This is a genomic window from Alcanivorax quisquiliarum, assembly GCF_023051175.1.
Lineage (GTDB): Bacteria > Pseudomonadota > Gammaproteobacteria > Pseudomonadales > Alcanivoracaceae > Isoalcanivorax > Isoalcanivorax quisquiliarum.
This window is the reverse complement of record NZ_JALKII010000002.1, coordinates 173,015-288,357: the sequence shown is the minus strand read 5'-3', so window position 1 is coordinate 288,357 and position 115,343 is coordinate 173,015. Positions and strand designations below refer to the sequence as shown.

The 115,343-nt window shown below is 59.9% G+C and carries 103 protein-coding genes and 1 pseudogene (2 of these 104 running past the window's edge); 71 read left to right on the top strand and 33 right to left on the bottom strand.

The window, feature by feature from the left end; all coding sequences use genetic code 11:
- The 5 genes from glyQ to MU846_RS04280 form a co-directional block, all read left to right on the top strand.
- A protein-coding gene (glyQ, locus tag MU846_RS04300; RefSeq protein WP_246948800.1) for a glycine--tRNA ligase subunit alpha crosses the window boundary here: on the top strand, positions 1-269 show its 3' portion. 736 nt of this gene lie to the left of the window's left edge; only the last 269 of its 1,005 coding nucleotides appear in the window; the start codon falls outside the window, past its left edge; its stop codon occupies positions 267-269.
- The gene (gene glyS / locus MU846_RS04295) at positions 269-2,353 is read left to right on the top strand and encodes a glycine--tRNA ligase subunit beta (RefSeq protein WP_246948798.1); all 2,085 of its coding nucleotides are present in this window, start codon (positions 269-271) and stop codon (positions 2,351-2,353) included. Before glyQ ends, glyS begins: the two co-directional genes overlap by 1 nt.
- 5 nt (positions 2,354-2,358) lie before the next feature.
- Entirely contained in the window at positions 2,359-2,907 is a 549-nt protein-coding gene (gmhB, locus tag MU846_RS04290; RefSeq protein WP_246948797.1) for a D-glycero-beta-D-manno-heptose 1,7-bisphosphate 7-phosphatase, read from the top strand.
- Between the two features lie 55 nt (positions 2,908-2,962).
- Positions 2,963-3,700, top strand: a complete 738-nt coding sequence (locus tag MU846_RS04285) for a lysophospholipid acyltransferase family protein (RefSeq protein WP_246948796.1) — start codon at positions 2,963-2,965, stop codon at positions 3,698-3,700.
- A 124-nt stretch (positions 3,701-3,824) separates the two neighbouring features.
- On the top strand, positions 3,825-4,148 hold the full coding sequence (locus tag MU846_RS04280) for an H-NS histone family protein (RefSeq protein ID WP_246948795.1): 324 nt from the start codon (positions 3,825-3,827) through the stop codon (positions 4,146-4,148).
- Between the two features lie 457 nt (positions 4,149-4,605).
- Here the strand turns inward: MU846_RS04280 and gyrB are convergent, their stop codons facing one another.
- The 4 genes from gyrB to dnaA all read right to left on the bottom strand — a co-directional run bounded on the left by gyrB (position 4,606) and on the right by dnaA (position 10,780).
- Complete coding sequence (gene gyrB, locus MU846_RS04275; RefSeq protein ID WP_246948792.1) at positions 4,606-7,023, bottom strand: DNA topoisomerase (ATP-hydrolyzing) subunit B; 2,418 nt, start codon at positions 7,021-7,023, stop codon at positions 4,606-4,608.
- Positions 7,024-7,093: 70 nt separating this feature from the next.
- On the bottom strand, positions 7,094-8,179 hold the full coding sequence (gene recF, locus MU846_RS04270; protein WP_246948790.1) for a DNA replication/repair protein RecF: 1,086 nt from the start codon (positions 8,177-8,179) through the stop codon (positions 7,094-7,096).
- A gap of 68 nt (positions 8,180-8,247) precedes the next feature.
- The gene (gene dnaN, locus MU846_RS04265) at positions 8,248-9,348 is read right to left on the bottom strand and encodes a DNA polymerase III subunit beta (protein WP_246948784.1); all 1,101 of its coding nucleotides are present in this window, start codon (positions 9,346-9,348) and stop codon (positions 8,248-8,250) included.
- Positions 9,349-9,376: 28 nt separating this feature from the next.
- The gene (gene dnaA / locus MU846_RS04260; protein ID WP_246948783.1) at positions 9,377-10,780 is read right to left on the bottom strand and encodes a chromosomal replication initiator protein DnaA; all 1,404 of its coding nucleotides are present in this window, start codon (positions 10,778-10,780) and stop codon (positions 9,377-9,379) included.
- Between the two features lie 465 nt (positions 10,781-11,245).
- Here dnaA and rpmH point away from each other — a divergent pair, with 465 nt between their 5' ends.
- The 4 genes from rpmH to mnmE all read left to right on the top strand — a co-directional run bounded on the left by rpmH (position 11,246) and on the right by mnmE (position 15,090).
- A complete protein-coding gene (rpmH, locus tag MU846_RS04255; RefSeq protein ID WP_246948781.1) occupies positions 11,246-11,380 on the top strand; it encodes a 50S ribosomal protein L34 in 135 nt (44 codons plus the stop codon).
- Between the two features lie 42 nt (positions 11,381-11,422).
- Positions 11,423-11,815, top strand: a complete 393-nt coding sequence (rnpA, locus tag MU846_RS04250; RefSeq protein ID WP_246948778.1) for a ribonuclease P protein component — start codon at positions 11,423-11,425, stop codon at positions 11,813-11,815.
- 41 nt (positions 11,816-11,856) lie between these two features.
- Entirely contained in the window at positions 11,857-13,614 is a 1,758-nt protein-coding gene (yidC, locus tag MU846_RS04245; protein ID WP_246948774.1) for a membrane protein insertase YidC, read from the top strand.
- Between the two features lie 96 nt (positions 13,615-13,710).
- A complete protein-coding gene (gene mnmE / locus MU846_RS04240) occupies positions 13,711-15,090 on the top strand; it encodes a tRNA uridine-5-carboxymethylaminomethyl(34) synthesis GTPase MnmE (RefSeq protein WP_246948773.1) in 1,380 nt (459 codons plus the stop codon).
- 300 nt (positions 15,091-15,390) lie between these two features.
- Here the strand turns inward: mnmE and MU846_RS04235 are convergent, their stop codons facing one another.
- Positions 15,391-16,047 (bottom strand): class I SAM-dependent methyltransferase, encoded by a 657-nt coding sequence (locus MU846_RS04235; RefSeq protein ID WP_246948772.1) that lies wholly within the window; start codon positions 16,045-16,047, stop codon positions 15,391-15,393.
- Between the two features lie 342 nt (positions 16,048-16,389).
- Here MU846_RS04235 and MU846_RS04230 point away from each other — a divergent pair, with 342 nt between their 5' ends.
- Positions 16,390-17,415, top strand: coding sequence for an AAA family ATPase (locus MU846_RS04230; protein ID WP_246948770.1), 1,026 nt, complete (start codon positions 16,390-16,392; stop codon positions 17,413-17,415).
- 261 nt (positions 17,416-17,676) lie between these two features.
- The gene (locus tag MU846_RS04225; RefSeq protein WP_246948768.1) at positions 17,677-18,216 is read left to right on the top strand and encodes an acyl-CoA thioesterase; all 540 of its coding nucleotides are present in this window, start codon (positions 17,677-17,679) and stop codon (positions 18,214-18,216) included.
- A gap of 45 nt (positions 18,217-18,261) precedes the next feature.
- Here MU846_RS04225 and MU846_RS04220 read toward each other — a convergent pair whose 3' ends face one another.
- Positions 18,262-19,425, bottom strand: coding sequence for a sensor histidine kinase (locus tag MU846_RS04220; protein ID WP_246948767.1), 1,164 nt, complete (start codon positions 19,423-19,425; stop codon positions 18,262-18,264).
- Complete coding sequence (locus MU846_RS04215) at positions 19,422-21,485, bottom strand: ATP-binding protein (protein WP_246948766.1); 2,064 nt, start codon at positions 21,483-21,485, stop codon at positions 19,422-19,424. Before MU846_RS04215 ends, MU846_RS04220 begins: the two co-directional genes overlap by 4 nt.
- A gap of 489 nt (positions 21,486-21,974) precedes the next feature.
- On the opposite strand from MU846_RS04215, the gene MU846_RS04210 reads away from it, so the two are divergent.
- The 5 genes from MU846_RS04210 to MU846_RS04190 all read left to right on the top strand — a co-directional run bounded on the left by MU846_RS04210 (position 21,975) and on the right by MU846_RS04190 (position 28,558).
- Positions 21,975-23,360, top strand: coding sequence for a class II fumarate hydratase (locus MU846_RS04210; RefSeq protein WP_246948765.1), 1,386 nt, complete (start codon positions 21,975-21,977; stop codon positions 23,358-23,360).
- A gap of 105 nt (positions 23,361-23,465) precedes the next feature.
- Positions 23,466-25,106: a fatty acid--CoA ligase gene (locus MU846_RS04205; protein ID WP_246948764.1), complete on the top strand. Its 1,641-nt coding sequence runs from the start codon at positions 23,466-23,468 to the stop codon at positions 25,104-25,106.
- 408 nt (positions 25,107-25,514) lie between these two features.
- Entirely contained in the window at positions 25,515-26,840 is a 1,326-nt protein-coding gene (locus tag MU846_RS04200) for a sensor histidine kinase (protein WP_246948763.1), read from the top strand.
- Between the two features lie 10 nt (positions 26,841-26,850).
- Entirely contained in the window at positions 26,851-27,801 is a 951-nt protein-coding gene (locus tag MU846_RS04195) for a response regulator (protein ID WP_246948761.1), read from the top strand.
- 37 nt (positions 27,802-27,838) lie between these two features.
- Positions 27,839-28,558, top strand: coding sequence for a M48 family metallopeptidase (locus tag MU846_RS04190; protein WP_246948759.1), 720 nt, complete (start codon positions 27,839-27,841; stop codon positions 28,556-28,558).
- Here MU846_RS04190 and MU846_RS04185 read toward each other — a convergent pair.
- Entirely contained in the window at positions 28,527-29,198 is a 672-nt protein-coding gene (locus MU846_RS04185; protein ID WP_246948755.1) for an alpha/beta hydrolase, read from the bottom strand. The genes MU846_RS04190 and MU846_RS04185 overlap by 32 nt on opposite strands.
- Positions 29,199-29,411: 213 nt before the next feature.
- Between MU846_RS04185 and MU846_RS04180 the strand changes: the two genes are divergently transcribed.
- Positions 29,412-29,948 (top strand): YbaY family lipoprotein, encoded by a 537-nt coding sequence (locus MU846_RS04180; RefSeq protein ID WP_246948753.1) that lies wholly within the window; start codon positions 29,412-29,414, stop codon positions 29,946-29,948.
- A 2-nt stretch (positions 29,949-29,950) separates the two neighbouring features.
- Here the strand turns inward: MU846_RS04180 and rapA are convergent, their stop codons facing one another.
- From rapA to MU846_RS04165, 3 genes are all read right to left on the bottom strand, one after another.
- Positions 29,951-32,812 carry an RNA polymerase-associated protein RapA gene (rapA, locus tag MU846_RS04175; protein ID WP_246948750.1) on the bottom strand — a complete coding sequence of 954 codons (2,862 nt, stop codon included), beginning with the start codon at positions 32,810-32,812 and terminating at the stop codon, positions 29,951-29,953.
- A gap of 149 nt (positions 32,813-32,961) precedes the next feature.
- Positions 32,962-33,360 (bottom strand): HopJ type III effector protein, encoded by a 399-nt coding sequence (locus MU846_RS04170; protein ID WP_246948748.1) that lies wholly within the window; start codon positions 33,358-33,360, stop codon positions 32,962-32,964.
- Complete coding sequence (locus MU846_RS04165; RefSeq protein ID WP_246948746.1) at positions 33,357-33,761, bottom strand: hypothetical protein; 405 nt, start codon at positions 33,759-33,761, stop codon at positions 33,357-33,359. The genes MU846_RS04170 and MU846_RS04165 overlap by 4 nt, the downstream gene beginning before the upstream one ends.
- Between MU846_RS04165 and MU846_RS04160 the strand changes: the two genes are divergently transcribed.
- Positions 33,760-34,179, top strand: a complete 420-nt coding sequence (locus MU846_RS04160) for a GIY-YIG nuclease family protein (RefSeq protein WP_306799240.1) — start codon at positions 33,760-33,762, stop codon at positions 34,177-34,179. The genes MU846_RS04165 and MU846_RS04160 overlap by 2 nt on opposite strands.
- 63 nt (positions 34,180-34,242) lie before the next feature.
- Here the strand turns inward: MU846_RS04160 and cspE are convergent, their stop codons facing one another.
- Positions 34,243-34,443, bottom strand: coding sequence for a transcription antiterminator/RNA stability regulator CspE (gene cspE, locus MU846_RS04155; protein WP_246948742.1), 201 nt, complete (start codon positions 34,441-34,443; stop codon positions 34,243-34,245).
- Between the two features lie 368 nt (positions 34,444-34,811).
- On the opposite strand from cspE, the gene MU846_RS04150 reads away from it, so the two are divergent.
- Positions 34,812-36,215 (top strand): NfeD family protein, encoded by a 1,404-nt coding sequence (locus MU846_RS04150; RefSeq protein WP_306799261.1) that lies wholly within the window; start codon positions 34,812-34,814, stop codon positions 36,213-36,215.
- 2 nt (positions 36,216-36,217) lie between these two features.
- A complete protein-coding gene (locus MU846_RS04145) occupies positions 36,218-36,958 on the top strand; it encodes a slipin family protein (protein WP_306799239.1) in 741 nt (246 codons plus the stop codon).
- Between the two features lie 204 nt (positions 36,959-37,162).
- On the opposite strand, the gene MU846_RS04140 is transcribed toward MU846_RS04145, so the two are convergent.
- The 4 genes from MU846_RS04140 to MU846_RS04125 form a co-directional block, all read right to left on the bottom strand.
- Positions 37,163-38,539, bottom strand: coding sequence for a WS/DGAT/MGAT family O-acyltransferase (locus MU846_RS04140; RefSeq protein WP_246948736.1), 1,377 nt, complete (start codon positions 38,537-38,539; stop codon positions 37,163-37,165).
- A gap of 52 nt (positions 38,540-38,591) precedes the next feature.
- Positions 38,592-39,401, bottom strand: coding sequence for an SDR family NAD(P)-dependent oxidoreductase (locus MU846_RS04135; RefSeq protein ID WP_246948735.1), 810 nt, complete (start codon positions 39,399-39,401; stop codon positions 38,592-38,594).
- 352 nt (positions 39,402-39,753) lie between these two features.
- Positions 39,754-41,568, bottom strand: coding sequence for an acyl-CoA dehydrogenase C-terminal domain-containing protein (locus MU846_RS04130; RefSeq protein ID WP_246948733.1), 1,815 nt, complete (start codon positions 41,566-41,568; stop codon positions 39,754-39,756).
- A gap of 174 nt (positions 41,569-41,742) precedes the next feature.
- The gene (locus MU846_RS04125) at positions 41,743-43,446 is read right to left on the bottom strand and encodes a potassium/proton antiporter (RefSeq protein ID WP_246948731.1); all 1,704 of its coding nucleotides are present in this window, start codon (positions 43,444-43,446) and stop codon (positions 41,743-41,745) included.
- Between the two features lie 267 nt (positions 43,447-43,713).
- Between MU846_RS04125 and mnmG the strand changes: the two genes are divergently transcribed.
- The 20 genes from mnmG (at position 43,714) to glmS (ending at position 63,214) form a co-directional block, all read left to right on the top strand.
- On the top strand, positions 43,714-45,612 hold the full coding sequence (gene mnmG / locus MU846_RS04120; RefSeq protein WP_246948728.1) for a tRNA uridine-5-carboxymethylaminomethyl(34) synthesis enzyme MnmG: 1,899 nt from the start codon (positions 43,714-43,716) through the stop codon (positions 45,610-45,612).
- Positions 45,609-46,247: a 16S rRNA (guanine(527)-N(7))-methyltransferase RsmG gene (rsmG, locus tag MU846_RS04115; RefSeq protein WP_246948725.1), complete on the top strand. Its 639-nt coding sequence runs from the start codon at positions 45,609-45,611 to the stop codon at positions 46,245-46,247. Before mnmG ends, rsmG begins: the two co-directional genes overlap by 4 nt.
- A gap of 83 nt (positions 46,248-46,330) precedes the next feature.
- Positions 46,331-47,140: a ParA family protein gene (locus tag MU846_RS04110; RefSeq protein ID WP_246948720.1), complete on the top strand. Its 810-nt coding sequence runs from the start codon at positions 46,331-46,333 to the stop codon at positions 47,138-47,140.
- Between the two features lie 3 nt (positions 47,141-47,143).
- On the top strand, positions 47,144-48,055 hold the full coding sequence (locus MU846_RS04105; RefSeq protein WP_246948718.1) for a ParB/RepB/Spo0J family partition protein: 912 nt from the start codon (positions 47,144-47,146) through the stop codon (positions 48,053-48,055).
- A gap of 387 nt (positions 48,056-48,442) precedes the next feature.
- The gene (locus tag MU846_RS04100; RefSeq protein ID WP_246948716.1) at positions 48,443-49,336 is read left to right on the top strand and encodes a LysR family transcriptional regulator; all 894 of its coding nucleotides are present in this window, start codon (positions 48,443-48,445) and stop codon (positions 49,334-49,336) included.
- Between the two features lie 298 nt (positions 49,337-49,634).
- A complete protein-coding gene (locus tag MU846_RS04095; RefSeq protein WP_246948715.1) occupies positions 49,635-50,144 on the top strand; it encodes a DUF2589 domain-containing protein in 510 nt (169 codons plus the stop codon).
- Positions 50,145-50,218: 74 nt separating this feature from the next.
- Complete coding sequence (locus MU846_RS04090; protein WP_246948712.1) at positions 50,219-50,899, top strand: DUF2589 domain-containing protein; 681 nt, start codon at positions 50,219-50,221, stop codon at positions 50,897-50,899.
- Between the two features lie 77 nt (positions 50,900-50,976).
- Positions 50,977-51,207, top strand: a complete 231-nt coding sequence (locus MU846_RS04085; protein WP_246948710.1) for a hypothetical protein — start codon at positions 50,977-50,979, stop codon at positions 51,205-51,207.
- A gap of 27 nt (positions 51,208-51,234) precedes the next feature.
- Positions 51,235-51,753, top strand: a complete 519-nt coding sequence (locus MU846_RS04080) for a hypothetical protein (protein ID WP_246948700.1) — start codon at positions 51,235-51,237, stop codon at positions 51,751-51,753.
- 896 nt (positions 51,754-52,649) lie between these two features.
- Positions 52,650-53,078, top strand: coding sequence for an ATP synthase subunit I (locus MU846_RS04075; RefSeq protein ID WP_246948698.1), 429 nt, complete (start codon positions 52,650-52,652; stop codon positions 53,076-53,078).
- Positions 53,079-53,192: 114 nt separating this feature from the next.
- Positions 53,193-54,062 carry a F0F1 ATP synthase subunit A gene (gene atpB, locus MU846_RS04070; RefSeq protein WP_246948695.1) on the top strand — a complete coding sequence of 290 codons (870 nt, stop codon included), beginning with the start codon at positions 53,193-53,195 and terminating at the stop codon, positions 54,060-54,062.
- A gap of 59 nt (positions 54,063-54,121) precedes the next feature.
- On the top strand, positions 54,122-54,340 hold the full coding sequence (gene atpE / locus MU846_RS04065) for a F0F1 ATP synthase subunit C (protein WP_008734510.1): 219 nt from the start codon (positions 54,122-54,124) through the stop codon (positions 54,338-54,340).
- 44 nt (positions 54,341-54,384) lie between these two features.
- Entirely contained in the window at positions 54,385-54,855 is a 471-nt protein-coding gene (locus MU846_RS04060; RefSeq protein ID WP_246948694.1) for a F0F1 ATP synthase subunit B, read from the top strand.
- A 15-nt stretch (positions 54,856-54,870) separates the two neighbouring features.
- Positions 54,871-55,407 carry a F0F1 ATP synthase subunit delta gene (locus MU846_RS04055; RefSeq protein ID WP_246948693.1) on the top strand — a complete coding sequence of 179 codons (537 nt, stop codon included), beginning with the start codon at positions 54,871-54,873 and terminating at the stop codon, positions 55,405-55,407.
- A gap of 17 nt (positions 55,408-55,424) precedes the next feature.
- Positions 55,425-56,969, top strand: a complete 1,545-nt coding sequence (gene atpA, locus MU846_RS04050) for a F0F1 ATP synthase subunit alpha (protein WP_246948692.1) — start codon at positions 55,425-55,427, stop codon at positions 56,967-56,969.
- A 20-nt stretch (positions 56,970-56,989) separates the two neighbouring features.
- A complete protein-coding gene (gene atpG, locus MU846_RS04045; protein WP_246948686.1) occupies positions 56,990-57,862 on the top strand; it encodes a F0F1 ATP synthase subunit gamma in 873 nt (290 codons plus the stop codon).
- A gap of 33 nt (positions 57,863-57,895) precedes the next feature.
- Positions 57,896-59,281, top strand: coding sequence for a F0F1 ATP synthase subunit beta (atpD, locus tag MU846_RS04040; RefSeq protein WP_246948684.1), 1,386 nt, complete (start codon positions 57,896-57,898; stop codon positions 59,279-59,281).
- Positions 59,282-59,342: 61 nt separating this feature from the next.
- Positions 59,343-59,777 (top strand): F0F1 ATP synthase subunit epsilon, encoded by a 435-nt coding sequence (locus MU846_RS04035; RefSeq protein ID WP_246948682.1) that lies wholly within the window; start codon positions 59,343-59,345, stop codon positions 59,775-59,777.
- 242 nt (positions 59,778-60,019) lie between these two features.
- On the top strand, positions 60,020-61,381 hold the full coding sequence (gene glmU / locus MU846_RS04030) for a bifunctional UDP-N-acetylglucosamine diphosphorylase/glucosamine-1-phosphate N-acetyltransferase GlmU (RefSeq protein WP_246948681.1): 1,362 nt from the start codon (positions 60,020-60,022) through the stop codon (positions 61,379-61,381).
- 6 nt (positions 61,382-61,387) lie between these two features.
- Positions 61,388-63,214, top strand: a complete 1,827-nt coding sequence (glmS, locus tag MU846_RS04025) for a glutamine--fructose-6-phosphate transaminase (isomerizing) (RefSeq protein WP_246948680.1) — start codon at positions 61,388-61,390, stop codon at positions 63,212-63,214.
- Here glmS and MU846_RS04020 read toward each other — a convergent pair.
- The gene (locus MU846_RS04020; protein WP_246948679.1) at positions 63,175-63,426 is read right to left on the bottom strand and encodes a hypothetical protein; all 252 of its coding nucleotides are present in this window, start codon (positions 63,424-63,426) and stop codon (positions 63,175-63,177) included. The two genes, glmS and MU846_RS04020, sit on opposite strands and share 40 nt — an antisense overlap.
- A 167-nt stretch (positions 63,427-63,593) precedes the next feature.
- On the opposite strand from MU846_RS04020, the gene MU846_RS04015 reads away from it, so the two are divergent.
- The 8 genes and pseudogenes from MU846_RS04015 (at position 63,594) to MU846_RS03980 (ending at position 75,805) form a co-directional block, all read left to right on the top strand.
- Positions 63,594-64,448, top strand: coding sequence for a DNA ligase (locus tag MU846_RS04015; RefSeq protein ID WP_246948678.1), 855 nt, complete (start codon positions 63,594-63,596; stop codon positions 64,446-64,448).
- Between the two features lie 353 nt (positions 64,449-64,801).
- Positions 64,802-66,004, top strand: a complete 1,203-nt coding sequence (locus MU846_RS04010; protein WP_246948677.1) for an efflux RND transporter periplasmic adaptor subunit — start codon at positions 64,802-64,804, stop codon at positions 66,002-66,004.
- Entirely contained in the window at positions 66,001-69,084 is a 3,084-nt protein-coding gene (locus MU846_RS04005; protein WP_246948675.1) for a multidrug efflux RND transporter permease subunit, read from the top strand. The genes MU846_RS04010 and MU846_RS04005 overlap by 4 nt, the downstream gene beginning before the upstream one ends.
- On the top strand, positions 69,081-72,164 hold the full coding sequence (locus tag MU846_RS04000) for an efflux RND transporter permease subunit (RefSeq protein ID WP_246948673.1): 3,084 nt from the start codon (positions 69,081-69,083) through the stop codon (positions 72,162-72,164). Before MU846_RS04005 ends, MU846_RS04000 begins: the two co-directional genes overlap by 4 nt.
- Positions 72,161-73,603 (top strand): efflux transporter outer membrane subunit, encoded by a 1,443-nt coding sequence (locus MU846_RS03995; RefSeq protein ID WP_246948671.1) that lies wholly within the window; start codon positions 72,161-72,163, stop codon positions 73,601-73,603. The genes MU846_RS04000 and MU846_RS03995 overlap by 4 nt, the downstream gene beginning before the upstream one ends.
- Before the next feature lie 377 nt (positions 73,604-73,980).
- Positions 73,981-75,324, top strand: a complete 1,344-nt coding sequence (gene mgtE, locus MU846_RS03990; protein ID WP_246948669.1) for a magnesium transporter — start codon at positions 73,981-73,983, stop codon at positions 75,322-75,324.
- 50 nt (positions 75,325-75,374) lie between these two features.
- Positions 75,375-75,554: pseudogene (locus tag MU846_RS03985) on the top strand (type II toxin-antitoxin system RelE/ParE family toxin); the annotation flags it as partial.
- A gap of 14 nt (positions 75,555-75,568) precedes the next feature.
- Positions 75,569-75,805 (top strand): HigA family addiction module antitoxin, encoded by a 237-nt coding sequence (locus tag MU846_RS03980; protein WP_246948663.1) that lies wholly within the window; start codon positions 75,569-75,571, stop codon positions 75,803-75,805.
- A 6-nt stretch (positions 75,806-75,811) separates the two neighbouring features.
- Here the strand turns inward: MU846_RS03980 and MU846_RS03975 are convergent, their stop codons facing one another.
- A complete protein-coding gene (locus tag MU846_RS03975) occupies positions 75,812-78,670 on the bottom strand; it encodes an EAL domain-containing protein (RefSeq protein WP_246948660.1) in 2,859 nt (952 codons plus the stop codon).
- 241 nt (positions 78,671-78,911) lie between these two features.
- On the opposite strand from MU846_RS03975, the gene uvrD reads away from it, so the two are divergent.
- The gene (gene uvrD / locus MU846_RS03970; RefSeq protein WP_246948658.1) at positions 78,912-81,089 is read left to right on the top strand and encodes a DNA helicase II; all 2,178 of its coding nucleotides are present in this window, start codon (positions 78,912-78,914) and stop codon (positions 81,087-81,089) included.
- A 21-nt stretch (positions 81,090-81,110) separates the two neighbouring features.
- Here uvrD and MU846_RS03965 read toward each other — a convergent pair whose 3' ends face one another.
- The 4 genes from MU846_RS03965 to MU846_RS03950 form a co-directional block, all read right to left on the bottom strand.
- Positions 81,111-81,398: a DUF167 family protein gene (locus MU846_RS03965; protein WP_246948656.1), complete on the bottom strand. Its 288-nt coding sequence runs from the start codon at positions 81,396-81,398 to the stop codon at positions 81,111-81,113.
- A 4-nt stretch (positions 81,399-81,402) separates the two neighbouring features.
- On the bottom strand, positions 81,403-81,945 hold the full coding sequence (locus MU846_RS03960) for a YggT family protein (protein ID WP_246948654.1): 543 nt from the start codon (positions 81,943-81,945) through the stop codon (positions 81,403-81,405).
- 118 nt (positions 81,946-82,063) lie between these two features.
- Positions 82,064-82,873: a pyrroline-5-carboxylate reductase gene (gene proC, locus MU846_RS03955; RefSeq protein ID WP_246948652.1), complete on the bottom strand. Its 810-nt coding sequence runs from the start codon at positions 82,871-82,873 to the stop codon at positions 82,064-82,066.
- 66 nt (positions 82,874-82,939) lie between these two features.
- The gene (locus MU846_RS03950) at positions 82,940-83,629 is read right to left on the bottom strand and encodes a YggS family pyridoxal phosphate-dependent enzyme (protein WP_371738558.1); all 690 of its coding nucleotides are present in this window, start codon (positions 83,627-83,629) and stop codon (positions 82,940-82,942) included.
- A 192-nt stretch (positions 83,630-83,821) separates the two neighbouring features.
- Here MU846_RS03950 and MU846_RS03945 point away from each other — a divergent pair, with 192 nt between their 5' ends.
- The 4 genes from MU846_RS03945 to MU846_RS03930 all read left to right on the top strand — a co-directional run bounded on the left by MU846_RS03945 (position 83,822) and on the right by MU846_RS03930 (position 87,825).
- Entirely contained in the window at positions 83,822-84,856 is a 1,035-nt protein-coding gene (locus MU846_RS03945; protein WP_246948648.1) for a type IV pilus twitching motility protein PilT, read from the top strand.
- A 30-nt stretch (positions 84,857-84,886) separates the two neighbouring features.
- Positions 84,887-86,008, top strand: coding sequence for a PilT/PilU family type 4a pilus ATPase (locus MU846_RS03940; protein WP_246948646.1), 1,122 nt, complete (start codon positions 84,887-84,889; stop codon positions 86,006-86,008).
- A 204-nt stretch (positions 86,009-86,212) separates the two neighbouring features.
- The gene (locus MU846_RS03935) at positions 86,213-86,434 is read left to right on the top strand and encodes a hypothetical protein (RefSeq protein WP_246948645.1); all 222 of its coding nucleotides are present in this window, start codon (positions 86,213-86,215) and stop codon (positions 86,432-86,434) included.
- 350 nt (positions 86,435-86,784) lie between these two features.
- On the top strand, positions 86,785-87,825 hold the full coding sequence (locus MU846_RS03930; protein WP_246948642.1) for an NAD(P)H-dependent flavin oxidoreductase: 1,041 nt from the start codon (positions 86,785-86,787) through the stop codon (positions 87,823-87,825).
- A gap of 373 nt (positions 87,826-88,198) precedes the next feature.
- Here the strand turns inward: MU846_RS03930 and MU846_RS03925 are convergent, their stop codons facing one another.
- Positions 88,199-89,053: a pirin family protein gene (locus tag MU846_RS03925; RefSeq protein ID WP_246948640.1), complete on the bottom strand. Its 855-nt coding sequence runs from the start codon at positions 89,051-89,053 to the stop codon at positions 88,199-88,201.
- An 11-nt stretch (positions 89,054-89,064) separates the two neighbouring features.
- Complete coding sequence (locus MU846_RS03920; protein ID WP_246948638.1) at positions 89,065-90,057, bottom strand: glutathione S-transferase family protein; 993 nt, start codon at positions 90,055-90,057, stop codon at positions 89,065-89,067.
- Between the two features lie 546 nt (positions 90,058-90,603).
- On the opposite strand from MU846_RS03920, the gene MU846_RS03915 reads away from it, so the two are divergent.
- The 4 genes from MU846_RS03915 (at position 90,604) to MU846_RS03900 (ending at position 94,544) form a co-directional block, all read left to right on the top strand.
- Positions 90,604-91,533 (top strand): LysR family transcriptional regulator, encoded by a 930-nt coding sequence (locus MU846_RS03915; RefSeq protein ID WP_246948636.1) that lies wholly within the window; start codon positions 90,604-90,606, stop codon positions 91,531-91,533.
- An 8-nt stretch (positions 91,534-91,541) separates the two neighbouring features.
- A complete protein-coding gene (locus MU846_RS03910) occupies positions 91,542-91,790 on the top strand; it encodes a DUF1653 domain-containing protein (RefSeq protein WP_246948634.1) in 249 nt (82 codons plus the stop codon).
- Positions 91,791-91,895: 105 nt separating this feature from the next.
- Positions 91,896-92,471 carry a DUF4136 domain-containing protein gene (locus tag MU846_RS03905; RefSeq protein ID WP_246948632.1) on the top strand — a complete coding sequence of 192 codons (576 nt, stop codon included), beginning with the start codon at positions 91,896-91,898 and terminating at the stop codon, positions 92,469-92,471.
- A 372-nt stretch (positions 92,472-92,843) separates the two neighbouring features.
- Positions 92,844-94,544: an FMN-binding glutamate synthase family protein gene (locus tag MU846_RS03900; RefSeq protein WP_246948630.1), complete on the top strand. Its 1,701-nt coding sequence runs from the start codon at positions 92,844-92,846 to the stop codon at positions 94,542-94,544.
- Between the two features lie 94 nt (positions 94,545-94,638).
- On the opposite strand, the gene MU846_RS03895 is transcribed toward MU846_RS03900, so the two are convergent.
- Positions 94,639-96,117, bottom strand: a complete 1,479-nt coding sequence (locus MU846_RS03895; protein WP_246948628.1) for a SulP family inorganic anion transporter — start codon at positions 96,115-96,117, stop codon at positions 94,639-94,641.
- Between the two features lie 746 nt (positions 96,118-96,863).
- On the opposite strand from MU846_RS03895, the gene MU846_RS03890 reads away from it, so the two are divergent.
- The 8 genes from MU846_RS03890 to MU846_RS03855 all read left to right on the top strand — a co-directional run bounded on the left by MU846_RS03890 (position 96,864) and on the right by MU846_RS03855 (position 103,434).
- Positions 96,864-97,286, top strand: a complete 423-nt coding sequence (locus MU846_RS03890; RefSeq protein ID WP_246948626.1) for a hypothetical protein — start codon at positions 96,864-96,866, stop codon at positions 97,284-97,286.
- 47 nt (positions 97,287-97,333) lie between these two features.
- The gene (locus MU846_RS03885) at positions 97,334-97,777 is read left to right on the top strand and encodes a hypothetical protein (RefSeq protein WP_246948624.1); all 444 of its coding nucleotides are present in this window, start codon (positions 97,334-97,336) and stop codon (positions 97,775-97,777) included.
- 574 nt (positions 97,778-98,351) lie between these two features.
- Positions 98,352-98,549: a hypothetical protein gene (locus MU846_RS03880; RefSeq protein WP_246948622.1), complete on the top strand. Its 198-nt coding sequence runs from the start codon at positions 98,352-98,354 to the stop codon at positions 98,547-98,549.
- A gap of 369 nt (positions 98,550-98,918) precedes the next feature.
- Positions 98,919-99,446 (top strand): hypothetical protein, encoded by a 528-nt coding sequence (locus MU846_RS03875; RefSeq protein WP_246948617.1) that lies wholly within the window; start codon positions 98,919-98,921, stop codon positions 99,444-99,446.
- Positions 99,447-99,721: 275 nt separating this feature from the next.
- Positions 99,722-100,198, top strand: coding sequence for a hypothetical protein (locus MU846_RS03870; protein WP_246948615.1), 477 nt, complete (start codon positions 99,722-99,724; stop codon positions 100,196-100,198).
- Positions 100,199-100,381: 183 nt separating this feature from the next.
- The gene (locus MU846_RS03865) at positions 100,382-102,313 is read left to right on the top strand and encodes an RHS repeat-associated core domain-containing protein (protein ID WP_246948613.1); all 1,932 of its coding nucleotides are present in this window, start codon (positions 100,382-100,384) and stop codon (positions 102,311-102,313) included.
- Positions 102,314-102,319: 6 nt separating this feature from the next.
- On the top strand, positions 102,320-102,835 hold the full coding sequence (locus tag MU846_RS03860) for a hypothetical protein (protein ID WP_246948611.1): 516 nt from the start codon (positions 102,320-102,322) through the stop codon (positions 102,833-102,835).
- Positions 102,836-103,044: 209 nt separating this feature from the next.
- Positions 103,045-103,434, top strand: a complete 390-nt coding sequence (locus MU846_RS03855) for a hypothetical protein (RefSeq protein ID WP_246948609.1) — start codon at positions 103,045-103,047, stop codon at positions 103,432-103,434.
- Positions 103,435-103,559: 125 nt separating this feature from the next.
- On the opposite strand, the gene MU846_RS03850 is transcribed toward MU846_RS03855, so the two are convergent.
- The 8 genes from MU846_RS03850 to gshB form a co-directional block, all read right to left on the bottom strand.
- Positions 103,560-103,922, bottom strand: coding sequence for an HVO_A0114 family putative DNA-binding protein (locus tag MU846_RS03850; RefSeq protein ID WP_246948607.1), 363 nt, complete (start codon positions 103,920-103,922; stop codon positions 103,560-103,562).
- Between the two features lie 527 nt (positions 103,923-104,449).
- On the bottom strand, positions 104,450-105,733 hold the full coding sequence (locus MU846_RS03845; protein ID WP_246948605.1) for a dihydroorotase: 1,284 nt from the start codon (positions 105,731-105,733) through the stop codon (positions 104,450-104,452).
- The gene (locus MU846_RS03840) at positions 105,717-106,736 is read right to left on the bottom strand and encodes an aspartate carbamoyltransferase catalytic subunit (RefSeq protein ID WP_246948603.1); all 1,020 of its coding nucleotides are present in this window, start codon (positions 106,734-106,736) and stop codon (positions 105,717-105,719) included. Before MU846_RS03840 ends, MU846_RS03845 begins: the two co-directional genes overlap by 17 nt.
- Position 106,737: 1 nt before the next feature.
- Positions 106,738-107,253: a bifunctional pyr operon transcriptional regulator/uracil phosphoribosyltransferase PyrR gene (gene pyrR / locus MU846_RS03835; protein ID WP_246948602.1), complete on the bottom strand. Its 516-nt coding sequence runs from the start codon at positions 107,251-107,253 to the stop codon at positions 106,738-106,740.
- A gap of 21 nt (positions 107,254-107,274) precedes the next feature.
- On the bottom strand, positions 107,275-107,694 hold the full coding sequence (gene ruvX / locus MU846_RS03830; RefSeq protein ID WP_246948600.1) for a Holliday junction resolvase RuvX: 420 nt from the start codon (positions 107,692-107,694) through the stop codon (positions 107,275-107,277).
- Between the two features lie 82 nt (positions 107,695-107,776).
- Positions 107,777-108,346 (bottom strand): YqgE/AlgH family protein, encoded by a 570-nt coding sequence (locus tag MU846_RS03825; protein WP_246948598.1) that lies wholly within the window; start codon positions 108,344-108,346, stop codon positions 107,777-107,779.
- Positions 108,347-108,387: 41 nt separating this feature from the next.
- Complete coding sequence (locus MU846_RS03820) at positions 108,388-109,269, bottom strand: energy transducer TonB (RefSeq protein WP_246948596.1); 882 nt, start codon at positions 109,267-109,269, stop codon at positions 108,388-108,390.
- Between the two features lie 154 nt (positions 109,270-109,423).
- On the bottom strand, positions 109,424-110,377 hold the full coding sequence (gene gshB, locus MU846_RS03815; protein ID WP_246948594.1) for a glutathione synthase: 954 nt from the start codon (positions 110,375-110,377) through the stop codon (positions 109,424-109,426).
- A gap of 233 nt (positions 110,378-110,610) precedes the next feature.
- Between gshB and pilG the strand changes: the two genes are divergently transcribed.
- The 6 genes from pilG to MU846_RS03785 all read left to right on the top strand — a co-directional run.
- The gene (gene pilG / locus MU846_RS03810; RefSeq protein WP_008734643.1) at positions 110,611-110,994 is read left to right on the top strand and encodes a twitching motility response regulator PilG; all 384 of its coding nucleotides are present in this window, start codon (positions 110,611-110,613) and stop codon (positions 110,992-110,994) included.
- 40 nt (positions 110,995-111,034) lie between these two features.
- Positions 111,035-111,403, top strand: coding sequence for a twitching motility response regulator PilH (pilH, locus tag MU846_RS03805; RefSeq protein ID WP_246948590.1), 369 nt, complete (start codon positions 111,035-111,037; stop codon positions 111,401-111,403).
- 23 nt (positions 111,404-111,426) lie between these two features.
- The gene (locus tag MU846_RS03800) at positions 111,427-111,972 is read left to right on the top strand and encodes a chemotaxis protein CheW (protein ID WP_246948588.1); all 546 of its coding nucleotides are present in this window, start codon (positions 111,427-111,429) and stop codon (positions 111,970-111,972) included.
- Between the two features lie 188 nt (positions 111,973-112,160).
- On the top strand, positions 112,161-114,182 hold the full coding sequence (locus MU846_RS03795; protein ID WP_246948587.1) for a methyl-accepting chemotaxis protein: 2,022 nt from the start codon (positions 112,161-112,163) through the stop codon (positions 114,180-114,182).
- 54 nt (positions 114,183-114,236) lie between these two features.
- Positions 114,237-115,118, top strand: a complete 882-nt coding sequence (locus MU846_RS03790; RefSeq protein ID WP_246948586.1) for a CheR family methyltransferase — start codon at positions 114,237-114,239, stop codon at positions 115,116-115,118.
- 71 nt (positions 115,119-115,189) lie between these two features.
- Positions 115,190-115,343, top strand: the 5' portion of a protein-coding gene (locus MU846_RS03785; RefSeq protein WP_246948584.1) for an Hpt domain-containing protein. The gene runs 6,938 nt beyond the window's last position; only the first 154 of its 7,092 coding nucleotides appear in the window; the start codon lies at positions 115,190-115,192; the stop codon falls past the right edge of the window.

Sequence of the window (115,343 nt, the reverse complement as noted above, 5' to 3'; positions counted from 1 at the left end):
ATGAATATGTGCTCAAGGCATCACACACCTTCAATCTGCTCGACGCCCGCAAGGCCATTTCCGTTACCGAGCGCCAGCGCTTTATCCTGCGCGTGAGAACGCTGGCACGCGCCGTGGCGGAGGCTTACTTCAATGCCCGCCAGGCGCTGGGTTTCCCCATGGCAGACCCCGCCCTGCGTGACGAAGTGCTGGCGCAACTGGCACGGCAGGCCGAAGCCCGCGAGAAGAAAGACAGCCAGCAGAAGCGCAGCACCAAGGGGGAGCAATAATGTCTGCCACATCCGTATCACACGCTGACCTGCTGATCGAGCTGGGCACCGAAGAGTTACCGCCAACCTCCCTGCTGCCTCTGGCCAACGCCTTTGCCGGAGAAGTGCTGCGCCAGGTGGAAGAAGCCGGGCTGTCACACCGGGCCATGCATGTTTTCGCTACCCCGCGCCGCCTGGCGTTTCGTATTGATGCGCTGCAAACCCGCCAGGCGGATCGCGAGATCGAGCGTCGCGGCCCGGCCGTTGCCGCCGCCTTTGACAAGGACGGCAACCCGACACGCGCCGCGCAGGGCTTTGCCCAGTCAGTGGGGCTGGCCGTCAGCGATCTGGAGACGCTGGAAACCGACAAAGGCGCCTGGCTGATCGCCCGCGTCACCGAGCGCGGCCGCGCCGTGGCCGAATTGCTGCCCGAGTTCCTGGCGCAGTCGGTGCAGCGCTTGCCCATTGCCAAACGCATGCGCTGGGGCGCGCACAAGGTGCAGTTTGTGCGCCCGGTGCACTGGCTTGTTGCGCTACTGGATAGCGAGGTGCTGCCGTTATCGCTGCTGGATCTTGAGGCCGGCAAGCAGAGTTACGGGCATCGCTTCCACGCCCCGGCGCCCATTGGCCTGACGCACCCGGCCGAGTACGAAAGCCGCCTTGAGCAAGACGGCCAGGTGATCGCCGATTTTGCCCGCCGCCGCGAGCTGGTGCGCGAGCAAGTGACTGCGGCAGGCAAGCAGGCCGGCGGTGTGGCGGTCATTGACGACGAGCTGCTGGATGAAGTCACGGCGCTGGTGGAGTGGCCGGTGCCGTTGCTGGGGCGCTTCGACAAGGATTTCCTGCGCGTGCCGCAGGAAGCGCTGATCACTGCCATGCAGGAGCATCAGAAGTATTTCCCGGTGGTGGATGCCGAGGGCCGGCTTACCGATGCGTTTATTACCGTCAGCAATATCGACAGCAGCGACAAGGCCCTGGTGATCCGGGGCAACGAAAAGGTGATCCGCCCGCGCCTGGCCGATGCCGCCTTTTTCTACGATAACGACTGCCGGAAAACACTGGCGCAACATGCCGAATCGCTCAAGCAAGTGGTGTTCCAGCAACAACTGGGCACGGTGGCCGACAAATGCGAGCGCATTGCCAGGCTGGCAGCCACAATTGCCGCGCAAGCCGGTGGCGATGCCGCGCTGGCCGAGCAGGCCGGCCGGCTGTGCAAGGCAGATCTCGCCTCGGAAATGGTGTACGAATTCGACACCATGCAAGGCGTGATGGGTTATTACCTGGCGCGCCACGAAGGGCTGCCGGAAGAACTGGCGCTCGCCCTGAAAGAGCAATATCAGCCGCGTTTTGCCGGCGATGCACTGCCCTCCACGCTCACCGGCCGCGCCTTGGCCATTGCCGACAAGCTCGACACGCTTGTGGGCATTTTCGGTATCGGGCAGAAACCTTCCGGCGATAAAGACCCGTACGCGCTGCGCCGGGCCACGCTGGGTATCCTGCGCATCATCATCGAAGGCCAGCTGCCGCTGGATATTCCCGCCCTGGTAGACGACGCCATCAGCCTGCTCGGCGAGCGCATCGACGCCGGCAAAGCCCGCGAAGCGGTGGCGTTCATCAATGGCCGTTACCGTGCGTACTATCAAGAGCAGGGTATTGATACACCTGTGATTCTCTCCGTGCTGGCCGTCGCCCCCGGCCGGCCGCTGGATTTCGATCGCCGGGTAAAAGCCGTTGCCGCCTTCCGGGCGCGCCCCGAAGCCGCCGCGCTGGCCGCCGCAAACAAACGGGTGGCCAATATTCTCGCCAAGCTGGACACACCGCCCGGCGATGAAATCGACGGCGCACTGCTGGTGGAAGACGCTGAAATGGAACTGGCCAACGCGGTAGTGGATGCATTCGCTGCTGCCGAACCGTTGCTGGAGCAGGGCGATTACAGTGCCCTGCTGGCGATGCTCGCCGGCTTGCGCGAGCCGGTGGATGCGTTCTTCGATCAGGTGATGGTGATGGCGGACGATGCCGCGGTGCGGGAAAACCGCCTGGCGCTGCTGTCGTTCCTGCGCGAGCTGTTCCTGAATGTTGCTGATATCTCCGAGCTGGGGAGCTGACGCCTGTGGCTACCCGCCTGGTGATTCTGGATCGTGATGGCGTCATCAACGAAGATTCCGACGCCTATATCAAATCACCTGAAGAATGGATCGCCATTCCCGGCGCTGCCGAGGCGATAGCACGCCTCAAGCGCGCCGGTTACCAGGTGGTGGTGGCCACCAACCAGTCCGGGGTGGGGCGTGGTTACTTCGATGCTGCCACGCTGGGCGCCATTCACGACCGTATGCATGAAACCCTGGCGGCCGCAGGTGCCACGCTCGACGGGGTATTTCACTGCCCCCATGCGCCAGAGGATGGCTGCGATTGCCGCAAGCCGGCAGCAGGGTTGCTGGATCAGATCGCCAACGCACTGGGTGAGCCGGTGGCGGGTGCCTGGCTGGTTGGCGACAGCCTGCGCGATCTTCAATGCGGCGCGGCGCGGGGCTGCCAGCCAGTGCTGGTGCGTACCGGCAAGGGCGAGCGAACGCTGGCAAAGGGCCTACCGCCCGAGCTGGCCGATGTACCTGTTTACGCCAGCCTGCCCGCTTTTGTCGAGCATCTGCTCGGCCGCTGACTCCCACTTTCCTTTTCCGGCGCCTCGATGGGTCTGATGCAGTAACGGAAGGCCTATGCGCAATACCAGCTTCAATATTCAGGCACGTAGCCTGCTGTTTGTCGTTCTTTACTACCTGATGGGCATCGTCCATAGCATACCCTGCGTATTGCTGGCGCCATTCCTGAACGCCGACCAGCGCTACCGCTTCGTTAATCTCTGGACACGCGGTGTAATGCTGCTGTTAAGGCATCTTAATCATGTTCGAATCGAGGTGCGCGGCCGCGAGAATATCCCGGTTGGCCAGCCATTTGTGGTAATGGCCAATCACCAGAGCCAATGGGAAACCTTCTATTTGCAGTTGCTGTTTGCGCCACAAACAACAGTGTTGAAAAAAGAACTAATGCGGGTGCCCTTTTTTGGCTGGAGCGTGGCATTGCTGCGCCCGATCGCTATTGATCGGCGTAAACCCGGCGAAGCGCTGAAAATGATTCTGCGCGAAGGCGGCCAGTGCTTGGCAGCCGGCACCAATGTGGTCATTTACCCGGAAGGCACACGGCAGGCCCCCGGCACAACGGGGCGCTTCAATGCCGGCGGCGCCCTGTTGGCGTGCCGCGCCGGCGTGCCCATATTGCCGGTGGCCCATAACGCCGGAAATTGCTGGCCTGCCCGCTCACTGCTGCGCCGGCCCGGCATCATTATCCTTGAAATCGGCCCGGCTATTTCCACCCAGGGCCGCACACCCCAGGCCGTTAATACCGACGTCGAAAGCTGGATTAAAGCCCGGGTGGATATTCTTGCGGCACAGCAATAGGCGTAATCGCAATAATCCTGCTATGGTGCTTTTTTGCCAGCATGCTAGAGTAGCAGCCCCGGTTGGTGGGCTAGTCGCTGGCACTATTAACTGACCTTTGTTTGCGCTTTTTTAAGGAAGATATATGAATATCAATCTTGCTCCACTCTCAATTGCTGAATTGGAACAGCTCATTGCAGACGCCAACACCTTGATCGAAAAGAAGAAAAATGAGTCGATCCGGAATGCAAAAGCAGAAGTCGAGCGTATTGCCAAAGAAGCTGGCGTGACCATTGAAGAGCTGATGGGTATTACCAAGCCCGGCGCCAAAGCCGTTCGCAGACCGGCTGCGATCAAGTTCCGGCACCCGGACGACGCCAGCCTGACCTGGTCTGGCCGTGGCAAGCGCCCGAACTGGCTGCAAGCAGAACTCGCCAAGGGCAAACAGATCGAAGATTTCGCGGTTTGATGGCAGGCCGGCGCGTGGGCTGACGGTTTTCCTCGGCCCCTGCGCCCGGCTGCGTCACCCGGCCTGCGCGACAAGCACACAGGTGTTTGCCGCTCGCAGGCGGCCTCCATTTCAAGGCGATTATGATCCCGACAGCGGAGTCAGGCCCGGCACAGTAACGATGGGCGAGGGCGATACGCCGTCACTCAAGCCAGCCAATTTATTGCGCAGGCGATAAATCAGCACCCTCACCGACTCGGCGCTGCTGCGATCCCTTTCACCGGCCATGGCCTCCCCAGCGTTTCATATACCACCGTGCGGCCTTGCACGTTGATCAGGGCGCTCAGGATATCGGTTTCGTCCACAGCCCGCGGGACTTCCTTTGCCGCGGATATCAGGAGGTCAGATGAAAAACCCGCCACATGCGGTAAACCATGTGGCGGGTTTTTTGTTGCTATATAGCGTCAAACGTAATGCGTCAAACGTCCAGATTGGCCACCTGCAAGGCGTTGGTTTCGATAAATGCCCGGCGAGGCTCTACATCGTCGCCCATCAGGGTGGTGAACATGTGATCGGCCGCAATTGCGTCTTCCACGGTTACCTGCAACATACGCCGTACGTCCGGGTCCATGGTGGTTTCCCACAGCTGCTCGGGGTTCATTTCGCCCAGGCCCTTGTAGCGCTGAATGCTGGTACCGCGCCGCGCCTGAACCATCAGCCAATCGAGCGCTTCGGCAAAGCTCGACACGCTCTTGCGGGTTTCTCCGCGTTCGATCAGGGCATCATCGGACAGCAGCCCTTCCAGCTTCTCGCCCAAGGCGCACATGCGCGCATAGTCCGGGGATTGCAGGAACTCCAAAGAGACAGGGTATTCGCGGCTTACGCCGTGAGCGAGCACTTGCACACTCGGGAGAAAATCACCGCGCTCCGGGTCCTTGCGAGGTTCGATGGTGTAGGTTTGTGCGCTGGTGGCGGCGGCATTGGCACGCTGGGCGAGATCATCGCACCAGCGTTGCATGAATGCCTCATCGGCCACTTTTTCCTGATCCAGCCCGGCCACATAGAGCATCTGCATCAGCACGGCTTCGGGGAAAATTCGCGACTGACGCTCGATCACGCGCATCACGGTGCGGTATTCCTGGATCAATTCTTCCAGCCGCGCCCCGGCAATAGGTGCAGAGCCCTCGCCCTCGGGCAGCAATGCAGCTTTTTCCAGTGCGATGTTGGTCAGGTATTCTTCCAGTGCGATGTCGTCTTTCAGGTAGCTTTCCTGCTTGCCCTTCTTGATCTTGTAAAGCGGTGGCTGGGCGATGTAGATATGCCCGCGCTCGACCAGCTCCGGCAACTGGCGGAAGAAGAATGTCAGCAGCAGGGTGCGGATGTGCGAACCATCAACATCGGCATCCGTCATGATGATGATGCGGTGATAGCGCAACTTGTCCGGGTTGTATTCATCACGCCCGATACCGCAGCCGAGAGCGGTAATCAGGGTCCCCACTTCCTGCGAGGAAAGCATCTTGTCGAAGCGCGCCTTCTCCACGTTCAGGATTTTGCCCTTGAGCGGCAGAATAGCCTGGGTGCGGCGATCACGGCCTTGCTTGGCCGAGCCACCCGCAGAATCGCCCTCCACCAGATACAGTTCAGAGAGCGCCGGGTCTTTCTCCTGGCAATCGGCCAGCTTGCCCGGTAACCCGGCGATATCCAGCGCGCCTTTGCGGCGTGTCATTTCACGCGCACGGCGGGCCGCATCACGAGCGCGGGCCGCATCGATTATTTTTTGTACAATCTGGCGAGCTTCTGCTGGATTTTCGATCAGATAGTCGTGAAAACGCTCCCCCATGGTCTGTTCTACCGCCGTTTTCACCTCGGAGGACACCAGCTTGTCTTTTGTCTGGCTGGAGAACTTGGGATCGGGCACTTTGACCGAGATCACCGCTGTCAGCCCTTCGCGGGCGTCATCACCGGTGGTGGAGACTTTCTCTTTCTTCAGAAACCCTTCGCTATCCATGTAGTTGTTCAGCGTGCGCGTGAGCGCAGCGCGGAAGCCGGCCAGGTGCGCGCCGCCATCCCGCTGGGGAATATTGTTGGTATAGCAGTAAATGGCTTCGTTGTAGGAGTCGTTCCACTGCAAGCCGACCTCTACGCCAATGCCATCTTCCCGATCCACCTGGAAGTGGAACACCTGGTTCAGCGGTGTCTTGACGCCATTGAGGTAGGCGACAAAAGCAGACAAGCCACCTTCGTAAGCGAAAATTTCTTCTTGCCCGGTGCGCTCGTCCTTGAGGTGGATGCTGATACCGGAGTTCAGAAAACTCAGCTCTCGCAGGCGCTTCGCCAGGATATCGTAGTGAAAGTCGATGTTGGTGAAGGTCTGGGGGCTAGGGCGGAAGCGGATCGTGGTGCCGCTGGTTTCGGTTTCACCGACCACTTTTAGTGGCTCATCCGGCACACCGTGGCGATAAACCTGCTCGTGTACCTTGCCATTTCGCCGAATGGTCAGCTTGAGCTCTTCCGAGAGAGCATTCACCACGGAGACACCTACGCCGTGAAGACCGCCAGAAACCTTGTACGAGTTGTCATCAAACTTACCCCCGGCGTGAAGCACAGTCATGATGACTTGCGCCGCTGAAACGCCTTCCTCGGGATGGATATCCACAGGTATTCCACGGCCGTCATCTGAGCAGCTGACGCTCTCATCCGGGTGGATAGTGACTTTGATGGTCTTGCAGTAGCCGGCAAGCGCTTCATCAATGGAGTTATCCACAACTTCAAACACCATGTGATGCAGGCCGGTTCCGTCATCGGTATCACCGATGTACATACCAGGGCGCTTTCGCACTGCATCCAGACCTTTCAGTACCTTGATGCTGCCGGAATCGTAGTTGTTTCCCGTCATGGGTTGTCCTTTGCGTTGATGCGCTTACCTTGAAAGAAGAATTCATCGGCCATCGGAGCAGTTGGGGCGGCTACTCCAGGCGATTCAATACACCATGTTCCACGTGGAACACTCTTGTCGCGTCATCCCGTGCAAGCGCTGGCAGGGCATCAGCAGACAGAGCAGTGATGAGCGTTTGCTGGCCGAGCTCTTGCAAGGCCCGGATCACTGCATCACTGTGTTGTTCGTCCAGCTCAGAAGCGAGATCATCCACTAGCACCAGGCAGCGGCCACCATGGCTGCGCACCAGCAGATACAACTGCGCCAGTAGCAAGGCATAACTCAGTGTCTTGGTCTGACCCCGCGAAAACACATCGCGCACCGGCCCAGCACCCGTGCTCAGGCGCAGTTCGGCTCGGTGAGCACCTTTGCCGGTGTAGCCTCTTTGCCGATCCCGCTCCAGATCCTGCGCCAGCAACGCAAGCAGATCCTCGCCTTCGGCCCAACCTGGATACAGGCTTATCCGCACCTCTGGCAGCTCCCCTATGTGTGCCAGCACGGCGTCGAAATGAGGGAGCAGGTCCGCCAGATAACGGGTGCGCAACCCGTTGATTCTATCAGATACCGAGGCAACTTGCTGATCCCATGCTGCCAACTCCCTTGCATTGAAGCCCCCAGCACGTAAAAGCTTGTTCCGTTGCTGGAGCGCTCCGCTGAGTTGGCGCCACAAGGGGAGGAAGGATTGTTCCACGTGGAACAATCCCCAATCCAGATATCTGCGCCGTGCAGAAGACGGGCCTTCCACCACATCAACAGTGCCCGGATGAAACGCCTGCACCGGCAAGAGCCTGGCAAGCTCGCTCAGCCCTCGCACATTGGCGCCATCCATTTTTAACGCCGTGAAACCCTGCCGATCACGAGACATGCCGATTTTATGAAGCACATCCTGCTGCGAAAGCACTTCCGCATATACCGCGGCCTCGCCAGCGGCCTCGTTGACCAGCCTTTGCAACCGGCTTGTTCGGAAGCTGCGGCCAGTGCCCATCAGATAGATGGCTTCCAGCAGGCTGGATTTGCCTGAGCCGTTACCACCCACAACAAGATTGACGCCAGCGCCGAGCGTCAGCTCTGCGTGGCTGTAGTTTCGAAAAGAGGAAAGAATCAGACGTTGCAGCATAGGGGCCGGCGGGGCAGGGCGGGCGGGTTCGGCCGGGCCGCTGGTGCGCTGCCCGGCCTGAGACGTCATCAGAGGCGCATCGGCATGACAACATACAAAGTGCCGGTAACGTTCGGATCAACGATTACCGCACTGCTGTTGCTGTCACCCAGCTGCAATTGCACTTCCGTGCTGTGCAGCGTATTGAGAACCTCGATCAGATAGCTGACGTTAAACCCGATCTCCAGTTCGCCACCCTGGTAATCGACGGAGATTTCTTCCTCTGCCTCTTCCTGCTCCGGGTTGTTTGCCTGTACCCGCAGGCTGGCATCCGACAGTTGCATTCTCACGCCGCGGTACTTCTCGTTGGAAAGAATCGCCACCCGGCCCAGGGTCTGGCGCAGCAGTTCGCGATCTGCCAGTACCCGGCGCTGGCTCTCTTTCGGCACCACGCGCTCGTACTCCGGGAATTTCCCGTCGACCAGCTTTGAAGTGAAAGTGACGTCACCCGCAATAACCCGCACGTGATTCTTGCCCACCGTCAATTTCACTGGCTCACTGACATCGCCCAGCAACCGCGCCAGCTCCATCACACCTTTGCGCGGCACGATGACTTCTGCGTCTTCGCTGATGCCGGATACCTCGGCATCCGCCATCGCCAGGCGGTGCCCATCTGTGGCAACCGCTCTCAGCCGCCCTTTGCGCAGCTCCAGCAACAGGCCATTCAGGTAATAGCGCACATCCTGCTGCGCCATGGAAAACGCCGTGCTGTCGATCAGCCGGCGTAGCTGATCCGGCGCCACCTCTAGCTGTGCGCCGCTTACCTGTTCTTCCAGATTGGGGAATTCGGAGGCCGGCAAGGTCGCCAGGGTGAACCGGCTGCGGCCCGAGCGCACCACCACACGTTCGCCTTCCACTTCAAGGCGCAGCTCTGCTTCGGCCGGCAAGCTCTTGCAGATATCAAGCAGCTTGCGAGCTGGCACGGTGGTTTCGCCCGGTTGTGTTTCGCTTTCCAGCGGCAAGCGCGCCACCAGCTCAAGCTCAAGGTCAGTGCCGGTGACCGACAGCTGGTTATCGGTCACCTCGATCAGCACATTGGAGAGCACCGGCAGTGTCTGGCGCCTTTCCACCACGCCCGCCACCTGTTGCAGGGGCTTTAGCAGCAGCTCGCGGTTGATAGTGAACTTCATATTGATTCCCCTACATTTGGCATGGTTATCAGGACGTCAAACTGCGCAGCAGATTCTGGTAATCTTCTTCAATCTCTGTGCTGCCTTCCCGGAGTTCCTTCACCTTCCTGCACGCGTGCAGAACTGTCGTGTGGTCGCGGCCACCGAACGCGTCACCAATTTCCGGCAAGCTGTGGCTGGTGAGCTCTTTCGATAATGCCATGGCCACCTGCCTGGGCCGTGCCACCGAACGGCTGCGCCTTGGCGAGAGCAGATCCGCGATCTTGATCTTGTAATACTCGGCAACCGTTCGCTGGATATTATCCACACTCACCTGGCGCGCTTGAATGGCCAGCAAGTCCCGCAACGCATCCTTCACCAGGCCAATATCCAACGGTGCGCCGGTGAAGCGTACGTGAGCGATCACTCTCTTTAGAGCCCCTTCCAACTCGCGCACGTTCGAGCGAATTCGTTGAGCAATAAAAAAGGCTGCGTCGTTCGGCAGCTCGATGCGCGCTTCTTCTGCCTTCTTTTTCAGGATCGCCACGCGGGTTTCAAGCTCCGGCGGTTCCATCGGCTGCGAGAGCCCCCAGCCAAAGCGGCTTTTGAGGCGCTCTTCCAGGCCATCAATCTCTTTCGGAAACTTGTCACAGGTGAGGATAATTTGCTGGCCATTCTCCAGCAACGCATTGAAAGTATGGAAGAATTCCTCTTGAGATTGCTCTTTGCCGGCAAAAAACTGGATGTCATCGATCAGCAGCGCATCCACCGAGCGATAAAACCGCTTGAATTCATTGATGGTCTTGTTGCGTAGCGCTGAAATCATATCCGCGACAAAGCGCTCACTATGCAGATAGACCACCTTCGCATTGGGGTTACGTCGCAACAGCCCGTTGCCCACAGCGTGCATCAGGTGCGTCTTGCCCAGGCCCACCCCCCCATATAGCAGCAGCGGGTTGTAGCCGTGAGTCCCGGGGTTCTCCGCCACTTGCTGCGCCGCCGCTGCGGCCATACGGTTCGATTTGCCTTCGACAAAGTTCTCGAACAGAAAAGTGCTGTTGAGATTGCTGCGGTGTTTGGCGGTGACGCCTGGTGCGCTATCTCTTGGGGCGGGCGCTGCGCCTCCGAACGATTGCGCACTGGCTGGCACCGCCGGAGCTGGGGTAGCCACCGGCGCCGGTGTGATCGCCGGCCTGGAGGGGCGCGATGCCCCTACCTTTATAGAAAGTGTAGGCAGCGGGCCGCTCTGAAGCTCGCCCAGCAGCTCTCCAATGCGTTCCAGGTACTTGTCGCGCACCCAATCCACGATAAAGCGGTTCGGGGCGAACAGGATCAGCTCGCCGCCGTCGGCGGATGCCACCACCTGTAACGGCCGCAGCCACATACTGTACTGCTGCGCTGGCAGTTCGTCTTCCAGCCGCGCGAGACAGCGGTTCCAGAGCTCTTCGGACACGTCCCTGCCTTAGGTTCATAAACAGAAGGATATAAGCGAACGGGCCATTCTAGCCCTCGGGGCTGCCGTTATCCACAGCCGTTTTCGAGAGGCCATTCTGTGGATAACCTTGGGCAGAAGGGGGCGTACAAAGGCGGTACAACCTTGGGGGCAATACTGTGCACAATATCCATCCCCACTCCCGCACCGCTTATCCCCAGCCAGCGCCCCGTTCCCGCACCGAGATACCAACGCGTTGCACACAACTTAACATATTGATAAAAAGAGCTTTTTTTAACTTATCCACAGAAATTCGTTTACCTATTACTAACACTACTACTAAAAAATCTAAATATATAAAATCTATTAAAGATAACTGACTCCCTTTTGCCCCTTGCTAGCACTCTCGCGTTTGACTCAAGAGCGCTACTGCCATAGAATCGGCGCCCTTCGATTGATCCTGTGATATCCCGTGGGGACGCACCAATGAAACGTACTTTTCAACCCAGCCAGATCAAGCGCAAGCGCAACCACGGTTTTCGTGCCCGCATGGCAACCCCGGGTGGCCGCGCTGTGCTGAACCGCCGTCGTGCCAAAGGCCGCAAGCGCCTGTCTGCCTGAGGTTGGCTATTGCCATCCTGCTACCCGCATACAGGTTCTGTGATGGATGGCGGTGATCCGAAACAAGTGTCACCCCCGGATCTCCGCTTCCGTCGCGCCAACCGCCTGCTAGACCCTGCTTCTTTCCAGCGTGTGTTCGACAAGCCTGACTATCGTGTCAGCAGCCGCCATTTTCTCTGTCTCGCCCTGAAAAACGATTTGCCTTGGCAACGCCTCGGCATGGTCATCGCTCGCAAACGTGCGCGGCGGGCAGTAGACCGGGCGCTGATCAAACGCCATCTGCGCGAAAGCGTCCGCCAACGGCCGGATTCCCTTGCTGGCCTGGACATCGTGGTGCTGCTGCGCTCAAATCTGAGCACTACCGATTCCACGGTACTTCGCAACGAGATCCTGGGCCTCTGGGACAAGCTGCTTGCCAAGCGCCAGCAGGCTTGAGACACTGCCGGCCGTTTTTCTCGCCTTAAGCAAGCCGCCCTATGGAAATCAAACGCGCTATTGTTCTGGTCGCCATCGCAGTGGTGACTTACATGATGATCCTGGCCTGGCAACGGGATTATGGCCGTGTCGTGGAGCAGGATCAGACCACCGTGACGGACAGCTCCGTGCTGGTGCCGGATGCCTCCGTGCTCTCGCCCGAAGCCAACGGGGCGGATATCCCTGCCGCGAGCGATGCGCCGCGTGCTGACGCTGGCGTGCCCGATACGAGCGCGCCGGCGCCGGCTGCTAGTGGCGAGAGTCAGGCGGCAACGCCGGAGCGCATTGTGCGCGTACGCACTGACGTGCTGGAAATGGAAATCGACCGTCTTGGCGGCGATATTGTCCGGCTTGCGCTGCTCACCTACCCGCGCCAGGTTGATACGCCCGATCAGCCCTTTATCTTGCTGGAGCGTTCCGCCGCCCGCACTTATGTGGCGCAAAGCGGCATCGTCGGCGCCAATGGCACCGACAGCGCTGAGGGCCGCCCCACCTGGGATGTGGAAAAAGCCGAATACCAGCTGCTGGACGGCGAGTTTGATCTGAATGTCGATCTCACACTGACGCAGGAAAACGGCACCGAGATCATCAAGCGCTTCACCTTCGAGCGTGGCAGCCATCTGGTACGGCAGTCGCACATCATTCGAAACAACAGCAATGTCCCCTGGCAGGGCGCGCTTTATGGCCAGATCAAGCGCGACGGCAGTGATGATCCCGGCAAGGCCACCGCTGGCTTTGCGCCGATGCCGACCTATCTTGGCGCCGCCTACTGGAGCAGCGAAAAGCCTTACAACAAGCTCACCTTGAAGGATATGCGGCAAGACAACCTGCGCATGACCGAGCAGGGTGGCTGGCTGGCGATGATCCAGCATTACTTCCTATCTGCCTGGGTGCCGGATAACAACCACCGCCACGCCTATAGCAGTGTCTACCGGCAAAACGCAGACGAATACATTCTCCGCTTCGTGTCGCCGACCACCACGGTCGCACCTGGTGAGGAAGGCGTGCTCTATGCAGAGTTCTACGCCGGGCCGAAGCAACAAGATGATCTTCGCGCCATCAGCCCCGGCCTTCACATGACGGTGGACTACGGCTGGCTGTGGTTTATTTCGCAGCCGATCTTCGCCGTGCTGGTGTTCCTGCAAAGTGGCCAGATCACCATTTTCGGCAACCAGTTCGATATCGGCTTCGGTGTCGGCAACTGGGGTGTGGCGATCATTTTGCTGACGCTCGTTATCAAGTTGCTGTTTTTCAAGCTTTCTGCGGCCAGCTATCGTTCCATGGCGCGTATGCGCAAAGTGGCGCCGGAGATGCAGCGTATTCGCGAGCAGCACAAGAGCGATCGCCAGAAGCAGTCGATGGAGCTGATGAAGCTCTATCAGAAGGAGAAGATCAATCCGCTGGGCGGTTGCCTGCCCGTGCTGGTGCAAATGCCGGTGTTCATCTCGCTCTATTATGTCTTGCTGGAATCGGTTGAGCTGCGGCAGGCGCCGTTCTTCGGCTGGATTCAGGATTTGTCGCTGATGGACCCGTGGTTCATTCTGCCGCTGCTGATGGGCGCTTCCATGTGGTTCCAGATGCGCCTGAACCCGACGCCGCCAGATCCTACTCAGGCGCAGGTGATGAAGTGGATGCCGGTGGTGTTCACCGTCTTCTTCCTGTGGTTCCCGGCTGGCCTGGTACTGTACTGGTTGACCAACAACATTCTATCGATTGCCCAGCAATGGGTGATTACACGGAAAATCGAAAACGAAGCCTGACGCACTGCTGGTGCAGCTGCTTCTTGTATCCAGCACAGAAAAGCCCGGCCGCTCCGGGCTTTTCTGTTTCTGGCTGACAGACCGTATACTCGCGCCATGACACCACCGATCGACACCATCGTTGCTATCGCCACCGCCCCAGGGCGTGGCGGCATAGGCATTGTCCGGCTTTCCGGCCCCAGGGCGAGGGAGATCGCGCTCTGCTTGTTGCCCCGGCGGCTTACACTCAAACCGCGCTACGCGCATTTCAGCACTTTTCTGAATGCGGAAGGCGAGGTGATCGACGAGGGGCTGGTGCTGAGCTTTCCCGGTCCGCATTCGTTTACCGGCGAGGATGTGGTGGAGCTGCAGGGCCATGGTGGGCCGGTGCTGCTCGATCAGCTGGTGCAGGCTTGTATTCGCTTCGGTGCCCGACAGGCTCGGCCCGGCGAATTTTCCTTGCGCGCTTTTCTTAACGACCGCATGGATCTGACCCAGGCAGAAGGCATTGCCGATCTTATCGATGCCGGCACGGTCAGCGCTGCACGCGCCGCCGTGGGCTCCTTGCGCGGCGCATTTTCCAGCGCTGTGAACGAGCTGGTCGAACAGCTGATCCAGCTGCGCATTTATGTCGAGGCCGCGATTGATTTTCCCGAAGAGGAAATCGACTTTTTATCTGACGGCAAAGTGGCGGCGGATCTTGCTGCGCTCCTTCAGGCTACCCGGGACGTACTCGCAACCGCCCGGCAAGGCAGCCTGCTGCGTGAAGGCATGACGGTGGTGATCGCGGGGCGCCCGAACGCCGGTAAATCTTCATTGCTCAATGCGCTCGCCGGCGAAGATGTGGCGATTGTGACGGATATTGCCGGCACAACGCGGGATATCCTGCGGGAAAACATTCAGCTTGATGGCATGCCGCTCACACTGATTGATACGGCCGGCCTGCGTGAATCCGAGGATATCGTCGAGCGGGAAGGAATTCGCCGCGCCTGGCAGGCCATCGAAAAAGCCGACCGGATTCTGCTAGTGGTGGATTCAAGCACTACCACCCTTGCGCAAATTACATCGCTGGACGAGCTGTTGCCGGAAGGGCAGCGCACGCTTTCCACATTGGATATTCCCGTTACGGTGCTGCTCAACAAAGCGGATCTCTCCGGCCTCACGCCCGGTCCTTTACCGGAGCGGGACGATACCTTTGCCATTTCTGTCGCGAAGGCGGAAGGCATCAGCGCGGTGCGAGAACATCTGAAACACAGCGTCGGATTTCATAGTGGCGAAGCCAGCCCCTTCTCTGCGCGCCGCCGCCATCTGACTGCACTTGAGCTTGCGCTGGGCTCACTGCAACACGGCCAGCAGCAGCTGGGCGAATTTGCTGCTGGTGAATTGCTTGCCGAAGACCTGCGCGCAGCACAAAAAGCTCTGGAAGAAATAACCGGAGCTTTTTCGGCAGATGATTTGCTGGGGCGGATATTCTCCAGTTTCTGTATCGGAAAATAGGTTAATGACATTAACCTCACTGATGTGAGTAGCCGCCTGGCTGATTATAACAATAGCCCCAGAGAAGGGGCTATTGTTATCCAACGCATGTGGGAAATTGAACCGTAGCGCAGCCCGGTAAAGCAATATCTGGCAAGTGCTTCGATAGCTCCCCGCGCTAACGAACTTCTATACAGCTATCACACCAAGAGCTCTCACGGCTCTTCTCGCCGCACTTGTTCAACCAAGTGCATCTTTCCAAGTGCTTTAACTCAGTGCTATAAAACATTACCGAGAAATCTGTCGCGAAAAATTTTCCTATCAGAACCCGCGACGATAACTCAATAGACGTCCTTTATAGGGAGGCTTGTCGCTGTCACTGAACGGCAGGCGTGTTTCCGTCAGCTCAAAGCCTTTTTCTTTCAGCAGGCGGCTGAAGCGGTTGCGGTGGCCGCGACCAGGGCAGGTAATAAGCACTTTCGCTTTCGGGCGGGCAAGGTGGCCTACCAGATCGGCGAGCATGTTGGCATGGTTTTGCTCGTAAAGAATATCGCTGCCGAGAATCAGATCGAACTGGCCAATAGTCTGATCCAGCGATGTCCAGGGCAAATCCAGATAAGGGATATCCGGCAGCCTGTTCAATGCGGCGTTATAGACCAGGAATTTCTTGCTGAGCGGGTGATGATCACTTGCTGTCACATCCGCCCCGCGAGATTGCAGCACCAGGCTAGGCAAGCCGAGCCCACAACCAAGTTCGATGATGCGGCGGTTGTCGATATCGATATGCTTGACGGCTTTTGCCAGCACTCGGCTGGCTGGCCAGAGTTGGCCAAACAGGCTCCAGCTGGCTGAACATATTCCGGCGCGTGCGGCGACGCCTTCCGGGTCAGCGTACTGGCTGATATCGCTTAGAGCGCGAATCTTCCATTGCAAGGCGCCTACATTGACGTTCAATTTCTGTGTTTCGTATCCGGGCATAACCACAACTCCTGTGCCAGAGCGGGAATCCGGTCTTTCCTGCTATGTGTTCATAGGGGCGAACTCTTTTCTGCTTCGCTGCGTTCATCATAGCCTTTAATTGAAAAATCTTCTCAAATGCCATCACGGCTGCTCAAGTGTCCTGATAATACGATTGGTGTTTGTACGTGCCTGGGTGACAGTGCTGGGACGGTCGTCTTGCCTAGGAGGGGTTTAACAACCTTTTCCAGAATCTGCTTTCTCAATCGTTGAGATATATCGCTCCTGGTTCTACTTTTCGAGGAGGCGCCAATCGCGCGGTACGGTTTTAATTTATCCGCAAATCATGAAAGGACTCTTGAGATGGTTACAGAAACTCGTTTGACGCTTCTTCCGGTGGCCTCCTGGGGCAGCATCATTGGTGGCGTGGTCACCGTATTTGCGGTGTCCATCCTGCTCTCGTTGCTGGGTTCGTCGATTGGGCTGGGAATGATCGATGCCCATGCGGAAAACCCGGTGGAAGGTGTGGGTGTCGTTTTTGGTATCTGGTCTGCCATATCGCTCGTGATCAGCCTGGCAGCAGGTGGTTTTGTGGCCGGGCGCCTGGCGGGCAACGCGGGTGCCACACATGGCTTTCTGGTATGGGCAGCTGCGCTGCTACTTGCCTCAATGCTGAGTATGGCGGCCATTGGCGGTGCCGTCAGCTTGACCGGAAAAGCGGTGGGGGGCGTTTTCTCCGCGGCGGGCAAGGCGGGCAGTGTCGCGGCACAAGGGGCCGGAGATGTCGCCAGCTGGATCAGCGAAGAGTTCGATCTGAATCTGGATATGGATATCGATGCTCAGGAGTTGCGTAGCGATGTGCGCCGGGTATTGCGTGAGAGCGATATCGAGGTGCTGCAACCGCGTTACCTGAGAGAACAGTTGCAGGCTGCGCGCCAGGATGTTGCCGCAGCTTTGCGAGAGCTGAGGCGTGATGATGCGACCTTTGATCAGGTCGCCTCCGATCTTGTCGGTAAACTGTCAGACCGGGCAGAGCACATCAGCAATCAGATCGACCGAGACGAAATAGTGGGCCTGCTTACCGAAAACACCGCGATGACACGCGAGGAAGCGGAAGATCTGGTAGCCGGGTATCAGGAAACTGTGGATGCGATCACCCATCAGCTGGATAACGCCGGTGAACAGATCGACGCGGCCAGGCAGGAGCTGGCGGAGCTTGAGCAGCAGGCACGCGGTGCTGCTGATGAGGCGGCAGCGGCCTTGGCGAAATCGGCATTCTGGGCATTTCTCGGTCTGATTCTGGGTGCCGTGATAGCCGGTGTGGCGGGTTACCTCGGCATGCGTAGCCGGCCCGAAGAAGATCGACTTTATGATCCGTTCCGCCGCTGACACAAGGACGGCCGCCGGCTCAAAGCCGGCGGTCTGATCATTGATCCTGTTGAAAAAAGAAAAGCACCTTTTCAAAACTCAATCGCAAAACATAAATGATGTTATTCCGATATTAAAAAACTTATCGACTCGACCTCACAGGCCATAGCGCATCTTATTCTCAGCGTTAACGTTATCACGATCACATCCTTTCTGGACTAACGTTGGAGGCGGAGCGACATCGCTCCGCATTCAACTACTAATCAGAAAGGAGATTTTCCAATGCGTCATAACGCTGCTGTAACCCAGACTGTTCCCGCAGAAAACACCTGGCCTATAGCCAAGGTACCCGTCGAATACGATTTGACGGAGTGGCGGGAGCTGCCTTTCGAGCTGGCAGAGCGCACTTATACACATTCGATAGAAACCTATCTCAAGGATTCCAATGCCTACGCCAACACCTATTTTGCGCGCTACTTCGAGTGGCAGGGTGTGTGCCGGGAAGCGTGGTTCTTCAAATGTGTATCGCCCGATATGTTGCAGGACAAGGGCGTGTTCATCACCAAGGCTGCTCATAACGATTATGTCCAGGAAACCTTTCCTTTCCAGACTATCCGCGGGCAGGTCAATACCGCTCTGGTGAAGAAGGCGTCGTTCTATATCCTGTTCCGGTTCAGCAATGCGGAAACAGGCGAGCTGGTTTCTGGCGGGTATCAGCAAATTGTTTTTGCGGATCATGAACGCCGTATTGCTCGTCTGCCCGAGGAAGTGCTGGCCACGGTTCGGCGTTACGAGGTGCCTTTATCGGTTATGCGAGGCTAAGCGATAGCTTGAACGGGTGCCGTAAGGCACCCGTTCCTGGCATATTCAAACGTGCGCACAGTCCGGGAAGCGTAAACGGAACAAGGTGTGCTCGCCCTGGCTGGATTCGCAGAAAATATCGCCGCCCATATTGCGCATTGCGCTGCGGCAAAATGACAAGCCGATTCCGGTGCCGGTGCGCTTGGTGGTATAGAAATCTTCGAACACCCGCTTGATGGCCTCGGGGTGAATACCGGTCGCGGTATCTCGGAAATGAAGCTCGTTGCCGTGAATTCCCCGGTGCAGGGAAATGTGAATATCCCCGCGCCCGGCCACACGCATGGCGTAGAGTGCATTTTTCAACAGATTATAAAGGATGAATACCGCCAGCACGTCGGAACCAAAAAAATCGAAGTTGTTGTCTGTGCTGAAGTGCACTCGTGAGGCGGTGCCCGGCTCGAACGGGTAATGCTTCAGTGCTTCTGTTACACACTGCACGATGCTGTAGACCGCGAAAGAGGACGTGTCGGGCTGTTCGGCGTGGGCGGAGGCAAGCAGCATGTCGATAACCATATTGGAGCGATCGACTTCCTGCTGGATGGTGTCGATGCCGCTTGCCATGCTTTGCAGCCGCCGATGACGGATCGGGGTTTCGACGCGGCCGTCCTGGAGTGCTTCATGATACAGCGCCATCAGCATCGGCCAGTGGCTGGCAATGGCATTGGCGCGCATACGGATGGTGGCCAGAGGCGTGCGCATCTCGTGTGCGATACTGGCTGCCAGCGCGATCAGTGTTTCGCGTTTTCCGGCAAGCAGCTCGATTTCCCGTTGCCGCCGGTTGAACGAAGCCATGGATTGTTCCAGCTTGTGCCGCAGCTCTTCCAGATGCCAGGGTTTGGTGATGTAACCGGAAATACCACCGTCGTTGACGGCGGCAACCGCTTGGGAAAGATGCGCGTGAGAGGTGGTGAGCAGGCGTATTGCCTGCGGCAATTTTTGCCGCGCCCACGCCAATACCTCCACACCAGTGCCATCAGGCAGGTAATGATCCGCGAGCACTACGCCGATCTCTTCGCCGCGTTGGCGTAACACGTCGAATGCCTGCTCCACATTGCCGACGGTGATCAGGTGAAATTCGCCGTAGGTCAGCTCGAACAGGCGGCGGATGGGCTCTTCGTCCTCGATCAGTAGAATCGCCGGGTGTTGCTGTTCCTGTCGAGCTGCTTTCATGTCAGTTCCCGAGGCAATGACGGAAGTTCAGTCACCGGCAGGCTGATATCAACTTGTGTGCCTTGTCCGGGTGTGCTTTGTATATCGATATCGGCGCGGTGCTCCTGAATAATACGCTGGACCACTTTCATGCCAAGCCCGGTGCCGCCTGCTTTGCCGGATTCCAGCGGCGCCCACATGCGGCGCAGTTTTTCTGCATCCATGCCGATACCGCTGTCGCTCAGAGTAAGTAGCACGCGGTGCCGCTCCGGCTGATAGCGTGTGTAGAGCATGATCACATTGGGGCGCTCCCGATCACCGGCCTCTACCGCATTCTTCAGCAAATTGATAAACAGAATCAGCAAATCATCAGAATCACCAATAACGGGCGGGAGCTGCTCGTCCAGATGCAACACCACTTCCGCTTGCCGAACGGGGAACAGTCGTAGCGCAGAGATCAGCAGGGCATTGATCGAAACCGGCCGCGATTGCCTGTCGCGCTTGTCTTGTAACACACGTAGCATTTTCTCCAGCAAGCCAAGCACACGCTGGCATTGAGTCAGTATTTCACTGCGCACCACATCGCTGCTCAGGTTGGATTGCGCGTACATATGGATGATGCTGATGGGTGCTTTCAGTTCATGCTGGTATTCGTTCATGGTGGCCATCAGGGAAGCGCTTTTCTGTGCCTTGGCAAGACCATGGCAGACCTGGCTATAAGCTTCGACACGATCAAAGGCGAGATCAAGTTGCCCGGGCAGGAATTCGATCAGATCAAGATCATCATGGCTGTAGTGGGGCGCATTGTCCTGTTTGCCGAGAAGCAGAACGCCGACAACTTCATTAGCACGCTGGATGCGCACCGCGCTGGCTGCCTGGTATTGCAGATAAAGCTGCTGCACGGACGCCTCGGCTTCACGGAAATAGACTACACCTTGTCCTGGGCGAAGCTGCCGAATAAGGGGATGATCCGCCGGTAGCGTTTCGCGCGGGTCTGCTTCGCCCGCATCCTGACGCCAGATATGGAAGCGGGCATCAGGCATATCGCCGCCCAGGCCAAAATCGGTGCGTATGAACAACGTGAGGGGTCTGATACGAGCATGGGTAGCCAGCACATCGGCGAGATCACGCACCAGCTCATCAAGCCGTATATGAGAGCCCAGCGCCCGCGTCACCGCCTGCACGACCTGTGGATAGGAGTAGCCACGGCGGCGACGTTGCAGCAGCCGGTCAGGCACGCCTGCCAGAAAGGTGCTTAATGGCCCGTAGGTTTCGCAAACGAAGACCAGGAAACTCAGCCCGAGGGCCCCGGCGAGCACCGGTGGCAGGTCGGTATCGCTCACGCTCAGCGCCAGAAAAGCAGCGAGATACAGGGTTGCGAACAATAGCAAGGTGGTGACGCGAGCGAGCCCACGACTCAGCGCAAGGGAAATATCCATCAGCTGGTATCGGACTGTGGCGATGGCCAGCAAGCCAAGGCTGAGCGCCAGAAAAAATACCCCTGGCGGATAAATTTCCACGCCGTAATTGCACAGGTAATCAATAGCGGCAAACAGGTAGATGAACAGGCTGGCGATGCAATAACGCAAGCGGGTGCGCTGGCGAGGAGCGGCGGTTTGCTGCGCCCGCCAGGTCAGATACAGCCCGCGCAGCACGACCACGCAGGTTTGCAACACATGAATAGGGTGCAATACGCCGGCTTTCGGATAAAAGCCGAAAAACATCTCGTAATAGCCGCGCACGAAGAGATCGCCGAGCAGTGTGAAGGCCAGCAGCGCTGCCAGGCCGTAGGAAGCATAAACACGACGCAGCTCATGCCGCTGCCCGGTAATTTCTACCAGAAAGTGATACAAGGTGGTGGGCAGGAACAGGATCGGCAGGTATCCAAGCCGGACGAGCCGCTCGGCCCACTGCGGATCATCAATCTGGAACAGCAGTGCCCAGGCGGCCTGCCAGGCAAAAGTGGTGCTGCACAGGACAAAAAAACTGAGCGTGACTCGATTGATTCTGGCGTGGCTGAGAACATAGCCGCCGTACGCCAGAAACAGTACTGCAATAGTGGCGGGGAAAACGGAATACACCAGAGCCTCGCTTTCACACGGCGACAAGACACAAGGGCTGGCGCAAGGCGCCTGCAGGGCGGTTGCGCACGGGCATTGCCTCGGTGGCAGCGGATAGTGTCTCATTGATGGCGGCCGCGCCCAATACTGCCACATTGGAATCACTGCCGGCGGGGCATTGCTGGCCCACTGCCGTATCAAGCGCCGACCTATGAGGCCCGCGACATGGGGAATATTCTGCCGTTTCGGAAACCGGCACAAAAAAAGCCGTCACGAGGTATGTGTCAACATGGTTTCCATAAATGGGCGGTATGCAAGGCCACCAGGTTCGATGTGAAACAGGGGCGGCTGGTGACGGTCTATCGTTGTGAGCGCTGCGGCAAGCAGAAGGTCAAAGCGCATTGATGCCGGACGAGACGCATTGGCGCCTGAAGAAACGGCCAGAGGATGGTAAACAGAAAGCGACGATCGGCAGGAAATGAATAGCAGCAAATGAGCAGGGAGACGGGCATGAGCGGATACCGGATCGAACACGATAGCCTGGGTGAAGTGCGGGTAGGCGAAGAGGCCCTGTGGGGCGCGCAAACCCAGCGTGCTGTGGACAACTTCCCGATTCATGGTGCGATGCCGGCAGCTTTTATTGCCGCGCTGGCGCAAGTGAAGTGGTGCGCAGCCCAGGCCAATGCCGAGCTCGGGTTGCTCGACGAGGCACGCCGAGCAGCGATCCAGCAAGCCGCAGACGAGATTATTGCCGGCCGCTACCCCGATGCCTTCCCGGTGGATGTCTTCCAGACCGGCTCGGGCACCAGCAGCAACATGAACGTCAACGAGGTGATCAGCCGCCTTTGCCAGCAACAGCCGGATGCGCCTGCCGTGCATCCCAATGATCATGTCAATCTGGGCCAGAGCAGCAACGATACGGTGCCCACCGCGCTTTATCTCAGCGCGGTGCTGGAGGTGGGCAGCAAGTTGCTGCCGGCGCTGAACCATCTGGATACGACGCTGGCAGCGCGCGCCTCAGAGCTTGATGATGTGGTCAAGACGGGCCGCACCCACCTGATGGATGCAATGCCGGTGACATTGGGGCAGGAGCTGGAGAGCTGGCGAGCGCAGCTGGGATTTGTTGTTGCCCGCTTGCGCGATGCACGGGACGGTTTGCTGGAAATTCCCCAGGGCGGCACAGCGGTGGGAACGGGCATCAATGCCCACCCCGAGTTTGCGCCGTTGTTCGCCCAGCACCTGAGCCAGCGCACGCACCATAATTTCACACCCATGAGCACCGCCTTTGCCGGCCTCGGCGCGATCGACCGGCCGCTGGCGCTGTCCGCCGCCTTGCGCGGCTACGCGGTGGTGCTGATGAAGATCAGCAATGATCTGCGCTGGATGAATTCCGGGCCTATTCACGGCCTGGCGGAAATCCGGCTGCCAGCAGTGCAGCCGGGTTCTTCCATCATGCCGGCCAAGGTCAATCCGGTGATCTGCGAATCGGCCTGCATGGTCAGTGCGCAAGTGATGGGGCTGGATCAGGCCAATACCATCGCCGCGCAAAGCGGTAATTTTCAGCTCAATGTGATGTTGCCGCTGGTGGCCGCCAATCTGCTGGAGATGACGGCAATACTCGCCAATGTGACGCGCATCCTCACGGATGGCGCCATCGCCGGCTTCACGGTCAATCATCAGGTCATCGGCGAGGCCGTGGGCCGGAATCCGATTCTCGTGACGGCACTCAATCCGGTGATCGGTTATGAGAAGGCAGCGGAGATCGCCAAGGAAGCGTTTGCTTCCGGGCGCAGCGTGCTGGATGTGGCCATCGAGCGTACCGATCTCGATCGCGAGGCGCTGGCGCGCTATCTTGATCCGGCACGGTTGACCCGGGGCGGCTTCCCCGGACAATGAAGCAGCAAAGACCGCATCGCTGACAAGCAGGCAGCGTGAGCGGCCGGCCGGGCTGGCCATTTTCTCTCGCATAACAATACAGCAGATATTCAGGAGTACAGTTGCATGACCGCACACGTCATTGAGCGCACCCCATCGGCCGTCGATCAGCCGCTGTTGATCGGCACGATTCTGGAAGCTGGCGTGCGCAGCGCGCCTGAGCAGGAGATCGTCTACGCCGACAAGATGCGCATGACCTATCGGCAAATGGGCGAGCGCGTCCGGCGCCTGGCCTCCGCTCTGGCAAGTGCTGGTGTGAAGCCGGGGGATACCGTGGCGGTGATGGACTGGGACAGCCATCGTTATCTGGAGTGTTTTTTCACTGTGCCGATGATGGGTGCGGTGCTGCATACCATCAATATCCGGCTGTCGCCGGAGCAGGTACTGTATACCATCAACCACGCGCAAGATGACGTGATCCTGGTGAACCGCGAGTTCCTGCCATTGCTGGACGCCATCAAGGATCGCATCGAAACGGTGAAGACCTTTATCCTGCTGGATGACGGCGAAGGGCCGGAGAGCAGCAGCATCCAGGCGCACGGCGAGTATGAGCAGCTGCTGGCCGCCGCCAATGCCGAGTTCGAATTTCCGTTGCTGGATGAAAATACCCGCGCCACCACCTTTTACACCACGGGCACCACCGGTTTGCCGAAAGGCGTTTATTTCAGCCATCGGCAATTGGTGCTGCACACCTTCGCGCTGCGCGCTGCCACATCAGGCGATGGCCATGGCCGCTTCAACCAGAGCGATATCTACATGCCGATCACGCCAATGTTTCATGTGCATGCGTGGGGCGTACCGTTCCTGGCGACACTGCTGGGCGTGAAACAGGTTTACCCTGGCCGTTATGTGCCCGAAGTATTGCTCAAGCTGCTGGTGACCGAGCGAGTCACATTCTCTCACTGCGTGCCGACGATCCTGCAAATGCTGCTTGCCAGCGACGCCGTCAAACAAGTGGATCTCTCCAACTGGAAAGTCATCATCGGTGGCTCGGCGCTGCCGAAACCGATGGCTAAAGCGGCGCTGGATATGGGCATTGATGTGTTCACCGGCTACGGCATGAGCGAGACGGGCCCGGTGCTGACGCTGTCACATTTGCAACCGCATATGGAAGCCTGGGATAACGAACGGCAGGCTGAGGTTCGTAGCCTGACGGGCCGGCCGGTGCCGATGGTGACCCTGCGTATCGTCGATGAGGACCTCAATGATCTCCCTCATGATGGCAAGAGCCAGGGCGAGGTGGTGGTGCGGGCACCCTGGCTGACTCAGGGCTATCTGAATGATCCCGAGCAATCGGAGGATCTGTGGCGCGGCGGCTGGTTGCACACCGGTGATATCGGCGTCATAACGGAAGACGGTTATCTGAAGATCACCGACCGGATCAAGGATGTGATCAAGACAGGCGGGGAATGGGTGTCCTCGCTGGATCTGGAAGGGCTGGTGCTGCAACACAGCAGCGTGGCGGAATGCGCCGTGATCGGTGTGCCAGATGCCAAGTGGGGCGAGCGCCCGCTGGCGCTGGTGGTGAAAAAGCCGGGCGCGGAAGTCACTGCAGAAGAAATCCGCGAGCTGGTCGCGGGCTATGCCGAGAAAGGCGTTATCTCGCGCTATGGTATTCCAGAGAACATCACGTTCGTCGACAGCCTGCCACGCACCAGTGTGGGCAAGCTCGACAAAAAAGTGATGCGCGCTGAACATATCGGCTGAGCTTCGGCCGGCATCCTTGCTGCCCCGGTGGAAGCCGGGGCGGCGCTCTCAAGTCCGTGCTCTCGAATCTGCGTTCTTGGAGCAGGGGCTCCCCGAGTTGCGCTCTCAAAGCGGGCGCTCCCGAAGCCGCGCTCTCAAGGCAGCGCAGAAGCGACGTCGGTGCTCGTGCGCCTGTGCAATCAGCCCGGGAAAAGCCGCTGCGCACTGCCATGCCACAGACTCTCACTGATCGGTGTCCTGCCGACATGATGGCGGCCTGCGCGCCGGTATTATTTCCTCTCCCTGCACCCAGATCGAGCGATCACTTTGTGCCCTCGGTTTTCACTTGCCTGTCATATCGCTGTCGCACCATGAGCTGCCCTGAAGGCTGCCTGTTTCTGGTAGCCCTGATGATCGGAATGCAGCAGTATGGCCGGCCAGCAAACTCCCACCCGTATCAGTGATCTGGTGATGCGGGTTCACCCGATACCCCCGCAGATGCGCGTCGCGGATGTGGCCGATCTGTTTTTGGCCGAGGCGTGCGCCGATCTGTTGTGCCTGCCCGTCGTGCGTGGCGGGGAGACGCTGGGGATCGTGTCGCGTTACGACATCATGCGGGTTTTCCTGCGGCAATACGGGCGCGAGGTTTTCGGTGCGCGGCCTATCGAGCGCTTCATGAATCCCTCGCCGTTGCTGGTCGAGCAGAGCACCGGCATCGAAGAAGCAAGCCGTTACGTGCGGCAGCACATGCGGCTCCCGATCACGGAAGATTTTGTCGTGGTGGAAAACGGCGAATATCGTGGCATGGGGATGGTCACCTCACTGCTGGAAAAAATGGAGCAGCGGGTTGCGGCACGCGGGCAGGCACTGGTGCGCGCCAACCAGCATTTGAAAGCGTCACAATCACACCTGGTGCAATCGGAAAAAATGGCCTCGCTGGGCCAGATGGTGGCGGGCGTCGCCCATGAGATCAATACGCCGCTGGGTTATGTGCGCAGCAACGTGGAGCTGGTGCGAGATTTTGCGGCACGCACGGCAACGGCGCTGGTAGCGAGCGGCAATCTGGTGCGCTCGTTGATGGATGAGCGCGCCACCGATGACGAAATCAGCCAGCACCTGGCAGTGGCCACGGCAGAGCAGGACAGTGTGGCCGAAACCGGCATTCTGGACGAACTGGATAATCTGTTCGACGACACGCTCCATGGGCTGGGCGAGATCAGCGAGCTGGTGTTGAACCTGCGTAATTTCAGCCGCCTGGATCGGGCCCGCGTGGATCGGGTCAACCTGAACGAATGCCTGGATAGCGCGCTCACTATCGGCCGCAACCTGATCAAGCAAAAAGCAGAAGTGGTGCGCGATTACGGTGACCTGCCGCAAGTCGAGTGCGCCGCGTCGCAGATCAATCAGGTGCTGCTCAACATCCTCACCAATGCGGCGCAAGCGATTGATGATTTCGGAGTAATCCGATTGCAATCGCGTGCTCTGGACGAGGGCGTCGAGATTCGCATCAGCGACAACGGCAGCGGCATGCCGGAAACCGTGCGGCAACGTATCTTTGATCCGTTTTACACCACCAAACCTGTGGGCCAGGGCACCGGCCTGGGGCTTTCCATTTCCTATCAGATCATCACTCAGCACGGCGGCAGCATTGCCGTGGCATCCACACCGGGAGCCGGGACGGAGTTTCGTCTGTGGCTGCCGCAACAGCAAGCGGCCACACAGCGCACGCCGGCAACCGAGGCTGCGGCGGGTTAAGGAGGCGGAGATGCAGCTAAAACCGACAGTGTTATTTGTCGATGACGAGGAGCGGATACTGCGTACCTTGAACCTGGCTTTTGGTGCGCGCTACCGCGTGCTTACGGCCAATGGCGGAGCAAGAGCGCTGGAACTGCTGCGCGAAAATACTGTGCAGGTGGTGGTCAGCGATCAGCGAATGCCGCACATGACCGGCGTTGAAGTGCTGCGTCAGGCGCGCGAGATGCAGCCTGCCGCCATGCGCATCTTGCTGACAGGCTATGCCGAGCTGGCGAGCATCGTCGGCTCCATCAACGACGGCGAGATTTTCCGTTACGTGCAGAAGCCCTGGCAGCTGGATGCGCTGCGCAACACACTTGAAGAAGCCGTGGCCATTGCCGAACAAAGCGCGGCGCCGTTGCTGAAAAAGCATCAGCCACAAAAAACGGGTAACGAATCCACCGCCGCGCCTGCCGGCACAGAGGACGATGGCGCAATCGTGGTGCTGGATCAGCGCCCGGATCTGTTCGAGCTGATTCGCGACAGCCGACCGGGCCGGCCAGTCCTGAGCGCCGGCACACTGGATGAGGCGCTGGCGCACATGGCCGAGCAACCGACCGCCGTGCTGGTCACCGATCTGAATTTGCCGGAAGGCGATATCACCGATGCGCTGCGATTGTTGAAGGCTCGCCAGCCCGAGCTGGTCACCATTGTCGTCACAGCCTTTCGCGACACCACGCATCTGATCCGACTCATCAATCAGGCGCAGGTCTATCGCGTGCTGCCGCGCCCGGTCAGCCGCAACATGCTGTTGCGCGGGGTGGAAAGTGCTTTGCGACACCACGGCATGATCAGCGCCAGCCCTGCCCTGTTGCGCCGGCATCGGGTGGCCGAGGCCAACGAGGTAGCGGTGGATAACGGTGTTGCCAGCCGGGTACGTGGTTATCTGGATCGGTTGCGCGGCCGCCCGGCGCCGGTCTGACGCGTCGCTTGCCGGTCGCCTGGGTTATACTTGCGGCATGTTGCCAGATGCTTTCGACTTGCCGCCTTACACCATTACCCGCACACGCCGCCGCTCGCTTGAGCTGCGTGTGTTCCCCGATGCCCGCGTGGAAGTGCGGGCGCCACTTCATGCTTCTCCCGCAGATATCAGTGCCTTTCTGGCCGGCCGCCGCGACTGGCTGCGGCGCACGCTGGTGCGCATGGCCGAGCGGCCGGGGCCGCTGCGTTTGCAACTGGCGGAGGGCGCGCAGCACCCGTTTCTGGGCCGGCCGCTCACGCTGCGGCTGGCCAGCGGTGCGCGAAAAGCGGTGCGGCGAGAGGATGAGCTGTATCTGTCTGCGCCCTCGGCGGAGCAACTGCCTGCGGTGTTGCTGAGCTGGTATCGAGCGCAGGCGTATCAGTATTTCGAGGCGGAAATTGATCGCCACTTTCCGTTTTTCGCCGCCCGAGGCCATGGGCGGCCGACCTTGCGCGTGAAACAGATGAAAAGCCGCTGGGGTTCGTTGTCCTCGCGGGGCTTTATCAATCTGAACCTGGCGCTGATCCGGCTGCCGCCTGCCTGCCTGGAATATGTGGTGGTGCACGAGCTGTGCCACCTGGAGGAAATGAATCACGGGCCGCGCTTCAAGGCGCTGATGGATCAGCGCCTCCCCGACTGGCGAGCCAGGCGGCTGCTGGTGAACCGGCTGCCGCGCATCGAGCTTGTCAGCGCAGAATCCGGCGCAGCCATTGGCTGATGTCGGCCACCTGCTCCGGGCACACTTCATGTTCCATCACATAGCGACGTAGCGTCACCGGGTAGTTCAGATCGCCGAGCACCTTGGCCGCGTGAAGGCCGAGGCTTTCCGGCACCACATGATCCCGGGTGCCGTGGTGGATCTCGATCGGCAGGCTGGCGTTGGCCGGGTGTCGTTGCACGCTGCGTTCGGTGGCAAAATAACAGGACATTGCCAGCAGGCCGCCCAGCGGCTGCGGGTATCGCAGTGCTGCCTCGAAGGCGACGGCGCCGCCTTGGGAAAAGCCGGCAATCACGATCCGCTCGGCCGCCACACCGCGCTCCCGTTCCCGCTCGATCAACGCGGTAATGGCATCTGCTGACTGTAACAGCCCGACTTCATCAATGCGCCGTTCGATATTTGCTTCGAGGATGTCAAACCAGGCGGGCATGGTAACGCCGCCATTGATGGTGACCGGAATGGCCGGCGCGTGCGGGAATACGAAGCGCACCGGCATTGAAGCGGGCAATTTCAGGGCCGGCACGATCGGCTCGAAATCATGGCCATCAGCGCCCAGCCCGTGCAACCAGATGACAGCGGCAGTGGCGGGCTCGTCCGGGTTGATCTCCACGCACGGCAGCAGAGGCTGAAGCAGAGTCATGCGGTTCTCCAAGGCTGTGGATAACTTTGTGCATAAGCGGTGTAGGGCCGGTGCACAGCAAGTGGACAGTGTAACAGAGCCGGGCACGGGCCTTCGCTACCCGCTGTGAAGCGGGCCATGAGCGGACGGCGAGAAGATGCGGCGGTGGTTGAGCCTGGTGGTGTGGCAGCGCATGATGGCAGGCAGTCCTCAGTGTACAGGGAGCGCACGTCAATGAAGCTGAAACGCATGATAATACGGGGCGCCGCGCTGGTTTTGGCGCTGATATTGGCCGGTTGTGACAAGCCGGAGGACAAGGATCTGGCGGCCACGCCCGCGACACCGCCAACGGCCAGTGAGGCGGGGGACGCACAGCCCGCGAGCCTGGAGCTGACCGGCACACTGGTCTATCGGGAGCGTGAAGCGCTGCCGGAAGATGCTGTCATTACCGTGCAGCTGGTACGGGCGGCAGATGTGGATAACCTTGCACCGGACGGTGCCGGTGGCAGTGTGGTGGCCGAGCATCAGCAAGCGGCCGAAGGCCGGCAGGTGCCGATCCCGTTTTCACTTGTTTATCGGGGCGACACGCGGCAAGCAGAGGATGATTACGGTCTGTGGGCAGAGGTGCGGGATGGCAACGGAGAATTGCGCTGGAGCACCCTGCGCCTGCATCCGGTGCCTGCCGGCAAGTCGGCACCGGTGGAGCTGTTGCTGGGCAAGGTGCATTCCGCGGCCGAGCGGGTGCCGGCCGAGGATGTGCTGGCGGAGTAATTTCAGCTGGCCGCCGCCACGATCACGCGCACGGCGGCGAGCTGGCAGCGGGCCTCCGCCAGATGCTGACGTAGCGCATCGGTTTGCCGATCAAGGAAATCGATCTCTTCCTGGCGAATCGCCGGGTTCTTCTGTTGCAGTTGCACCAGCCGGTTACGTTCTCCGTCCTGATGCGTCCGCATGGTTGCCAGAGCTGCCTGGATAATCTCCTCGGCCTGAGCATTGACGCGCTGTTGATCGTTGGCGAGCAGCTTTTCCAGCAAGGCTTGCTGGCTATCGACGATCTTGCGTGCCAGCGGCTTCTCCATCTTGTGGCATTGCTGGCTCAGGCCGGGAAAGCTGATCGCCTGGCTCAGATCACGGCCCTGTGCATCCAGCAGGCTGCGTATGATCGTGCCCGGCAGGAAGCGGCTCGCCTGCAAGGCGCGAGGCGCACTGCATTCCACGGTGTAAAACGCTTCGATCAACAGCGTGCCGGGTTTGACTTTGGGGTTGCGCAGCAGCGCGACGCTGGCCTTGCCACGATCTTCGCTCAGCACCAGCTCGATGGCGCCTTGCACCATCGGGTGTTCCCAGGTGAGAAACTGCAAATCGTCGCGGCTGAGTGCGGTGGGGCGGTGCGCGGTAACGGTGATGCCTTCCTCCGGCAGATGCGGGAACGGTTCGATCATGTGCGGGCCGGGCTTGAGAATGATGGCGTGCTCGGAATGCTCCTCCACTTCGACGCCGAAACGCTCGAAGGCGCTGTCCATGAAGTCGCTGGGCGGTGCGGCATCGGCGTCGGCCAGATGCGCAATCAATGCCGCCGCTTGCTCCGGCTGGTGCGAGCTGAGTTCCAGCAGCCGGTCACGGCCTGCCTCCAGCTGGCGTTGCAGTTGCTGCGCGAGCGTGCGGGTATCCTCCACCAACGCCGCTCGTAGCGTTGTGTCCTTTGGTGAAGCCAGTGCGGCATCCAGCTGCTCCCGGCTGCCGGCAAGGATCTGTGTGCCGGCAGGGTTGGTGCGAGTGAATGCTTGCATACCCTGATCGTACCATTGAAACAGCACTTCCTGAGGGTGGTCGCTGAAATAAGGCACATGAATCTGAATGTCTTGCGTCTGCCCGATGCGATCCAGGCGGCCGATACGCTGTTCCAGCAGATCCGGATTGCGGGGCAGATCCAACAGCACCAGATGGTGTGCAAACTGGAAGTTGCGGCCTTCGCTGCCGATCTCGGAGCAGATCAGTGCCTGTGCGCCGTCCTCCGGGTCAGCAAAATAGGCGGCTGCGCGGTCGCGGCTGATCAGGTCCATGTCCTCATGGAACACGGCCACGTTCATGCCCAGCTTGTAGCCGCACCAGGCGTGCAGGTCGATGGCGGTTTCCTTGCGCGCACAGATCACCAGCACCTTGCGGGAGCGGTCCCGGCGCAGAAACTCCGCCAGCCAGCTGACACGTGGATCTTCCGCGCACCAGCGGTCGTCATTGAATCCGCTTTCCGGGTGCAGCGCATCGTCGGGTTCGCCGTTTGCATAAAACTCGGGAAAGGGCAGCGGGATGCCTTCCACATGGCGCTCTGGGAAGCCCTCGACGTGCTTGCGTGTGTTGCGGAACAGCACGCGGCCGGTGCCGGAACGATCCAGCAGCTCACGCAGGATTTGTGCGCGCCGGCTTTCCTCTGGTGCAATATCGGGCAGCAGCGCCTGCAGGCGTGCCTTGAGATCGGCAGACCAGATGCTGTTATCGACCAGCTCGCCGGCCAGCGCGGCAATGCGCTGGTAATCCTGCTGCTCGCTGCGAAACGCCTCCAGCGTTGGAAAACGATCGGGATCAAGGAGATGCAGCCGCGCAAAATGGCTTTCCACGCCGAGCTGCTCCGGGGTGGCGGTCAGCAACAACAGCCCGCGTGCTGCTGCGGCCAGCCGCGCCACGCGCTGGTAAGCATCGCTGGGTGCATCCTCTGACCAGCTGAGGTGGTGCGCTTCGTCCACCACCAGCAGATCCCATTCGGCGCTGGCCAGCTGATCCATGTTGCAGTGCGCCAGAAATTCGGTGCTGCACAGAATCAGCTGTTCGCTCAGGAAGGGATTCTCGGGGGTGCTGGCGACGCCGCTGTGCTCTTCCTCCAGCAAGCGGGCAAACATGTCGCGCACGCTTTCATCGGGCTGCAATGCTTCCAGCCGCTCCCGATCGAAGATGCTGAAGTGCAGATTGAAACGGCGCACCATTTCCACAAACCACTGGTGCACCAGCGGTTGCGGCACCACGATCAGCACCCGGCTGGCGCGGTGTGTGTGCAGCTGTTGATGCAGGATCAGGCCGGCTTCGATGGTCTTGCCCAGGCCCACTTCGTCGGCCAGCAGCACGCGCGGCGCAAAACGATTGGCCACTTCGTGGGCGATCCACAACTGATGGCCGATCAGATCAATGCGTGGCCCACGCAGGCCCAGCACCGGCGACTGCTCCGCCTGGGTGCGTGCATGCAGGGCGGCAACGCGCAAGTTGAACCAGTTGTTGCTATCAAGCTGTTTCGAGAACAGGCGATCCGTGACGGCGGACAGCTCCACCTGATAACCGAGCTGGCTTTCCGGTACGGGGCGCAGCGCAGCCGGATCATCTTCAGGCGCGGCTTGGTATATCAATAGCTGATCGACCTGCTCCACCGCACTGACGATCAAGGCATCGCCGGCTTGTGTCTGGATGCGATCACCCGCGGCGAAGGTCATGCGCGACAAGGGGGCGTTGGCTTTGGCGTAGGTGCGTTCTTCTTCGCAGGCAGGGTAGAACACGGTAACCAGGCGGTAATCGAGGTTGACCACGATGCCCAGGCCCAGCTCGGTTTCGGTTTCGCTGAGCCAGCGCTGGCCGATGGCAAATTCAGTCATTGAGTTTTTTTTGCGTCGGGCCGGAGATCAGATTCTCCAGCGTGGAATCAGGGTAGCCATGACAAGCACGGCACGATGGGCCGATCCATATCGGGGTGCAGGGGATTATACGGGGTTTCGGGGGGCCGATGCATGGCCCCCGCAAATAATCACTCAGGCGTTCTCGGCGCCAGCGCCTCGCCATCGAACTGGATACCGCTCCAGCCGTGGCGCATGAACACCCGGATATTGGGGTGATTGCGGCCATTGAGCTGATCGAGCACATCGTTGCGATAGAAGCGCCCAAAGCATGCCAGCGTCCGTGCCGTGTTGAGATCGTGCAGCTTGGCGAACGCGAATATGCGGCACGCGCCTTCGTTCTCGCCTGGGTTGTTGATGACCTGATCGCCCTTGATGCCGTTGGTAAAACGAGTGGGCGTATAGTCGTAGTGAGCATCGATTACCGCCATGACCTGCTCGAACTCTATCTCTGCGGGATGGCTTTCGAGCATCTGCAACAGCGTTTCTTCAGTCAGGTGTCGAGCGTCGGTAACAGTCGTTGTTGTCATAAGTCTGGACCTGTAACGGCTTCCGGTTTGGCGCCTGAAAAGGCGGGCAGCATTGGATTGCAGTCCCTCAGGATAACCCGGCCTTCCAGTAGATTCCCCCGTGCATATTCGCTAAATATACATACATTCTCTTGCGGGTCGTAGTTCTGGATCCACAGGTTGTCGCCCTTCCAGGTCGCTCCCATATGCAGCTGGCCGGCCGGTACGCGGATCGCCATGCTGCCGCCCCAGCGCTTGACGAACATTTGCTCCAGATAGAAGTAATAGAGCAAAGTGCTCAGCACTACCAGAATGACCGCAAGAATCGCTGCGGGTTTCCATTTGCCCAGGCGGGCGCCCAGGCCGAACAACACCAGAAACACCAGTGCGGCGACACAAAACCAGTAGAGATAGGAGATCATGCCTCATTCCTTGATGGCGACCGAGGCTGAAATGATAACATGGACTGTTCGGAGGGACGGCCTGCGAGCGGTAAAAATGACACAAAAAGCGCTGCCAGCGTCATGGCATGTATACATGGTGTGCTGTGCAGACGGAAGCCTTTATACCGGTGTCACGACAGATGTACCACGGCGCCTGGCGCAGCATAATGCAGGGTCGGCGGGTGCACGTTATACCCGGGCACGCCGCCCGGTGACGCTGGTGTGGCACGAAACGGCAGCCAGCCGCAGTGCTGCGCAGCAGCGCGAGGCAGCAATCAAACGCTTCAGCCGCGAGCAAAAGCTCCGCCTGCTCGTCGGTGACAACATCAGCCAGAATCAGCCAGACATAGCCGGGACGAGCGCAGCCTTTGACGGCTACGGGAGCAGCCGCAAATAAATAAAAAAAGCCCCACCGAAGTGAGGCTTTTTCTTAGCTTGCCATGGTTACTGGCCTGAAAAATCAGACAACAACGTTGGCAGCTTGCGGGCCTTTCGGACCCTGCTGGATTTCATAGGTCACTTTCTGACCTTCGTGCAGGGTTTTAAAACCGGAGCCCTGAATTGCGCTGAAGTGTACGAACACATCTGCGCCGCCGTCGTCCTGAGTAATGAAACCAAAACCCTTGGACTCGTTGAACCATTTAACAGTGCCGGTAGCCATTGAATCTATACCTCAGAAAACCAATAAAAATCGTATGTGGCGTGCAGTCTTCGGGGATTGGGGCGTTGAGGAGGTAACACGGCGGGAACGACCAAAACATCCACTGCCTTCCTTCTGCAGCTTTGGCCACCTTACGCGGTTTCCTGAGGCTGTGCCAGTGTTTTTTTATGCCCGTGTCAAGCTCTTCTCAGAATGCCGCTTGTGGTGAAACGGCGGCCTGTATAGCCTTGTCCTATAAGGGATTTCCGGTGGAGGCTGAACGACATCAGCGGTCACCGATTTTCTCGGCTGTGGCGCAATGCCCTGGCAACAGGGCCGCGTGACCGCCCCGATCTGGCCAAAGCCGTACAGGAGGGCCCGCTGTGAACCTGAGCCGACACCCTGTTTCCCGTCGCCGTGCGTTGTTTGCCCTGTATTGCCTTGGTGTTGGCGCACTGCTGGCGTTAGCCGGGCTGGCGGTGCGGGCGGCGGCGCCGGCGCCAGTCGTGGTGCTCACGGTAGATGGTCCGATCGGGCCGGCGACCAGCGATTACTTTCAGCGTGCGCTGGCACAAGCGCAGGCCGAGCATCAGGCGCAATTGGTGGTCATGCGGCTGGACACACCCGGCGGGCTGGACACCGCCATGCGCGATATGGTGCGCGCCATCCTCGCCAGCGAAGTGCCGGTGGTGGGCTACGTCAGCCCCGGTGGTGCACGCGCGGCCAGTGCCGGCACCTATCTGATGTATGCCACCCATATTGCCGCCATGAGCCCGGCCACGCATCTGGGCTCGGCCACGCCGGTGCAGATTGGCGGTATGCCGGGGCAGCCGGAAACAGAAGAAGCCGACAGCGAGCCTGATGATGAAGGCAAGCGTCGCGGCGGCACGGCGATGGAGCGCAAGGTGCTCGAAGACGCCGTGGCGTATATCCGCGGTCTGGCAGAGCGGCGCGGGCGTAACGCCGACTGGGCGGAGCGAGCGGTGCGCGACGCGGTCAACCTTACGGCGGCGGAGGCGCTGGAGCAGGGCGTGGTGAATATTGTCGCCCGTGATCTGCCCGATTTGCTGGCGCAGCTGGATGGCTACGAGGTCACGATCAATAACGACGCGCGCATCCTGGCGACTTCCGACGTTGCGTTGGTGAATATCGAGCCAGACTGGCGTCATCAATTGCTGGCGGTCATCACCCATCCGAACATTGCTTATTTCCTCATGCTGGTAGGCTTCTACGGCATCATTTTCGAACTCGCCAGCCCTGGCAATATTTATCCCGGCGTGATCGGCGCGATTTGCCTCGTGCTGGCGCTCTACGCCTTTCAGGTGCTGCCGGTGAACTACGCCGGCCTGGCGCTTATTGTGCTCGGCCTGTTGTTCATCATTGGCGAGGCATTCTTGCCCAGCTTTGGTGCGCTCGGTATTGGCGGGGTTGTCTCTTTCGTATTTGGCTCGGTGATTCTGATGGACGATGCACACCTTGCGGTATCGCTGCCGCTGATCGGAGGCGTGGCGCTGGTGGCGGCCGGCCTGATGCTATGGACCATGACACGGCTGTGGTCGCTGCGGCGCCGGCCGCCGCAAACCGGAGAGGAAGCGCTGGTCGGTGCGACGGCGGTGGCGCTGGGCGATTTCGATGGCGACGGCCGCGTGCGTGTGATGGGGGAATCCTGGCTGGCGAGCGCTGCCGTGCCGGTACGTGAAGGAGACAAATTACGCGTTGTCGCTGTCGAAGGGCTGCGCCTGCACGTTGAGCCGGCCGGTGTGGCTGGCTCAGTATCACGCAAGGAGGATTGATTATGGTTGCCTATCTCACCCCACTTCTTTTTCTGCTCGGCCTGATCGCCATGTCGGTGCGAGTATTGCCGGAATACCAGCGTGGCGTGGTGTTCTTCCTTGGCCGCTTTCAGGCGGTGAAAGGTCCCGGCATCGTGATAGTCATTCCGGGCGTGCAGCAGATGGTGCGGGTGGATCTGCGCATCATCACGCTGGATGTGCCCAGCCAAGATGTGATCTCCAGGGATAACGTCACCGTCCGTGTGAGTGCAGTGCTGTACTTTCGTGTTGTCGATCCGCAGAAGGCCATCATTCAGGTGGAAGATTACTATTCCGCCACCAGCCAGTTTGCGCAGACCACGTTACGCTCGGTGCTCGGCAAGCACGATCTGGATGAAATGCTTTCCGAGCGTGACAAGCTCAACGCCGATATTCAGGAGATCATCGATGCTCAAACCGATAGCTGGGGCATCAAGGTGCAGAACGTGGAAATCAAGCACGTTGATCTCAACGAGAGCATGGTTCGCGCCATTGCCCGCCAGGCGGAGGCCGAGCGGGAGCGGCGGGCTAAAGTCATTCACGCAGAAGGCGAACAGCAGGCAGCAGAAAAACTCGTGGAGGCGGCCAACATCATGGCGGCTTCACCGGGTGCCTTGCAGCTGCGTTATTTGCAAACGATGAATGACATGTCGAACAAGAACGCCTCCACCATCGTGTTCCCGTTGCCGATGGATATCATGGACGTGTTCCGGCCGAAAACCTGACGGCAACTGACGGGCGAGCGCACAAGGTTTCGCCTTGCCGTTGCCAAGGGTGGCCAAGGTTTTGCGTTGGCGCCCGAGGCCAGGGCGCCGCGTTGCACAGTCGGTTGGCGCGTATGGACTTTCGGCGCACCAGTTCTCGGCGGCGTTGAAAACCGGACGCCAGTGGGCGAGCGGACGGCAAGACGGCAAGAGCAGCGCTGCCGGTTATTTCAACCCGGCAGCAATCTCCAGCTCGCGGAGGGCGTGCTCCAGATAATCCAGCAGCCGCTGCATCGAGGGCAGCGTGCGGCGGCAGCCGATGATGCCGAACTCCAGCTGGCCGATATAACTGGTGAGCGTGATATTCAGGGCAATCTGGTTCAGCGCCACCGATACCGGGTACATGCCCTCCAGCCTGGCGCCATTCCAGTACAGCGGTTCCTTCGGCCCCGGCACGTTGGAAATGATGACGTTGAAAGCTCGCCATTCCGGCGCCAGCCCGGTCAGCAGATTAAGCCCCGTCGGTGCCAGCATCAACGCGGTGAGATTGAGAATTTCCGCCGGCGTCATTTGCTTGTAACGGGTTTTCGCTTCCTCTACCGATGCTTTGATGGTGCGCAGGCGGTTGGTCGGATCTGCGATATGCGTGCCCAGATTGGCAAGGATCATGGCAATCTGGTTGCCGCCGGCGCTGTCGTCCTGGCGCAGGTTCATCGGCACCATGGCGACCAGGGGTTTGTCGGGTAGCGCGTTCTGGCTGATCAGATATTCGCGCAGGGCGCTGCCGCAGACGGCCAGCACAATATCGTTCAGCGTGCAGCGGAACGCTCGGGCAATGGCTTTGAAGCGCTCGGTGTCATAAGACTGCGCGGCAAAACGCCGGCTGCCGGTAATGCGCTGATTGATGATGCTTTGCGGTGCCTGAAAGATCGAAACGTAATCCGGGTCGTGGCGCGCTTTTTGCGCCATCTGGTACACCTCTCGTGCCAGCGCAGGCACCGTGGCCACCTGTTTGCTGACTCCGGCGGTGAGCCGGGCCAGCCCGCTCACGGCGGCCACCGGGTTGGCGGGTAGCTGCATCCGCTCGCGGCGCTTGGGCGTGTTTGCCCATACCGGCGGCAGATCGCGCTCGGTGGGATCAGTCGATAGCGCCCGCATACCCATGCGCATGGCGGAAATTCCATCCACCACCGAGTGGTGGATCTTCGAATACAGCGCAAAGCGGCGGCCACGAATCCCTTCGATCAGATGCACTTCCCACAACGGCCGCTCGCGATCAAGCAGGTTGGAGTGTTCGGCCGACACCAGTGCCAGCAGCTCGCGAATGCGGCCGGGCTTGGGCAGTGCTTCGTGGCGGAAGTGGTGGTCAATATCAAATTGCTTGTCTTCCACCCAGAAATTCTGGCCGAAGCGCGTCAGCAGACGCTGGTTGAACGGTGCCACCGGGCAGCAGTGCTCACGCATGGATTGCGCCAGATCGCTGACGTACTTCGGCCCGGCATCCTCGGGAAAGCTGAACAGTTGCAGGCCGGCAACGTGCATCGGCTGCTGGCGGCGCTCCAGCCACAGGAACAACTGATCAACCGGTGTGAGAGCTTTCATCGGAGTTCCTTCTGCTATCTATCGCTGCTATCTGTCGTATTCATGTTTTTTGTTATTGCTTGCCTTGCCAATATTTCATTGACGATGCGATGCCGGAGCGTTTTGCCAGCGTATCCCAGACGGGGCCGGGCAGCGCGCCCTTGAGCAAATCAATGCCGCGCACCATGGGCGGCTCGACCACCAGCGGGCGCCGCTGCCGGATACCCCGCAGGATCGAGCGCACTACTCGTTCGGGTGTGAGCATGGGCGAAAGCAGCGGCGTGCGTGCACCCTCGAACATGCCGGTGCTGATATAACCGGGGCAGACGGTGGTGACCGCCACATTGTTGATACGACGCTCCTTCAGCTCCAGGCGCAGCGACTCGGAAAAACCGAGCACGGCCCATTTGCTGGCAGCATAGGTGCTGCCAAATGGCAGGCCGATATAGGCGCTGGCACTGGCGATATTGACCAGATGCCCCTGGCTCGCGGCACGCAGATCGCCCATGAAAGCGTGCGCCATCGCCATCAGCCCGAGCGTATTCACTTGCAAGGTGTTCAAGTGATCGGCCAATGGCACTTCGTCGAAGGGGCCGCCAAAGACGACACCGGCATTGTTGATCAGGATATCGATGGTACCGATGTCGGCATGCAACTGTCTGCGGAACGGATCGATCTCTTCCAGCACACTCACATCCAGCAACCGCGCATGGGCCTGCCCGCCAGCCGCCAGCACGCGCCGGGCGACGCTTTCGATCGGTGCCCGTCGCCGCCCGGTAACGATGACTTCCGCGCCCTGGCGGCCGAGCTGCTCTGCCAGCAACGCGCCAATGCCGGAACCGGCGCCGGTAATGAGTATCCGTTTGCCTTGATAGTAAGACATTGCCCCTCTCCCTTGGGCTGCCGGGATGAAGGCAAAGACTAAATGAACCTGCGCGAAATGCCTATGCAGGCTGAGGGCTGGCCGACGGCCGCACGGTCAGTGTGGTGGCGGGCACATGGATCGGGTGCTTGTAATGGCGTCTCAAGGCGGCAACGGATTGGCGAGGAGAGCGGTGCGTCGCAGTGCACAGGCGGGTTTCCATCCAGCGGGGTGTGCATCGCCGAAGAACATCTGGTGAATCATGAATGGCTGATAGCGGGCCGGCATCAAAACAAAGCGGGCGCCGATGTGCCGGCGCCCGCTTTGCCTGGGCAGCGCTTGCTGCTCGCTGCTGCTTGCTCGTAGCGGATGTTTACTCGTAATCGAACGAGAAGTGCTCCGGTTTGAGCTGCATCATCACCTTGGTCGGCTTGAGCATGCTGTCTGCATGAGCCTTGGCTTGCGGCAGCATATGCTCAAAGTAGAACTCTGCGGTGGCCAGCTTGGCCTGGTAGAACTCTTCAGGTTGCTCGCCGCCGTTGGCGATCTTGTCCTGTGCCGTGGCAGCCATCACCGCCCAGAAGTAGGCCATCATGGCGTAGCCGGAATACATCAGGAAATCGACACTGGCGGTGCTCACCACATCGCGGTTCTTGGCCGCAGTGAGCATGATACGCGTGGTCAGGTAATTCCACTGCGCTGCAATCTTGAGCAGCTTCCAGGCATATGGCCGCAGCTTGGCGTTGGTCATGTTGCGGGTGCCGAAATCCACCAGCTTCTGGCTGAACTCCCGCACACACTTGCCACGGGTCATCAGCAGTACTTTGCGACCAAGCAGATCCAGTGCCTGAATGCCGGTGGTGCCTTCGTACAGCGTGCTGATGCGGGCATCACGGGCAATCTGCTCCATGCCGTGCTCACGAATATAGCCATGGCCACCGAACACCTGCATGCCCAGGTTGGCGCACTCAAGGCCTTTCTCGGTCAAAAACCCTTTCAGGATCGGCGTCAGGAAGCCGAGCTGGCCGTCCCAGTATTCCTGCTTTTTCTTATCGCCTTCGAGGATGCCGGCGATCATCTGATCCGCGTATTGCGCGGTGAAATACAGCATTGCCCGGCCGCCTTCGGCGACGGCTTTCTGGGTCAGCAGCATGCGGCGCACATCACCGTGGTGGATGATGCTGTCGGCGATCTTGTCTGGTTCCTGCTTGCCGCCGAGAGCGCGCATGGAACGACGCTCCTTGGCGTAAGGCAGCGCCCCCTGAAACGACAGCTCGGCATGGCACACGCCCTGCATCGCGGTGCCGATACGGGCGGAGTTCATGAAGGTGAACATGCACTCCAGGCCCTCATTTTCCGGGCCGATCAGGAAGCCGGTGGCATCGTCGAAGTTCATTACGCAGGTGGCGGAGGCTTTGATGCCCATTTTCTTTTCCAGCGCACCGACGCTGACGCCGTTGCCTTCACCGATCTTGCCGGGCAGGTACTTGGGTACGATGAACAGCGAGATACCTTTGGTGCCCGGAGGCGCATCCGGCAGCCGCGCCAGCACGATGTGCACCACGTTTTCGGTCAGATCATGATCACCGGAAGAAATGAAGATCTTGGTGCCGGTGATCTTGTAGCCGCCATTGCCGTCCGGCACCGCACGCGCCTTCACCTGGCCCAGATCAGTGCCACACTGGGGCTCGGTCAGGCACATGGTGCCGGCCCAGATACCCTCGGTGAGTGGCGTGAGGTAGGTGTTCTTCTGCTCGTCGGTGCCGTGCAGCATGATGGTATTCATGGCGCCCAGCGACAGGCCGGGGTACATGGCGAACGACCAGTTGGCAGTGCCCAGCATTTCCTGCTTGAACAGCCCCAGCGACATCGGCAGGCCCTGGCCGCCGTATTCCACCGGGTGCGACAGGCCTTGCCACCCGCCCGCAACATATTCTGCATAGGCCTCCTTGAAGCCCTTCGGTGTTGTCACCTGGCCGTCTTCCAGCTTGCAACCTTCCTCGTCACCGCTCTGGTTCAGGGGGGCGATGGTGTTCTCGCACAGGCGGGCACATTCCGACAGGATCGCATCGACCATGTCCGGGGTCGCTTCCTCGCCGTTGGGCAGGGTCTTGTAATGGCTCGCATAGTCGAACACTTCATTGAGCAGGAAGCGCATGTCGCGCATCGGTACCTTGTACTGAGGCATGGTGTCTCCTTTTACTGTCGCGGCTACAGGCGAATTCAGTGAGCGCCTGCACGGCGCCTGAGGCGCCAGCAGATCAACGGTGCGCAGTTATAGCGAAAGGGGAGTGAACAAGCGTTGACTGTGGGTACACTGGAAAGTGGCGCTAAGGTAATGGTGGCCCCGAGCGCATGTAGCTCATTCCTTCGACAGCTGAATGCCAACCAGGCTGATGCGGCCATTCTCAATTGCCCGCACCCGTAGCCGGATGCCAGCCAGGTAAATCGTGTCACCCACTACCGGCGAAGTGCTATGCCGGTGGCGGAACAGCTGTTTCAGGCTCATGGTCAACTCATGACTGGCCAGATCCGTCAGGCCGTAGGTGCGAGCCACTTCGTCGACTTGCACCGAGCCGTGAACAGTGAAATCGCCATAAAAGCGGCGTAGTTCTGCAGTAGAAGAAAGGAACCATTCACTGAGCTGCTCAAGCTCACCATGGCTGGCTAGCAGCGAAAGAGTGTCGCCGGCCTGGAGCATCAGATGGCCCTCCAGCGGCAGTGAAGCGCCTGCCCGCACCAGCGCGACCGCACGCGCCCCGGGTGTGACCAGGCTCCCCAGCTCCTTGCCGTCGGCGCGCGAGCCGGCTTCAATGCGAAACTGGGCTACAAACTGGTTGTCCACTCCTTCCAGAGCAACTTCAGTCAACGGTTTGGCAGCTGGTGGCAGCGCCAGCTTCAGCCACCGCGCCATCGGGCCCAGCGTGGTGCCCTGCAGCAATAGCGAGCTGATGACTACCACGAACACGATATCGAACAGTAATCGACTCTGCTCCAGCCCCGCCATCAGCGGGAAAACCGCCAGTACAATAGGCACTGCGCCGCGCAGGCCGGTCCAGGCGATAAAGATCTGTTCGCGGCGAGGAAAGGCAAAGGGCAACAGCAGCAGCCAGACTGTCAGCGGGCGGGCCACCAGCATCAGGAAGGCAGCGATCAGCAACCCCGGCAGGAGCGAATCGAGGAGCTCCTTGGGCGACACCAGTAGGCCGAGCAACAGAAACATGCCCGATTGGGACAACCATGCCATCGAATCCATGGAGCGCAGCACATTGTCGCTGGTGCCACTGCGCCAGTTACCGGCGACCAATCCCGCCACGTAAGCGGCCAGGAAGCCGGAGCCGCCAAGCAAGTTGGTGACGGCCCACAGAGTAAGTCCGCCTGTACAGAGCAACAGGGCGTGCAGCCCTTCATTGCTGCGCACGCGCAGTAGCAGTTCCGCTAACAATATGCCGAGACCGATACCCAGCAAGGCGCCTACGCCGAACTGCTGAATCAAGGCGGTGAGGGTGGTCACCCCCCAGCTGATGTCAGGCTTGAGCAGCAGATCGATCAGCAATACGGTGATAAAGATCGCCATCGGATCGTTAAGGCCGGATTCGATCTCCAGCGTGCTGGCAACCCGCTCGTTGATACGTACCCCGGCGCTTCGAATCATGCTGAATACAGCGGCCGCATCGGTTGAACCGATGATGCCCCCGAGCAACAGGCCGACCCGCCAGTCAACGCCCAGCAGCCAGGTGGCAAAGGCGCCAGTAAACATGGCCGACAAGGCTACCCCCACCGTGGCGAGCGTGAGTGCTGGTTTCAGGCCGACGCGAAAGGTCTCCAGGCGGGTGCGCAGGCCGCCGTCAAGCAAAATGACGGTCAAGGCCAGGTTGCTGATGAGGAAAGCGAGATCGACGTCCTCGAACTGGATGCCGCCGATGCCATTTTCACCGGCCGCCATACCGACGCCAAGGAAAACAAGCAGGCTTGGCACCCCGATTCGAGGGCTGAGCGAGCCCAGCAGCAGGCCGATAAAAAGGATTAGTGCCCCGGCCAGAATGAAAAAATTCAGCGATTCCACGCAGTTGTTCCCGGATGGTTTGAGTTGACGCACGAGCGAGGGAGCGAAAGTATAGCACAAGCGCCTACCCCCCCTCCCTTTATCAGATGATGGGGCGTTGTCGCGCGGAGACGATCGGCAGCCGCACTGCCCAGGCGCAGGGCATCGCCGGCTTATCGAGTGTCTCACCTTTATTTTCCGCGGGCGGGCTTTATACTACGCGCCCTTGCTGTTCATATTTTGAGCAGCACCACATGTTCAGCCGGCATTACCGGCAGGTGAGGAGTGATGGATTTTTCCAAGCGTTTCGGTGTGATAGTCATCGGTGGCGGCCACGCTGGCACTGAGGCCGCCTTGGCGGCTGCGCGCATGGGCGTGGACACCCTGCTGCTGACACACAATATCGAGACGCTGGGGCAGATGAGCTGCAACCCGGCGATCGGCGGCATCGGCAAGAGCCATCTGGTGCGCGAGATCGACGCGCTTGGCGGCGCCATGGCGCGGGCCACGGATCGCGCTGGTATCCAGTTTCGCGTGCTCAATGCCCGTAAAGGGCCGGCCGTGCGCGCTACCCGTGCGCAGACAGATCGCGTCCTTTATAAGGCAGCGATCCGCGAGGTGCTGGAGAACCAGCCGCAGCTGACGATTTTCCAGCAGGCCGTGGATGACCTGATCCTTGAGCAAGGCCGCTGTGTGGGTGTGGTGACGCAGATGGGTTTGCGCTTCCATGCCGATGCGGTGGTGCTGACAGTGGGCACCTTCCTTGGTGGGCGCATCCATATCGGCCTGGAAAACCAGTCGGGCGGCCGCGCGGGTGATCCGCCGTCGATTGCGCTGGCTGCGCGGCTGCGCGAGATGCCGTTTCGGGTTGATCGCCTGAAAACCGGCACGCCACCCCGTATCGATGGCAAGACGGTAGATTTCTCGGTGATGCAGGAGCAGTGGGGCGATACGCCCGCGCCGGTGATGAGCTATCTCGGCCGCCCGGAAGAGCACCCGCGCCAGGTGTGCTGCTATATCACCCACACCAATGCGCAGACGCACGAGATCATTCGCTCCGGCTTTGAGCGTTCGCCGATGTTCACCGGGGTGATCGAGGGCGTGGGGCCACGCTATTGCCCCAGCATCGAAGACAAGGTCAGCCGCTACCCGGACAAAGACACTCACCAGATCTTTGTCGAGCCGGAAGGGCTGACCACCCATGAGCTGTATCCCAACGGCATTTCCACCAGCCTGCCGTTTGATGTGCAGCTGGCAGCGGTGCGCTCGATCCGCGGTTTCGAGCAGGCGCATATCACCCGGCCCGGCTATGCCATCGAGTACGATTACTTCAATCCGCAGGATCTCAAGCATTCGCTGGAAACGAAGCATGTGCCGGGGCTGTTTTTCGCCGGCCAGATCAATGGCACCACCGGCTACGAAGAAGCAGGCGCGCAGGGGCTGCTGGCGGGCCTCAACGCGGCGCTGCTGGCGCAGGAAAAAGAGCCCTGGTACCCGCAGCGGGATGAAGCCTACCTGGGTGTGCTGGTGGATGACCTGATTACGCTTGGCACCCGCGAGCCGTATCGGATGTTTACCAGCCGGGCGGAATACCGGCTGCTGCTGCGCGAAGACAACGCCGATTTGCGGCTGACGGAAAAAGGCCGCGAGCTCGGGCTGGTGGATGACGAGCGCTGGGCGGCCTACTGCGCCAAGCGCGATGGCACCGAGCGGGAAGCCGCACGGCTGCGCGCCACCTGGGTGCGCCCCGGCAGTGCTCGCAGCGCCGAGGTCAACGCGCTGCTGGATGCGCCGCTCACCCATGAATATAACCTGATGGATTTGCTCAAGCGGCCGGATGTGTCGTATCAGGCGCTGCTTCAGGCGGCGGGGCTGGCGGCAGAAATGCCCGCTGTCGCGGAGCAGGTCGAGATTCTGGCGAAGTATTCCGGTTACATTGATCGGCAACAGGATGAAGTGGCGAAGCTGCGTGCGGCAGAAGGCACTGCGCTGCCCGAAGATCTGGATTACAGCCGGGTCAACGGCCTTTCCAATGAGGTGCGGCAGAAGCTGGAAAGTGCGCGGCCGCAAACGCTGGGGCAGGCCGGGCGCATTCCCGGTGTGACACCGGCAGCGATATCGCTACTGCTGATCCATCTCAAGCGTTATCGGCAGGCGGTAGACAATACGCCCGGCGTGGCGCTGTGAGCCTGGGGCAGCAGCTAGCCAGCGGCATTGATGCGTTGGGCCTTGAGCTTGATGCCGGCCAGCAGCAACAGTTGCTGGCGTATGTGAGCCTGCTTGATAAATGGAATCGAGCCTTTAATCTCACCGCGATACGGCAGCCGGCCGAGATGGTGACCCGCCATGTGCTCGATTCGCTGGCGGTGCTGCCGCACCTTGGCGAAGGGCCGACGCTGGATGTGGGCACCGGCGCCGGCCTGCCCGGGCTGGTGCTCGCCATCAGCCGGCCGGCGCAGACATTTGTGCTGCTTGACAGCAACGGCAAGAAGACCCGCTTCGTGCGCCAGGCCGCACGGGAGCTTGGGCTGGCCAATGTTGAGGTTGTGCAGTCTCGCGTGGAACAGTACCGTAATGAGTCATTCCAGAACGGCTCGCCTCAGGTCATCACCCGTGCCTTCGCCTCGCTGCCGGATATTCTCGCGTTGACCGGCCATTTGCTGGGCGAGCGCGGCCGGCTGCTGGCCATGAAGGGCGCCCAGGCCGATACCGAAGTGGCCGCCGTGCCGGCGCCCTGGCAGGCGCATACCGTATCGCTGGTGGTGCCGGGCCTGAATGAATCACGGCAGCTGGTGATCGTGGAAAGGCTCGCTGCCGGCTAACGGTATCGAAGAACGTTGCGGGGAAGAGCACAGCCAGCCTCGTACGCGCCGCCGCAGGGCGAACAGGGCAAAGGAGAATCATAGTGAGCACAGTGTTCGCACTTGCCAACCAGAAAGGTGGCGTCGGCAAGACGACTTCCAGCGTCAACCTTGCGGCGTCGTTGGCGGCAACACGCAAACGTGTGCTGCTGGTGGATATTGATCCACAGGGCAACGCGACCTCCGGCTCCGGGGTCGACAAGCACGAGACGGAATATACCGTTTACGATGTGCTGGTGGATGACGTGCCGATTGAGCAGGCGATTGTCGGCACGCCGGAAGGCTCCGGCTTTGATCTGCTGGCCGCCAACGGCGATCTGACCGCGGCTGAAGTGCAGTTGCTGGACATGGATCGCCGTGAATACCGGTTGCGTGAGGCGCTGCACCGGGTGCGAGCACGGTACGATTACATTCTGGTGGATTGCCCGCCGTCGCTGAACATGCTGACCGTCAACGCTCTGACTGCGGCGAATTCCGTGATCGTGCCGATCCAGTGCGAGTATTATGCACTGGAGGGGCTGACCGCGCTGCTGGATACCATCGATAAAATCAGCAAAGTGCTGAACCCGTCGCTGCACATCGGCGGTCTGTTGCGCACCATGTACGATCCGCGCAACAGCCTTTCCAACGACGTTTCCAATCAGCTGATCAGCCATTTCGGCGACAAGGTCTATCGCACCATCATTCCGCGCAACGTGCGGCTGGCGGAAGCGCCCAGCCACGGCGCGCCGGTGATCAGTTATGATGCCAAATCCCGGGGCGCGATCAGTTATCTGGCGCTGGCCGGCGAAATCCTGCGCCGCGAACAGGCGCTCAACCAATCGAAACAGGCACAGCAGGCAAAGGTGGATTAAGGCATGGCAGCCAAGCGTAAAGGGGGACTCAACAAGGGCCTGGACGCGCTGCTCAGTCGCAGCTCGGGGCCGGCCTCCCGCGAAGAAGTCAGCATCAGCGACGATAACGTCGCGCCGCCGGTGACCGATCAGGCACCCCGCGACGGCGAATTGCGCAAGCTGCCGGTCGAATTACTGGAACGTGGCCGTTATCAGCCCCGGCGCGACATGTCGCCGGAGGCGCTGGAAGAGCTGGCGGAATCCATCCGCGCCCAGGGCGTGATGCAGCCGATCGTGGTGCGCCCCATCGGCGACAAACGCTACGAGATCATTGCCGGTGAACGCCGCTGGCGCGCCGCACAACTGGCGGGGCTGCACAGTATCCCGGCGGTGGTGCGCGACGTGCCGGACGATGCCGCCATTGCCATGGCGCTGATCGAAAACATCCAGCGTGAAGATCTCAACCCGATGGAAGAGGCGCTGGCGCTGGCGCGGTTGAAAGACGAATTTACGCTCACCCACCAGCAAGTAGCCGATGCGGTCGGCAAATCCCGCGCCATGGTCACCAACTTGCTGCGGCTGATCGCACTGGAAGAAGATGTGCGCAAGCTGCTGGAACATGGCGACCTGGAAATGGGCCATGCCAGAGCACTGCTGGCGCTGACCGGCCAGAACCAGATAGAAGCAGCGCGCATGGTCGTCGCCCGCGGCCTGAATGTGCGCCAGACCGAAGCGCTGGTGCGCGATTTCGACAAGGTGCGCAGCACTGCGGCACCCAAGCGCGAAGACCCGAACGTGCGCCGTTTGCTGAACGATCTTTCCGACCGGCTCGGCGCGCCCGTAGCACTCAAGCAGGGCGCCGGGGGCAAGGGCAAGCTGGTCATCAGCTACAACAGCCTGGATGAGCTCGACGGCATTCTTTCGCACATCAAGTAACATTATTTTCTGTTTGAACAGCCACCACCAGAAGTTGGGCCGCGCCGATGGCAAGGCCCGACTTTCTCCAGTCTGGTAATCCGCTATCGCAGCTTTCTCCGGCCGACCCGGCTTTTTCGCAGCACTGCGCCCTGGCCGGGCTTGCTGATGCTGGCGTCTCGTTTCCCTGCGCCGCTATTGGTGTGATAAGTCGCCAAAATCTCACATAAACCGTAAGCCGCGCCTGCATAATGGCATAGTGGCACCGGTTGCAAAATGCGAACAAGGTCGTACAGTTCGCAGCGGCATCTCGGGCCGGGCTCTTGCACAGGGCATTACAATAAAAGCGACCGCATTACAGCCCGTGTTCCAGGGTTCGGTATTCACCGGAACCATGCAGGGAAGTGTGTGCGATCAATCGACCCCAGATACTTCAGAGCCTTCAAGGCTGTGGCCGAAGCCGGCACGTTCAGCGAAGCGGCCGGCCTCGCCGCCATGACGCAAGCCAATATCAGCAAACATATCAAGGCACTGGAAGATCAGCTGAGCAGCGTGCTTTTTCTACGCACCCCACAAGGCGCGGTGATTACCGAGGTGGGGCTGCGGCTGCGCGATTATATTCGCCATGTGGAGATGCTGGAGTCGCGCTTCATGTCCGAGATTCGCCACCACTCAATGGCTACGTCGGGCAACATTTCTTGTGCCATGCCGGCGTCCTGTCTGATGCTGCCGTCTGTCATGGCCTTGTGTCATCGCCAGCAGGCACTTAGAGACATCTGCGTAAACCTGCATCTGCTGCCCGCCAGAAAAGTGATAGACCGCGTGATAGATGGCAGTGTTGATATAGGCATATGTCTGGAGCGCCGCGATCAGGCGGAGCTGAGCTACCGGCCGCTGTGCAAAGAAGAATATGTTGCCGCTGGTGTGCCAACGCTCGATATCGCCGGTCTTGATGCGGAGAGCCTGGTGCATTGCCGGTTTATCCACCATCCGGAATTTTCTTTCTATTTCCACTTGTGGTGCTGCAACTTTTTCCCCGACTGCAGCGATCTCGACGCCAGGGCGCTGGCTTATGTGGGTAAAGCGCGCAGCATTCATGAGGCGGTGATGATGGCGCTCAACGGGATGGGTATCAGCCTGTTTCCGCGCCACTGTATCGATATGCACTTGCGAGCGGGCACGTTGCAAGAATATACGCAACCCGGCGTAGCATGTTTGTCCAACGATCTTCATCTGGTAATGCTGAAGGATGGTGTGCCTGTGCAGGGCATGGAGCCGTTGTTGTCCTGGTTTATCGAATAATATAGCTCTTTCTTCGCTCGTCTTTCGGTTGCTCTGTGTGGCCGGTTTTGTCTTATTTTTTTCCTTTTGTTGCTTTCTCTGCGGCGGGTTATTCCGATCTGGAATCGGACCAGTCGTAATCGGAATTGCCTGCGTCGCGCTCGCTTATCAGAATCAACCGTGTTCAGCGGCAGCGCATTTGCGAGCTGCCGGAATAACATCATACGGGAGTGCACGGCCCGGGTGGGGCTGGTAGACGGGAGAGCGCCGTTAGCCAGCTTTGGCTGCGCGCCGGCTTCCGATCCGGGAGTGTCGGGCCATGATAAAAATTGAAGATCTCGTCTACGCCATCCAAGCAGCGGTCACAGGTGCTAATGATGCCTTGCAGAATCAGGCCGGGGAGTTTCTGGATCGTTTTTTTGACACAGTGCAACAGCCCGTCGCCGAAGGCGAAGAAGCGCAGCTGGCAAGCGAAACCTTGCGGCCACGTTATGTCACGATGGAATACCCCACCGAAACACCCGAAGGCATCAAGACGCTCAGCGTCAATGTGCCGCTGATTGCCATGGTGCCGATTGTCCATTCCCGTATCGAAGAAGTGGTGTTCCGTTCCGCGCTGGATGTGCAGCAGCAAGACAATGGCGATGTCACGGTGGCGTTTGTGGCGCCGCCATCCAAAAGTGGTTTCTTCAAGCGCGACAGTGTCAGTGCTTCGGCACCGAACGCGACGGAAATCGAGATACGCATTCGCGGCGACGAATCGCCGGAGGGCCTTCGTAAGATTGTGGAAGGCTATACCAGAGCACTGCGGGCACAGATCCCGGGTTGACGGTCTGTTGAGAGCGCCTGCCTCGGGGGGCAGGTGCCCGTATTGCATCAAACTAATATTCAAGGAGAAAAATAATGCCAGACGTAAACACGGGGCCAGCGTTGGTCTCGATGGCGCAGCAGTTTTCAGGTTTGCCGATGCGCTCACTGATCGGCGGGCCGCTGACAGCGGCAGCGCAAGCAAACAGCATGATGGCGGTTACCCAGACCAACTTCATGCTTGATACCTGCTTCAACAAAGTAGAGAACGGCGACAGTACCTCGTTGCAACCGATCATGGTGACAATGCAGATCAGCCGTGGCGTGATCGGCCAGGGTGAAGCGGCGCAAGGCAGCGCACCGCCCACCAACATCACCAATGTCACCACCTCGTTTGATATTCCACTGCTGACATTGATCCCGCTCAATGCCTTGGGCGTGACCGACGTGGAGGTGGGCTTCGACATGGAAGTGAAATCCAGTTACTCGGACGAATCGACGCAGGAAAGCTCAAGCTCGTCGCACGCGGAAGGAAGTTTCAAGACCAAGCTTGGCGCCGGCTGGTGGTCGGTGGAGGTAAAGGGCAGCGTGAGCCACGACAGCTCGCAAAGCGCCTCCAGCACCACCAGCTATCAGAAGAGCAACAGCGCCAAGTACACGGTATCGGTGAAGGCTGGCCAGCTGCCGCTGCCCGAAGGGGTAACGACCATTATCCAGGCGTACACCAACAGCATCAGCCCGATCACGCTGGGCACAGCGGAGCCAGCAGCGTCCTGATTTCCGAACGGTGATCAGGCGCCGCATAACCGGCCCGGCATCAAGACGCCGGGCCACCTTCTGCCAAGGAGATAAACATGCAAACCCAGATAGGCTGCCCGGACTGCGGCACAACTATTCCGATCGACACCAAACTGCTTTTGTCGGGGCAGCGCTTCATGTGCTCGCGATGCGCGCTGTCGATCTCGCTCGCCTCCGAAAGTCATGCCCTGGTACAGGACGCGGTACGGGGCTTTGATCGGCTGGTGGCGATGAAAGAGGCTGTGGGAGAGAAAGCAACCCGGCACCTGAAGCAGCGGACGCTGTGAAATGGATTCCTGAAAATGGGGGCAACTATGCCAAAGTATTATATTGCGCTGATCGACCGGCCCGATGGCAAAATGCACGTTCCGGTAAAAGCGCAGCTCAACCCTTACAACAAGCAGCGCGCTTATTGTGCCGGAATGCCCCAGTTTTTCGGTGGTACCGACGACCGGGACACACCGCCAGCGGCGGTGCTGGCTATGGAGGTGACGCAGGAATCCCGCGGCACCCTTGAGCTGATTCCATCCGCGCCGCATTACTTTGCCGACGAAGGCAATATGTTCTTTTACTACGCCACCGAGGAGGAGTGGGCACGAACTGGCGCAGAGTGGGAGCCTGCCAGCACGCCCGAGCAAGCAGAGATGGATAGGCTGGTGGAGATCAACCTGTTCTCGTTTCGTGACGACATGGACGACCAGGCCATTGTCGGGGAGCTGATGGTGCAGGCCGGGTGCGAGCTGGGCACAGAAGGTGGTGAAGAGTTCGAGCAGTCTGCGACGAAAGCAGCATTCATTGCGCTGATTCGCAAATACCTTGCCGATGCTCTGTGACGTTGCCTGCGGCGAGGTCGCTTTCACGGCCTTGCCGCGATCGGTGGCCGGCGGGTCGCTCCACCCTTATATGACGGGGTGCCCAGAGCGTGCGAAGCGGGATCAAATGAGCGGCAGCGTTCGCCAGCGCTTGAGCGGGCACATCCGGCTCAGGCCCGCGCGGGCCGGGCACTGGCGGGGCGATGAGCGAGTCGGCGGTGGCAATAGCGGCGATAAGCCCGGTGGCATCCGGGGCCCGATCAATTAACCGCTGCCACGCCGGCCCGCAACAGGCTGGGTTGACTGCCTAGTTGTGCCGTCTGCTCTGTCCGCCCTATTTGCACACATCCCGGTCGCTCCTTCTATGCACATCGCCTGGTCGGCTGCGGCTGGCCTGGTTACGCAAACCTGTCCCGGCTCACCGGGCCCGTCCGGCATGGCGTGGTCTGGGCCCGGCAGCCACCTCGCCAGCCAAGGGGTTCCTCGCGGCTGTTGGATATCCGCACCCGCCCCCAGCCTGAGCCGCGCGGCCGGCGTGTCGAGGGCCAGGAGAGGTTTCGGACGGACGGGCGTTATCGGGCCGCTCGGCCGCTCGCCAGCCCCGTTATCATTTCGTTTTGTGGCGGTTGCGCCATATCTGCGCCGGCGGCCCAGAGGCGGCTGGCTACGCCAGAGCGCGAAATCAGGCGGCTCGGCGGCATGGATGCCCGGAACACGAGCGCGGCTCATGTGCCGGCTTCACTTGTGGCGCGTGCGCCGGTGGTCATAAACCGCACCGCAAAGCAAGATTTCATGCCGCTCTTCGGTTGCAGTCGGCGGGGCATGTCCCTATACTCTGCGCGCCTGAGAACGGGGCTCGCCGACGGCGGGATCCACACCCACTGCCGTTGAGGTGGTGCTGGCGAGGCGGAGTCACCGTGACCAAAACTGCGTTTCCCGGGGCCGTTATTTTCCGGGGTCTTTTGCTGGTGCAGCTCACCGCGTTGTTGATCGCGGGCGCACTGGCCGCGTTACTGGCCGGGGGCCTTGAGGGCCTGGCCGCCCTTTGGGGTGGTGCCATCTGTCTGCTGGCCCACGCCTGGGCCGGTTTTCAGGTCTGGTTGCATCCGCGCAACCGGGATCCACGACATCAGGCTGGCGCGGTGATCCGCGCCGAGCTGGGCAAGATTGCAATCATGTTGCTGCTATTCTGGCTCTCCTTCCGGGAGTGGCCGGACTTGCGCGGCCAAAGTGCAGCGGCGGCGCTGCTGGCGAGCTTTTTTATCGCCCAGATGGCCGGCTGGATCTGGCTTGCGCGGGTCACCGGTGGCCCGGCGGTTGGCGGTGGCAACGGGCAGGATGGTTAATGGCAGGGGATCGAGCGTGCCCTGCCGCTGCGGGGCGGCGAACTCCCGCAGCATGAAAAAACGCCTCGTCGCGAGAGGGGTTTTTCACACACTGTTGATGGCTGGATAACGCACATGGCAGATACACCGACCGAGTACATCAAGCACCACCTGACCAATCTGACCTACGGCAAGGTGCCGGCCGGCACGGTGCGTTGCGATGGCAGTATCACCCAGGCTGACCAATGGGTGCTGGCCCGCTGCGGCGAAGAAATGAACGCCATGGGCTTCTGGGCATTCCACGTGGACAGCCTGTTCTTTTCCGGCCTGATGGGCATTGTGTTCCTCGGGCTGTTCCTGTGGGTGGCGCGGCGCGCCAGCGCAGGCGTTCCTTCCGGATTCTCCAATTTCGTCGAAGTGGTGGTGGAATTCGTCGACGGTCTGGTGCGCGACACCTTTCACGGCAAGAGCAAGCTGATCGCGCCGCTGGCGCTGACCACCTTCTGCTGGGTGTTCATCATGAGCAGCATCAAGCTGCTGCCGGTGGATACCGCCTGGGGCCTGCAAGTGTTGTTCGGCCTGGAATACCTGAAGCTGGTGCCCACCGTTGATCCGAACATCACGCTGGCGATGTCCTTCTCGGTGCTGTTCATGATCATCGGCTTTGCCATCACCCATAAAGGCATCGGTGGCTTCATCGGTGATCTGACCCTGCATCCCTTCGAGGTCAGCAATCCCATCGGCAAGATTCTGTTCATCCCGATCAACTTCGTGCTGGAATTCGTCGCTCTGATGGCCAAGCCGGTTTCGCTGGGCCTGCGGTTGTTCGGCAACATGTTCGCGGGTGAGTTCGTATTCATCCTGCTGGCGGCAATGCTTGGCTACTGGCAGTTCGTCGGCGCTGTGCCGTGGGCGATCTTCCACCTGCTGGTGATTCCGTTGCAGTCATTCATCTTCATGATATTGACCATCGTGTATCTCAGCATGGCCAGTGAACAACACTGATCCATCCAGGTAACGTAACTGAAATTTCAAGCAACCTAAACGTAAAACGGGAGTGGAAAATGGAACTCAACCTGCTTGCAGCTGCAATCGTCGCTGGTCTTGCGGCAATCGGCGCCGGTCTGGGCTTTGGCCTGATGGGCGGTCGTTTCCTTGAGAGCGTTGCGCGTCAGCCGGAGCTGGCTCCGATGCTGCAAACCCGCATGTTCATCATCGCGGGCCTGCTCGACGCCGTGCCGATCATGTGTATCGCTATCGCGTTCCTGATGATCTTCCAGTAAGACCCGATCCGGGAAATTCACGCAACGCGGTTTGAGGTGTTCGCATGAACATTAATGCAACACTGCTTGGCCAGGTCATCTGGTTCGCCTTGTTCGTCTGGTTCTGCATGAAATTCGTGTGGCCGCCGATCATTGGCGCGCTGACCGAGCGCAAGCAGAAAATCGCCGATGGCCTCAATGCGGCCGATCGGGCAGCGCGTGATCTGGAACTGGCGCAAGCCAAAGCCAGCTCCAACCTCCATGAGGCGAAGGAGAAGGCGGCCGAGATCATCGAAGCGGCCAATCGCCGTGCCAATCAGATCCTTGACGAAGCCAAGGCCAATGCCAAGGCGGAAGGTGATCGCCTGGTTGCGAAAGCACAGGCCGAGATCGAGCAAGAGATCAACCAGGCACGCGAGCAGCTTCGCAAGGAAGTTTCTGCGCTGGCTTTGCAAGGTGCAGAACAGGTCCTGGGCGCAGAAGTGAATCGGGATGCACACAAGCAGCTGCTTGAGCAGCTGGCGGCCGAACTCTGACTAAGCGGGTAACCCATGGCTGAATTGACCACCATCGCTCGTCCTTACGCCAAGGCAGCTTTCCTGTTCGCGCGGGACAACAGTGCCCTGGCGGAATGGGAAAAGATGCTGGGCGTGGCCGCGGCAGTGGCGGAAGACCCCGCCATGCGCGCCTGGCTCCAGCAGCCACAACTGAGCGCCGGCCAGCGGGCCGAAGCATTTGCCGATGTCTGTGGCGACGCACTGGATGAAGGCGGCCGCAACTTCGTCGCGCAGCTGGCCGAACATGGCCGACTGCCGCTGCTGCCGGCTGTCTTCGAACTGTTCCACGCCCTGGTGGCCGCCGAGCAGGCAGTGGTGGATGTGGAGCTGATCTCCGCCCATGCGCTGGAAGAAGCTGAAGTCGAGCGGCTGGTTGCCAGCCTGAAACAACGCCTGGGCCGGGAAGTGCGCACCACATCGAAGGTCGATGAGCGCCTGATTGGTGGCGTCCTGATCCGTGCGGGTGACACCGTGATTGATGGCAGTGTGCGCGGCAGATTGGCCCGCCTGGCCGAGCAACTGAACTCTTGAGTTTGAGGGATTGAAGCATGCAGCAACTCAACCCGTCCGAAATCAGCGAGATCATCAAGCAGCGTATTGCCAAGCTTGATGTCTCCACCCAGGCGCGCAACGAAGGAACCGTGGTATCGGTCTCCGACGGTATCGTGCGCATCCATGGTCTGGCCGACGTCATGTATGGCGAAATGATCGAGTTTGAAGGCGGTGTGTATGGCATGGCCCTCAACCTTGAGCGTGATTCGGTTGGTGCGGTGGTGCTGGGCGATTACCTCGGCGTAGCGGAAGGCCAGAAGGTCAAATGTACCGGCCGTATTCTGGAAGTGCCGGTTGGCCCGGAACTGCTCGGCCGTGTGGTCGATGCACTGGGTAACGTCATCGACGGTAAGGGCCCGCTGGGCACCGATGTCACCGAGCCGGTGGAAAAGGTTGCGCCGGGCGTGATCTGGCGTAAGTCGGTCGACGAGCCGGTACAAACCGGTATGAAAGCCATCGACGCCATGACGCCGATCGGCCGTGGCCAGCGTGAGCTGATCATCGGTGACCGTCAGATCGGTAAAACCGCCATCGCGGTCGATACCATCATCAACCAGCGCAACTCCGGCATTAAGTGTATCTATGTGGCTATCGGTCAGAAGCAATCGACCATCGCCAACGTGGTACGCAAGCTGGAAGAGCACGGCGCGCTGGAAAACACCATCATCGTTGCTGCTTCCGCGTCCGATCCGGCAGCCATGCAGTATCTGGCCCCGTTCGCCGGCTGCGCCATGGGTGAATACTTCCGCGACCGTGGTGAAGACGCGCTGGTGGTCTACGATGACCTGACCAAGCAAGCCTGGGCATATCGTCAGATTTCCCTGCTGCTGCGTCGTCCGCCGGGCCGCGAAGCGTATCCGGGTGACGTGTTCTACCTGCACTCCCGTTTGCTGGAACGCGCTGCCCGTGTCAACGAAGAATACGTGGAGAAGTTCACCAACGGCGCGGTGAAAGGCAAGACCGGCTCGCTGACGGCGCTGCCGATCATCGAAACCCAGGCGGGTGACGTATCTGCGTTCGTACCGACCAACGTGATCTCCATCACCGATGGTCAGATCTTCGTTGAAACCGACCTGTTCAACGCGGGTATCCGCCCGGCCATGAACGCCGGTATCTCGGTATCGCGGGTAGGTGGTGCAGCGCAGACCAAGATCATCAAGAAGCTGGGCGGCGGTATTCGTCTGGCGCTGGCACAGTATCGTGAGCTGGCAGCGTTTGCGCAGTTCGCTTCCGATCTGGACGAAGCCACCCGTGCGCAGCTTGAGCACGGCCAGCGCGCCACCGAGCTGATGAAACAGAAGCAGTTCAGCCCGATGTCGGTAGCCGAAATGGGCGTCGTGTTGTACGCCATCAACGAAGGCTTCCTGAAGGATGTCGAGCTGGAAAAAATCGGCAAGTTCGAAGCCGCGCTGCTGGATTATATGAACAGCGAGCAGAAAGCGTTGATGGACAAGATCAACGAGAAGGGCGACTTCAACGGCGAGATCGAGTCCGGTATCAAGGGCGCGATCGAGACGTTCAAGGCCACCCAGACCTGGTAATCGCTTAAAAGGACAGTCCTATGGCCGGCGCGAAAGAGGTACGTACCAAAATCGCAAGTGTCCAGAGCACGCGGAAGATCACCCGTGCGATGGAGATGGTTGCCGCCAGCAAGATGCGTCGCGCTCAGGAGCGCATGGCGGCGTCCAAACCGTACGCCACGCGCATCCGCGAAGTGATCGCGCATCTGGCGAACGCTGATGTGGAATATCGCCACCCTTACCTTGCCGAGCGCGAGGTGAAGAAGGTGGGCTATATCGTGGTCAGCAGTGATCGCGGCCTGGCCGGCGGCCTGAACGTCAACCTGCTCAAGCAAGTGGTGCGCGAAGCGCGTCAGTGGTCGGAGCAGGGTGTGGAAGTGCAGTATCTCGCCATCGGTAACAAGGCGTTGAGTTTCTTCCGCAGCTTTGGCGGCAATGTGACGTCCTCGGTGAGTGGCCTGGGTGACACCCCCCATATGGGTGATCTGGTGGGCTCGATCAAGGTGATGGCGGATGCGTTCGTTGCCGGTGAGCTGGACCGCGTGTATCTGGTGTACAACGAGTTCGTCAACACCATGACGCAAAGCCCGCTGGTGCAGCAGTTGCTGCCACTGAAATCGGGCGATGAGTCCGAGTTCAAGAACACCACCGGGCAACGTTGGGATTACATCTACGAGCCCTCTGCCCGTGAGCTGATCGATGGCCTGCTGAAGCGGTTTATCGAGACGCAGGTGTATCAGGGTGTGGTGGAAAACAACGCCTGTGAACAGGCTGCGCGGATGGTTGCCATGAAGGCGGCGACCGATAACGCCGGCGACCTGATTCGTGATCTGGAGCTCCTGTATAACAAGGCCCGCCAGGCGGCCATTACCCAGGAAATCTCCGAAATTGTTAGTGGCGCCGCCGCGGTCTGACCGCGCGGGCAGAGAAGCTGAGAGGATGCAAGCATGAGTAGCGGTCGTATTGTTCAGATCATCGGCGCTGTAATCGACGTGGAGTTTCCGCGTGAGGCTGTGCCCAATGTCTACGATGCACTGACAGTGAGCGGTGCCGATACCGTTCTGGAAGTACAACAGCAACTCGGTGACGGCATCGTTCGCACCATCGCCATGGGCTCCACCGAAGGCCTCAAGCGTGGGCTGGATGTGGCCAGCACTAATGCGCCGATCCAGGTGCCAGTGGGTAAAGAAACCCTGGGCCGGATCATGGATGTACTGGGCCGCCCGATTGACGAAGCTGGCCCGATTGGCGAGCAGGAGCGCATGCCGATCCACCGCAAGGCGCCGAGCTACGCGGAGCAGGCTGCCGCCAACGAGCTGCTGGAAACCGGCATCAAGGTGATCGACCTGGTCTGCCCGTTTGCCAAGGGTGGTAAAGTCGGCCTGTTCGGTGGCGCCGGTGTGGGCAAGACCGTGAACATGATGGAGCTGATCCGTAACATCGCCATCGAGCACTCCGGTTTCTCTGTGTTTGCCGGTGTGGGTGAGCGTACCCGCGAAGGGAACGATTTCTACCACGAGATGAAAGATTCCAATGTTCTCGACAAGGTGGCGCTGGTATACGGTCAGATGAACGAGCCGCCGGGCAACCGTCTGCGTGTGGCCCTGACCGGCCTGACCATGGCGGAGAAATTCCGTGATGAAGGCCGCGACGTACTGCTGTTCGTCGACAACATCTACCGTTACACCCTGGCAGGTACCGAAGTATCGGCACTGCTCGGCCGTATGCCATCGGCAGTAGGTTATCAACCGACTCTGGCGGAAGAGATGGGCGTGCTGCAAGAGCGCATCACCTCCACCAAGACCGGCTCGATCACCTCCGTTCAGGCCGTTTACGTGCCTGCAGATGACTTGACCGACCCGTCGCCGGCCACCACCTTTGCTCACCTTGATGCCACCGTGGTACTGAGCCGTGACATTGCCGCCAAGGGTATCTACCCGGCGATCGACCCGCTGGATTCCACCTCGCGCCAGCTTGATCCGCTGGTGATCGGCGAAGAGCACTATGCCGCCGCCCGTGGCGTGCAGACGGTTCTCCAGCGCTACAAAGAGCTGAAGGACATCATCGCGATCCTGGGTATGGACGAGCTGTCCGAAGACGACAAGCTGACCGTAATGCGTGCGCGTAAAATCGAACGCTTCCTGTCCCAGCCGTTCTTCGTGGCGGAAGTATTCACCGGCTCGCCGGGTAAGTACGTTTCCCTGAAAGACACCATTCGTGGTTTCCAGGGTATCCTGAGCGGCGAGTTCGATCACATTCCGGAGCAGGACTTCTACATGAAGGGCTCCATCGACGAAGTGATCGAAGCCTACAACGCCCGCCAGGCCAAGTAAGCGCAGCATCCGGCGTCTGCGGACGCCGGGTGGTTGAAGCAGGATATTCAGGAGAAGCCCCATGTCGATGACTGTGCAATGCGACATCGTCAGTGCTGAGAAACAACTGTTTTCCGGGCTGGTGGAAATGGTAGTGGCGTCCGGCAGCGAGGGTGATCTCGGTATCCTGCCCGGTCACGCACCGCTGCTGACCGGCCTGAACCCCGGCCCGGTACGAATCATCAAGCAGGGCGGTGAAGAAGAAGTGTTCTATGTCAACGGCGGCTTCGTGGAAGTGCAGCCAAAAGTGGTTACCGTGCTGGCGGATGCTGCCGCACGCGCACACGACATGGACGAAGCTGCGGCCGAAGAAGCCCGCCAGCGTGCCAAAGAAGCGCTGGAAGGCAAGAATACTGAAATGGATTACAGCGCCGCCGCCGCACAGCTTGCTGAATCGGTCGCGCAGCTGCGTGCTATCCAGCAGATGAAGAAAAAATTCGGTGGTGCCGGTAAATAAGCGACAAGGCATCCGATGCCAGCGTCACGAAGGGGTAGCTGCCAGGCTGCCCCTTTTTTGCTTTTCAGGCCGGGCGCGTCTCAGGCACATGCGCTGAGGGTTTTCCCGCCGCAAGAAAAGGGCGAGCAGCACCCTACTAGCTCAGGAACGTTGAACACCGGAACAACCGAACACAAGCGCTGATTGGCAAGAGCGCCGATTGAGAACGCGGGGCGAACAGGCCCTGGCAGACGAGGTACAAGATGGAACTTGCAGTGATCATCCTTGCTGCGGGCAAGGGCACCCGGATGCGCTCGCACCTGCCGAAGGTGGCGCACCCGATCGCTGGCCGGCCGATGCTGGCCCACGTCATCGACGGTGCACGCTCGCTGGCGCCTGCGCGCATCTGCGTGGTCTACGGCCATGGCGGTGATCTGGTGCGGGAAAAAGTGCCCGCCGCCGACGTCACCTGGGCCGAGCAGGCCGAACAGCTTGGCACCGGCCATGCGGTGGCCCAGGCGATGCCCCATGTCAGCGAAGATGTGGTGCTGATCCTTTACGGCGACGTGCCGCTGATCCAGCCGGATACCCTGCGCAGTTTTGTCGAGCGTGTGACGCCGACACGGCTGGCGCTGATGACGCTGGAAATGGACGACCCCGGTGCCTACGGCCGCATCGTGCGCAACGCCGCCGGCGAGGTGCAGGCGATAGTCGAATTCAAGGACGCCGACCCGGCGCAACGCGCCATCCGCGAAATCAACACCGGCATTCTTGCCTGCCCGCGCAAATTTCTTGCCGAGGTGCTGCCGAAACTCTCCAGCAACAATGCGCAAGGTGAATATTATCTCACCGATGTGATTGCCATGGCCGTCGAGGCCGGGCTGGCGGTGGAAGCGGTGCAGCCGGCATTCCCGTGGGAAGTGGATGGCGTCAATGATCGCGTGCAGCTGGCGCGTCTGGAGCGCATCTTTCAGCAGGTACAGGCGGAACAGCTGATGCGCGCCGGCGCCACAGTGCTCGACCCGGCGCGGCTGGATATTCGCGGCACAGTCGAATGCGGGCAGGATGTGGTGCTGGACGTGAACGTCGTACTGGAGGGCGCAGTGAGCTTGGCCGACGGCGTGCGCATCGGCCCCAATTGTGTGATCCGTAATGCACAGATCGGCCGTGGCACCGTGGTGGAAGCCAACTCGGTGATCGACGGCGCCGAGATCGGCGAAGCCTGCCAGATCGGGCCTTTTGCACGGCTGCGCCCCGGCACGGTGATGGCGTCGCGTGGCAAGATCGGCAACTTTGTCGAAACGAAAAATACCCGCGTTGGAACTGGCAGCAAGATCAATCATCTGAGCTATGTCGGTGACAGCGAGCTGGGTGAGCACGTCAATGTGGGCGCGGGCACCATCACCTGCAATTACGATGGCGTGAACAAATCGCAAACCCTGATCGGGGATAACGCTTTTATCGGTTCCAACGCGTCACTGGTCGCACCGGTGACCATCGGCAAGGAGGCTACCGTCGGCGCAGGCAGCGTCATCACTCGCGATGTTGCAGCGGGTGAGCTGGCTGTGGCACGGGGCAAACAGAGAAACATCAGTGGCTGGCAACGGCCGCAAAAAAAGGATTGAACGTCTATGTGTGGGATTGTGGGTGCAATCGCAGAGCGTAATGTCGCAGGGATTCTGCTGACGGGCCTGAAGCGGCTGGAATATCGTGGCTATGATTCGGCCGGTGTGGCCATCGTCGACAAAAGCGGCGTGCAACGCGTGCGCCGTGCAGGGAAAGTACAGGCACTGGATGATGCGGTGAATGATTCCGGCACCAGCGGCACACTGGGTATCGCCCACACGCGCTGGGCGACACATGGTGTGCCTTCCGAGCGTAACGCGCACCCGCATATGTCCGGCAATGGCCTGGCGCTGGTGCACAACGGCATCATCGAGAACTATCAGAGCCTGCGCAACCGGCTGCAAGGCGAAGGCTACGAGTTCCACTCCGACACCGACAGCGAAGTGATCGTGCACATGGTGCATCAGGCGATTGCGGCTGGTGATGATCTGCTTGCCGCCGTACAACGCACCGTGCGCGAGCTGCATGGCGCCTACGCGCTGGGTGTGGTGAGCGAAACCGATCAGGATCGCTTTATCGCCGTGCGCAGCGGCAGCCCGCTGGTGATCGGCCTCGGCATTGGTGAAAACTACGTCGCCTCCGATCAGCTGGCGCTACTGCCCGTCACCACACGCTTTATTTTCCTGCAAGAAGGCGATGTGGCAGAAGTGCGCCGTGACAGCGTGCGCATTTTTGATCGTGACGGCACGGAAGTCGAACGTGAAATTCACGAATTCGACGGCACCCACGAAGATGCCGAAAAGGGCGAATATCGCCACTACATGCTCAAGGAAATCTTCGAGCAACCAGTTGCGCTGCAACGCACCCTCGAAGGCCGCCTCGGTAGCGTGGCTGACCTTGATGGGCTGTTCAGCAAGAACGCCGATCTGCTGGAGCGCGTACGCTTTATCCAGATCATTGCCTGCGGCACCAGCTACCATGCCGGCATGATTGCCCGTTACTGGCTGGAGGCACTCGCCGGTGTGCCATGCCAGGTGGAAGTCGCCAGCGAATTCCGCTACCGCACTCATGTGGTGCCGGAAGGCACCTTGTTCGTGACCATCTCGCAAAGTGGTGAAACCGCCGATACCCTGGCCGCTCTGCGCGCCACCAACAGCCCCAACTATGTTGGCCGGCTGGCGGTGTGCAACGTGGACAGCTCGTCGCTAGTGCGCGAATCCGAGCTGGTGCTGCTGACCCGCGCCGGCCCGGAAATCGGCGTTGCCTCCACCAAGGCGTTCACGACTCAGCTGGCCGCCCTGAAAATGCTGGTGCTGGCCATGGCCCGCGTTCGCGGTGTGGATGAGGCAACCATCCAGGCACAGCTGGACGAGCTGCGACAACTGCCGGGCCTGATTCAGCAAGTGCTGCTGCTTGACGATGAGATCGAAAAGCTGGCCGAGCAGTTTGTGGAGAAAAATCACACCCTGTTCCTGGGCCGGGGCACGCAATACCCGGTGGCGATGGAAGGCGCGCTCAAGCTCAAGGAGATTTCCTATATCCACGCCGAAGCCTATCCGGCCGGTGAGCTCAAGCATGGCCCACTGGCGCTGGTAGACAAGGAAATGCCCGTGGTCGCGGTGGCGCCCAACGACGAGCTGCTGGAAAAACTGAAATCCAACCTTCAGGAAGTGCGTGCGCGAGGCGGAGAGCTGTTCATCTTCGCCGATGGCGATGCGGCACTGGAAAACGAAGACGGCATGACCGTGCTGAACATGCCCGCCGTGCCGGAGTGCCTGATCCCGATCGTCTACACCGTGCCGCTGCAACTGCTCAGCTACCATGTGGCCGTGATGCGCGGTACGGATGTGGATCAGCCGCGCAACCTGGCGAAATCGGTGACGGTGGAATAACCGAAGCAATCGCTGCCCGAACTGATACGGCATACCCATAAGCCCGCAACTTTGTTCCGTATCTCCAGCGCAATGCGGGGGATACGGAACATGGCCGCAGCCAGAAAAGCCTGCTGGCGCAGCGCCAGTGCGCCTGAAATCCGCCCCCACGGAGCTTTCAGACAACGAATAAAAACGTTAAAGGGGGCAGGGCGCCAAATCGGCTCGAGCATGGACGAATCAAGGTGGAGCCGGTTGGTTATTCAGAGCATCCTTGGCGAATCACGCACTTTTTCTGTCAGCAATCGCTGACACATACCGTCGGCGCCGGCCGACAGCGCCTCCTCTTTTCCTTCGCTAATCTTGTCTTTTGCAAACAGAACAACGGCGAGGGATAGCCATGAAATACTGGATACTGCTGTGCTGCCTGTGCAGCGCCGCCGCGCTGGCCGATGCGCCGGCGTTATTGCTGGCGCGGGAATATCGCGGCGAAACCGACCTGCATCATTACTGGGTCAGCGAAAAGTTTGATGGGGTGCGGGCGCGCTGGGATGGCGAGGCGCTGATCTCGCGACAGGGCCATCCTTTTCACGCCCCCGCCTGGTTTACCGAGGGTTTTCCAGCGCAGGCCATGGATGGCGAGCTGTGGATCGGGCGCGGCCGTTTTGACGAGGTGTCCGGCGCGGTGCGGCGTCACACGCCAGTGCCGGCGCAATGGCGCAATATTCGCTTCATGATCTTTGATCTGCCCGAGCACCCCGGCACCTTCACCGAGCGCTACGCGGCGATGCAGGCGCTGCCTCCATCGCCTTATGCGGCCGTTATCACTCAGTTCCGCGTGGCCGATCGTGACGAGTTACTGGCGCGGCTCGATGAGGTGGTGGCGGCGGGCGGCGAGGGGTTGATGTTGCATCATGGCGCGGCTCGGTATCGCACCGGCCGCAGCGATGCGCTGCTGAAGCTCAAGCCCTATCAGGATGCCGAGGCGACGGTGGTGGGGCATTTGCCGGGGCGTGGCCGCCATGGCGGCCGGCTGGGGGCATTGATAGTGGAAACGGAGGCCGGTGTGCGGTTTCGGCTCGGCACCGGCTTCAGCGATGCCCAGCGAGAGACGCCACCGCCGCTTGGCAGCGTGGTCACTTATCGCTACCACGGCCTCACTCGCGATGGCGTACCGCGCTTTGGCAGTTTCCTGCGTGTGCGTGACCAGGTGCGTGACGTGCGTGATGTCCGTGACGAAAGACCGATCCGGTAGCGCCGGCCGCGCTCTGCCTGCGCGGGGCGAACTCGAACAGTTCAGTCGTGGCAGGCTGCTTGAGGGGCCGCGCGCTCCCACTGCCCACGGCCGCACGGCGCGGACGGCCCGGACGGAGAGAACAGCGTGCCCGGCAGGTTTGCCACGGTGGCGGCGCCACACTGTGAATCAAATGTGAATCATGTCGCGTGCGGTTGCGCCTGTCGCCATCGGCTTTCTACAATCCTCAGGCGTTATTCTGACGATCATGCGGTTGCCTGGTCTGGCCTGCGGCTTTCTCTTTTACAGGATCGCCGGCACGGGTGGGCAGGTTCCGGGCCGCGCTCCATCTTTATGTGCCGGTGGCCGAATCCATGCCTGAAACTCGCTCTGCTCCGTTTTCCCGTGCCCGCCTGTTGTGGGTGCTGGCGCTGATCCTGCTGCTGGGTGGCTTGTGGTATTTGCTGTCCCGCTCGCCATCGGCGCCGGTCGGCCCGATGCCGCGCAGCGCCTGGGATGGGCCGGTGGCGGTGCGCGTGGTGCCGGCGGTGGCCGGCGACCTGGCCGTGCAGGTGAAGGCCATCGGTACGGTCACGCCGCTGAACACCGTGACCGTGCGCAGCCGGGTGGAAGGCGAACTGACTCGCGTGCTGTTCGAGGAAGGTGCGGAAGTGGCGCGCGGCGAGCTGCTGGCGGAGATTGACCCGCAGCCATACCGCGTCGCACTGGCCCAGGCCGAAGGCCAGTATCAACAGAACCAGGCGCAGCTGGCCGGCGCCGAGAAAGATCTGGCGCTGTACCGGCGCTTGCACGAGCAGGATTCCATTGCCCACCAGCAGCTCAATCAGCAGGTGGCGCTGGTCAATCAGCTGCGTGGCACGCTCAAGGCGAACCAGGCACAAATCGACAATGCCCGGCTGCAATTATCGTGGACGCGCATTGAGGCGCCGATTGATGGGCGCCTCGGCCTGCGCCGGATCGATCCCGGCAACCTGGTCAGCACGGGCGACACCGAGGGTCTGGTCAGCATCACCCAGATGCGGCCGATCGGTGTGCTGTTCACCGTGCCGGAAGCACAGCTTGATGGCGTGCGCACAGCGCTGGCCAGCGGCGAAACCTTGAATGTGGAGGCGCTGGATCGCAACGGCGATCAGATCATCGCCACCGGCCGCCTGCTGACACTGGATAACCAGATCGACCTTGCCACCGGCACCCTGCGTCTGAAAGCCGAATTTGCCAACGACGATTCGCGGCTGTTCCCCAACCAGTTCGTGAACGTGCGCCTGCGCCTGCGCACGTTGCCGGACGCGATCACCATTCCCACCGATGCGGTGCAATATGGCTCCCGTGGCACGTATGTGTATGTGCTGCGGGACAACAAATCCTACCTGCGCGCCGTGACGCTCGGGCCAATCGACGGCGACCGTGTCGCCGTGCTGGAGGGGTTGGCCGATGGTGAGCCGGTGGTGCTGGAAGGCATGGAGCGCCTGCGTGATGGCCGTGATGTGATCGTGGTGGAGGGTGACAGCGCACCGGCCTCGGCGGCGGCGCCCCGGCAGCGCCCGGCGGGCGCATGAACAGCCTCTCGCGCCCGTTCATCCTGCGGCCGGTTGCCACCTCGCTGCTGATGCTGGCGCTGCTGGCGGCCGGGCTGCTGGCCTGGCGGCTGCTGCCGGTGGCGGCACTGCCGCAGGTGGATTATCCGATCATCCAGGTATTTACCTTCCATCCGGGGGCGGGGCCGGATGTTACCGCACGCACCATTACCGCACCGCTGGAGCGCAGCTTGGGGCAAATCCCCGGCCTGAAGCAGATGTCCTCCACCAGCTCTGGCGGCGCCTCGGTGATCACGCTGCAATTTGCATTGGAAGTCGATCTGGGTGTGGCCGAGCAGGAGGTGCAAGCGGCACTCAATACCGCCGACAACCTGCTGCCCAATGATCTGCCGACGCCGCCGATCTATCGCAAGGTGAACCCTGCGGACGCGCCGATCCTGACGCTGGCGATCACCTCGGAAAGCCTGCCGCTGCCGGAGGTGCACGATCTGGTGGATACGCGCATGGCGCAGAAACTGGCGCAGCTGGGCGGTGTCGGCATGGTCACGCTGGCTGGCGGGCAGCGCCCGGCGCTGCGCGTGCAGGTGAATCCCACGGCGCTGGCCGCCTACGATCTGAGCCTGGAGGACGTGCGCAGTGCCATTGCCGCGACCAACGTCAATCAACCGAAAGGCAGCTTTGATGGCCCGCAGCGGACAACGCTGCTGGATGCTAATGATCAGATTCGCTCGGTGGAGGAATACCGCGCACTGATTCTTGCCTGGCAGGACGGCGCGCCGCTGCGGCTGGGCGATGTGGCCAATATCATCGACGGCGCGGAAAACCGTTTTCTGGCCGCCTGGGCCGATACCCAACCGGCGGTGCTGTTGAATGTGCAGCGCCAGCCGGGTGCCAACGTCATCGAGGTAGCTGACAGTGTGCGCACACTGTTGCCCCAGCTGGTCGCCACCATGCCCGCGTCAGTGGATGTGACGGTGCTGACCGATCGCACACAAAGCATTCGCGCCGCCGTGCGGGATGTGCAAAAAGAGCTGCTGTTTGCGATCACGCTGGTGGTGCTGGTGACGTTCGTGTTCCTGCGCAACATACCCGCCACACTGATTCCCGGTGTGGCGGTGCCGTTGTCGCTGGTCGGCACTTTTGCGTTCATGTATCTGGCCGGCTTCTCGATCAACAACCTGAGCCTGATGGCGCTCACCATTGCCACCGGCTTTGTGGTCGATGACGCCATCGTGATGCTGGAAAATATTGCCCGGCATCGGGAGCAGGGCCTGTCGAAAATGGATGCTGCATTGAAAGGGGCCAGCGAAATCGGCTTTACCCTGATCTCGCTCACCTTCTCGCTGGTGGCGGTGCTGATTCCGCTGTTGTTCATGGGCGATGTGGTAGGCCGTCTGTTCCACGAATTTGCCGTGACGCTGGCGGTGGCCATCATGATCTCGCTGGTGGTATCGCTGACGCTCACGCCGATGATGAGCGCGCGCATGCTGGACAAGCCGCCCACTCACGATGAGCAGGCGCCGAGCCTGATGAATCGCGTGATCCACCGCTATGGAGACATGCTTGATTGGGTGCTGGCGCGACAAACGGCCACCTTGATGGTGTTGCTGGGCACCATTGCGCTGACCGGCGTGATGTACACTATGGTGCAAAAAGACTTTTTCCCGGTGCAGGACAGCGGCGTCATCCAGGTGGTCACCGAAGCGCCGCAAACGGTGTCGTTCGCCACCATGAGCGAGCGCCAGCAGGCGCTGGCAGAAGCGCTGCTGGATGATCCGGCGATCGCCAGCCTGTCGTCGTTCATCGGCGTGGATGAAACCAACAGCACCCTCAACAGCGGCCGGATGTTCATCAATCTGCCGCCGCACGGCGAGCGCAGCGAATCGGCGCTGGTGATCATGGATCGCCTGCGTGAACGAGCCGCGACCGTGCAGGGCATCCAGGCGTGGTTCCAGCCGGTGCAGGAATTGAGCATCGAGGATCGCGTCAGCCGCACACAATACCAGTTCAGCCTGACCACGCCCGACAGCGCCACCTTGAACGAATGGGTGCCGCTGTTGATCGATGCCTTGCAAGCGCGACCGGAGCTGGCCGATGTGGCATCGGATCTGCAATTTGACGGCCGCCAGGCGTATGTGGATATCGACCGTGATGCCGCTGCGCGGCTGGGCGTCAGTGTCAGCGCCATTGCCAGCGCCTTGCAAAACGCGTTCGGCCAGCGCCAGATCGCGACGCTGTTTACTCAGGCGAATCAATACCGTGTGGTACTGGAAGTCGATCCTGCTCATGCCGATGGCCTGAGCGCCTTGCAGACCACATATGTGCCGTCGCCCGCCGGGCCGGTGCAACTGGCCAGTGTCGCCCGCGTCAGCCAGCGGCCGGCGGCGTTGCTGATCAGCCACCAGGGGCAGTTTCCCTCGGCGACAATCTCGTTCAATCTCGGTGCCGGCGCTTCCCTCGGCAGTGCTGTGGACGCCATCGAGCAGGTGCAGGCGGAGCTTGGCCTGCCGGCGGAAATCGAAAGCCGTTTTCAGGGCGCGGCCGAATCGTTCCGCTCGTCACTGGCGAACACGCTGTGGCTGATTCTGGCGGCGATCCTGACCATGTATATCGTGCTTGGCGTGCTCTACGAGAGCACCATCCATCCGATCACGATTCTTTCTACCTTGCCTTCGGCCACCGTGGGCGCCTTGCTGGCGCTACTGATCACCGGCCGGCCGCTGGATCTGATTGCCGTGATCGGGGTGGTACTGCTGATCGGCCTGGTCAAGAAAAACGGCATCATGATGGTGGATTTTGCGCTGGATGCGCAGCGCAATCAGGGCATGGCGCCCCGGCAGGCGATCCACCGCGCCGCGCTGCTGCGTTTCCGGCCGATCCTGATGACCACGCTGGCGGCGCTGTTCGGCGCCGTGCCACTGATGCTGGCCAGCGGCTCCGGCGCCGAGCTGCGCCAGCCATTGGGGCTGGTGATGGTGGGCGGGTTGCTGGTCAGCCAGGTGCTGACGCTGTTCACCACGCCCGTGGTTTATCTGCTCTTTGATCGCCTGACGCGCCGCCGCGCACGCACCACGGCGGGCGAGGCCGGGGCGCTGCCATGAACCCGGCGCGGGCGTTCATCCACCGGCCGGTGGCCACCGCGCTGCTGGCGCTGGCGGTGGTGCTCACCGGCCTGCTCACCTACCGGCTGCTGCCGGTGGCGCCGTTGCCGCAAATTGATTTCCCGATCATCACCGTGAGCGCCAGCCTGCCCGGTGCCAGCCCGGAAAGCATGGCGGCCACCGTCGCCACGCCGCTTGAGCGTGCTCTGGGCAGCATTGCCGGCGTCACCGCAATCACCTCATCAAGCAACCAGGGTGCCACCCAGATCGTGCTGCAATTCGAGCTGGGGCGGGATCTCAATGACGCCGCCCGCGATGTGCAGGCGGCGATCAATGCAGCGCGCAGCCAGTTGCCCGCCGGTATGCCCGGCAATCCGCAGTATCGCAAAGTGAATCCGTCCCAGGCGCCGATCATGGGGCTGGCCTTGAGCTCGCCGAATCTGGCACCAAGCGAACTGTATGATGCCGCCGCCACCATCCTGTCGCAGAAACTGGCGCAGATCAGCGGTGTCGGCGAGGTGAGCGTTTCCGGCGCATCGCTGCCGGCGGTGCGCGTGCAGCTTGATCCGGCCGCGCTGCTGCACCGTGGCATCGCGCTGGATGACGTGCGCAACGCCATCAGCGAGGCCAATGCCCTGCGGCCGCTGGGGCTGGTGGAAGACGAACGCCATCGCTGGGAAATTCGCACCAGCGGCATGTTGCGTCGCGCCAGTGATTTCCAGCAACTGGTGATCCGCCACGAGAACGGCGCCGTGGTGCGCTTGCAGGATGTAGCGGTGGTCACGGACTCGGTGGAAAACCGATACAGCAGTGGTTTTCACAACGAGCGCCCGGCGGTAATCCTGCAAGTGAACCGCCAGCCGGGCGCCAACATCATGCGCACCATTGATGCCATCTACGAGCAGCTGCCGGCGCTGCACGCGCTGATGCCCGCCGATGCCGAGCTGACCGTGGTGATGGATCGCTCGCCCGGTATCCGTGCCACCCTGCGCGATGCCCAGGCGACACTGCTGATCGCCGTGGCACTGGTGGTGCTGGTGGTGTGGCTGTTTCTCGGCAGCGCACGCTCGGCGCTGATTCCCACCGCCGCAATTCCGGTGTCGCTGATCGGCTGCTTCGTGGTGATGTATTTCTACGGTTTCTCGCTCAACAATCTATCGCTGATGGCGCTGATCATTGCCGCCGGGCTGGTGGTCGATGATGCCATCGTGGTGCTGGAAAATATCCAGCGGCATATCAGCGATGGCTTGTCACCAATGCAGGCGGCGGTGCAGGGTACGCGGGAAGTAGGCTTCACCTTGCTGGCGATGAACGTCGCGCTGGTGGTGGTGTTCGTGTCGATCCTGTTCATGGGCGGTGTGGTCGAGCGGCTGTTCCGGGAATTTTCGATTACGCTGGCCGCCGCCATCATCATCTCGTTGCTGGTGTCCGTCACCCTGACGCCCAGCCTGTGTGCGCTGTGGTTGAAAGACAAAGCCACCACCGCGCCCTCGGTGCTGGCACGGCGCAGCGAGCAATTGTTTGCCTCGTTGCAGCGCGCCTACGCCGGCAGCCTCGATTGGGCGCTACGCCACCGGCTGGTGACGCTGCTGACATTGCTCGCGGTGATCGGCGTCAACGGCTATCTGTATGTGGATATTCCGAAAACCACCTTGCCCCAGCAGGATACCGGGCAGATCCGTGGTTTTGTGCGTGGCGATGATGGTTTTTCATTTCAGCTGATGCAGCCGAAGATCGAAGTATTCCGGCAACTGATCATGGCTGATCCGGCGGTTCAGGATGTCACCGGCACTAGCGGTGGCGATCGCGGCCTGACCAATGCGCAGTTGACGATCAATCTCAAGCCGTTGTCCGAGCGCGGCGTCTCGGCGCAGGATGTGGTAAATCGCCTGCGTGCGCAATCGCCCATTGTGCCGGGCGGGCGCATGTTCCTGATGGTCGATCAGGATATTTTCCTCGGCTCGGCGTTCAGCCGCAGCGATCATGAACTGGTATTGCGCTCCGATTCTCTGGCGGAGCTTGATATCTGGTCACGCCGCGCCTCCGCAGCAATGGAAAAATTGCCCGAGCTGGTCGATGTGCAATCCGTGGGTGATGAAGATGCGCAGCAAGTGCAGCTGCATATCGACCGTGAAGCTGCGCGCCAGCGTGGCGTGGACATGGCCACCATCGCCTCGGTACTGAACAACTCGTTTTCGCAACGGCAAGTGGCAACGCTTTACGATGAGCTGAACCAGTATCGTGTGGTGATGGAGCTGTTGCCGCGCTATACCGAGCAGCCGTCCGTGCTGCAACAACTGGAAGTATCGACCGCCGATGGCGCCCGCGTACCGCTCTCCACCTTTGCCAGCTGGGATTACGGGCTGACCAACGACCGCGTGCGGCACGATGCACAGTTTGCCTCCGTCGGCATTGGCTACGGGCTGGCAGAAGGTGTCACGCTTTATCAGGCGGAGGCAGCTATCCAGCAAGCGCTCAACGACATCATGCTGCCCACCAGTGTGTACGCCGGCCCCGGCTCCGGGCGGCCGAACTTTGAAGGCAGCCTGAGCCAGCCGCTGTTGCTGCTGGCCGTTTTGCTGGCCGTGTATATGGTGTTGGGGATGCTCTATGAAAGCCTGCTGCATCCGCTGACGATTCTCTCCACCTTGCCCTCTGCGGGCGTGGGCGCGCTGCTGGCGCTGAGAATGAGCGGCACGCCGTTCAGCCTGATTGCGCTGCTCGGGTTGTTCCTGTTGATCGGCATCGTCATGAAAAATGCCATCCTGATGATTGATTTTGCGTTGTCTGCCCAGCGCCAGGGGCGCACGCCGCTGGCGGCGATCCGGCAGGCCGCGCTGCTGCGGCTGCGGCCTATCCTGATGACCAACCTTGCCGGCTTGCTTGGCGCCGTGCCGCTGGTGATGGGTTTTGGTGAAGGCGCCGAGCTGCGCCGCCCGCTGGGCATCACCATCGTCGGCGGCCTGGCCTTGAGCCAGTTGCTGACGCTCTACACTACGCCGGTCATTTATCTCTACCTTGAAATGTTGCGCCAGCGCGTGGCGCTGCGCAGCACGCTTGCACCCGAGGCATCGCCATGAACGCCCTGATACACCGCCTGCGTTTTTCCGCCCCCCTGCTGAGCCTGATGCTACTGGCGGGTTGCACTGCCGGGCCGGATTATCGCGTGCCCGACACTGCCATGCCCGAGCAGTTTCGTTATCAGGATGGCTGGCGCACCATGCCCGAGCAGCCCTGGCTGGCGCAGGGCACCTGGTGGGAAAGCTTTGATGACCCGACGCTCACCTACCTGATCCGCGAAGCCGATCAGGCCAGCCAGACACTGGCGCAGGCCGAGGCCCGCTTTCGCGCCGCAGAGGCGCAGTGGCGACTGGCGCGCGGCGACTACAGCCCGCAGCTTTCCGCGACAGTGGGCGGCACGCGCAGTGGTGGTAACAACAGCAGCGCCTCGGAGCTGTTCACCGGCCGGCTGGATATCAGCTGGGCACCAGATCTGTGGGGCCGCGTGCGGCGACAAGTGGAAGCAGAGCGCGCCGGGCTGGCCGCCAGCGCCGCCGATATGGCCGGCGTGCGGCTGACCATGCAGGTAGCGCTGGCGCAGGGCTACATTCGCCTGCGCACGCTGGATCAGCAGCGTGAGATTCTTGAGCAGAGCATCGAGGCGTTCGACCGCTCCGCCCAGCTGACGCGTAACCAGTACAACGCCGGTATCGTGTCGCGCTCGGATGTGATCCAGGCAGAAACCCAGCGGCAATCCCTGCGCACGCAAATGTACGATCTGCAACGCCAGCGCGCCCAGGAAGAAAACGCCCTGGCCGCCTTGCTCGGCGTGGCGCCGGTGGCATTCGGGCTGCCGGATTCCGACACCTTGCCGGCACTGCCGGTGCTGCCCGCTGCGCTGCCTTCGGTGCTGATTGCCCGGCGCCCGGATGTAGTGATCGCCGAGCGCCGCGTGGCCGCCGCCAATGCCCGCATCGGCGTGGCCGAAACTGCCTGGCTGCCGGATCTGACCCTGAGCGCCTTCGGCGCCGTGCAGGACGATACGTTTTCCGGGCTGTTCGACGCCCCCCAGCGTGTCTGGTCGGTTGGCCCGTCGCTGGCGCTGACCCTGTTCGATGGCGGCCGCCGCCGCGCCACCCGCGATATCGCCGTGGCGCAGTACGATGAACATGTGGCAAATTATCGCCAGACCGTGCTCGACAGCCTGCGCGACGTGGAAGATGCGCTGGCCGCGCTCCAGATTCTCGCGGAAAAAGCCACACAGCAGGAGGCGCTGATCGAGCTGGCGGAGGAAAACGAGCGCGTCATCAACAATCGCTATCGCGCCGGCATGGTCACATTTCTGGAAGTTGCCAACGCGCAAAACCTGACGCTCGATGCCCGCCGCGCCCGGCTGAACATCATCAGCGATCAGCTCCAGGCCGCTGCACAGCTGGCGGCTGTGCTGGGTGGCGGCTGGCAGGTGGGTGATCCGGTGATCGAGCGCATTACCAGGCCGCCCGAGCCTGCCCGGCCTTGAGCCCGGATCGTTCGCCATGTTGCGTGCAAATTGTCAGAGCTGACGTTCAGCGCGATGGTGCCGGATCGAATCCCGGCGCGGGCGGCGCTTTGGGCGCCGTATCGTGACGCGGGTGCAGCCGTCCGGGCCCGTCTGATGCCCGGCCGCCGGACAAGCATGAAATTGCCTCAGTCCCTTGCTGGCCCGGTTGCTCCGTTATCCGTTCTCCATTAAGGTTCGCACGCCCAAACTGCTTAAACAGATTTATGGACCCGTCCAGTCGACCTTATCCAGCAACCAACGCAATCCGCGCTGCCGCGGAGCGTGTGCTGCCCCTGCCTCGGCGCTGACGCCCGCAGGCTCGCCGCACGCTCTCACAGTGTGTAGAGAGGCGAGCCATGACCGTTGAAGAACTTGTTCGTGCGCTAAACGATGCTGTCGCCCGTGATGAACGGGAGGCCATTGCCGAACGTGCTGCAGAATTGAATCCGGCTGATGTGGCGGATTTTATCCAGCAGGTTCGGCCCGAGCTTGAAGTCGAGCTGCTGATGGCGTTGCCGCTGGAAAAGCGGGCTGAAACCTTCGGTTATCTGTCGCTGCAAATGCAGCAACAAATTGCCTCGCGGCTGCCGCCGGATGCGCTCACGGCGATGGTCACGAAAATGCCATCCGATGAACGAGCGGATCTGTTCAAGGTGCTCGATGATGCGATACGGCGGCGGTTGTTTACCCGTCTGGCGCGCAAGGAGCGGGAAGATCTGCGCCGCCTGGCGAGCTATGAAGAGGGCACCGCTGGCGCGCTGATGACCTCCGATTATGCCTCTGTGTCAGCCGGGCTTTCCGTGGCCGCCGCGCTGGAAACCCTGCGCCTGACCGCGCCCGACAAGGAAACCATCTATCAGGCATTTGTCCTGGATCAAGACCACCGGCTCCAGGGCGTGATCTCGCTGCGGCAACTGATTCTCGCGGTGCCATCGGCGAAGGTGGATGATCTGATGGAGCGCGACGTGGTCGCCGCCGATGTGAAGGCGCCACAAGAAGAAGTCGCCCGGCTGATCTCCCGTTATGACTTGCTGGCGTTGCCGATCCTCAATAGTGACAACACGCTGGTGGGCATCGTGACCTACGACGACGCCATGGATGTTGCGGAAGCCGAAGCCACCGAAGACATGCACAAGGGCGCCACCGTCGGCCGCCTGGAAACCAGCCTGCGTGACGCCTCGCCGCTGTCCTTGTATCGCTCGCGAGTGCATTGGCTGGTGGTGCTGGTGTTCGGCAATATTTTCACCGGCGCGGGGATCGCATTCTTCGAGGAAACCATCTCTGCGCACATCGCGCTGTTGTTTTTCATGCCGCTGCTGGTGGCGAGTGCCGGGAACGCGGGCGCCCAGTCAGCCACGCTGATGGTGCGCGGCCTGGCCACCGGTGATGTGACTGCCCGTGACTGGGGCAAGCTGCTCGGGCGCGAGATTCTGGTAGCCGGTGCCCTGGGGCTGACCATGGCCGCCACCGTGATGATTGTCGGTATTTTTCGTGTCGGGCTGGATATCGCCCTGGTGGTGGCGCTGACCATGGTGCTGGTGGTCATGGTCGGCAGCCTGATCGGCATGGGCTTGCCGTTCCTGCTCGACAGGCTGAAATTCGACCCCGCCACCGCCAGCACACCGTTGATCACCACCATTGCCGATGTCAGTGGCGTGATGATCTATTTTGGCCTGGCGACGGTGTTGCTGGGGCTCTGAAAGCCGGTTGCGCACCTTGGCATGTTGCGTGGTGCGCAACATGCCAAGGTGTGTACAGGATTCAGTCGAGCCGTCACAAGGGACTGCTACGGTTCTATCGCTCAGGCAACAAGGCCGGCATCCAGGAATCGCATGCCAAGCGATTGCGTCTGCAATTGGCCGCGTTGGAGACCGCCGCCTGTATTGATGACATGGACCTCCCCGGTTTTCGTTTGCATCGTTTGAGAGGGCAGGCGAGGCATCGGTGGTCCGTGTGGGTCAGCGGCAACTGGCGGCACACCTGGATGTGGCGGCGTCCACTTTGTCACGCGTTCTCCAGAGCAATAGCGCGATCAGCCCGGAGATGGCGCTGCGGCTTGCCCGCGTGCTGGGGCGTTCCCCGGAAAGCTGGCTGGCGATGCAGGATCAATGCGACCTCTGGGTAGCCGCAAGCACGCTGAACCTGGACCACATCCATCCACTGGATTTCCAGACGGCCTGAGCGCCGTCAGGCCCGCGCCTGACGCTGCGTCTCCAGCAGTGCCAGCAGCTCCGGTGCCGGCACCGGCCGGCTGACCAGAAAGCCCTGAATACTGTCGCAACCCATGTCGCGCAGAATTTCCAGGTGAGATTCGGTTTCCACTCCTTCGGCCACCACCCGCAAGTTCAGGCTGTGCGCCATGTCGATAATGGCGCGTGTGATCGCGGCGTCGTCCTGATTCTGATCCAGCTCGGTAATGAACGAGCGGTCGATCTTGAGCGTGTCGATGGGAAAGCGCTTGAGGTAACTCAGTGATGAATAACCGGTGCCGAAATCATCCAGCGACAGTGAGATACCGCGTGCCCGCAGCTCCCGAAGCAGCGCGATATTTTTATCCAGATCTTCCATGATCAGGCTCTCCGTCAGCTCCAGCTCAAGCAACTGTGCCGGCAGGCCGGTGGTGCGCAGCACCCGATCTATAATCTCCAGCACATTGCCCTTGCGGAACTGGTGCGCGGACAAATTCACGGAAATGCAGATATCGCCCAGCCCGCGTTCGTGCCACTGCATTGCTTGGCGGCAGGAGCGCTCCAGTACCAGCTCGCCAATGGCACTGATCAGGCCGGTTTCCTCCGCCAGCGGAATAAAATCCTTTGGCGGCAACAGGCCCATGGTCGGGTGCTGCCAGCGCACCAATGCCTCTGCCGAGGTGATGCGATTGCGTGCCAGATCCATTTTCGGTTGGTAATGCACCACGAATTCGTTCTTGAAAATCGCTTTGCGCAAGCTGGTTTCCAGCGCCAGCTGCTCCACGGAAGCGACGCGCATATCGCTGGAATAAAACTGGAAATTGTTGCCACCGGCACGCTTTGCCTGATGCATGGCCAGATCAGCCTGATTGATCAGTGTCTGTATATCCTGCGCGGTATCGGGGAATACGCTGATCCCCACGCTGGCGCCCAGCAGCAGCTCATGCTGATCAAAATGAAACGGCCGGCGCATGGCATTGATGAGTTTTGCGCAGGCCTGCTCAAGGCTGGCCGGGTCGTCGTAATGCTCGATGATCAAGGTGAATTCATCACCGCCGACACGGGCCAGCTGTTCTTCCTTGAAACCACAGCCGCGCAGGCGCTCGGCGGCCAGTTTCAGCAAGCGATCGCCGACTTCGTGGCCGAGCGAATCATTGATCGGGCGAAAGCGATCCAGATCAAGAAATACCAGTGCTACTTTTTTGCGATTCAGTCGGGCCAGCGTGAGCGAACGCTGTAATCGCTCGCGGAACTGGTTGCGGTTGGCAAAGCCGGTGAGGCGATCGAAATTGGAGAGAAACTGCACGCGCTCCTCGGCTTCCTTGCGTGCGGTCAGATCGGAGAACATGCCCACATAGTGAGTCAGCCGCCCGGATTCATCGTATACCGCGCTGATCTGTAGCCACTCGGGATAGCGCTCGCCACTTTTGCGCCGCTCCATCAGTTCGCCTTCCCAGAAGCCCTCCACCTGGAGCGCGGCGTGAATATCGTGGTAGAGCTTTTCGTTTTCCGGCATGTTGCCGATTTCCATCACCGAATGGCCCAGCACCTCCTTGTCGAGGTAGCCCGTGATGCGGGTAAAGCAATCGTTGACCGTGAGGAAGCGGAACGCCGGGTCGAAGATGAAAATGCCCTCGGAGGCATTTTCAAACACCGTGGCCGCCAGCCGGAATTGCTCTCGCGCTTCGCGGTCTTCGGTGATATCCCGCCGGGTGCCGATCATTCTTGCGGCCCGCCCCTGCGGTGTGCGCGCCACTACGCGGCCTTCGTCTTCGATCCAGTGCCAGCGGCCATCCGCGTGGCGCATGCGGTAAACCACCTGATACTGATTGGTGAGCCCCTTGAAGTGCGCGACCATCGCTTTCCGGATCAGTAGAAAATCATCCGGGTGCACTTGCGTGCGCAGGTCATCGACCAGATTGCCGGTCGGCTCGCCGTCAAAGCCCAGCAGCCGGGCAAAATTGGAATTGAAGGTTTCGCCGGACACCAGATCCCAGTCCCACAGGCAAATGTTGCTGGCTTCCAATGCCAGCTGCAGCCGCTGGCTGGTGGCGATGAGCTGTGCGTTCATCTGCTCCAGCTCCCGGGTGCGCTCGCGCACAGTACTTTCGAGCTGTTCGCGGGATTGCTGCAAACGCTCGCGTGCCTGCCGGCGCTCTTCGATCTCTTGCGCCAGTTTTTTGCCAAGGCTTTGCGCTTCGGCACGGGTGGCGGCAAGGCGGCGATACAGCGCCCGGTTGCGGAGCGCCAGCCCCAGGGTGCCGCCAATGCTCTGATAAAGGCGCTGTATGGCCAGCATAGTACAGACCAGGTACAGCCCCAGCGCCAGCGCCGCTCCTTGAAAAGCGGGCGAGGCGAACCACAGATGCAGGGCGAGCGGTAGCAGCGCTGCCAGCGTATACGTCAGAGCGCCGGTAGGATATACCGCAGCGCAGGCGATCACGATGACGGTCAGGCCAAGCACCAGTGTGGCGGCCAGAGTCTGGGTCGCGGCGTAATCGGGCAGCAGTATCGCGGAAGCGGGGTTCAGCCATACCAGCGCTGCTCCAAACAGCGCACCATTGATGGCCAGCGCCCACATGAGGTACCGGTGCAGGCCCCGCAAGCGTGCGATGGATATCTCTGGCTGGCGCAGCCGGCGGATCGCCAGCGCTCTCAGGCAAGCGACTGCGGACACCAGCGCCGCCCAGGCGAGCAGTTGCCACAGTGGCGTGGCGGCGCCTCGGTAGAGCCATACCAGCAGCCAGGCGGCGATGGGCTCGGCAATGTTCAGTGCTGGCAAAGCCTGCACCAGCAGCCGGGCCGAGCTGCCGAAGCGCTCCCCCGCTGGCGATGAATGCCTGGAATCAGTCGACACGCATCCCCCTTCCCGCGTCATGTTCATCAACGGCCCCTCGGCTTCTTGTGGTGCCTGGCCATGTGAGGGGCGGCCTGTTGTTGTCGAATAGTGGCACTTTAACTTGCAGTTATGTCAGTAAATCATGCTTTGCGCCAGCCGCAACCCCGGCGGGCATCAAAATGTCGGTAGCGTGACCCTGGTCCGCCCCGGCTGCCGGCGGGGCGACGCTGCACCAATAACCGGCTAGAATCCCTGCCCCATGAATGATGCGACAGACCTTCTAGACGAACTTCTCGACGGGCTCAATCCGGCGCAACGCGATGCGGTGGCGGCGGATGACCCGTATCTGCTGGTGTTGGCCGGTGCCGGTTCCGGCAAAACCCGCGTGCTGGTACATCGTATCGCCTTTCTGGTCGCCACCGAGCAGGCATCGCCGTACGGCATTCTGGCCGTCACCTTCACCAACAAGGCGGCCGCCGAGATGCGCGGGCGTATCGAACAGCTGCTGCGGATGCCGGCCTCGGGCATGTGGGTGGGCACTTTTCACGGCATTGCCCACCGCCTGTTGCGCGCCCACTGGCAGGAAGCCGGGCTGCCGGACGGCTTCACGATTCTCGATTCCGACGATCAGTTGCGGCTGGTGAAGCGCACCCTTCGCGAGCTGGGGCTGGATGAACAGCGCTGGCCGGCGCGCCAGGCGCAGTGGTTTATCAACAGCCAGAAAGATGAGGGCCTGCGTGCCGCCCACATGGAGCCGGGGGGCGATCTGTTCCTCCAGACCATGCAGAAGATCTATACCACCTACGAAGAGGCCTGTGCCCGGGGCGGGCTGGTGGATTTCAACGAGTTGCTGTTGCGGGCGCTGGAGCTGATCCGCGATAACGACGAGCTGCGTGGCCACTATCAGCGGCGTTTCCGCCATATTCTGGTGGACGAATTCCAGGATACCAACGCCATCCAGTATGCCTGGCTGCAACTGCTGGCCGGCGGCGGTAGCGCCGTCACCATCGTCGGTGACGATGATCAGGCCATCTATGGCTGGCGCGGCGCCAAGATCGAAAACATCCAGCGCCTGGCCCGGGATTTCGACGGCCTGCGCACGATCCGGCTGGAGCAGAACTACCGCTCCACCGGCACTATCTTGCAAGCCGCCAACGCCGTCATCTCCTACAACAGCGACCGGCTGGGCAAGGAGCTGTGGACGGAGATCAGCGAGGGCGAGCCGATCCGTGTCTACAGCGGCTTCAATGAAGTGGATGAAGCACGCTTTATTGCCGCACGGGTGCAAAAGCTTCAGCAAGACGGGCTCGTTCGCAGCGAGATGGCGGTGCTGTATCGCTCCAACGCCCAGTCGCGGGTGCTGGAAGAGGCGTTCCTGCAAGCGGGCATTGCTTATCGCATCTACGGCGGCCAGCGGTTTTTCGAGCGTGCGGAGATCCGCAATGCGCTGAGCTATCTGCGCCTGCTGGTCAACCGCGATGCCGATGCGGCATTCGAGCGGGTGGTGAACACCCCCACGCGCGGGATCGGCGAAAAGACACTGGAAGCCGTGCGCGAGCGCGCCCGGCAGACCAATCAGAGCATGTGGCGCACGATCATCCAGATGATCAGCGACGGCTCGCTACCCGGTCGGGCAGCGAGCGCGCTGGGCGTGTTCGTCGGGCTGATCGAACGGCTGACAAAAGAGACCGAGGGCCTGGCACTGTGGGAGCGCACCGAGCACATGCTCGCGGCCTCCGGCCTGCTGGAATTTCATGCCAACGAGAAGGGCGAGAAAGGCCAGCAAAGGGTGGAAAACCTGCGCGAGCTGGTGACTGCCACCCGGCAATTCGGCGATGAAGATGTGGAAGATGGCGCCGATGTGCTGCTCGCCTTCCTGGATCATGCGGCGCTGGAGGCCGGCGAGGGGCAGGCAGGTGAGCACGATGATGCCGTACAGATGATGACGCTGCACTCGGCCAAGGGTCTGGAGTTTCCGGTGGTGTTCATGGCCGGCATGGAAGAAGGGCTGTTCCCGCACCAGATGTCGGCCGATGAGCCGGGCCGGCTGGCGGAGGAGCGGCGGCTTTGTTATGTGGGCATCACCCGCGCCATGCGCCAGCTATACCTGACCTACGCCGAGAGCCGGCGCCTGCACGGCAATGAAACCCTGAACGCGCCCTCGCGGTTTTTGCGCGAAATCCCGCCCGCGCTGGTGGAAGAGGTGCGCATGCGAGGCGGCATGGCGCGGCCGGTGGCAGTGTCCAGTGGCAGCCCTGTGCGCGGTGAAGAGGTGGGCGGCTATCGCCTCGGGATGCGCGTGATGCACCCCAAATTCGGCGAGGGCACGATTCTGCATTTTGAGGGCCAGGGGCCCAATGCGCGCTTGCAGATCAATTTCGACGGCGCCGGCAGCAAGTGGCTGGTCAGCCAGTACGCCCGGCTGGAAGTGCTCTGAGCGGCGGGCGGGCCCGGCGTATCAGGGCTTGCCGGCGAGCGCCGCAGGAATATCACTGATGCCGCCGATGCGCACGCGCTTGCGGCGCCCGGTGGCACCGGATTCGATGGTGACTTGCTGCTTGGCCACCTTGCAGAGCTTGGCCAGAAAAGCGATCAGCTCGGCGTTGGCCGCGCCATCCACTGGCGGCGCACTGATGCGGATCTTCAGGGCGCCATCGTGCTCACCCACAATTTCGGTGCGGCTGGCGCGGGGCTGAAGATAGCAGTCGAGCACAATGTCCCGCCCGTCTTGACGAAACAGCGCCATCGCCTTAGCCCAGGAACAACACCATCAGGAACTGGATGCCCAGCAGCACGATCAGCGGGCTCAGATCCAGGCCGCCCATGGGCGGGAGAATGCGGCGCACCGGCGCCATCACGGGTTCGGTAATCTGGATCATGATGGCGGTGAACGGGTTGTAGGGGTCTGGCGCTACCCAGCTCAAAATCACTCGCACCAGCACCGCAAAAAACAGAAAGTTCAGCAGCAGCCCGGCCAGGGAGCGCAGGGAATAGAGCACCATCGCCGCTGCGGGCGGCAGGCTGCCCGCGCCACTGAGCATCAGCAGCAGATACGTCTTGCCGATGACCAGTATCAGCACCGCGATGATCGCAGCCAGATCCAGATTGCCCCGTGCCGGCACCAGCTTGCGCAGCGGCACCAGCACCGGGTTGCTGGCTTTCACCACAAACTGGGATATCGGGTTATAGAAATCGGCACGCACCAATTGCAGGATGAAGCGGGTCAACAGCACGAAGACATAAAGATCGACGACGGTGCTGAGCAGGAAGGTGAAGGCTCCCTGTGTATTCATGGGTGACTCCTGACGTGCGGCCGGCAAGCGGGCACGGCCGAGCCGGGCCCGCCGGGGCGTTGAAAGCGGACGGCGCCCGCAGGCGCCACATGATGCAGTGTAGTATCAGGGCAGCCGGCTATTTTGCAAGCTCGCGCGCACGATCACGGGCCGCTGTCAGGGCATCGTCCACCAGCTTGCGCAGGCCGGCTTTTTCGAACACGTCCAGCGCAGCGGCGGTGGTGCCGCCAGGCGAGGTGACCTGCTCGCGCAGCGCTGCCGGGGCTTGCTCGCTGGTGATCGCCAGCTGTGCGGCGCCCCAGGCGGTTTGCAGCACCAGCTGCCGCGCCGTGTGGCTGCTCAGACCCAGCTGTTCGCCGGCCTCGATCATGGCTTCCATCAACAGGAAAAAATACGCCGGGCCGGAGCCGGAAACGGCAGTCACTGCATCCAGCTCGCTCTCCTGCTCAAACCAGAACGTGAGGCCGACGCTGGCCATGATCTGGCTGGCCAGCTGGCGATGCTCTTCGGTCACGCCGGCCCCGGCATACAGGCCGGTGGCCCCGGCCTGCACCAGCGCCGGCGTGTTGGGCATGGTGCGGATCACCGGCACGTCGCCCAGCCAGCTGCGCAGATTGTCCACCGTGACGCCGGCAGCGATGGAAATGATCAATGGCGTGCGGTCGCCAAACTGTGCTTTCAGGCCCGCGCAAACCTCCGCCATCAGCTGCGGCTTGACGGCCAGCACCAGCACATCACAGCGCTCGGCAATCTCTTCGTTGCGCGCCGTCACATGCACCCGGTGCTGGCGGGCCAGATCGGTCAGCCGCTGCTCGGAAACGTCGCTCATCCAGATGCGTGCCGGGCGAATGCCCTTGGCGATCATGCCGCCAACCAGGCTGGCGGCCATATTGCCGGCACCGACGAAACCGATCACTTGCTGGGCCATGTCACTCTCCTTAAAAGGCCCATGAAGGGCGGCTGCGTCTGCGGGGTGCGGGTGGCAAACAAGCGCTTATGCCCGGCCAGGGCGCGGGCCGAATAGCGCAGTGCCGAGTCGGATTATCGTGGCGCCTTCGGCAATGGCTGCCTCGAAATCCCCGCTCATGCCCATCGACAGGGTATCCAGGGCGGGTATGGTATGACGCAATTGTGACAGTGTCATGGCGAGCGTGCGAAAGGCAGCGCGGCCGCCGTCGGCGGCATCGGCGCGCGGAATCGCCATCATCCCGCGCAGGCGCAGCTGCGGCAGGGCAGCGATCACAGCGGCCAGCTCCGGCACCTCGGCGAGCGACACGCCGCTCTTGCTGCGCTCGTCGTCCACATTCACCTGAATGCACACGTTCAGCGGCGGCAGGCCGGTGGGGCGCTGGTCGTTCAGCCGGTGGGCAATCCGGGCCCGGTCTACCGAATGCACCCAATTGAAGTGGCTGGCGATATCGCGGGTCTTGTTGGATTGAATCGGGCCAATGAAATGCCAGGTCAGCGCCAGATCGGCCAGCTCTGCCTGTTTTGCCAGCGCTTCCTGGAGGTAGTTTTCGCCGATATCAGTGATGCCGAGCGTGGCCAGCGCACGAATTTCTGCCGCCGAGCGCGTCTTGCTGACCGCCAGCAGTGTTACCGTATCAGCCGCGCGGCCAGCGGCCTCCCGGCTTTGCCGGATGCGTTGCTGCAGAGCGTCAAGGCGGTGTTGCAGTGCGTCCAAGGGAAAGCATCCATTATTGAACCGTGTACGGCGACGGGGTAACGTAAGCCGGCCTAAGCGTTTTTTCTGAGTGTGACGGGGCGCGCTCAGTATTCGCTACCCTTGCCGGGCAGGCCATCATAACAAAAGCCGCCCGCAGGCTCAGGGGGCAGATAGAAGACCCCGCAACCCGCCAAGGTATAAGAATCAATCATGGATATTACCGAACTGCTTGCCTTCAGTGCCAAAAACGGCGCATCCGACTTGCACCTTTCTGCCGGTTTGCCGCCCATGATCCGGGTGGATGGCGATGTGCGCCGCATCAACTTGCCGCCGATGGAGCACAAGGAAGTCCACGCGCTGATCTACGACATCATGAACGACAAGCAGCGCAAGGATTATGAGGAATTTCTGGAAACCGACTTCTCGTTCGAGGTGCCCGGCGTGGCCCGTTTCCGGGTCAACGCGTTCAACCAGAACCGTGGTGCCGGCGCGGTATTTCGTACCATTCCCTCCAAAGTGCTGACCATGGAAGATCTGGGGATGGGCAAGGTGTTTCAGAAGATCGCAGAAACGCCACGTGGCATCGTGCTGGTCACTGGCCCGACCGGCTCGGGTAAATCCACCACGCTTGCCGCGATGATCGACTTCATCAACAACACGCGCTACGAGCATATCCTCACCATCGAAGACCCGATCGAATTCGTGCACGAATCGAAAAAATGCCTGGTGAACCAGCGGGAAGTGCATCGTGACACGCTCGGCTTTGCCGAAGCCCTGCGCTCCGCCCTGCGGGAAGACCCGGATATCATTCTGGTGGGTGAGATGCGTGACCTGGAAACCATTCGCCTCGCGCTTACTGCGGCGGAAACCGGACACCTTGTGTTCGGCACCCTGCACACCACCTCCGCAGCCAAAACCATCGACCGGGTGGTGGACGTGTTCCCGGCCGAAGAGAAATCCATGGTGCGCTCCATGCTGTCGGAATCGTTGCAGGCGGTGATCTCCCAGTCTCTTTTGAAGAAAAATGGCGGCGGGCGTGTGGCGGCACACGAAATCATGATCGGCACCCCGGCAATTCGTAACCTGATCCGCGAAGATAAAGTGGCGCAGATGTATTCTGCCATTCAGACCGGTGCAGGGCTGGGTATGCAAACCCTGGATCAGTGCTTGCAGGGCCTGGTGCAAAAAGGGCTTATTTCACGCGAATCGGCCAGGGAAAAAGCAAAGACGCCGGATGCATTCTGATAAAGCGGCCGGCCAACACGGATAAAGACGATGGAATTCGAAGAGCTACTGCGCATCATGGCGCAAAAAAACGGGTCGGATCTGTTCATCACGGCGGGTGTGCCGCCGTCGATGAAGATTCATGGCAAAGTCGTGCCCGTCACAAAAACTGCGCTGACGCCCGACATGACGCGGGACATTGTTTTTGGCGTCATGAATGAAAAGCAGCGCAAGGAATTCATCGAGAGCAAGGAGTGCAACTTTGCCATTTCTGCCCGGGGCATCGGTCGCTTTCGGGTCAGTGCTTTTTACCAGCGTAACCTGGTAGGCATGGTGATCCGCCGCATCGAGGTCAAGATTCCGGCAGTGGATGAGCTGCGATTGCCGCCGATCATCAAGGATCTGGCGATGACAAAACGCGGCCTGGTGATTTTTGTCGGTGCCACGGGCACTGGTAAATCCACCTCACTGGCGGCGATGATCGGCCATCGCAATAAAAACTCCAAAGGCCATATCATTTCTATCGAAGACCCGATCGAATTCATCCACCAGCATCAGGGTTGCATCGTGACGCAGCGCGAGGTGGGGCTGGATACCGAATCGTTCGAGGTTGCCCTGAAAAACACACTGCGGCAGGCGCCGGACGTTATTCTGATCGGTGAGATTCGTTCCCGCGAAGTGATGGATTACGCCATCGCATTCGCCGAAACCGGCCACTTGTGCCTGGCTACCTTGCACGCCAACAACGCCAACCAGGCGCTGGATCGCATCATTCACTTTTTCCCGGCAGACCGGCATGGCCAGCTCTATATGGACTTGTCGCTGAACCTGCGCGGCATCGTGGCGCAGCAATTGATCGCAACACCCGATGGCAAAGGTCGGCGAGCGGTCATCGAAGTGCTGCTCAACACCCCCTTGATGGCCGATCACATCCGCAAGGGCGAGGTGCATTTGCTCAAGGAGCTGATGAAAAAATCCCGCGATCTGGGTATGCAGACCTTCGATCAGGCACTGTACGATCTCTACACCCAAGGCGAGATCACCTACGAAGACGCCATGCTGCACGCCGATGCCCCGAACGACCTGCGGCTGATGATCAAGCTCGGCGCCGAAACCAGCCTCAGCTCGCTCGATACGGCGACACGCGGGTTGTCGATTGAAGATACTGAATAACAACCGCAGGTGTGTGGAATTAACAACAACGTCAGGAGTGTGAGACACGCGATAAAAGACACGATGAAAGGCGCAGGGAGATGCGCAGGGAGATGCGAAAAAAACGGCAGGAGAGGCATGGCTTCGTGCTGACTCGATTTTGTTCGTGAATTTTCTCAAGTATGGTTTTTCTGGAATAGCTAAGTGCAATTCAAGGAGGAACTCATGAGTGCCAGAAGAAATATTAGCCATCAGAGCGCAGCGCCGGGTTTTTTTGAACGCGTTTATCAGATCAAAGGCGATGGCATCGCTGTTTTGAAACCGGAGCGCTTGTGTGAAGAGGCGGCTTTTATAGAAAGAATCCGGCGCTATCGTGCCTTCGATATCGCAAGATGCACGCCCATAAGTGCCACAGAGGTGTTCTCACCCCGGGGAGTGCAGCGCTGAACAGATTTTTACCCTCTGTACGTGCGGCGGATTCTTCTGTAAAAACTTCGATATCGATATCGCTTTTGGCTGGTGTCTTTGGCAGGCTCTGATGGCAGATATCGCTGCTGGATATCTTTGGTGGAGATGGTTGGTAGAGGCCGTTGGTAGAATTAATTGATAAAGAGACTTTTTACCAGACGCCACTTTGCCGCTGACTTCAAACCGGGAGGGTTTTACCAAGGCGGCCGCAGGATCAATACCGCAGGATCAATAAAGAAACGATCCCGCAAGTGAGAACACCGCCACTGGCTGCGACGCAAGAGTTGGCCAGCATGCCGTTCACTTCCTCCGTAGCACGGAGATCAGAGATGACCTTGAACAATGTCACAGACACACCGCTCCCCATCATCCAGGCCCCTATGGCGGGCGCTCAGGGTGTGGAAATGGCGCTCGCGGTAGGCGAAGGCGGCGGGCTTGGCTCGTTACCGTGTGCATTGTTATCTGCCGAGGTGCTGGCGGCCTCTCTGGCTCGTCTCGCCAGTAGCGGGCGCCCTTACAACGTCAATTTTTTCTGTCATCAGCCGCCAACGCCCGATGCCGGGCGCGAGCAGCGCTGGCGTGACGCGTTACGGCCTTATTATGCCGAGCTCGGGCTGGATGCCGATGCGGCGAGCAGCGCACCAGTGCGGCAACCTTTCAGCCATGCGCAGGCCGATATCGTGGCGCCCTTTGCGCCACCTGTGGTGAGCTTTCATTTCGGCCTGCCAGAACCCGAACTGCTTGAGCGTGTGAAGGGCTGGGGTAGCCGCGTCTGGTCTACCGCCACCACCGTGGCGGAGGCGCTCTGGCTGGCCGAGCGCGGTGTGGATGCAATCATTGCTCAGGGCAGTGAAGCCGGCGGGCACCGGGGCATGTTCCTGAGCGATGATGTGACCACGCAAGTCGGCACGTTGGCGCTGGTGCCACAGATCGCGGCGGCCGTCAGCGTGCCGGTGATAGCTGCCGGGGGCATTGCCGATGCGCAAGGCGTGCGTGCGGCGCTGGCGGCCGGTGCCTCTGCGGTGCAGCTGGGCACGACATATCTCTGCTGCCCTGAAGCCAACACCAGTGCGCTGCATCGTGCCGCGCTCATGAGCGATGCTGCCCGGCACACTGCGCTGACTAATCTGTTCAGCGGCCGGCCTGCGCGGGGTATCGTCAATCGGCTGATGCGTGAGCTGGGCCCCATGAGCGATCTGCCGCCGGCGTTTCCGCTGGCATCAGCGGCGCTTGCGCCATTGCGCGCTGCCGCCGAAAAGCAGGGAAGCGGCGATTTTACCTCGCTCTGGGCCGGGCAAAACGCATCAGGCTGCAAGGCGATGCCCGCTGCCGAGCTGACCCGCTCCCTGTGGGAAGGCGGAAGCGCTTGATGCGGCAGAATCAGCGAATCCACTCCAGAAGCTGAAAGCCCACCAGGTGGTGGGCTTTCAGCTGCAGAGCGAATGCACTTCTCCGGGCCTGTCATAGAAGGTGTATCGTGCGGCGCCGCCGCTCGCTTGCCCTTGGCGGGATGATGACAGGGAGTTCGAGCGCAGCCCGCATCAGGCAATCTGGCCAACATGGAGCTCACCTTTCACATTCCCTTTCTGCCCCTCTGCTTCTGCGTTCGGTACTCTAACGCCCGGCTTCCTGCTTCGGCGCCTTTACTCACCGCTGCGCGGGCAGAGCCCGTCAGAGCCGGGCTATCCTGCGCAATGAGCCTGTGCAGTGAGCCTGCGCAATGGGGCGCGGCAGCCTGCCGCGTCAGGCGGGTGTCGCCAGCGTGCCGTCGCGGTAATCGGCCAGTGCCTGCTCGATTTCCTCGCGGGTATTCATCACGAACGGGCCATACTGCACCACCGGCTCGCGCAGCGGCTTGCCCGCCAACAACAGAAAGCGAGCGCCGTCGCTGCCGGCTACGGCCTGCAACGTATCACCATCGCCGAGAATCGCCGCGCTATGTGTGGGCACATCGCGCTCACCTGCTCGCAGGCTGCCCTCGAACACATAGATAAACGCATTGTGCGTGGCCGGCACCGGCAGCGAAACCTGTGCGCGGGGGCGCAGGCCCACATCCCAGTACAGCGGATCAGTGGCCATGCTGCTCTCGCCGCCGTTGATCGGCCCGGCCACATCATCCAGGCGGCCGGCAATCACTTTCACTTCGGCGCCGTCCGGGCGCGTCACTACCGGAATCTGCTCGGCGGGAATATCGCGGTAAGAGGCCGGCTTCATCTTGTCCCTGGCAGGCAGGTTCAGCCACAACTGAAAACCGCGCATGCGCCCTTCCTTTTGCTGTGGCATTTCCGAGTGAATGATGCCCCGGCCAGCTGTCATCCATTGCACCGCGCCTGGCGTCAGATCACCGCGGTTGCCCAGATGATCCTCATGCAGCATGTGGCCATCCAGCATATAAGTGACCGTCCCGAAGCCACGATGCGGGTGCGATGGAAAGCCGGCGATGTAGTCTGCCGCGTCGTCAGAAGAAAACTCGTCCAGCATCAGGAACGGATCAAGCCGTGCCACCTGCGATTGCCCAAGGGTGCGGCGCAGGCGCACACCGGCGCCGTCGCTGGTATTCATGCCGGGAATAATGGAACGCAGTGTGCGTACAGTCATGAGAATGCCTCCTAACTGCCGGCGCGAAAACGGTCACGATCATGGGGCTGGTCGAAGGTCGTTTCCGGGCCGATGGACAAAATACCGTACTTGTTGATGGTTGGATGGCTGCGGAAATAATGGTGGCGAATATGCGCAAGGTTCACCGTTTCCGCGATGCCGGGCATCTGATACAAGTCACGGACGTAATTGATCAGGTTCGGGTAATCAGTGATGCGGCGGCGATCGCACTTGAAGTGCGTGACGTACACCGGATCAAAACGCACCAGCGTGGTAAACAGCCGCCAGTCTGCTTCGGTGAGCTGCTCACCCACCAGATAGCGCTGCCCGGCAAGGCGTTCTTCCAGGCGATCCAGCGCCGCGAACAGCGTGGTGACCGCGTCATCATATGCTTTCTGGCTGGTGGCAAAACCGGCCTTGTAAACGCCGTTGTTCACCTCGTCGTAAACCCATTCATTGACGGCATCAATCTGCTCGCGCAGTGCCTCGGGATAATAATCTCCCGCTGTTGCGCCAACACCGTCGAAAGCGCTATTGAACATGCGGATGATATCTGCCGATTCATTGCTGGCGATGGTTTCCCGCTTGCGATCCCACAGCACCGGCACAGTGACGCGCCCGGAGTAATTCGGGTCGGCTTTCAGATACAGCTCGTACAGCCGCGACAGGCCATACAGCTGATCGCCGGTGGCGCCGTCGAAATCGTTATCAAGCGTCCAGCCTTGATCGAGCATCAGCGGATTCACCACCGAGACATCGATCATGCCGGCAAGGCCCTTGAGGTGACGGAAAATCAGCGTGCGGTGTGCCCAGGGGCAGGCCAGCGAGACGTACAGATGATAGCGCCCCGGCTCTGCCTGAAAGCCGCCTTCGCCATCCGGCCCGGCGCTACCATCTGCCGTGACCCAATTGCGAAACTGCGCTGCACTGCGCTCGAAGCGCCCGCCAGATTTATCGGTGTCGTACCATTTGTCTTGCCACTTGCCATCAACCAGCAGTCCCATTTCGCTATCCTCATGAGCATGTAGAGCCAGCATACCGCAGCGTCAGGCGGTTAAAACCCGGCGCTGCCGCCCGTTTTTATCAATTAAACTGATCTGTTCGTCGCCAGGAGGGGCCGGAGGAAAGAGCCGACGAAGCGGCTGATTCAAACCTGTGGGCATCGCCAGATAGCCGGCATCAGGCTGGCCCGATTAAGCAGTGAAATGAAGCAATGGGATGAGGCAATGGAAGGGAGCGGCTGGAAACGGAGCGGCCAGAAAAAGGAGGGAAGGGAGAGGAGAGAGACGAGACAAGAGAGACAGGACAAGAGAGACAAGCAAAGCGTGATGTGAATCTGGTGCTGGCCGCCTCTTGCAAGCGGCCTCGGCACCACCATACCGGCTCAAGCCGGTGGGCCGCCGCTGCCCGGCTCAGAGCACAATCTGCTTGCCGTGCGGATATCCGGCAGCGAGGCAGGGCGCCGGCTTTCACAGGCCACAGGCTGCATCTGGTCAGCAGGAGGCAAAGGCGCTAGATTCGGGCTTCATATCAGTTGCGTTGATATATCGATGAGTGAACCGAAAATCACGCTGGATCAGTGGCGGGCGCTGATCGCCGTGGTCGACGAGGGCGGGTACGCCGCCGCTGCCGAAGCGCTGGACAAGAGCCAGTCAGCGATCAGCTACGCCATTCAAAAGCTGGAAGCCACCCTTGAGCTGCGTGCGTTTACGCTTCAGGGCCGCAAGGCAGTGCTGACACCGGCCGGGGAGTTGCTGTATCGGCGTGCTCGGGCGCTGGTCAGCGAGGCGCAGGCATTGGAAGAGGCGGCGAGCCATCTGTCGCAGCGGCATGAGGCGGAGATTCGCATTGCCGTTGAGGCGATTTTCCCCACCTGGTTGATGTTGGCCTGCCTGGCGGAGTTCAGCGAACAGTTTCCCGATACCCGTGTGGAGCTGTACGAAACAGTCCTCACGGGCACCGACGAGGCAATGCTGGAAAAGCGGGTTGATCTCGCCATCGCCGGCCGCCTGCCGCCGGGTTTTCTCGGGCACCACCTGATGCGTGCGCGGTTTGTGCCTGTCGCGCACCCGGATCATCCGCTGCACCAGCTTGGCCGAACGCTGGATTTCCGCGATCTGCGCCGCCATCGGCAGCTGGTCATTCGTGATTCCGGCAATCGTCGTTCCGATGAGGGTTGGCTCGGCTCCGAGCAGCGCTGGACGCTGAGTCATTTTGCCACGTCAATTCATGCGGCTTGCCAAGGCCAGGGGTTCAGCTGGTATCCGGAAGAAAAGATTCGCAGCGAGCTGCGCGATGGGCGGCTGAAAGTATTGCCGGTAGAAGGAGGAGAGCGCTTCGCCGATCTCTACCTGGTGTTTACCGATCAGGATTATGCCGGGCCGGCGGTACGCCATCTGGGCGAGATACTGCGCCGCGAGGTAACGGCGCTGTGCCGCGAAGAAAGCCATTTGGCAGAGGCCGGCGAGGCGCCGCGGTGAGTGAGCCAATGCAAAAAGAAGACTGCGCCGCCGGCTTTTACCGCCACTACAAAGGCGGCTTATACGAGGTGCTGGGTGTGGCGCAGCACAGCGAGACGCTGGAGCATCTGGTGGTATACCGGCCGTGCGGCGATGGCCAGCACCTGTGGGTGCGGCCGCTGAGCATGTTCGTTGAGCAGATCACCCACGAGGGCCGGTTGCAGCCGCGCTTTTCTCCAGTTGCCCATGGGCCCGAGCCACACAAACACGGGCAATAACGCTCGTATCACGAATATTTACCTCATCGGCGAGCTGGCCGGGATAAAGTAAGGCCATGATCCATCGAAGCTGTGGTCCGTGAAAGTGGATGCAGGAGGCACGCCATGCTGCATGACCTGACCAGCCGGGGCGCGTTGCGGCGCCGAACGGATTTCCTGCGGGCGGCCTTCGCTGCGCTGCCCCTGCTATGGCTGCTGACCGGCTGCGCCAGCGTGATCATTGATTACGACCGGGAGGCCCGCTTTACCGGTTATACCTCTTATGCCTTCATGGCGCCCACTGACGACAAGGACTATCTCACACTAGATGCGGCGCGCATCGAGCGCTCCCTTAACCGCGAGTTGACAGCGCGAGGGCTGGCCCCGGCACTGGAAGAAGATGCCGATATCCTTGTTCGCTACGACATCGAAACCGAAATACGCAATGAAAGCTCTGGCTTTTCCTACGGACTGGGCTACGGGCGCGGTGCGTTCGGGCTTGGCGTGATGACGCCACCGGATTCCCATGAGGTGCGCGAAGGCAAGCTGGTGGTGGAGTTCGTCACCCCGGAAGACAAGCGTGCCATCTGGCGCGGCGCTGCGCGACGCAACCTGACCGAGGGCATGCGCCCGGACGCACGGCAGGCACTGGTCGACCAGCTGATAACCGAGATGCTGGAAAAATATCCGCCCAGACCCTGATGCAACGATATACCACCTGAAGCATGACGCCATATTCCCACTCTATTTTGCAGCGATCAAAGCACTTTCGTTATCAATGAAAAATTGACACGAAAGCGCCAGGAAAGCGCCACGAGAGAATAACGCAATAGCAGCTCAGGGTTTCCCGGAGCAGTCATGCAAGGCGACCGTGTTGCACCACCTCTGGCTGCCCCGTATGCTGATCTCAGCCTGCAACGTGCCATGGTGACCGTGCCGTGAGTGCGGCGCTCAAGTGTGATGTTCGAGTGAAGCGGCACAGGCAGCGCCTGATGCAAACGCAGGCGGCTTCAAGATACGACTCGTAGCCTTTTTATCAGCACAGCGGCGGCCGGCCGTTTCGGACTTTACAGCATGCAATATTTCTCTGCTCGTCATTCCGTTTTCTACGCCGTGATCGTACTGACCGGCCTGTTCATCTTCCTTGCCGTAGAATTCAGCCCCGTGTGGCTTGCCGGCGCGCTGGTGTTCGGCGCGCTATCGGTGCGTGGCATCATTGATCTGGTGCAAACTCGCCAGGCAATCCGGAGAAATTATCCGGTCATTGGCAATATGCGTTATTTCTTCGAATCCATACGGCCCGAAATGCGGCAGTATTTTTTTGAAAGTGATACAGAAAAACTACCGTTCTCGCGCACCGACCGTTCACTAGTGTATCAGCGTGCCAAAAAACAGGCCGACAAACGACCCTTCGGTACTCAGGGCGATGTCTATCAAACCAGTTTCGAATGGATCAACCATTCGCTGGAGCCGATCGAGCCCGGCAACAGTGATTTCCGTATTCAAGTAGGTGGGCCGGCGTGCACGCAGCCCTACTCCTTGTCGGTGCTGAATATTTCTGCCATGAGCTTTGGCGCTCTGTCGGGTAATGCCGTGCTGGCCCTCAACAAAGGCGCCGCGATGGGCAACTTCGCCCACGATTCCGGCGAAGGCGGGATCAGCCGTTACCACCTTGAGCATGGCGGCGACCTGATCTGGAACATCGGCTCCGGTTATTTCGGTTGCCGTGACAGCGAGGGCAATTTTTCCGAGGAGCGCTTTGCGGAGCGGGCCCGCACAACCAATGTGAAAATGATCGAAATCAAGTTGTCGCAAGGCGCCAAGCCCGGCCACGGCGGTATGTTGCCCGGCGCAAAAGTGACCCCGGAAATCGCCGCTGCACGCGGCGTGCCGGTGGGGATAGACTGCAATTCGCCCCCTCGACACAGCGCCTTCACAACGCCCATAGAGCTGCTCGAATTTATCGCCCGGCTGCGTGAGTTGTCCGGTGGCAAGCCGGTGGGCTTCAAGCTCGCCATCGGCCATCCGTGGGAATGGTTTGCCATTGCCAAGGCGATGCTTAAAACAGGCATCACGCCGGATTTCATCGTGGTTGATGGCGCCGAGGGTGGGACAGGCGCCGCGCCGGTAGAATTCGTCGATCACGTTGGCACACCGCTGCGGGAAGCGTTGCGGCTGGTGCATAACACGCTGGTAGGTATCGGGCTACGCGAGCAGGTCAAGATCGGTGCATCCGGCAAGATCATCACCGCCTTTGACATGGCGCGCACACTGGCGTTGGGTGCCGATTGGTGCAACAGCGCCCGCGGGTTCATGTTTGCCGTGGGCTGTATCCAGGCGCAAACCTGCCATACTGGAAAATGCCCGACCGGCGTGGCGACCCAAGACCCGAGACGTCAAAAAGCACTGGTGGTAGAGGATAAATCCCGGCGCGTGGCGAACTTCCATCACAACACGCTGGATGCACTGGCCGAGCTGCTGGCTGCCGCAGGATTGAGACATCCGCAGGAGTTGCGGCCACATCACATCGCCAAGCGTATCGCCAGTGGCGAGATTCGGGTGCTCTCAGCGTTGTTTCCCGATCTTGAAAAAGGTGAGCTGCTGACCGGCAAATTCCGCTCCAGCATATACCGCACCGCCTGGCCGATGGCACAGGCGGAGTCGTTTGCGCCACTTTACAGCCTGAGCGCGGCACTCTCGGGTAACACCGCCACTATCATGGCTGGCGAAGGCGTGGCCGGTGAAGAAAGCCGAACAACAGACGTGCCCGGCTGATGCGCCGGGCTTTCACTAGGGCTTTCACCGGGCCGTATCGGGCCTTGCCGGGTTTTGTTGAGGACGGGCCGGCTCGCGGGCCAGCGTTTGCGGGTTATCCGTTTGCCACACTCTCCGGCGCACCCTGGTTGCCGAAACGCTCGATGATCGTCGCGCTGGCTTCATTGAGCCCAAGCACCTGCACATCCACACCATTACGGCGGAACCGGTCCACTACCTTGTCCAGCGCCGCCACTGAAGTAATGTCCCAGAAGTGAGCGCCATGCAAATCGATCACCACAGCGTCGAGCGCTTCCTGGAAATCAAATGCGGCGGCGAATTTTTCTGATGAGGAGAAAAACACCTGCCCCTTCACTTCATAAGTGCGCACACGCCCGCTCTCGTCCAGGTGAGACGGCATATCAAGGTAGCGGCCGATCTTGTTGGCGAAGAACAGCGCCGTCAGCAGCACACCCACCAGCACGCCATAGGCCAGATTGTGCGTGGCCACCACCACTGCCACCGTCGCCAGCATCACGATATTGCTGGAGAGAGGATAGCTGCGCAGATTGAACACCGAATCCCACGAAAAAGTGCCAATAGAAACCATGATCATCACAGCCACCAGCGCAGCCATCGGGATCTGCGATACCAGATCGTCCAGAAAGATAACCAGCACCAGCAATACAAAGCCGGCAATAAAACATGACAAGCGGGTGCGCCCCCCGGATTTCACATTGATCACCGACTGCCCGATCATCGCGCAACCCGCCATGCCGCCAAACAGCCCCGCCGTGATATTCGCCACACCCTGGCCTTTGCATTCGCGATTCTTGTCACTCGTGGTGTCGGTCATGTCATCCACAATAGTCGCGGTCATCATGGATTCCAGCAGGCCCACCACAGCAAGCGCGGCCGAATAGGGGAAAATGATCTTCAGTGTTTCCAGATTGAGCGGCACATCAGGCCACAGGAAAATCGGCAGCGTATCCGGCAGCTCGCCCATATCACCGACGGTGCGAATATCCAGGCCCAGCCACCACGCCACTATGGTAAGGCTGACGATGCAAACAAGCGGCGACGGCACCAACCGGCCGATGCGTGGCAGGTACGGGAAAAGATAAATAATGCCCAGGCCCGCCAGCGTCATCGCGTAAACATGCCAGGTAACATTTATCAACTCTGGCAACTGCGCCATGAAAATCAGGATAGCCAGCGCATTGACGAAACCGGTGACAACCGAACGCGATACGAAGCGCATCAAATTGCCCAGCTTGAGATAACCCGCCACGATTTGCAGCGCACCACACAGCAGCGTGGCGGCCAGCAGATATTCCAGCCCATGACTCTTCACCAGGGTTACCATCAACAACGCCATGGCGCCGGTGGCGGCCGAAATCATGCCAGGCCGACCACCCACAAAAGCGATGACAACAGCGATACAGAACGAGGCGTACAGCCCGACTTTAGGATCAACGCCAGCAATGATGGAAAAAGCAATGGCCTCTGGAATAAGCGCCAACGCCACAACAAGCCCCGAGAGCAAATCGCCCCGCAGATTGGAAAACCAGTTCTGGTGAATCGTCTGCCACATGAGTAAAGTTTCCGAAAAAAGCAATAAATGCGCGCTCACAGAGCGCTAGCTCAGCGCCAAACAGCACGGCTAACACGCGAGCAGCGTGGTGCAGCATCGCGGCGCGTCAGGATAAAGGCACAGCGGCCAATATGGGGAATCTGGGGCTAGGGCGGCGTAACCAGCCCTGCAGAAGGATAGATCATGTCAGCCTGAAGTTGTGAAGCCGGCGCGCATGGTAAGGGATTGGGGGCTTGAAGTCGAACCGAGTCGGCAAGTGGCCGCCCGTATTCTTCCGGAGGGCAATAAGCCGAGTGTGAGTACCGCACGAGAGATAGCGCATTATCCCCGGTCGGCAGAGAGAGGCGAAATGCAGGGCAGCGAGCAGATGCACCCTTTCAGGATCATGGCCCGCTCAACCCAGAAGCCCGTATCATGAGCTATGGTTTACGTTCGACATCCCTTTTCTTGCCGCTCCGTGTGGCTGAGGCGAAGAGAAAAATAGCCGGCAGCGTCGCAATGTACGGCAGGAGACGTCTGGAATTTCTACTAAGAAAAACTCCGTGCCTTGGCACGGTTACCAAATCCTTCGCGATTATCGAGAGCGCTACTTCCATTAGGGCTATTGGCGCTGATGCATACTTGGTTGGGGTGATAATTATGCCGCTTCGCCTTATTTGAAGGACGTAGACCAAGTTATAAAAGCAGACATTGTCAGTCAGCAGTTAAGGTATGGTATAAGCTGACTTTCTCAGTAAGGTGGCTAGATGAAAAGGAATCTAAGAGGTTGGATGCTGCCGTTGGTTGCTATGTTCTCATTCGGCGGTTCACCTATGGCTTTGGCATCTGAAATCCAATCAATCAAGTTGAGTTTAGAGGGCTCTGAGTACTCGGATTTTTTTGATTTTCTGTATTCGTATTCAACGAAGAATAGGCTAAATATTCAGTGGCTTGGCTGGTATAAAGTCCCCAACGCTACTAAGTGGTTTGAGCGATCAGATAGGGGTTCTGAGTTCAAAATAAATGTTCATTTGCTGACAGAAGAAAACGGTTATTTGTATTTTTCCAGCGGTTTCGATGAGAGGAGCGTTAACGTCATAATAGATTATGGAAGTAAGAAAGGCGTATGGTTAACTATTATGGACGACTTTAAAGAGCAGCTTGAGCTGAAAGGTTGGACGTTACAGTGATGTCATCTGAGCCCAAATAACTCACAGTTTTCATGGTGGCAGGATTAATGAGAGTTCTCGTTGGCGCAATTATTTTCTTCATAGTGGTTGTGACATTTGTCATACCGGAAAGGCTGTCATCTAAAGATAGGGCGGTTTACCTTGATGAAGAACTGGCAAAGTTTTCCGAGTATATTGGCAGCCCTGGATTCACGCCGGATCATCCGATGGTAAGATCGGTGTTCGAGAAAGCGCGTGATGTACGCATTTCGTCCTTCAGGGAAAATTTTAATCTTGTTGCACTTGTAAGTGCTCCAATGATTGCTTTAATAGCTTTTTTCTTCTTGCGTTCCATATACACTGAGGTCGCACTTCTAGTATCTTCTATTATTGTTTTTATGTTATATCATGGGGTTATCCCTCTGTTCGGTTCGCTGGCTTTTATTGTCTTCCTATGGGGCCTTAAGTTAGTAGGTGAGGCCTTTAAAGGGTTTGATAAATATACAAAGTAGCGAAATGGCTACAATGGAAAACATGTGCCCAGCCTGGAAATGGCCGCTTTGGTTGCCGACAACAGCGAAGGGGACGTAGTCGGACTCGCATGAATTGGACATCCGACGAGGGTTCCTGTGCGGCAAGGACTATTTCTCCGGACAGGAAGCGCCGCCGACAATGGGGGATGGAGCGGCTTGTCCTGCTGGTTGATGTCTTTGCTATTGGCCTATGTTGCCTTCGCGGTGATGTTGAATCATTGCCATTTGTTGCGAAGAATGGATCGCCACAAGGCGTCATCATGGTCACCGTGGAGATTGATGCGTGTGCCACCTGAATTTCTTTAAGCATGTCTGGCTTCGCAGAAAATGAAATATCAGGATGTTTAGATTCGAGCTTGCAGAGGCAGGCTAATAGAAATTCGTATGGTAATTCTCGAAGTTATCATTCGGGTCGCCGTCAATTAAGAACGCTATATCAGTTTAGAAAATTCAACGCGGCCAGTCTTGTGGTGGGTGTTGGGGCGGCAACTTTTCAGGGTGGAGCCCAAACTTATTGTTCAGTTGAATGTATAGTTGGTGACAGGTGAAAGTTATGAAAGCTGTCCTGAGGATTGTGGCGCTAATTTTATCTGGTTTTCTGTTTTTTATGGCTGCTGCAGCTTTTCTTTTGGAATTTCCAGATTACATGAGTAAATCTACAACGTTTGTCTTTGTCTTTGTCTTTGTCTTTGTTGGAGTATATTTCGCTCTTTATGGAGTGACGGGAAGGAGCAGCTTGTCAGGCAAATAGGGATGGCCTATTTCACGCGATAATCGAAGATCAGAGCCGCTCTCGCTTGCTGGTTATCGCGACGTTTCGATTGATAAGGCATGTTGTCGGAAAAAGTGCGGGCGTTTCAGATTTTATTTCCTGTTTCCATGGGCTGAATAGCGGAGGCGCTTTTGAAGCTGTCATAGCAAGGCCGTAGAGGGGAGCAGGGGTGTCAGCTGGTTGATGGCGTGAGCACTTTGACGAGAGGCGGAGCCAAGACAGCTTCTGATGCGCTGGTGGCGGCAAGTGTCACCGCCGGCGGCAACACCAGCAGGTGTTTGTGGAAGTTCGCGTTCGCCGTAATTGTTGAGATCAGATCAAGATATATCAAAAAAAGAAAGGTGCGGTATGACTGGCAGGATTCTACTGCCGCTCCTGATGACTCTGGGCTTTGGTCAGGCTAATTCTGATCAGTTCGACATTGATCCAGAGCGCTTCATTTACATTGCAGTTGGCGAGGTTATGGTTCCTGTTCCGAGCTATTATGGAATAAGGGAAACGTCGATAAATGATGGTTTTTTTTATGTCTCTATGGTGTCTCATCTGTACCAGGCGCGTTTGAATGATTGCGGGAAATGTGGCGGAGGCTTTGTTACCTTCACTAATGATCCCGATGCCTCTCGTGTCTACCTAGAGTACTCTATTGAAAGCGAAGTGCTCAGCGATGAATTTAATTACAAAAGGTACAAATATACAGATTCAGAAACAAGTTACGAGTGGGATGCAAGAGTGGCAATTTTTAAAAGCGGCGAAGATACGGTTTTTATTATAGAGAGCGAGCAGGTGCAGGATGCCATATTGAAGAGATTTCTTGATGTGGAAGAAGAAAGAAGACTATTGTCAGGCAATGATGCTTCTGTAATGAATTCAGACTAGAGCTCGGTCAGGTCCAGTGGCCATCCAGAGGTAAGGTTCGGGACGGCAGTGACGGTGGAATCCCTCGCGGTGGTCTGGTCAATTTCCGGGCGCCGCTTGGCGCGCTCGCATGGAGCTGACTATTGGCTTGCTCACCCTATGGAATGGCGTGCTGTATTCCTGATATCGATATATTGGTACTGTCATAGGAAGGCCAAAAGGGTTGAGTTCCGGGGTTCCTTATGCAGTAAAATTTATTGGTGATGTTAGAATTATTAATCCAAGGGAGTAACTAAATGACCTGCAGAAGTCTTTGGATGATGCTTCTTATTTCCACTCTGTACGGTTGTGGCGACGGAAGAAAAATTGCGGGGAACTACTATCTTCAGGATAGCAATAGTGCGCATATTTACATTCAGAGAAAGAGCGGTGAAGATTTACTTGTGGTTGTAGATGCTCAGGTGGTGGGTTACTTTGTAAGCCGTCCGTACATAGTTGTGCATAGGGTGGTTGCGGATAGTTACGAGTGCCTGGATGCTTCTGGTCAACGCACTATAATTACTCATTATACTGGGCGCGATGAGTATTGGGTTTTGAATTACGAGACAGAAGAAAAAGACGGGCCATATAATATTAAGGAGATCGGCTTCTGGGCTGAGGATGCGGGCGTCGGCGATATCAAAATCTCACAATTCGCTTGGCCTGCCTCAAATACGAATTCGTTCAAGAAGGGCGTGTCTGAGTGTCATGACTTGGAAAAAATATCCTTTTGATGATGTCGACTTGCCTTATACCCTGCCCCAGAATTTTCAAAGGTTGTGATAAGAAAAAAGCATGGGCGACGAAAGTGAGCCAGATCAATAGCAATAGGGGACACCCACCAGTTTCGAGTCCGCGTAAAGTAGCACTTAGATATGGGACGGTGAATTTTTTTAGCAATTGGTAGGCGTCCCCGATTGGCCCTTTCATACAACCAGACAGCCGCCTATGACGTGTCCGGTAATATCCTGAGCCGCAACGACGTGGGCACCTACGTTTATGGTGAAACCTGTGATTTGAACGGGCAAACCTTTGCGCCTGGGCCTCACGCCGTTACCAGCGTCTCCGGCGTTCGTAATGCCAGCTACTGCTATGACGGTGGCGGCAATATGGTGTCGGGCGATGGGCGGACTATTTCCTATACCTCGTTTAACAAACCAGACCAGATAGAAACTGCAAATGCGACGGTCGGGTTTGTGTATGGGCCTTCTCGGGGCATCCTCAAAACAATCACGTCATCTGGAACAGGCTCGGTCACAAAGTATTCATTTGGCGCGTTCGAGAAGATCATCAAAACCGAGCAGGGCCAAACCAGCACGAGGGAGAGATTTTCTCTTCCTGGGGGCGCAGTAGTCTCTTTCGAAGACGGCCAGGAAAGCTCGAAGAAAGAGGAATACCTGATTTCTGATGCCATAGGCTCGGTCATCGCTACCGTTAATGCTCTCGGCGGAGTCAGCGAACGATATCAGTATGACCCTTGGGGCAGGCCCCGGGCCGCACTCAACTGGGAGTCAATAACCGACCTGGCATGGAACCAGATCAACCGTAATGAAACCTCGACCAACAAAGGATTCTCCGGTCACGAAATGCTGGACGAAGTCGGACTGATCCACATGGGAGGGCGTGTATATGACCCGACCATCGGCAGGTTCCTGAGCGCGGATCCGGTGGTGAAGGGCTTGGAGAATACCGAAAGCTACAATCGTTATAGCTATGTGCTGAACAGCCCGCTCAGCTTTACTGACCCCTCCGGTTACTCGTGGTTGAGCAAGACGTGGAAGAAACTGGAGCGCAGCTTCAAAAAATACTTTAGAGAGATAGCCATGGTTTTCGTGCCGCAGCTCGCTATGGCAGAGGCGGCGACAAGATACGGAGGGAAGGAGCTAGCGCGGTTTGCAGCGAGAAATAAGTTTGCAGGTGAAGTGATAGGGCTGGTTGGCTTGGGCGCTTGCACCGCCCTAACCGCAGGATCGGCTACCGGTGCTTGCGTGGTTGGTTATCAAGCTCTTACATCAGGGTCTATGACTTATGCAAGTGGCGGATCTTTATCGGATGCGCTTACGGCGGGATTGAAATCAGGGGCACTAGCATATGTCGATATTGCTGCTAGTAATAAAATCGCTAGCTGGAAGATAGAAAATTCCCTTTTGAGCGGAGGAGCGCATGCCGCCCGAGGAGGGGCCATTGCACGACTGGCTGGAGGTAACGTTAGGTCTGGGATAGTTGGCGGATTTACAGAAGGGGCTCTAGGCGGCCGGATCGCCGAGGCAACCCAAAGGAGCCGAGGGGCCGGTGCGGCCCTTGCTGGACTCGTGAGTGGTACAGTTTCTGAGGTAACCGGCGGTAAATTCGCTGCGGGTGCAGTTACTGGAGCGATGGGATACTTATTCAATCAGATGAGTAAGGATAGCGAACAGTTGCGTGCTCAGCTTGCTGAAGAGTTTATCGCAAGCATTGACGAGGCTCGACGACTTGGAGTGGAGGGAGATGTTGTCGGTTATATAGAGCGCGTGCGTTCCGGAGGTCGTTGGGATTTTAAAAGTAAGCCGGATTATCGAGGGTTGGAGGGAATAGAGGATTTTGGTAACTTTGCTTATGGTGCCACGGCTTCGGCTTGGGTGGATGGTCGGACTGGTGGTATAAGTACGCGATATCCGGACATTACGACAAATATATTAATGCGAGGTGCCGGGGCATATCAAGAGTTTTTCCAACATTACAACCCTTCCGATGGCCACTTCTTTGATTTTGCTCCGCCTGCGAGATCTAATTATGGTGATCAGTTTCGAGATCAGATGAACATACATCAAGGTGCAAAATATTATTATGATCGCCATGCAGGGAGGTAAAATAAAATGAGAGGTATAGTTCTTAAGTTGACGTTTTTATTGGTATATTGGTCTCTGGTAGGTTGCGGGCAGGAGCTACCGAAAGACCGGTATCTGCAATATTTACTCGAGGATAAAAGGGAAAGCTATTTGGCTGTTGTTGACAAGGTGCTTGAAGAAAATATTTACCGGCTGGAAGTTACATCAAACAAAGAGTTTTATGTTGAGCCTGCGGCGATTAATGCCGATAGTGTTGTCGACATGAGAGAGCTTATTGAGGATAGGTTAGGCTTGGATCTTATTAATACTATCTTTGCAGATGGTGCTTTTGGCGTTATTAATGAAGTTTCTTTTTTTAATTATCGAAAAGGGTTCGTGTTTTCTGGCGAGCATAAGGGGATAGCTTACATTGTTGATGAGTCCGGTATAGAAGCGGTCGCTCAGCTGGACAAGATAGACAAGAGCGATACGTCGATACACGGCAAGCGGTTATACAAATTCCTGGAACCGCATTGGTATATATTCTATGAATACTTCCCCTGAGAACCTGAGAACCTGAGAACCTGAGAACCTGAGAACCTGAGAAAATAGCTGCGCTTTAGAGAAAGTTATGCGGTCAAAAAACTGAATGCAAGGGTAAAGGCAGCATTGCTGCGGAAGGGAGCTGGTAAGTGCGGAAAGATATGGGGGCGCTGCCCTTGGCAGAAGAGAGGATCTCGTCCGGAAAGGCGAGATAGAAAGAGCCTGAACCTATGGAAAAAGCTTTGATAGAGCGGTTTATGATTGCGCTGATGTTCAACCTCTTGGCGCTCTCTCTCGTATTGACGTTGTATGGTCATATCAAGCGTAGCGAGTATGGAAAGGCAGATGGGGCGTTGGCTAAAGCAGAGTGTGTCGGGCCGATAGGAAAGACTCGAACGCTCAAGCTATACCTCAACGAAGATATGTACTGGAATATTATTTCCAAGGAGGCCTGCGAGAAGTATGCGGATTTATACAAAGAGGGAGACGAAGTAGAAATGTTGTATGTGAAGGAAGACAATTATATTGCGGCGCTCGTCGTGGCCGGGCGCCAATACTTTTCAATCGAGGGCTACGCAATCTCTTCTATTGCTTCTTATAGCAATCCTTTTAGCTGTTAATGTTCCTATTTTCAGGTATTACATGTTTAGCGGAAAGTAGTTTGTAGAAATTAATTCTGCATGCAGTGTGTTGTGCAGTGAGGCCGTGGTATCGGCAGGAAAATCCACTTTATGAGCGCTCCTGCTCAAACACAGCTGATATCGTAATAAATATTGAACTGACTCGCTTTGGCGATAGGCCGAATCGTGTGCTGCTGCCGCTGTAGCTCGACGATGCCGTAGCGCTCCATGGTCTTTAATGTGCGGCTGAGGTTGCCGCGGTGCCGCCCGCTCAGCTCGGCCAGCTCCATCAGAGTTTTTGGCTGGTGTTCGTGGATCAATTTCAACAGCAGCATGTTTTGCTCGCTGAGCACCTGGCTCAGGGATTTTATCGAGTTGAACCATACCTTAGGTTCATCTTTCGTCGGTTTGAGGGCGCCGGAGGCAATCAGCAATGCTCTGCGCTGGAATTGCTCACGAGGCATGACGCCGATCTTGAGTGTTTTCATTGTTCGACCTCCCGCATGAAGCGATTCATTTCGTCGAAAAATCAGCAAGCAACTGCTGTGCTGTAGAAAATTCGTAGAGTGTTCCTTTGTCCTGCGGTGTCAGGTGCCTGTGGTCATCCTCCCGGCGTCGGCAGCTGAACTGCCCAGCCGTTTTTGCTGCCACGGCATGGGCGTTATCAAACCCGAAGATCCGGTTATTCCACTTATCGTGTGAAAAGTCAGGTTGTAGCGAATGCCATGGGGCCGTTCTGGCGAGGGTGCTACGCGCCAGGCTTCGATCTTGTACCAGTAGCCACCTTCTTCGACAAAGGGCTGCCCACGGAGATCCAGCAGCGCTAACAGCCCAGGGTCGTTTCATCATCAGCATCCATGCTGTTGGTATCAGCTGATGATAACGCCGGTTAATGGCTTGTGCCATGCTAGCCAAAAGAGGTGCAGGGGCGCGCGCGGCTTTTATCGGGAAAGAGCGACCACGCCAGCCCCTTGTAAGCTGGCCGGCGGTCAGTCGCTATATGAGCAAAAAGCGCTCAGGCGCTCTGCCAGGTGATTTTGCCTTCGCACACGGTCAGCCGTGCAGCACCGGGCAGGCTTGTTTCCAGCCAGGGGGAGTTGCGGCCGGCGGAGTGCCAGCCTTCGCCCGGCACGCGCCGCGCCGCGCCATCCACCACACATAAACTCGCCAGGCGGCCGTATTCGAGATTGCCGGCGGGCACGCCGAGGCAGCGTGCGGGTGCCTGGGTCAGTGCATCCAGGGCGCGCATCAATGGCAGTTGGCCGTCTTCGACCAGCTTCAGTGTCAGCGAGAGCAGGGTATCCAGCCCGGAGATGCCGGCGCTGGTGGCGGGGAATGGTGCCAGCTTGGCCGAGGCGCCGAGCGGGGTGTGCTGGGAGCAGATGGCGTCGAGGGTGCCATCGGCCACCGCTGCCAGCAGGGCGTCGCGGTCTTCGCTGCGGCGCAGCGGCGGGTTGATGTGGCACAGGCTGTTGAAGCCGGCAACGGCGTGCTGATCCAGCAGCAGGTGGTGAATACTGGTATCCGCGGTTACCGGCAGGCCGCGGGCGCGGGCGTCGCGCAGCAGCGCCACGCTGTCGGCACAGCTGAGCTGATGAAAGTGTGCGCGCACACCGGTTTCGGCTACCAGCAGCAGGATGCGCGCCATATCGATGGTTTCGGCCACGGCGGGTATGCCTGGCAGGCCGAGACGTGTGGAAACCGGGCCTTCGTGGGCGCAGCCACCGGCACTGAGCGCGGCATCCTGCGGGCGGAAGATCACCAGCAGGTTGAAGGTGGCGGCGTATTCCAGGCAGCGTTTCAGGATCAGCGTGTCCTGCACCGGATATCCGGCGTTGCTGACGGCAATGCAGCCCATTTCTTTCAGGGTCTGCATTTCGGAAAGCTGGCTGCCGGCGAGGCCCTGGGTCATGGCGGCGATGGGCATGACCCGTGCCAGGCCAGCCTTGATGGCGCGCTCGCGGATTAGCCGTACCACGGCGGGGTTGTCGGCGACCGGGTCGGTATCCGGCAGGGCCGCCATGTGCGTGATGCCGCCGGCAGCGGCGGCGCGGGTTTCGCTGGCAAGAGTGCCGGTGCGGCCGGAAGCGGGTTCCGGCAGGCGCACGCAGGTGTCGACGAGGCCGGGGATCAGCCACAGGCCCTCGGCATCAAACAACTCTGCGCCGGGCGCGTCCAGGCTGGCGCCGATGCGGCTGAGGCGGCCGTCTTCGATCAGCAGGTCGGCGATTTCATCACGGCCGGTGGCCGGGTCGATCACTCGGGCCTTGCGGATCAGCAGGTCAGCGTGTGGTTGCATTGGAGCGTCCCTGGGTCTGGCTGTCGTCTCGTTCGGTTTCGCGGCCGCTCATGCACATGGACATCACGGCCATGCGCACGGCGATGCCGAAGGTCACCTGGTGCAAAATGACCGAGCGTTCGCCGTCGGCCACTTCGGAGGCGATTTCGACACCGCGATTGATGGGGCCGGGATGCATCACGATGGCGTCCGGGTGCGTGGCGAGCAGGCGCTCGCTGGTGAGCCCGTAAAGGCGGAAGAACTCGCTTTCCGAGGGCAGCAGGGCGGAATCCATGCGTTCTTTTTGCAGCCGCAGGGCGATCACCACGTCGGCATCGCGCAGGCCGTCTTCCAGGCGTGTGCAGACGATCGCGCCCATGCTTTCGATATCGGCCGGCAGCAGGGTTCTGGGGGCGACCACGCGCACTTCTTCGGCGCCGAGCAGGGTCAGGGCGCGGATCTGCGAGCGGGCCACGCGGGAATGAAGGATATCGCCGATGATGGCGACCTTGAGCCCGGCAAACCCGCCCTTGTAATGGCGGATGGTGTACATGTCGAGCATCGCCTGGGTCGGGTGTGCGTGGCGGCCATCGCCGGCGTTGATGATGGCGACATCGGGTGTCGCGTGCCGGGCAATGTAGTCGGCGGCACCGGAATCCCCGTGGCGCACGATGAACATATCGGCAGACATCGCTTCCAGATTGCGCAGCATGTCCATCAGCGATTCGCCTTTGCTGGTGGAAGAGCGGGCGATATCCATGTTCAGCACGTCGGCGGAGAGGCGTTTGGCCGCCAGCTCGAAGGTGGTGCGAGTGCGGGTGCTGGGCTCGAAGAACAGGTTGAACACGGTTTTGCCGCGCAGCAGCGGCACTTTCTTGATGGCGCGGTCGCCCACGTCCACGAAGGAGGCGGCCGTATCGAGAATTTCTTCGAGAATGTGGCGGGGCAAGCCCTCGATGCCAATGAAGTTGCGCAGCCGGCCGGTGCCGGTGAGCTGTAGGTTATCCGGTGACGGATCGCTCATGTCAGGCCTTCAGGGTCAGGATATCCGCGGCCAGGGGCGCGGGCCCGCGCAATTCTACCCGTTGTTGTGGTGCCAGTGCCAAGTGTTCGCCACAAATGTCGGCGGCAAAGGGCAGCTCGCGCTGGCCGATGTCGAACAATACCGCCAATGTGACGCTGGCCGGGCGGCCATAGTCGAATAATTCGTTGAGCGCGGCGCGCACGGTGCGGCCGCTCATCAGCACGTCATCCACCAGCACCACGTGCGTGGCATCAATATCAAACGGCAGAGTGGTTGGCTTCACGTTGGGGTGCAGGCCGCGCCGGGAAAAGTCGTCGCGATAGAAGCTGATATCCAGGGTGCCCAGGCGGGTGTCGCCCGGCAGCAGTGCTTGCAGTGCCTCGGCTACCCAGGCGCCGCCGGTGTGGATGCCCACCAGCAGATAGTCGTCGATGCCGCGCCGCGCCAGGTGGGCGTGCAGGTCGGTGGCCATGCGTTCTAGCAGTTGCTGGATGTGCTCGGTACTGAAGTCGCTCACCTGGGCGCTCCCTGTCAGGTTCTATGGCGCGGGTGCGCCGTCACGGAAGAACGATTCTATAAGTAAAACGGCGGCCATGCTGTCCACGCGCGGATCGCTGCCGCCCCGGTAGCCGTCGCCCAGCCGTTCGCGGGCTTCGCGAGTGGAAAGGCGCTCGTCGATCAGCTGCACGGGTTTGCCGAAGCGGCCTTGCAGGCGCCCGGCGAAGCGGCGTGCCCGCTGGGCCAGTTCGCTGTCGGTGCCGTCCATGTTCAGGGGCAGGCCCACCAGCAGCAGTGTCGGCTGCCATTCGGCCAGTAGCGCGGCCACTTGCTGCCAGTCCGGAATGCCGTCGCGGCACGGCAGGGCAGGCAGCGGCGTGCCGCTGCCGGTGAGCGACTGGCCGCTGGCGGCGCCGATCTTGCGGGTGCCGAAATCAAACGCCAGCACTGTTGTGGTCATGGCTGGCTCCCGAGCGGGCAAAGCGGAGAAAGCGGACAAAGTGGGCAAAGCGAACAACGCGAACCACAAAAGACCAATGCCATCAGCCGTGCCCGGCCTGGGTGGAGAGCAGATGCAAGTCCACGCCCAGCTGGCGGGCGGCGGCATGCCAGCGCTCGGCAAAGGGCACCTCGAACACCATTTCCGGCTCTGCCGGTGCCGTGAGCCAGGCGTTGTCGGCCAGCTCCTGCTCCAGTTGGCCCGCTTCCCAGCCGGCATAACCCAGCGCGATCAGCGATTGCGACGGGCCGGTGCCGCAGGCGATGGCTTCCAGCACATCACGGGAAGTGGTCAGCCACAGGCCGGGCTGCAACACCACGGTGGATTGCCACATCTGTTCGCAGGGCGGGTGCAGGATAAAGCCGGTGGCGGGATCGACCGGTCCGCCGGCGGCAACCGGGTGCCGGGTTTCGTCCACGGTAACGCGTGGGGTGATATCCATGCTTTCGAACACGCGGGCGAGGGTGATGTCTGGCCGGGGCCGGTTCAGCGTCAGGCCCATGGCGCCTTCCGCGTCGTGCTCGACCATATAGGTGATGGTCTGCCCGAAGCCGGGGTCATCGAGCTGCGGCATGGCGATCAGTAACTGGCGGGCGAGGCTTGTAGAGTCCATGCAGGCAGTATCGGGTGCGGCCGCCAGGGGTGCAAGCCGCCTCAGTGGCTGGAGACGATCTGCTGCGGATCAAAGCGCCAGGTGCGGATGATTTCCAGAATGTCGGCTTTTTCGCGCATTTCTGCGGTGAAAGGCGCGAACGGTGCCGCAAGGCGTACACTTTGCATGGCTGCCTGATCGAGAAAGCTGTGGCCGGAGGATTGCAGCACTTCGATGTCGTGCAGGCTGCCGTCGGCGCGCAGCGCCACCATCAGGCGCACGTTGCCGAATTTCTGCTCGGTGAGGGCGCGGCGCGGGAAATGCCGCGTGCCCAGCGCTTCCACCTCGCGCCGGAACGCGTCGATATAGGCGGCTTCGTAATGTGCCCGCGCTGAGACGGACGTGAGCCGATGAACGCGGGGCCGGCGCGCATAGGCCTGACGCTGGGTATCAAGCCGGGCTTGCAGGCTGGCAATTTCCTGGCTCAGCGCGGCAAGCGAATCCGTGGCGGCCACCGGCAGCGGCTGTGAAGGGGTTTCATCCTGTGGCTTGCGGGTGTTGGCCTTTTGCTCGGATTCGCCCTGCGTGGTCAGTACCAGCCGTTGGGGCTGGTAAGGGCGTTGCTCGGTAACGCTGGGCGCCTGGAGCTGCACGTGCTCGATCTTGCTGTCGGCAAAATCCGCCAGCTCGGTTGTGGTCAGCTCGGCGCGATCGGCCAGATCGCCGGAGCCTTCCTGATCGGCCTGGGCAAGAAAATCCGCATCGTCCACTGGCCGCTCGGCGCGGTGGCTGGCGATGGTGACTTCCAGTGTGGGGGCGGGCTGCGCCGGTGGCCTGGCCGCAAAGCCCAGGCCAAAGATGACCGTGGCATGCACGGCGACCGCCAGAAAAAGCGTAAAGCTCAAGCGATCAGCCGCGGTAGCGGGGCTCTGGGTCTGGCTCATGAAATGGGTCGTTCCGTCACAGCCTGATGCGCCAGCCTGAGCGGCGGCAGGATTGTTTTGCCCGCGAGTCTGCCGCCGGGCGGCGGGCTTGTCCATTCCCGGCGTCGCATTTTCAGGGTCTCGCGTGCGCCCTGCGCGGCAGTGTGGCGTTGGCTCAGCGGGTGGTTCTCAGCTCCAGCAAGGTATCGAACAGCTGCCCGGCGATATTGATATTGAAGATGTTGTCCAGCTCGCGGATGCAGGTGGGGCTGGTGACGTTGATTTCGGTGAGGTAGTCGCCGATCACATCCAGGCCGACGAAATAAAGCCCCTTGCGGCGCAGCGTCGGGCCGACCTGATCACAGATCCAGCGGTCGCGGTCGGTCAGCTCGCGGCCTTCGCCGGTGCCGCCGGCAGCCAGATTGCCGCGCAGCTCGCCCTCGCGGGGAATACGCGCCAGCGCATAGGGCACGGGCTCGCCGTTGATCATCAGGATGCGCTTGTCGCCACGGGTGATCTCGGGAATATAGCGCTGCACCATGATGGGGGTCTTGCCCTCGTGGGTCAGCACCTCGATGACCACGGAGATGTTCGGGCTGTCGCGCTGCACCCGGAAAATATTGCTGCCGCCCATGCCATCCAGCGGCTTCATGACGGTGTCACCATATTCCTGTACGAATTGCCGCAACAGATCGGCGCGACTGGTGACCAAGGTCGGCGCGCAGCATTGCGGAAACTCGGTGGCGAACAGCTTTTCATTGCAGTCGCGCACGGCGCCGGGGCGGTTGACCACCATCACCCCTTCGCGCTCGGCTTTTTCCAGCAAGTAAGTGGCGTAGAGGTATTCATTGTTGAACGGGGGGTCCTGGCGCATCAGCACGATGTCCAGATCGGCAAGATCGAGGTTGCGGGCCTCGCCCAGGGTGAACCAGTTTTCCAGCTGGTCGACCACGGACAGCGGCTGGGCGACACCCCAGGTGCGCCCGTCACGCACGTACAGATCGCCCGGCTCCATATATAGCACCGACCAGTTCCGCCGTTGCGCCTCCAGCAGCATGGAAAAGGTGCTGTCTTTCCACGGTTTGATGTGCGAGATGGGATCCATGACGACCCCGAGAGTGATAGACATGCGGTGCTCCCCTCAGGCTGGCCGGCACATGGTAGCAATGCCGGGGCCGCTCCGCCATGAGAGCATTTTCTCAATGCTGGCGGGGCCTTATGGATTGAATGTTGAAACTGTGTTAAAACCCTCCGCAAGGCAAGGAGAAGTGGGTAGCTCCGCCTGTCTGCAAAATAAAAGGCAAAAAAATACAATAACTTGTTCAAGCCCTCCATCTCGGTTTACGGCTAAAGGCAGTTTCCATGACTGATAATTTTCAGGATCTCAAGGTAATGGTGATCGACGATTCGAAAACGATCCGTCGCACCGCGGAAACGCTGTTGCAGAAGGCTGGTTGCACAGTGATCACGGCAACCGACGGCTTTGACGCACTGGCCAAGATCGCTGACACCAAACCCAATATCATCTTTGTCGATATCATGATGCCGCGTCTGGATGGCTATCAGACCTGCGCCTTGATCAAGAACAACAGCGCGTTCAAGGATACCCCGGTTATCATGCTCTCCAGCAAGGATGGCCTGTTCGACAAGGCCAAGGGGCGCATCGTGGGGTCGGACGAGTACCTGACCAAGCCGTTTTCCAAAGAAGAGCTGCTTGGCGCGATCCGCGAATATATGGCTAACTAGCCGGCACGCAAGGCAGCCGGTAGCGCAGCAAGAGGACATTATGGCACGCATTCTGATCGTGGATGACTCTCCCACCGAGACATACAAGTTCCGGGAGATTCTGGAAAAGCACGGGCATGAGGTGCTTGAGGCCGCAAACGGCGCTGATGGGGTCGCGGTGGCGCGTGCCGAGCGGCCCGATCTGGTGCTGATGGATGTGGTGATGCCGGGCCTGAACGGCTTTCAGGCCACGCGGCAGCTGACCAAGGGTGCCGATACGGCGGATATCCCGATTGTCATCGTCACCACCAAGGATCAGGAAACCGATCGCGTCTGGGGCAAGCGCCAGGGCGCCAGGGATTATCTGACCAAGCCGGTGGACGAATCAGTGTTGATCAGCACCGTCAATCGGCTGCTCGCCGCAGGGTGAGCGACGAGACGGGGGGAGCGAAGATGAGCGCCGCTTCGGCAGCCTACATCAAGCTGGCGGAATACTATGCGCGCTGCCGCGACAAGGCAGCCGAGCTGCCACTGCAGGAAGATCTGGTTCAGTACTGGAGCGGCATCGGCTTTACGCTGGATGGCGTGCGCTATGTCGCGCCCCTGGATGAAGTCTCCGAGATTCTCAAGGTGCCCGCTTATACGCGGGTGCCCGGCGTGCTCAGCTGGATGAAAGGCGTGGCCAACGTGCGTGGCCGGCTGATGACGGTGATGGATCTGACGGGTTTTCTGAACAAGTCGCCGACCATGCAGGAGCGCCGGCGGCGGCTCCTGGTGATCGACGAAGGCGATCTCTATACCGGCCTGACAGTAGACGAAGTGCTGGGGATGCAGCACTTTCCGGTGGATGGTTATCTTGATGAAGCCCCGGAGCTGGATGACGCGGTACGGCCCTATGCACGGGGCGCATACCAACGAGATGATGAATGCTGGGCGGTACTGAGCCTGTACCGGCTGGCGGATGACCCGCGCTTCTTGCAGGTGGCGAGCACCGGCTAGGCGGCACGGGGCATCAAGGGGAAACAGAATACGTGTAGTGCCGAGCCTGGCCGTGTGGCCGGGCGCTTGTGTTGCTGGTGGGGTCTGGCAGCGCGGTGAGGCAGGCAATAGCACGATTGGTGGGGGCCGCCAGGGCACCTTCGGGCAACAAACACAATGAGCGAAAAGCCAGGCCGGGAGCCAACAATATGAAGTTCAATTCGGGAGAACTGTTCGCCAGATTGCGTGGTGGCGCCGGCAGCACACCGGGGCTGCTGCTGTCGCTGGGGGCGGCCGCCGCAGTGGTGGCAGCGATCTTCACCTTCGTTCTGCTGGCGGTACAGGCCGGCCAGTCGAAGGAGAACGTCACCACCGCTTCCGAAATGCGGGTGGTGTCCCAGCAGATCGCAAAAAGTGCGCTGGAGGCCGCAGCGGGTAACGCGGAGGCGTTCTCGTTGCTGGCGGCGGCCCGAAACGAATTTCAGCAAGCCTGGGATCAGGTCAAGGATGTGGAGAGCGCAGATGGCGCCCTGCGCGAGCGGCTGGATCGCACCTGGCGTGATGTGAGCCGCAACGCTTCCCAGATTCTTAACGGTGAAGACACTGTGCTCGATCTCCACGAAGTGGCCGATACTCTGGCGCAGACCATCCCGGCGTTGCAGGCAGAGTACGAGAGCGTGGTCGAGATTCTCATTGCTCGCGGCGTCGGTGCGGATCAGGTAGCGCACGCCCAGCGGCAGTCCTGGCTGGCGGAGCGGATCGTGCGTTCCATCGCCCGCGTGCTGGATGGTGGCGATGGCTCGGTAGTGGCCGCGGATGCGTTCGGCCGTGATGCGGCGATGTTCGGCCGCGTGCTGAATGGCATGATCGAAGGCGATGCTGCCCAAGGCATTCAGCGCATCACCGACCCGGATGCGCTCGACTATTTAGCCGAGATTTCCGATCTGTTCGATGAATTTGTCAACCAGTCCGTGGACGAGATTCTGGAGACTGCACCGGAGCTGTTCCAGGTGCGCGCCGCTGCCGACAATATTTTCCTGCGCACCCAGGATCTGCTGGCCGAAGCCACCGCCCTGAACGATGCGTTCGAGCGTTCCACCGCCGGGCTGTTTCCGTCGGTGCCACTCGGGCTGGGCTTTTCACTTGCTGCCTTGCTGATGGCGGGCAGCCTGCTGTTCTTGCGCGCTCGTGACGGCCGCGTTCAACGTGGTGAGCTGGAGGCAGAAAACCAGCGTAACCAGGCGGCTATTCTGCGTCTGCTCGATGAGTTGGGCGATCTCGCTGATGGTGACCTGACGGTGCAGGCTACCGTAACGGAAGACTTTACCGGCGCCATTGCCGACTCCATCAACTACTCCATCGACCAGCTGCGCTCGCTGGTACAGACTATTAACCAGACAGCGGTGCAGGTGGCGTCCGCGGCGCAGGAAACGCAGTCTACCGCGATGCATCTGGCGGAAGCGTCCGAGCACCAGGCGCAGGAAATTGCCGGTGCCTCGGCGGCGGTGAACGAAATGGCCGTCTCCATTGACCAGGTATCAGCCAACGCAGCCGAATCCGCAGCGGTAGCGGAGCGTGCGGTAGCCATCGCCAACAAGGGCGCCGAGGTGGTGCAGGCCACCATCCATGGCATGGATACCATTCGTGAGCAGATTCAGGAAACGTCGAAGCGGATCAAGCGGCTGGGGGAATCTTCCCAGGAGATTGGCGATATCGTTTCGCTGATTAATGATATTGCCGATCAGACCAATATTCTGGCACTTAACGCGGCCATTCAGGCGTCCATGGCGGGCGAGGCCGGCCGGGGTTTTGCGGTGGTTGCCGACGAAGTACAGCGCCTTGCAGAACGATCCGCCGCTGCAACCAAGCAGATTGAAACACTGGTAAAAACCATTCAGACCGACACCAACGAAGCGGTCATCTCGATGGAGCACACCACTGCCGAAGTGGTCAAAGGGGCACGCCTGGCGCAGGACGCTGGTGTGGCACTGGAAGAGATCGAGTCCGTATCGAAAAACCTTGCGGATCTGATCCAGAACATTTCCAACGCGGCGCGCCAGCAGGCGGCGTCCGCTGGCCACATCTCCAATACCATGAACGTGATCCAGGAAATTACCTCGCAGACGTCGGCGGGCACCACCGCCACCGCACGGTCGATTGGTAACCTGGCCGAAATGGCGCAGGCGATGCGTAATTCAGTGGCGGGTTTCCGCCTGCCCGAACACAGTTGAGCTGGTTGACGGCCTGCCAGAGCGGGCCGTCAGTGCAGTGCTGGAGACGGGGCCATGACACCGAGCTATGCAGTGACAGACGGTTGGTCGATACGCACAACGCCGAGCATGAGCTCAGAGCATTTCGAACTCTGGCAGGCGCTGCTGGAAGAGCGTACCGGCATGACACTCAGCCCGGAGCGCAAGACTTTCCTTGAAAGCAGCCTGTCAGTGCGCATGCGCGAGCTGGGCCTGGATGATTACGAACATTATTACGAGCAGCTGGTAGCGGGCTCCACGCAGGGGAAGGCGATGGAGTGGTCGGTGCTGGTGGATCGGCTGACCGTGCAGGAAACCAGTTTCTTCCGGCATCCCGGCTCTTTTGCATTGGTTGAAGAAGTGGTGCAGCGCTTTATTGCCGACAACCCGCCGAAGGCATCGCTGGATGTGTGGAGCGTGGGGTGCTCGACCGGCGAAGAACCCTATTCCCTGGCGATGCTGATCAGTGAGCAGTTCCAGGCGCAAAATTCTTCAGATTATTTCAGCATCACGGCCACCGATATCAGCCTGCCGACGCTTGCCAAGGCGCGTAAGGGCATCTATAGCGCACGCAAGGTGGAGCGGATAGATCCGCAATTGCGCGCCCGCTATTTTGAACAGCTGAACGAGCGCGAATATCAGGTAGTGCCGGCGCTGCGCGACCGCATCTGTTTTGCGCGCTTGAACGTGCTGGATCTGCATCAGGCACCGATCCGCGACATGGATATTATTTATTGCCAGAACATGCTGATTTATTTCCGGCGCTGGCGAAAGCGGCAAATTGTCACACGCCTGGCGGAGCGGCTGGCGCCAGGAGGGGTGCTTGTTTTGGGGGCGGGTGAAATCACGGACTGGCATCACCCGGAGCTGGAGCGTGTGCATTTTTCTGATGCTCTGGCGTTCCGGCGGCACAAGTAGAACAAACAGCGCCGGCAGTGTCGGGCAGCGCGAGGCGCCCGGCCGCAGGCATGACTACCGCAGGAGCTTTCATGGCGGACCGGCACGATTATCTGGCTCTGGACTGGGTCAAAGGTGAAATCCAGGAAACCCTGAATCAGGCGCAGCAGGCGCTGGAAGCCTTCGTGGAAAACCCCGAGGATTCTGCGCGCATGCGTTTTTGCCAGACCTATCTGCACCAGGTCT

Bases quoted from the DNA above. Each gene is read 5' to 3' on its own strand.
- MU846_RS03795 (WP_246948587.1), top strand. From the start codon at position 112,161: ATGAAGTTCAATTCGGGAGAACTGTTCGCCAGATTGCGTGGTGGCGCC.
- MU846_RS04035 (WP_246948682.1), top strand. From the start codon at position 59,343: ATGTCGATGACTGTGCAATGCGACATCGTCAGTGCTGAGAAACAACTG.
- MU846_RS04135 (WP_246948735.1), bottom strand. From the start codon at position 39,401: ATGTCTTACTATCAAGGCAAACGGATACTCATTACCGGCGCCGGTTCC.
- MU846_RS04105 (WP_246948718.1), top strand. From the start codon at position 47,144: ATGGCAGCCAAGCGTAAAGGGGGACTCAACAAGGGCCTGGACGCGCTG.
- MU846_RS03940 (WP_246948646.1), top strand. From the start codon at position 84,887: ATGGAATTCGAAGAGCTACTGCGCATCATGGCGCAAAAAAACGGGTCG.
- mnmE (WP_246948773.1), top strand. From the start codon at position 13,711: ATGACACCACCGATCGACACCATCGTTGCTATCGCCACCGCCCCAGGG.
- MU846_RS03930 (WP_246948642.1), top strand. From the start codon at position 86,785: ATGACCTTGAACAATGTCACAGACACACCGCTCCCCATCATCCAGGCC.
- pilH (WP_246948590.1), top strand. From the start codon at position 111,035: ATGGCACGCATTCTGATCGTGGATGACTCTCCCACCGAGACATACAAG.
- MU846_RS03915 (WP_246948636.1), top strand. From the start codon at position 90,604: ATGAGTGAACCGAAAATCACGCTGGATCAGTGGCGGGCGCTGATCGCC.
- MU846_RS04130 (WP_246948733.1), bottom strand. From the start codon at position 41,568: ATGCCTCAGTACAAGGTACCGATGCGCGACATGCGCTTCCTGCTCAAT.
- MU846_RS04085 (WP_246948710.1), top strand. From the start codon at position 50,977: ATGCAAACCCAGATAGGCTGCCCGGACTGCGGCACAACTATTCCGATC.
- glyS (WP_246948798.1), top strand. From the start codon at position 269: ATGTCTGCCACATCCGTATCACACGCTGACCTGCTGATCGAGCTGGGC.
- MU846_RS03845 (WP_246948605.1), bottom strand. From the start codon at position 105,733: ATGCAACCACACGCTGACCTGCTGATCCGCAAGGCCCGAGTGATCGAC.
- mgtE (WP_246948669.1), top strand. From the start codon at position 73,981: ATGACCGTTGAAGAACTTGTTCGTGCGCTAAACGATGCTGTCGCCCGT.
- MU846_RS03825 (WP_246948598.1), bottom strand. From the start codon at position 108,346: ATGGACTCTACAAGCCTCGCCCGCCAGTTACTGATCGCCATGCCGCAG.
- MU846_RS04020 (WP_246948679.1), bottom strand. From the start codon at position 63,426: ATGCTCGAGCCGATTTGGCGCCCTGCCCCCTTTAACGTTTTTATTCGT.
- rpmH (WP_246948781.1), top strand. From the start codon at position 11,246: ATGAAACGTACTTTTCAACCCAGCCAGATCAAGCGCAAGCGCAACCAC.
- MU846_RS03850 (WP_246948607.1), bottom strand. From the start codon at position 103,922: ATGAAAACACTCAAGATCGGCGTCATGCCTCGTGAGCAATTCCAGCGC.
- MU846_RS04170 (WP_246948748.1), bottom strand. From the start codon at position 33,360: ATGACAACAACGACTGTTACCGACGCTCGACACCTGACTGAAGAAACG.
- MU846_RS03840 (WP_246948603.1), bottom strand. From the start codon at position 106,736: ATGAGCGATCCGTCACCGGATAACCTACAGCTCACCGGCACCGGCCGG.
- MU846_RS03935 (WP_246948645.1), top strand. From the start codon at position 86,213: ATGAGTGCCAGAAGAAATATTAGCCATCAGAGCGCAGCGCCGGGTTTT.
- MU846_RS04280 (WP_246948795.1), top strand. From the start codon at position 3,825: ATGAATATCAATCTTGCTCCACTCTCAATTGCTGAATTGGAACAGCTC.
- atpG (WP_246948686.1), top strand. From the start codon at position 56,990: ATGGCCGGCGCGAAAGAGGTACGTACCAAAATCGCAAGTGTCCAGAGC.
- MU846_RS03910 (WP_246948634.1), top strand. From the start codon at position 91,542: ATGCAAAAAGAAGACTGCGCCGCCGGCTTTTACCGCCACTACAAAGGC.
- dnaN (WP_246948784.1), bottom strand. From the start codon at position 9,348: ATGAAGTTCACTATCAACCGCGAGCTGCTGCTAAAGCCCCTGCAACAG.
- rapA (WP_246948750.1), bottom strand. From the start codon at position 32,812: ATGACTGAATTTGCCATCGGCCAGCGCTGGCTCAGCGAAACCGAAACC.
- MU846_RS03875 (WP_246948617.1), top strand. From the start codon at position 98,919: ATGACTGGCAGGATTCTACTGCCGCTCCTGATGACTCTGGGCTTTGGT.
- MU846_RS03820 (WP_246948596.1), bottom strand. From the start codon at position 109,269: ATGAGCCAGACCCAGAGCCCCGCTACCGCGGCTGATCGCTTGAGCTTT.
- MU846_RS03880 (WP_246948622.1), top strand. From the start codon at position 98,352: ATGAAAGCTGTCCTGAGGATTGTGGCGCTAATTTTATCTGGTTTTCTG.
- atpA (WP_246948692.1), top strand. From the start codon at position 55,425: ATGCAGCAACTCAACCCGTCCGAAATCAGCGAGATCATCAAGCAGCGT.
- uvrD (WP_246948658.1), top strand. From the start codon at position 78,912: ATGAATGATGCGACAGACCTTCTAGACGAACTTCTCGACGGGCTCAAT.
- MU846_RS03945 (WP_246948648.1), top strand. From the start codon at position 83,822: ATGGATATTACCGAACTGCTTGCCTTCAGTGCCAAAAACGGCGCATCC.
- MU846_RS04235 (WP_246948772.1), bottom strand. From the start codon at position 16,047: ATGCCCGGATACGAAACACAGAAATTGAACGTCAATGTAGGCGCCTTG.
- MU846_RS03790 (WP_246948586.1), top strand. From the start codon at position 114,237: ATGACACCGAGCTATGCAGTGACAGACGGTTGGTCGATACGCACAACG.
- MU846_RS04160 (WP_306799240.1), top strand. From the start codon at position 33,760: ATGCCTCATTCCTTGATGGCGACCGAGGCTGAAATGATAACATGGACT.
- MU846_RS04225 (WP_246948768.1), top strand. From the start codon at position 17,677: ATGCGTCATAACGCTGCTGTAACCCAGACTGTTCCCGCAGAAAACACC.
- ruvX (WP_246948600.1), bottom strand. From the start codon at position 107,694: ATGACCACAACAGTGCTGGCGTTTGATTTCGGCACCCGCAAGATCGGC.
- atpB (WP_246948695.1), top strand. From the start codon at position 53,193: ATGGCAGATACACCGACCGAGTACATCAAGCACCACCTGACCAATCTG.
- MU846_RS03965 (WP_246948656.1), bottom strand. From the start codon at position 81,398: ATGGCGCTGTTTCGTCAAGACGGGCGGGACATTGTGCTCGACTGCTAT.
- MU846_RS03885 (WP_246948624.1), top strand. From the start codon at position 97,334: ATGAGAGTTCTCGTTGGCGCAATTATTTTCTTCATAGTGGTTGTGACA.
- MU846_RS04165 (WP_246948746.1), bottom strand. From the start codon at position 33,761: ATGATCTCCTATCTCTACTGGTTTTGTGTCGCCGCACTGGTGTTTCTG.
- MU846_RS04060 (WP_246948694.1), top strand. From the start codon at position 54,385: ATGAACATTAATGCAACACTGCTTGGCCAGGTCATCTGGTTCGCCTTG.
- recF (WP_246948790.1), bottom strand. From the start codon at position 8,179: ATGCTGCAACGTCTGATTCTTTCCTCTTTTCGAAACTACAGCCACGCA.
- MU846_RS04185 (WP_246948755.1), bottom strand. From the start codon at position 29,198: ATGACTCTGCTTCAGCCTCTGCTGCCGTGCGTGGAGATCAACCCGGAC.
- MU846_RS04220 (WP_246948767.1), bottom strand. From the start codon at position 19,425: ATGAAAGCAGCTCGACAGGAACAGCAACACCCGGCGATTCTACTGATC.
- cspE (WP_246948742.1), bottom strand. From the start codon at position 34,443: ATGGCTACCGGCACTGTTAAATGGTTCAACGAGTCCAAGGGTTTTGGT.
- MU846_RS04200 (WP_246948763.1), top strand. From the start codon at position 25,515: ATGGCCGGCCAGCAAACTCCCACCCGTATCAGTGATCTGGTGATGCGG.
- atpD (WP_246948684.1), top strand. From the start codon at position 57,896: ATGAGTAGCGGTCGTATTGTTCAGATCATCGGCGCTGTAATCGACGTG.
- MU846_RS03800 (WP_246948588.1), top strand. From the start codon at position 111,427: ATGAGCGCCGCTTCGGCAGCCTACATCAAGCTGGCGGAATACTATGCG.
- MU846_RS04005 (WP_246948675.1), top strand. From the start codon at position 66,001: ATGAACAGCCTCTCGCGCCCGTTCATCCTGCGGCCGGTTGCCACCTCG.
- MU846_RS04190 (WP_246948759.1), top strand. From the start codon at position 27,839: ATGTTGCCAGATGCTTTCGACTTGCCGCCTTACACCATTACCCGCACA.
- glmU (WP_246948681.1), top strand. From the start codon at position 60,020: ATGGAACTTGCAGTGATCATCCTTGCTGCGGGCAAGGGCACCCGGATG.
- MU846_RS03870 (WP_246948615.1), top strand. From the start codon at position 99,722: ATGACCTGCAGAAGTCTTTGGATGATGCTTCTTATTTCCACTCTGTAC.
- atpE (WP_008734510.1), top strand. From the start codon at position 54,122: ATGGAACTCAACCTGCTTGCAGCTGCAATCGTCGCTGGTCTTGCGGCA.
- MU846_RS03905 (WP_246948632.1), top strand. From the start codon at position 91,896: ATGCTGCATGACCTGACCAGCCGGGGCGCGTTGCGGCGCCGAACGGAT.
- MU846_RS04285 (WP_246948796.1), top strand. From the start codon at position 2,963: ATGCGCAATACCAGCTTCAATATTCAGGCACGTAGCCTGCTGTTTGTC.
- MU846_RS04055 (WP_246948693.1), top strand. From the start codon at position 54,871: ATGGCTGAATTGACCACCATCGCTCGTCCTTACGCCAAGGCAGCTTTC.
- MU846_RS04090 (WP_246948712.1), top strand. From the start codon at position 50,219: ATGCCAGACGTAAACACGGGGCCAGCGTTGGTCTCGATGGCGCAGCAG.
- MU846_RS04205 (WP_246948764.1), top strand. From the start codon at position 23,466: ATGACCGCACACGTCATTGAGCGCACCCCATCGGCCGTCGATCAGCCG.
- MU846_RS04095 (WP_246948715.1), top strand. From the start codon at position 49,635: ATGATAAAAATTGAAGATCTCGTCTACGCCATCCAAGCAGCGGTCACA.
- MU846_RS04015 (WP_246948678.1), top strand. From the start codon at position 63,594: ATGAAATACTGGATACTGCTGTGCTGCCTGTGCAGCGCCGCCGCGCTG.
- MU846_RS03925 (WP_246948640.1), bottom strand. From the start codon at position 89,053: ATGACTGTACGCACACTGCGTTCCATTATTCCCGGCATGAATACCAGC.
- MU846_RS03900 (WP_246948630.1), top strand. From the start codon at position 92,844: ATGCAATATTTCTCTGCTCGTCATTCCGTTTTCTACGCCGTGATCGTA.
- MU846_RS04000 (WP_246948673.1), top strand. From the start codon at position 69,081: ATGAACCCGGCGCGGGCGTTCATCCACCGGCCGGTGGCCACCGCGCTG.
- MU846_RS04145 (WP_306799239.1), top strand. From the start codon at position 36,218: ATGGTTGCCTATCTCACCCCACTTCTTTTTCTGCTCGGCCTGATCGCC.
- mnmG (WP_246948728.1), top strand. From the start codon at position 43,714: ATGGATTTTTCCAAGCGTTTCGGTGTGATAGTCATCGGTGGCGGCCAC.
- MU846_RS03920 (WP_246948638.1), bottom strand. From the start codon at position 90,057: ATGGGACTGCTGGTTGATGGCAAGTGGCAAGACAAATGGTACGACACC.
- MU846_RS04230 (WP_246948770.1), top strand. From the start codon at position 16,390: ATGGTTACAGAAACTCGTTTGACGCTTCTTCCGGTGGCCTCCTGGGGC.
- MU846_RS03860 (WP_246948611.1), top strand. From the start codon at position 102,320: ATGAGAGGTATAGTTCTTAAGTTGACGTTTTTATTGGTATATTGGTCT.
- rnpA (WP_246948778.1), top strand. From the start codon at position 11,423: ATGGATGGCGGTGATCCGAAACAAGTGTCACCCCCGGATCTCCGCTTC.
- MU846_RS04195 (WP_246948761.1), top strand. From the start codon at position 26,851: ATGCAGCTAAAACCGACAGTGTTATTTGTCGATGACGAGGAGCGGATA.
- MU846_RS03855 (WP_246948609.1), top strand. From the start codon at position 103,045: ATGGAAAAAGCTTTGATAGAGCGGTTTATGATTGCGCTGATGTTCAAC.
- MU846_RS04010 (WP_246948677.1), top strand. From the start codon at position 64,802: ATGCCTGAAACTCGCTCTGCTCCGTTTTCCCGTGCCCGCCTGTTGTGG.
- yidC (WP_246948774.1), top strand. From the start codon at position 11,857: ATGGAAATCAAACGCGCTATTGTTCTGGTCGCCATCGCAGTGGTGACT.
- MU846_RS04140 (WP_246948736.1), bottom strand. From the start codon at position 38,539: ATGAAAGCTCTCACACCGGTTGATCAGTTGTTCCTGTGGCTGGAGCGC.
- MU846_RS03960 (WP_246948654.1), bottom strand. From the start codon at position 81,945: ATGAATACACAGGGAGCCTTCACCTTCCTGCTCAGCACCGTCGTCGAT.
- MU846_RS04210 (WP_246948765.1), top strand. From the start codon at position 21,975: ATGAGCGGATACCGGATCGAACACGATAGCCTGGGTGAAGTGCGGGTA.
- MU846_RS03890 (WP_246948626.1), top strand. From the start codon at position 96,864: ATGAAAAGGAATCTAAGAGGTTGGATGCTGCCGTTGGTTGCTATGTTC.
- MU846_RS03895 (WP_246948628.1), bottom strand. From the start codon at position 96,117: ATGTGGCAGACGATTCACCAGAACTGGTTTTCCAATCTGCGGGGCGAT.
- gyrB (WP_246948792.1), bottom strand. From the start codon at position 7,023: ATGACGGGAAACAACTACGATTCCGGCAGCATCAAGGTACTGAAAGGT.
- glmS (WP_246948680.1), top strand. From the start codon at position 61,388: ATGTGTGGGATTGTGGGTGCAATCGCAGAGCGTAATGTCGCAGGGATT.
- MU846_RS04180 (WP_246948753.1), top strand. From the start codon at position 29,412: ATGAAGCTGAAACGCATGATAATACGGGGCGCCGCGCTGGTTTTGGCG.
- MU846_RS04080 (WP_246948700.1), top strand. From the start codon at position 51,235: ATGCCAAAGTATTATATTGCGCTGATCGACCGGCCCGATGGCAAAATG.
- MU846_RS03995 (WP_246948671.1), top strand. From the start codon at position 72,161: ATGAACGCCCTGATACACCGCCTGCGTTTTTCCGCCCCCCTGCTGAGC.
- proC (WP_246948652.1), bottom strand. From the start codon at position 82,873: ATGGCCCAGCAAGTGATCGGTTTCGTCGGTGCCGGCAATATGGCCGCC.
- gshB (WP_246948594.1), bottom strand. From the start codon at position 110,377: ATGTCTATCACTCTCGGGGTCGTCATGGATCCCATCTCGCACATCAAA.
- pilG (WP_008734643.1), top strand. From the start codon at position 110,611: ATGACTGATAATTTTCAGGATCTCAAGGTAATGGTGATCGACGATTCG.